The sequence below is a fragment of the Peptoniphilus faecalis genome (assembly GCF_012976305.1).
In the GTDB taxonomy this organism is placed as follows: Bacteria; Bacillota; Clostridia; order Tissierellales; family Peptoniphilaceae; genus Peptoniphilus_A; species Peptoniphilus_A faecalis.
The window spans coordinates 1-115,343 of sequence record NZ_JABDSR010000003.1 but is presented as its reverse complement, the minus strand read 5'-3'; the positions used below and the strand labels follow the sequence as shown (position 1 = coordinate 115,343).

The following is a 115,343-nucleotide window of genomic DNA, read 5'->3' as shown; positions in this document are numbered from 1 at the left end:
CTTTTAATCTATTTGCACCCATATCTGTACTAAAAGGGTTATTCTCCACTATTGGGTTGTCTTTTTGTAGTAAGTTCTTATAGAACCAAAATAAGCTACTGACCATTCTGTTGACTGTGGAGTTTTTATTCCCCTCTTGTTTTAATTGATAAATCCACTCATTTACTTGTGATGTGGTAACTGCTTTTATGTCTCTCACTGTTACAAAATCTAAATCCAAAAAATCGAAAAAAAAGTTTCTAATTGGAGTTTCATATACTTTATATGTGTCCTTTGAGCAAGTGTCTTTCATCTCCTCAAAAAGTTTTTGTATTAGTGAATGATTATATCTATTCATAATTTTTTCTTTGTTTGCCATAACAAAATCCCCCTCTTTGCGATTCTTATTATAACATATTTTTGCCTATTTTTCAACGAAGAAAACATTTTCACAAAACTTTCACAAAGAAATTGTACTTTTGTCGAACATTTTATTTTTATATGTTGTAGAATATACATAAAGGTGCATGGTAGTGCATATATTATACAACAAAATTAAGAAAAAATCTTGCGAGGTTTGCTATAAAAGTTATTAGCCATATATTATTCTTTAATGTTTTAAAGATGACATATCACCTCCTGACACCCTCGCAAGTATTCCTTGAGTCGAATAATGGAATAAAAAAATAACGAGCGAGTCTTACCAACTCGACTAATGGGTTAAAGCCAGTGATACTCGTTTTGTGAGGAACTGTAATAGTGTAGCATGATGAGTATAAATTCTAGTAGTGATTGTTTGATTTTTTAACCCTCCCTGTCCTAGTGAGCTTCGGCTCTAGGGGGAATGTTCAAGGCTGAAATGCCAGTTGATAATACTAGACCTAGACGACTTAGCTCTTTAGAGCTTGAAGAACATTGGTATATATTGTACCCAGATTTATTCTGCCCTGCCATGAAAAAATAAGTATCTTTATTTATTTTGGACTGGCAGGGGGGGGGTATACAAGCCTCGTGAGAGAAGAGATCATAAAAAGAAAAGTCAAGAGAAAAATAAAGAATAGTTTGTGATCCTTTATGTATCCTGCTTAGATAGTTTGTGGTTTGCGGGGGTGCAGGGGGTAACCCCCTGCTGGGGGCGTTGGGGGTGAAACCCCCAATCCCAATAAAAGTAAATCAATCGTACATACAAAAATATTAAAAATATATTAGAAAGGAGCATCACCAAAGATTAAATTAGAAAAACATAGTTACAAAAAAAAGTATCAAGATAAGTCTTTCAACATTACTGGTAGAGGATATTATGAATTATCTAGTAGTGTTGAGAATGTCAATTATGATGATTTCTATTATAGTTTGAAGAAAATTCGACATCTCATATGTAATTATTATATTTTACTAGAACATATAACAAGAATATACAATTTAGAACTTCAAGTTATGCTCATTGATTTGAGTATTGCTCTTGATAGCATTGAATTATCCAAGCAAGATAGAAATGTACTAAAAGATTATATGTTCGGTATGTCTTTAGTTCAAATTGGTAAAAAATATAATTTCACTCGTTCCAATGCTGACTTCATTATTAAGAAAATCACTAAAAGAGTTCAACAATTTTTAATTGGTGGTGATGAGAAATGAAAGTTTATTATGATAGTAATTTAGTGTTTGACTTACCTACTACATATGATTTAGAAGAAAGATTATCACTTATAAATTGTTTGTTAAGTGATTATGAGGATAAGTTCAAATTAAATTATGAAAAAGATGATGTGCACGATAAGAAAATTTATAGAGTGCTAGATAAGTTTGCTTATTATTTATGTACTTATAAAACTTATCAAGAAAATGGTAAAGCTCTATATAAGGATAGTGAGATTATAAGAAAAGGCAGAGAATCAGTCATCAAACAAAAGGAAGTGCCTTTATTCCATTTTTACAAGTAGGTAGATATGGCTTATACAGTTTATAGTGATGATAAGTACACAGTTAAGAAAAATAGAGATGGCTTCATATTATGTAATAATCATGGTAATTATGCAAATCATGGTCATTTTAAAAAATTTACAACTTGTATGTTATTGATTAGACTAATGGAAAATGATATTGTCCCCAATTCTACATATTTAAGACAATCAGTATTAAGAATTTCTGTTGACGATAAATACATAGAAAAAGTTCAAGTGAAGATGAACAAGAGAAAAGAAAAATATATCAATGTCAACAAAGGAATTATAAGAAAGTGAGTGATTAATTGGTAGGTAATGTAATTAAAGATATCGAAAGTCAGATTGATGAGATTAAAGATATTGAAAGGGTATTAGTTCTATCTGACTTACATATTCCCTTTCATAAAGAAGAAGATATTTTGAATATAGTTAAAGATAATTCTAATGTTAAGTTAATTGTCTTTGCTGGAGATATCCTAGATTGTTTTAGCGTTTCATCTTTTCCTAAAGAGATGCACATACCTTTATATGAGGAGTTGAAAATTGCATCTTCATTGTTAAAAAAAATAGATGTATTAACTCCCAATACAAAAAAGATATTGTTTAGAGGTAATCATGAGTTTAGATTTAAAAAATATTTAACTAAATTTCAAAGCGAATTTTCTCCTTTTGTGTCTGATGATGTTCTATCTATCTTGAAAACTGGTTTTGTTTATAGGGATTGTCGAAATATTAAAAAAGTTGTTGAACCTCTTCCCCATACTTATAAAGTTGTTGATTCATGGTACTACATTTATAAAGATTTAGTATTGGCACACCCTACAAGCTTTTCAAAGATACCTATGAGGACTTGTGTTTCTACTTATGATTATTTTAAAAATCAAGGCATAAGCTTTAATGCTCTTGCTATTGGTCATACTCATAAAGCTGGTACTTTTATTCATGCTAATACTCTTTTGTGTGAATTAGGTTGTTTGTGCGAACAAATGGACTATGCCAATAGAGGAAATGTGAATTATACTCCGCAAACTAATGGTTATGGACTATTTGTATTTCATAAGGATAAAGTAGATATTTACAATTCTGGTACTAAATTTATTCACACTGGAAGTGATGTAGATGTCAAGACCTCTTAATATTAATTCTAAAAAAGGTATTATTAATTATTTAGAAAATACACCAGAAGAATTACCCTTTGTTGAGGAATGCTGGGAAATAGCAGAAGAAGAAACTAGAGTTAGAAATGAAAAGATAGCTGAATACAATAAGCTTTCTCCTAAAAAGAAAAAGAGAGTTTCCACTTCAAGAGTGTATTTTGAGTTTATTAATGAACCTAGATTTAAGAAAATAGCACAAGATATTCTATTGAAGAAGCAGGGACAAATAACTCCAAGTGAAAAATTAGAAGAATTTAAAAAAGAAGTTAAAAACAATAAACCTAAAAAAGAAGTGTTGCACTTTGAAGATTATATTGATGATGTTAATTCAACACAAGGTCAATTCATATTAAGACTTTTGAATATGTACTTTGTGGAACTCTACGATGAAGATTCTATTAAATTTATTATTGCAAGAATTAAATCTTATTATGGCGAGTATGAACTCAATTCTGCTAGTGATGAGTATTTAGTTATCACTGCCATATCTGATGAATTAGTTTTAAGGAAAATGAATAGAGAGAGAATTAAATCGGGAAATATAGATCCTAGAGAGATGAAAACTGTTAGAGATTCTTATATGGCATCTCTTGATGGGTTAAAGGTGTTAAAGAAGTTTAATCAGGATAATAGCGATAAAGAAAATCTGTTTGCTATATGGGTTGACAAGTTAGTTAAGTCAGGAGATGTGAATTTAAAACCTAAAGAATACACTAAAGATCAAATAGATTTTATTTTGGAAGATAATATCAATGCTATAAGGAGGTCTTTCAGTGGTTGAGATTACAGACAGAACTATTGGAATGACTTCAAGAGAAATTTATGATTTAAAGAAGAAGTTATTAACTAAAGAGATTGAGTATTATCGCAATCATATTGATATATTTTGTGAGGAATATCTTAATATACCTCTTAATTTATATCAGAAAGTATCTCTAAGAGCTATGGCTAAATATAATTTTATTGTATTAGTGTGGTCTAGAGGACTTGGCAAGACATGGCTAAGTGCTCTTTATGTATGTTGCATGGCTATACTTTACCCTAATTTAAGGATTGGTGTTATTGCTCCCTCTTTTAGACAATCTAAGATGCTTGTTGAAGATAAAATTGATAATGACTTATGTATTAGGTCAGATGCTCTAAGACAAGAAATCGTAGATTATAAAAATGGTACAGACCAAATAATAAGAAAGTTTGCTAATAATAGTCAAATTATAGCTATTCCCATTGGTAATTCAGGTAGCAAAATTCGTGGTGGTAGATTCTCAATTATCATTGCTGATGAGTATGCTCAAATGAATCCGAATATTGTTCAAAGTGTTATTAAACCTATGATGGTAGCAAAACTTGATTATAAAGTAGATGCTCACGAAGATGAGGAATTTTTTGACATGAAATTCATTGCTATATCTTCTGCTTTTTTTAAGTTTAATCATCTTTATGAATTTTTTAAGGACACTATAAAACAAATAGCTCGTGGTTCTGATAAGCATTATGCTTCTTGTTTAGATTATAAGGTCGGTCTTGATGTTGGTCTATATAATGAGTCTGTTATTGAAGAAGCTAAGAGAACTTATTCTAAACTTGATTTTGACATGGAGTACGATGCTACTTTCCCAGATTTATCAGACGACAATTGGATAAATCCAATGGACTTAATTGCTTGTTCTAATTTAATGAAAATGGATTTAAGTTTTGATGAAAATTATCAGTATATCATGGGTCTTGATGTTGCTCGTACTGCTGGGAACGACAATACAGCTATTGTTATTCTTAAACTAGTGCCATATAAAAAGAAACAAGTTTTAGAAAAACATTTAGTGTACCAAAAAACTTTAAATGGCAAGACTTTTAATGAACAAGCTACTGCAATTAGAAAGATATTAAACAAGTTCCCTTGCGATGAAATCCACATGGATACAACGGGTCTTGGTTTAGGTTTGTTAGATGAATTGGCTAAATCAAGTATAGATCCTATCACTAATGAAATTGAACCGCCTTTATGTGATGTAAACAACGAGGAGCATAAAAAGAATATTCTAGATGGTAATTTTATTATACATGGTCATAAGTTTTCTTTAGATTTTAATCATCAATTAGGTATGTCAGTAAAACAAAATACTCAAAAAAGATTGTTTAGAATGTATTCTCAGGAAGCTTTAGATGATGTAACGAATCCAACAGTAGAGGAAGTAATGGTGTTAGAAGAAGCTATGAAAACTCGTAGGGAAATAATGAGTATAGAAGCCAAACCTAGAGGCAATTTCTTGACATTTGATGTCCCAAGCGGTGGAATAAGTGAGGGTAGAAAGGATAGATGGACTGCCACTGGACTAGCTTTGTTGGGAGCTGACAATATAGAAAAGAATATGTTTAGAGATACAAATAATGTAATAACAATAGGTGCAATAGGAAGGAGGGATTTTTATTGAGTGATGAGAAAAATTTAGAATTGGGACAAAGTAAGCAATCTACATATAGTCGTTTCTTTAGTCAAAAGTTCAATATTAATGGCGAACCTAAGGGATATGATTTACAAAAGTATGCTCAAAATCCACAAGAGTACATTAGTCAATTGGCAGCTCTTGCTAAGTATTATTATATTAGCGAGGGTCTAATTATGAGGACTGTCAATATTATTCGAGATTATTCTATTACAAAGCTTCATTTAGATTATGATAAGGGCAAAGGTAAAGTCAAGTCTATTGTAGATAGCTTTTTGAAAAGAGTAGATATTGACAAGTTTTGTAAAGATTTTGTCTTTGAAATGGCAATGACTGGAAATTGTTTTTGTTACGACAGAGATGGCGAATATATTGATATATATCCTCTCGATTTAATTGAGGTTTCCAATGTAATAGTAAATGGCAAACAGCAAGTTTATTTTGACAACTCCAAGATAGGATTTGAAATAGAAGATGATGTTTATGATGCTAAATTAATGGAAAAAGCTTATCCAGATGAGATACAAAGGGGAATAAAACAAAACATGGCTAAAATACCCTTTGATTTGAATAAGTCTTATTTTTGTAAGATGAACTCTAGTAGATATGACCGTTATGGTGTATCTTTTTTAGTGCCTGCTTTTGACGACTTGTCGAGAAAAAATCTTTTAAAGGAAGCTGAACGCTCTACTGCTAGTGGAATTATTGATCAAATATTACATATTAAAGTTGGAGATAAGGATCATGTGCCAAGCCAACAAGATGTCTTATTTTATTCTGATTTATTTACTGGAAAGACTGGTTCTGTGCGAGTTACAACTCCCTACTTTGTTAGTTTAGAATGGGTTAGTCCTGATTCTCAAATTTTTGGCGAAACAAAGTTTTTAGAGATTGATAAGGATTTATTGTCAACTCTTGGTGTTTCTTTAACACTTCTACGTGGAGAGGGTGGCGGAAATTACAGCGAGGGAATGCTTAATATTACTGGTCTAATTAGAACTATTGAGTCTATTAGGTCTTTCCTACCGCCTATCATCGAAGATATGATAAGGCGAGAATTGGAAAGAAATAATATTAATGCTGACAAGACGCCAAAGGTTTCTTTTAATGATATCGTCATTGATGAGAATGCAAGACTTAACTTGGTTCAATGGTTATTTGAACACGCAGGACTGCCATATAGAGTGTTATTTGAAGAACACGGCTACGATTATGATTACATGAAGCTTGAAAGAATTGAAGAAAATAATTCCAATGATAATGATGTCTTTTCTTTAAGAGATCAACCTTTTCAAGGGAGTGCTCTAAAAGAAGTTGGCAGACCAGAAAAAAACCTATCTGAAAGAAAATCCGACAAAAATCAATCAAATAATGAACAACCGAGAGTTGCTAAACAGTAAGGGTGTAGTTTAAAACTCAACTAGAGTATATTTATATGCTTTAGCAATTGGGAGCTGAAACTCCCTACCCTATTTTTAGAGGTGATAATGTGAAATTTAAAATTAAGAAAAATCATGACCTTGAACTTGCAGGTTACGATGCTAATGATTTATTAGTTATCGAGGGTGTTGCTTTTCACAGTGGAACTAATGCCAACGGAGCTGTTATTTTTAAAGATGATGCTAAAAAGGATATTACTACTATGATTGGTAAACCTCTAAGGGTTTTGTGGAAAGGCAAGCCTACGGGTCATGGCTATAACAGAATGAACAATACCTTTGACAAAAATGTTATGAATATAGGTTATGTTCACAACGCCAATATTGTTGATGGTGAAAATGATGAATATAAGGCAGAAGTGCAAGCTATTATGTGGAAAAAATATTATCCTGAAATAGCTGAAAAGTTAGTTGAACTCGATAAAGAGGGTGAACTTAAATTCTCAATAGAAGCAGAAAGGAAGATAGAAGTATTGAAGAATGGCGACAGAAGATGTTTTGACAATAATTTTACTGGACTGGCTATGGTGGCAAATCCAGCTTGGGATAAATCCAAGTCCTTTATGGTAGCAGAAGATGAGGGTGCAGATGTAACTGAAAAAAATGCAAATAACTCTGATAGCACATCAGAAGTAAAAAAAGATGATGCTGATGAAAAAATCAAAGAAAAAGAAGCTCTCATTGATGTGAAATTGGAACTTATCGAAGCTAAAAAAGAAAAAGATAACTTGACAAAAGAGCTTTCTAAATACAAAAAGATAGCAAAGGACTATGCGATAAAAGAAAAGGGACAACAAAGACTTGAAAAACTTTCTAAATATGGCGAAGTCAAGGAAAGCGTGGAAGAGCTTGGTATTTTAGACGATGTAGAATTTGTTAATAAATTAGAATTACTTGTCGATGAATATGCAAAAAATTTAGACAAAAACAAAAATGAACAAGAAAACACATCTGCTGATGCTATTTCAACGCTAATAGACACTAGAAAGAAAATGGAGCATAAAGAACCTAGAGAAGCCTTGCTAGATATATTGAGAAGAAAATAAGGGGGAAAAGATGTTACAAAAAAGAATTGATACTGGTTCTATTCCTTTTGGTCTTTATAAAACTAAAGATGAGATGACAAAGGGTAGACTTGTAAAATTTAATCAAAAAGACGGACTATTAGAGTATGCAACTACAGATGATGAAGCTAATGCTTTTGTTACTCTAAGAATTGACACAAATGCTGGTGGAGATATTAAAGACCATGATAAGATTGCTAAAGACACAAGGGCTGTTGCTTATACTTTGGTAAAAAACAATGTATGGTCTACAACAGAAGTAGATGGTATTGACAGTCTTAAAGCTGGCGACAAATTAACTTGTGGTGCAGAAGGTAAGCTTGCTAAAGGTGAGGGAAAGTTTGTAGTTACAGAGATAACGCATTTCGGTTCATTCCCTGCTGTTGATGTTATGTATTTAGGATAAGGGGTGAAAATATGGCAAATACTTTTTTTGAAATTGCAGAAAAATTAAAAAATAGAGAAATAGACCCAAATAGTAAAGAAGTCAAGGATATTGAGAATGTATTAATGGAAATGGCTTCTACGGAAGATGGCAGGGCAGAACTTGCAGAAGTTATTGGAATTTATCTTCAAGAGCAAATAAATAAGATCGATATTGCTCCATTGATGACTGAATCTAAACACTTTAATTTTGGTGAAAGACCAGAGTTTAGATTAAAGAAAAAAGGAATTAAGGCTTATTGGATAGCTCCAAACTCTTCTACTCCAAAGACTAAAAACTATCAAGAAACATTGGGTATGGAATTTGAAACTCTTTCTGTTAGACCTGAATGTTTACTTGATGAGTTAAAGGCTGGCAGAATTGCTTCTCTAAGGGAACTTCTAACAGATGGTACTGAAGCTTTACAGTCTGCTATTGTGGAAAAGGTCTTCACAATATTAGGACAAGTTTATAACACGCAAACTAATAAAGATTATTTAACTGTATGTTCTACTAAACTTGAAAAAAGTTCTCTTGAAGAAGCTATTGACAAGGTTACATATCGAACTGGCAAAAGTGCTATTGTACTTGGAGATAAAATCCTAACTAATCAAATTATGGGTTTTGAGGGTTTTACTAATGAAGCTAAGGAAGAAATTAGACAAAATGGTACTCTTGGATATTTCAGAGGTGCAAGAATTATCGGTGTAAATGATGTTTACGATGAAGCTCTTGGCAAATCTCTAGTTCCAAAGGACAGACTATTTGTTATTTCTGATAAAATCGGCTATTCTGCTACTTATGGAGATGCTAAGACTGGTCAAGAAAATTCAATTGAAGATTGGTCTTGGAATGCAAGAATAGATATGGATTGGGGTATGGCTGTTACAAACCCTAAAGGAATACAAGTAATACAAATACAATAAAGGGGTGTTGTAATTGAAAAAATACAAAGTTATTAATGACTATGGTATTAACATCACTTTGAATTTCACTAACCTTGACGGGAGAGTTGTTAAAATTCTCCCTAATAGTTTTGGCTATATAAATGAAGATCAACTTTTATATTTGTCCTCGTCTTCTAAAATTTTAGAATCTGGTCTTATTAGATTGGAAGAGGATGCTAAAGAAGTGCCAGATGTCAAGGAGCAAATTGTGGAAGATAATATCTTCTCTAAGGGGAGAATCCAAGATATGTTAAGCCTTTCTATTAAGGCTTTAGAAGATGAAATTGCAAAGACAGATAATGTGCTAGGTCTTAAAGCGTTATTAGAAGAAGCTGAAAAGGCAGACAAAACTAAGGGATATATTCAAGCTCTAAACAAGCGTATTGAAGAATTAGTGTGATGCTATGGCTAAGGAACTGATTGCAATTAGAACTATTTTAGATAGATTAGTTGCTGATGAAGAATCAGAAGAGTTAAAGCCTGCTTTTAAAAACATTAAAGTTACAGATTCCTTTGTTCTCATTGGTGTGGCGGAAGCTGGTACAGCTATTAAGAAAAATTTCATTAGCCTTTCCGACTCTATTAGTTCTGAAATTAAATTAGAAGATGTTAATTGTGCGAAGATGTCGAACAGAGAAATTATATTAGCGTCTAGGTACGCTTATAGACAACTTGCTCTAAGTGTTCATCATACCTACACTAAAAAGGCTGTAAACTTTACTATCAATAACTTATCAGTTAAGGGACTAACTGAAAGAGCAAAGGAAATTATGAGAATTGTCTGGTGGTGCGACACTCAAATTAAGGAGTTGCAAGCGGATATTTTTCAAAATCCAGAAGATGAAAACGGAAATTACACTTCCTCTTTCGCTGGCTCTGTTATTGAAATGAAAATTATTGGCGACACTGTGAAATATTAGGTGGTGTAAGTATGTTTGATGATTATAATTCCACTGTTGGCAAAAGCCAAGAAGAAAGACAAACTACTGCTGATATATTTGATGCTGTCTACTCTGCCCCCTCTACTTTTGATTTACCTCTTGATGATATTAAAACTTATGTCAACGATTTATTGATAAATCAAATTGGTACAAAGGTTCTAGTTGACGGGAGTCCAGAGTTTGTCATTACATCGGATTTGAAAAAAATATATTCTAATATTCAAAGTAATATGAAAGATGCTACTTTCCTACACACGTCAGTTGCTAAAAGAGGTTCTGTTGTTGAGTTTCCCAATGGCGCAAAGGCAATAGTTTATAACATTCCCAATGATGATATTGTAATTAATAGTGCTAGAATTGTTATATTTAACAATTTCATTGATTTCTTTAGACCAAGAGTTGAATATGACGAAGATCCCAACTCAAAGACTTATGGCGATGTCAAGGAAATTTTATTTATGCTTGAACAGTCTGTACCAGTCTTTATTGAAAAAATCGGGGTTGATTTTAGAAATCAAGATGTGGGTCTTTTACACGACACTGTGTATAGAGTTATAGGTGCTCAAAGTCAAATAAAGGCTAAGGTTGGAGATGTGGTTATGGTAGAGGGCAAGTATTATGAAATATCTGATATCGACACTTTAACCTCTGGTGTATGCACTATTCAACTAAGAACTACAAGGGATAATTACGATAAATATGTCATTAAATAAATTAGGACTTAAATTTGATTTAATAGGAATGTTAAGGGATTTAGAAAAAACATTGTCTTATAGAGTTATTGCCTTAATTGATGAAATGGTGCTTGAATTAAATTCAAAGGACTTTGAATATGCAACGGGCACTTTTAAAAAGGAATTAATTGAAATGTCAGAAGATTATGTGAAATATAAGATTGGTTCACCTCACTGGTATTCATGGATAGTCAATTATGGTAAAGGTTCGGCTATGGCAAGCGACAATCCTTTTTTGCAAGATTATATGAATGATGATGTTTTGTGGAATGATGCAAGAGATAAGCTCGATAGGACTATTGTGCCAAGACATAAAGGAGTACATGAAGTTCCCAATTGGGAAGCTGGTGAGGGTACTAAACCACTTTATGGCTCTAATAACACTAATTATAACTTGGAGGAAAAAGGCGATCCAAGATTTCTACCAAGATATCCCTCAAGGTACTTGGACAGAGTAATGCTTGATTCGAAAGATAGATTAATTTCTGAAATCAACAATGTTTTTAGGACTTTCCCCTATTCAGATTATTTGAAAGGTGGTGGTTGATATGAAGTTGAAGAGTATAGCTGTTGAATTATTTTCTAAGCTAACAAAGGACAAGGAACTTTTAGAGCTTATGGAAGTTCCAAAGACTTATTCCAATGGTAAAGATGTTTATTTGATGAAAGATTTGAAGAAACAATTTTTGGAAGAAAAAAATCCAGGAGATTTAGTAGACACAGATTTTATTAGGCTTTGTATCTACGAACTACCTGCTACTAGATCTAGATTTTCTATATTGGAAAGAGCTTATATTCAAATAGATATATATGTTACAAAGAGAAAAAATGTGAGAGATAGACGAACTCTCATGATAGCTGATAGGTTAAGAGCTTTATTGCACAATTCAAGGATTTTTGATTATGAGATTACCTATTTCAATAGAAATCCTGATAGTGAGGCTCAAAATGCAGAATGGACAAAATATGGTATAACCTTTTGTTATAGCAATATTATTATTTAAGGAGGAAAAAGATGACACAATCAATTATTTATGGCATTGGAGAGGCTGTTTTAACTGACCTTAAAGATCCCAACAAGATTATAGGTTTTTCTAAACTACAAAACCTAACAATAGACATGTCTGCTGAAACAGACGAAGTTAGAGGTGGAGATGATCCATATCCTATTACAGAGTTTCCAAGAACTAACAATATCACAATTACAGCTCAAAATGCTTTATTTGATATAGATTATATGGCTCTATCTCAAGGGACTAAATTTGAAACTAAGGCTTCTGTTGATATGACAGAGTTTTTAAATGTAGTAATTCCTGCTGATGGTGTTGTAGAGCTTGAAGAAGAACCAGTTGAGGGTTCAATTGTAATTAAGGGATTTACGAAAGATGACACTCCAGCAAAGGGCAAATATTCTGTTAGCGGTAAGACAATTACATTCCATACAGATGATGCTAATGCAAGTATAAATGGTATTTACAAGGTTAAGAGAACGGGAAATGTTAGATCTGTTTCTGGACTTAAAGGCAAATTCCCTAAACCTTTTAAATTTACACACAGAATTCCTATTTACAATGATGCTAATCAAATTGTTCAACAAATGGAATTGACAATTTTTAAATGTAAATCAGATTCCAACTTCAATTTTGATTTAGCACAACAACAAGCTTATGCTCCGCAAGTTTCACTTAAAACTCTTGACCCTAAAAGACCTGACAAGAAACTTTGGGATATTAGTTTAGTTGATGTCGAGCCAAAAGACGGAGATTTTGGAACAGTCTAAGGTGATTAAATGAGTAAAGAGCAAGTTGACGAAATTACTCGTGATGAAAAAGATATTATTTCTGCTTTAGGTTTAGGTGTTGAGGTCGATTGTTTTTTAGACGGTCGATCTCGAACTGCCTACCCTATTACCCTTAAAGATTATCCAGAATTTATTCGTTCCATTTCTACCATTAGTTTAGACAATATGGCACACGCTTTTTTTGCTGACAATGGTGAGGGTTTAAAAAATGCTATTGCTTTAACCTTTGGTGTTGAAGCGGTGGAAGATATTCTCGAAAATGTAGATTCTACTAATTATGAGGATTTTATTAAAAAAATATTCTCTATAAATGGTTTAGTTCTTAATAAGGACAAAAAGAAGAATGATAATAAAAAAAAATAAGCTTTAAATCTGGTATTCATGCAATTTTATTATACACTCATCTTTCCTACTCTGAAATTAAGAACTTAACGATTAATCAATACTTAGATTTGCTTGTTATGATACAGACAAGTCAAATTTGGGATTTGCAAAATTACACAGTAGCGATGAGTGGAAAATTTGATGAAGAAGCAAACCCACTTTACACATTCAGTGATGCTATACAAGAGGACAGAAAGATGACTGTCGAAGAAGCCCAACAATTGGTTTCTATGCTTAAATAAGGGTTTATCGACCCTTATTTTTTTTTACTTAAAATGGGGTGAAATATGGGAGAAGATTTAAAATTATTTGGTGAGGTTGGTCTTGGTTATGGTCAACTTCAACAAGATGCCGAAGCTATTAATAAACTATTAAATGACATAGATAAGCAAGCGAAAGCTTTAGGCAATGCTTTTAAGGATAACAAGTTAAATATTAACTCTAAACAATCAGAGCAAGATCTTAAAAAGATGTATGATGAACTTGTAAAAATTACTGCTGGGAATCAACAAGTGAGTAATTCTATGAGAAATTTAACATCTGATGTCAATGAGTTAAATAAGTACATAGATAAAAATGTCGATACTTTTAAAAAGGCTAGTGATGCTCTATCTAAAATGGATATGGGTACTGCTGGGATAGATAAGCAAACACAAGATTTATCTAAATTTATCGACAAGCAAAGACAAGAGTTGACTAAATGGGCGAAGGAAAGGACTTCTCTTGTTAAAGAATTAAATTTAAAAGATTTATCTCAAATGGCTTTAGATGATTATAAAACTAATAGTAAAAGTGGCTCTGCTGTTGAAAAGGCAGAATCTCTAAGACGACTTGGACAAGCGATGTCTGTTGTCAATTACCAAATTGAACAAAATAAGTCTGCCATGAAGTCCATTGAGGATAATTATAATAAGGCAAGTAAGGCTATTAGGACTTTTAAAGAATCAAACGACAAGATAATTTCGCAAGGCGAGTTTGACGGCATTAAGAATTTAGCTTCCAAAAGTGATTACGCTATTAGCTATAAGGAATCCATGCTCAAAAGTGGTATTACGCAAGTTATGGCTAAATATCGAAACGATGCTCAAAATGAGATTACTCAAATTTTTCATATACTTAAAGATGGTAATGTAAAAATCATAAGCACTACTACTGAAACGGGTAAGGCAAGTGCCAATGCCTTAAAGAAACAGTTAAGCGATATAAAGAAAGAGCAAAGACAACTTGAAACACAAGCGGGCAAAATGGACAAGGCTATTAATTTTAGTGGATCAGATAAGTCTGTAAAAGGTACTACTAAATCTTTAGGTATTCTATTAGGGCAAGCTTATGCTATTAAAAGAGCCTTTGGTTATATCAATAAAGAAATCATGACCTTTGAAAAGAACGCTGTTGAGGTTCAACGTATAGCTGGCTATACAAAAAAGGAAATGGATGCCCTTGCTGATGCTACCTTTGATATGGGTAAAAATATGGGTTTAAATGTCAATACCATTCAAGAAATTGAGGGTTTGTGGGCGAGAGCTGGTAAAGGTGGACAAGCTCTTGTAGAGGCTACTAAAACTACCGCTCTTGGTTTTAATGTTGCTGAATTTAAGGATGCTGAATCTGCTGTTGCTTCTATGAACTCTATTATTAATCAAATGTACAATGGAGACGCTACTAAAGCTCCAGAGATATTAGATGCTTTGACTAAGGTTGCTGATAAAACTGCTGTTAGAAATGTAAATGACCTTGTGGAAGTCGTTTCTCGTGCTGGTGCTAATGCTAAATCTCTAGGAATGGACTTGCATGAATTAAACGCCGCATCTTCTGTTGTTATGGAGAGAATGAAATTAACTGGAGATGTGCTTGGTACTCAATTTAAAACTATCTTTGCTTATATGGCTGATGGTAAAAGAATTGAGAAATTAAAACAATATGGTGTGGAATTTACCAATATAAATAAAGATGGAACTGAATCTTTGAAACCTTTTATGGAAATGATGGACAATCTCGTGGCTAAATACCAAGAACTTAAAAGTCAAGGTAAAGATGTTATGGCTAATGATATGATTAAAAACTTGTCAGGTGTGCGTAATGTAGCCACATTAAAGAATTTGGTTGAGGGCTGGTCGTCTATGAGAGAAAGGATTCTTTTATCTCAAAACTCTAAAGGTTTTGCTGAAAGACAAAATGCTAAGATGATGGAAACTTATGCTAAAAAAGTTGAACAGTTAAAAGTAGCTTTTCAAGAGTTGGCTGTTTCTATTGGCAATAATGGCTTTTTAGATTTGCTTAAAAATATTGCAGACGGAACTAGAGTTAGCATTGAATTCTTTTCTAAGTATAATAAGGAAATCCTAACTGTTGTTGGCACTATTGGTCTTTTTAAGACCGCTATGATGGGTCTATCTGGTATTCAAAAAGTCTTTGGTTCTAATGGTCTTGGTGGTTTGTTCCGTCTTTTGACTAGTAATGGCTATAGTAAAAAGTTCAAAGTGGGTGCTACTCTATCTACATTAAGCGGCACAGAGTTTTTGGTAAAGAAAGAGGATATTAAAGAAGCCTTTGATAGTTTTGATGCAATGAAGCAAAAAGCTAAGGAAACTATAAGTCCTGTTTCTTCTTTATCAGTGGCTATGGCTAACCTCAAAGGTAATGCTATGGCAATGAAAACCGCCATGAGTGGTACTGCTGGTATTATAGGTGGTATAACATTAGCTATTGGTGCTTTAGCTACTGCTTATTATGTTTATAGGCAAAAGAGAATTAATATTTTAGAGGATTTTACATCTGGCAAGGCTGATGAAGCTATTAATAATATTAGAGAGCTTAAAAAGGAACTAGACGATATTACTAAAACTAATGCTTATAAGAAAGGTGATTCTAATGCTCTTGATGCCTATAAGTCTACAACAGAGGAATTGGCTAGGGTATTAGGTATAGCTCATAGTGTTACTGTTGGCAATAAAGAATCCATGGACTTATACAATGAGTCTTTAAGGGTTGCTGTTGAGTTAAAAGAGAAAGAGTATGAGTTAAATAATAAGATAGCTATTTCAGAAGCTAAAAAATCAATACACGATCTTGTGAAACCTACAGTGGATTCCGCTGGTGGGTTAGGCACAAGTAAAATGCCTACGGGTGCAAGCAAATTGACACAATCTGTGGAAAGGTATTTAATTGCCCTAAAGAATGTCAAGGATTTACGAAAGAAAATCAATAATGGCGATAATCCGGCTGGAATGTTGAAAAAGCTAGATGATGCCATGATAGAACAGACTAAAAAAGAGTTAGAACTAACAGAAAAACTACAAACATTAAAACAAAATCAAGCTATATCAGGCACAACAGATGACGAACTAAAGAAAATGCTTGATGGACAATCATATAATGGCAAGCCAATAATAGACTTTATTGATGCATTTTTGGCAAAAACTCCAGATGTGAAAGATGCAATTGGGGATATTGGCGACAAGGCAAGTGATACTAAAGATGAAATAGAAGAAATGGCAAAAACTATTCAAGAATTAGTCGATGAGTTTAATAATTTAACTAATAAGACTGATGCTATGGACACTGCCTTTCAAGAGATATACGACACTGGTCATATAAGCAATGGTACTGTGATGAAGCTTTTAAGTGCTGATAATGAAATGGCTCAATATCTTGTAAAAACTAAAGATGGCTATACACTGCTAAGCGGAGCTTTAGAACATTATAACGAACAGCAAGATGAAGCCAATAAGACAACAGACGAAGCCATTAACAAGTTAAGAGAAAAATACGACATGGAAACTGATGTAAGCGGCAATCCAATTGCTAAAGCAACAAATCCTGATGATGTTTCTAAAAATATTGAACTCATGGTTAATGATATTACAAAGGGTGTGGATAAAGTTAAAGCTACCTTTGAGGGTGGCACGACAAGTGTTAAGGAGTTTTTAGACAAGATTAAAAATGCTAAAGATGATGCGGATTTATCTAATCTATTGTCTGGACTTGACACTTCCCAAATAGAGGCTTTAAATGGTGAGTTAGCTAATCAATTGCAACAATCCATGAATAATATTCACAATCAATTTAATGCTGGACTTATAGATATTGGCGACTATGCTGGTGCTTTAAATGCTGCTAAGGGTGAAGCTTTAGAGTTATACGCTCAAATAAACAATTTATCTCAAAACGCTAATGGTGTATGGGTCAATCAAAAGGGTGAAATTGATGAGTTTGCCAATGCTTTAGACCAATCTACTTCTAAAATAAATGATGCCAAAGATAATTATAATCGTCTAATTGATGCCTTTGAGAATACTCCTACAATGTCTTTGATTTTTGCTGATGATGATTTTGACATTCCAAGAGAACAAGTTGCAAAGTTTGCTGATGATTTTACTGCCATGATGCGTGATATGAAAGATAATAACTCTGTTACTTGGGATAAGATTGTCGCAGAGGTTATGGAAAAAACTGGAATGACTAAAGAAGAAACTGAAAAGTGCTTAACTGATAGTAGTGCCTTTGTGAAAGAACAAGATGCTATTGTTAAAAGTGCTGTTACAGTAACTTTTTCAAATCTTGCAACGCAATTAGGCTTAACAGAAGCACAAGTAGCAAAGGCGGCTATTGGTATTAGGGATAAACTATCAACTCTAGCTAATTTTGCTATGGCGACTATGAACACTGTTAATGCCGCTTTAGGTACAAAGGATAATTATTATAAAATTCTACAAACTCCCGTTGGCAATCTATTATCTCCAACTGCTACAATAAATACTACTTTAAATAATGGCAAACTTAAAGTGCCAACTTCTAGTGGCAGGCTTGTGGAAAAAAGCACTGCCTTTGGCACTACTTTGGAAGCAGATATAGAGGAATATAAGAAGCGTTCAGAGGAAGTTAAAAAGGCTAAAGAAAAATTAAAAAATGCAAATAATGAATTTGAACAAGAGATGAGTAATACTGCGGGTACTATTAAACAAGGCGATAAGAGGCTACAAAACATCGTAAAAAACAATGATTCAAATCGCAAAGGCTCTGGCAACTCTTCGCCAAATGGTGTCCCAAAGGTCATTGAGGATAAGATTGAGGATTTAAGACACGAGCTTGAAATGGGTCGTATTTCAGAAGAACAATTTTATAAGGGTGTGGAAAATCTTTATAAGAATAATTCTGGCTCATTGTCTAAACGTGGCAAGCAGAAATTTGAAAAGATGTTAAAAGACGCCAAGAGCAAAGCTGACAACTCTATGCCCCCTTATGTTAAGGTTTTAGTTGATGATTTAGAGGAACAATTAAAATACGGCGAGATTGACCAATATACTTATTCCTCTAAATTAGATGACTTGGCTAGACGATACAAGACGCAACTTGGAACAAAGGCTATTAAGGAAATTGAAAAAAAGATTAGCGATGCTAAAGTTGGTGGTCTTGATAAGTATTTTAAGGCTCAAATCGATGAATACGAAAATATCATAAAGGTTTCTGATTTAGCTATTAAGAAAATACAAGCCGAACAATCTCTTTTTGAAGCTTTAAATATGGGCGACACTGCTGGTATGAGTTTGCAGGCATCTAAGATTAATGTAATTAACAACAAGCTTTATATAACTGAAGCTCTGGCTAAAAAATATGAGTCTGTGTTAAAAGTTATCAATGAGGAAATTAAAAAATTAGATACTAACTCTAGTTCTTATAAAACTACTTTGCAAGGCTTGGCATCTAAACAATCAGAGTTTACTAATAAGCTTAATGAAACTAAGATTTCTATTATTGAACTTCAAAAATTGAGAGTTGAAGAACAGATGAAAGTTTATGATGCTATGCAGAAGAAATACGATGATGCTGTTAGTACCATAGAACAAATTGAATCTAAACTTGTAACTTATATTCAACAGAGAAATCAAAAGATTAGAGAGCAAATAGACAAAAATCATCAAGCTAAAATGGATAGCATTGAAAAAGAAGCTCAAGCTCGTGATAAGGAACTCGAAAAAGAAAAGAAAAGGCTACAAGATGCTTTAGAAGCTTATAGAAAGTACACTCAAGGGAAAATCGATGCCCTCAACAAGGAAGCTGAAGAAGAAGATTATAACGAAGAACTCAACAAGAAGATGCAAGAAAGAGATGAGTTGCAATATCGCATTAACTCCCTATCTCTTGATGACTCTTCGGAAGGAAGAGCAAAGCGTATTGAACTCAAAAAGCAACTTGCCGACAAAAATAATGAGATAGAGAAATTTCAAAAGGAACGCTCTAGGAAGCTAACGCAAGACGGACTACAAGAACAATTAAAAGATTATGAAGATAGCATTGAACAGAAACAAAAGAAAATGGATGACAATGCTAAACATGAACGAGAATTATTAGACAATAGAAAACAAATGCTTGAAGATGAACATAAGCACGAATTAGAAATATTAGACGAGAAGATGAAAGCTTCTAGTGTTTATGCTGAAGCTAAAACTGCTATTTTGTCTGGTTATGTTCAAGATGCTACTGGTGCATCTATAACTATTAGAGATGCTATGATTGACGGCATGAAAGAACAAGGACATGCGAGTGGTATATTAGCTCAAAAATATATTAACGACCTTGATGCTGTCATTAGAAAAGCAAAAGAAGCTCAACAAATCATGGGTATGGCAAAATCATCTGCTAGTGCTGGTAGTTTACAAGCTAGACTTGGCTTGACAGATGAGGGTTATCAACAATATCTTGGTGACAAGGCTAATTATTTAGGTTTCAGTAAAGACGACACAGAAAGATATATTAACAACAAAGTAGCTTGGGGTAGTGCTAGTGCATCTGAAAAAAAGAGATTATCTCACGAGAACCATTTATTGAGAGCAAAGTATGCTGGTGCTGGTAACTGGAATAACAAAAACTTTAATAAAGATATCAACGGTGAAGTACTGGGGTTGGCATGGGTGGAAGACACTGGCTCTGCTATGAAAGTCGGACAAGCTGGAGGGCAATTTACTCCTTTTGGTGGCAACTTTGGCAGAGAAGAAGCTAGAGATACTGCATTGGCTGATTTTGGCTTGTTAAGTTCATATACTAGAGGTAGTAGTGAAGCCTTTTTTGATAATCAGATGAATCAGTTTAAGAGAGGCGGCTATTCCTATAGTCAACCTACTTTCGCAGATTGGACTAGTAGAGATTACTACAATAGATATAAGGAACAAAGTCAATTTTTAGATAGATTTAATAGAACTCCTGCCGATAAGAGCGATTATGTTGGTGCTTTAAATTATATTAGAGGTTATAAGGAAGATTTAGAGAATAATTTTGATGATTCATATATGAATCAAGATTATCCTTATGATAGTGGCGACAACTCTGTCAGGGAAGCTCTCATGAGTGCGGCTAAGGCACAAGATGGTCTACCTTATTCACAAGGTAGCAACAGATATACAACTCACAGAGATTGTTCTTCTTATGTTTACTATGCTGTTAAAAATGCTGGTTTATATGGTGGAGATGGTTTTTACACTGGAGATATGATACCTAAGCTTGCTCAATACGGTTGGCAAGATTTGGGACACATCCCAAAGGAGCAAATTAGACGTGGAGATATTTTATGGGTTAGAGATGGTAAGCGTAATCACACAGAAATAGCTACACAAGACGGCACTTTAAACACTACTGGTGCTCACAGTCCAAGTAAACCTGCTGGTCCAAGTGTTTGGACTTATGATTATAAGGTTTTAAGGCATCCTAAAGTCAATGGTTATTCTAATGGTGGTGTAGCTGATTACACTGGCATGGCTATGTTACATGGTACTAAGTCATCACCAGAATATATTTTCAATACTCCACAATTTGATGCTCTAGGGCGTATTATAGCTAATTATATTTCTGCTCCAGCGATTTATGGCAAAGGTGTTTACAATGGTGCTGATAGTATAGTTCCAGAGATTAACATTGATACTTTGATTAATATAGAGGGAAACGCTGACCAAAATACAGTTAGAGAAATTGAAAGACGATCAGATGAGATTTTAGATAATTTAATAATTGGACTTAAAAAGAGGGGCATTAGGAAGTGATGCTCCTCCCTACATTTAGGTTTATATTTATGAAAAGAGGTGCTTATGCAATCTAGCGAGTTTTCCTTTAATGGAATTCAGTCTTATGACAAGGGGTTTATGAATATTAGAATGGGTTCTGAACTTGCTAAAAGACCTTTGGTTGGGTCTAGAAAAATTAATACATCTAATTATAGCAATCATGGTGTGTATTTTTTACAGTCCATTGAGAAAGAACCTATTGAGTTTGATTTGTTGATTGCTCCTACGGAAGATAGAAAATGGACTAGAAGTTTATATAATGAGTTAGTTAATTGGCTGGTATGCGATGATTATAAAGAATTTTATGCTGGCGATGATCCTCATAAGATTTTTTATGCTATATGCAAGGACTATGTTGTTTGGGAGGGGTTAAATGATTATGGTGCTATCCCCTTTTCCTTTACTACTAATGCTAATCATGCTTGGACTGTTCCAGAGAGATTGACGTTTACTGTTAATGGTTCTAAGTTTGTAAATATATCTAACAAGAGTGTGTTTGATGATAAATTCTATCCTCAAATGGTTGTAAAGAAATTAAACTCAAAGGGAGATATATCTTTAGCAAATTATTCCAATGACACATACACTATGAAATTAAAGGACATTGCTAAAAATGAAATTATTCAGATAGATAATGAATATAGGACTATATATGCGACAGACAATCCTAGAAATGTCTATGGTGAATCCTTTAACAAGAATTGGTTTTATCTTGTTGGTGGCAATAATCGTATAGAAATAAAGGGAGATTGTGAGATTATTTTTGATTTGCAATTTCCAATAGTTTAGGGGGTGTTTATGGATATATCTTTAAAGGGTGTGGATTTTCAAAAGAAGATGAGATTATCTCTTTGTAAGCCAGATAGAAAGCCTTTTATGGAGATACACAATATCAATAATTTAAATAGAAAAATATCTCTTGTAAATGTTGACGAGTTGTCCTTTGATGTTCCTCTATATAGGTCAACCGCTAGAGGTAAAAAGGTTAGAAATGAGTTGTACGATGCTATTTACGGAGATTTTTTTATATATTTAAATGATGGCAAAGACGACAAAGAGGGTCAATATTTCATTATTCAAAATCCAGAGGAAAGAAAGAGTGAAAGTGGCGAAGTTGTAAAGTCAATAACTGCTTATTCTACTGAATATACTTTGTCTTATAAAAAGGTACAAAAGTTTGATAAAGAGGGTAGTATGTTGTATGACCCTAACAATAGCATAGATAGAGATGGTGTTGAAAGAGGATTCCTCAATTATGTGGAAAATAAAACATCATGGAGAGTAAGTTATGTTGCCCCTAAGCTATTAAACAAGACTAGGGAACTTAAATTCTCTGATACTTCTATTTTAGATGCTTTTAAAACTTGCCAGGAGAAGTTTAATTGTTTATTTCAATATGACACTGTTAAAGAAGAGATAAGGGTAATTACTGTTGATGGCGAAAAAAATGCTCTTGGTGGTAATCAAGGTATTGTGATTTCAGATAATAATTTTGTTAAGTCAATCACCAAGAAGATTAATACTGACGACATTGTTACTCGATTATATATGTATGGTGATGATACTATATCTTTTCAAAATTACAATGTTTTAGGACAAAACTATGTGGAGGATTTGTCTTTTTATAAAGATTTTCATTATATGTCTAAGGATCTTGAAGATGCTTTAGATAAATACGATAAGGCTGTTAAGGACTTAACTCCTACTTTTATTCAAATTGTTAAAAAGTTAGATAAGTTCAACACAGAATTAGGCAGATTAGATGTATTACGACAAGAAAAAGAAAACGCTATTAAAAGACTAGAAACGCTTATAGACCAAAATGTGTCTGGTTTAGCTCTTCCTAATTCTCAATATGATAATGAAGATGAAATTCGTGCAGAGTTGACAAACAAGATGCATGAAAATCAAGCTAAGTTGAAGCAAGAAAGACAAAATTTACTCCAAATTCATTCCCAGATAAAAAAGAATACAGAGTATCTTATTGCTGCCAATAAAGAGAGAGAAGATTTAAAAAAACAAGTAGATGTTTCCCTATTCTTTACCCCAGATGTTTTAAGAGAATATGATAGGTTTATTAAAGAGAGTGTTGTTCGAGATAATTCTTTTAAAAGAACTGATGAGAACAATCTCTATGAATATGCACAAGAAGAAATTAAGAGGTTATGTTACCCTATTATTTCCTTTGATATGGATTTAGACGACTTTAGAAAAATTGCTAGGTTTAAGAAGCCTATGGCAAGACTTAAAGTTGGTGATTTAGTCAATTTAGAATCAGATGATTTGGACATTAAGTTTGAGGTTAGATTGCTAGAAATGGAACTTGATTATAGCAATGAGGGCATTAAATTGCATTTTGGCAACAAGTTTTCTACTACTGACCCTACTTTCTATTTAAGTGATTTAATATCCAATATACAGACAGCCTCTCATCAAGTGGCTTTAAGAGATAGTGAGTGGAATAAGTCTATTGAAAAATATTCTACTATTGCTAGACGATTAGATATGAATTTAGATTTGTCTAAACAAGCTATTGTGTCTGCTGAAAATCAAAAACCTATTTTAGATGATAGGGGCTTGTGGTTATTAAAAGAAAATCCTGATGGAACTATTGATAATAGACAAGTTAGAGGTGTTCACAATGTTATAGCTTTTACTAATGACAATTGGGAAACTGTGGGTACTGCTATTAGTGGCGATGGTATTAATGCGGAAGCTATTCGTGGTAGACTTGGCGAGTTTGTTACTGTTAATGCTAATCAAATATTGATTACAGACCAAACAGAAGAATCTCAATTAGCAGATTTTGTTAGAGCTAATGGTGGAAAAACTTATAGACAAAAAACTCCACCAGATGTTAAAAATGGTACTGTTGATAGTTCAATTAAAATTCCAGATGGGGCTTTATGGCTTAAATCTACTAATGAAGATGGTTCTGGCAAGGTAGTGGGTATTTACAGATACAATAAGGATAAGACTTATTCTTGGACTGGTATAGGCTCTTATAGTGGAACTTGTCATTGGCAAGAAGTGTCTGATTTAGTTTACAAAGATAAGTCCTATGGTGGTGCTAAATTAAGTGATAATGGCTTAACTACAACTTCTAATGGTGTTCGCATTGATAAAGACGGCATAACTGTAAGTAACACTAATAGTGGTACTACTGTTAATACCGAAATGAACGCTAAGGGGTTTTATATCAAAAAAGATGGCAGAGAGGTTTTCTATGTAAATGCGAAAGGGGATCTGTCGATTATAGCTCCCAATGGTGAAAAGATTGTTGTTAATACTTCTGGCATATCAATGCCAGCTACATCAAGGTTAAAAATAGGTAGCTCTGGAACAAATTATATCGACATATCCTCTAGTGGTGTTATATTTGGATCAAATGGCTTTAAATACAACACAAGCAATGGAACTTTAACTATTGGCGGGAACAATGGTTTAATGTGGAATGGTAGCCAATTGTATATTGGGGGTGTTCCAGTGTCTAGTATGAAAGATATAGAAAGAATTTATCAAGCATTAGACTCTTTGGCACGTCAATTAGATAATGGTCGTGTTCCTGCTTATGTTCAATTTGGTTGAGAGGTGATTAAATGGCTTATGCTACAATTGATGACTATAACGATAGTATGGTAGTCGTTACTATTGGTGGTTTACAGTATCCAGCCAGAGATTATGACTGTTTTAGACTATATCTTGAGAGTACTCATATGGGTTGGCGAGACCCTACTTCTGGAAGTTATTCCAACGAAGCTCACGTTCAATTTGATATCACTCAAACAGCTGATGGTAGAACTACTCAATCTGGATATTACAAAGCTTTTATTTATGGTGTATATAATCACCAAGAATATCCAATACCAATAAGAGGTTCTAGTGAAATTATAATTAAGAATGGTGGTGGAGATAAGCCACCTGCTCATAGGCTGACGAGAATAGAATTGGTGAGTTTTGAATCTGTGGAAGATAATTATGTTAAAGTTAAAATTGAAACAGATGGGTATGGTGATGTGGATTTAGTAAGTGTGACAAAAGCTTGGGATTTATATAGGGCTGATGGTACGAAAACAAGCCGATATGTTGTTCAAGGTCACGATTACATTCGTGAAGATCAACTGACTGATGGCACTTTTTACGGAACTGTTTCTTATTCTTTAAGTCGAACTGATTTAAGCTATTTTCCCTCTGTTCCAATTGGAACTTGTCACTTGGCTTCTGGTGGTGGCTTGCATGGTGATAATTATAACGTTTTTTCCAAACCTTTTTTGTGTATGAGTGAATACAATAATTGGACAATATACAAGGGTGTTTATAATACTGTTTTAACAAGAGATGACAACGGGTTTAATGCGAATGTTACTCAATTGAGTTCTGTAAGTGAAGATTGGCGTAGATTGGTTAATATGAGTTTTTATTTAGAATCCACAGTATATGGAACGATTGAATATACTCAATATAGTGACTACATTCCAAGAAGCGAAGATATTATTACAGCCAATATGTATAACTCACTATTAGATTCAGTCGCTCGTTGTTGTCGAAGAGTTGGTTTGGGGACAGATAATTTACCATATACAGTTAGAAAAGATGAAATTATATCCAAATATTTTATTTATGACATTGGGAAAGTGGTCGACAAATGTCTTTATGTACAAAGAGAGAAAGTTAATGAAAGAGTTTTGGGGAGTTAATAAGAGAGGTGTTAAATGTATTATAAATCATATTCAAATCCTATTATTACAAATTATAGATACACTCATAATGGTGATAGGATTTCAAATAAAATTGAGAGTGAAAGGCATCAAGTGGCTAATTCTTGTGTTCCTCTAAATGAGTTGCCAGATAGTAAACTAGGCGTTGTTGTTAAATTTGGTTCACAAACTTTAGTGGAAGTTAGAAGTGAGGAAGAAGAAATTACTGCTGATAAATTTTATGTTGATTATACCAATGGTTTTATTTATCTTAATCAATCTTTAAATGGTAAGGAAATTTCTGTTAGCTACAATGGTATGGGTGTTGCCTACTTCCCTGCTTCAAGGGTTTGGTTAAAAGTTGATGATTCTAATAGAGTTATATTAACTTTGGCTGATATTGAGGGTAAAATTAGTGAATATAATTCTCTTGCTTCTCAACAAGAAAGTTTTGTTAATAGGTCAAATGATATTGTTGAAAAGTTAAATGCTTCTAATGATAAGGGACAAAAAATAGTTAAAGATTTAAATTCTACAATAGATAATGCGATAGGTATCACAGAAGAATTAAAGGCATCTCCTATTGTTCAAAATATCCAAAATGCTAAGGAAATAAATAGTAAATTAGAAGCTAATGTTACTAAGGCTGAATCAACAAATGCTACTAGTAACAATATTATTCAACAAATGACTAAGCTAAAAAGCGATGTTAGTGAACAAAATACTTTAGTTAGCTCTAATATTGAAAAGGCTAAGCAAGCTAAAACTGATTTAGATAAATCTATTAGTTCATCTAGTGCAAGCAAAAAGGCTTTAGATAGCTCTATTTCTAATGCTAATGTGATTAAGTCCAATCTTGACAATAGTGTTGTCAATGCTCGTAATAGTAAAGACAGTTTAGATAGTTCAGTTCACAATGCTTCAACTTCTCTTGGTGATTTGCAAACACAAAATGCTAAAGCACAAGAAGCTATTAGCAATTTATCTTCTGGCAATGCTAGAGCTGAAAAAAATGTAGCGGATTTAACTTCTAATTCTGCTACTGCTGAAAGCAAAAATAATGATTTAAAAGAATCTATTGCTAATGCTAATTTAATCAAGCCTGCATTAGAGGAGATGAATAACATTGCCAATACCACTTTAACTAATTTAATTAATCAAAATGATGATGCTGGGCGAAATATTCCCACTTTGCAGAACACCAATGCTGAAGCAATAACTTTAAACGAGAATATGACAAAACTAAATAAAGATTTAAGTGCTTTAAATACTGATGCTAAACAAACAAAAAGCACTTTAGATAGTTCTAATCAAGATGCTAAGTCTACTGATAATAATCTAGTTCAAAATCTCAATGAGGCTAAAGAATCTATAAAAAAACTAGATGAGGTTATTGCTTCTGCCGATTTATCTCAATATGTAACAGATCCTAAATTGAATAATGCGTTGGAGAAATATGTGTTAGCTAGTGATATTGTTCTTGCAAGTACAGAAGAAGTAGTTGCTTTAGTATAATATATTTTTTAAGAGATAGAGTGATATCTATCTCTTTTTTTATTGGAGGAATTTATGACTTATAAATTAATAGATTATGAGGGGTTTGAGGCGTACGCCAATGCTGCTAAGAATAAGTATGCTGAAAAGAAAGATATTATTACTGATGATGAGCGTAGATATATAAAACTTGTGAATGAGGGTTATACTCTTATGCTTGCCGGTGATTTGGAAGTTTTGTTTCACAGTTTACTTGTACTCATTTGTGAGAACCCCTCCATGACTGTAGCCTCACTGTTGGATTTTATAAAACAATGGGCTTCTGAGAGCGATTTTGATGAAAAGAAAGTAGTGAACAGCGAGAGGTATAAAAAATATGGTTTTGTAGGAGCGTGGCAACAAGAGCAATCCAAAAACGAGAGCTTGCTTGTAAGACATGTAGATGGTCATGTGTTGAGTGTTGAAGAGATAAGTTCTTTACGTAAACAGGAAGAAGGTATTGTTTATATTTGGGCTTGCAAGCCTTTAATAGACGAGCTTGAAAGCAAATACATAACGTTGAACATGCTTCAATTAGGTGAACTAAAATTTGTTAAAAAAGATGGTGCAAAATCTTTATCCACTAACGACTACGCCAATATTGACAAAGCTAAAGTGGATGCCATTCCCGAAAATCCTAAGTACACTGATACTACTTATGATTTAACTCCTTATGCTAAAAAGAAAGATGTTCCTACTAAAACATCAGAGCTGACTAATGATAGTAATTTTAAAACAGAAACGGAGATACAACAATTAATTTCTAAGTCTAGTACATTAAAAAAAGAGGTTGTCACTTCCCTACCAACTACTGGCAAAGATGATGTTATTTATTTGGTAAAAGATGAGAAAGGCAAAGGTAATAATAATTATCTTGAATATTTATGGCTTAATGGTAAGTATGAACTGATTGGTTCTACACAAGTGGATTTAAGCGATTATGCAAAAAAAATAGAGGTTAATACTGCTATTGATAATAAACTGGTAGATTATTCCGACCAACTTGTAAAGGAGTATGAGTTTTCGGGCGATTATAACCGTGCACTCAAATATGATCAAGATCTTCAAAACGCAATTGCAAAAAAACAATTTACCATTGTAAAACCAGATGATGAGTCACGCAAATGGACAGTGGAGAGTTACGGATGGAAACAAGCTCTATTTTACAATGGACAATTGTTGGCTATTGAACCAGTTATATCCACTGAACAATTCGAAACATCTCAAGTAGAAAGTAACATAATAACAAACAATGCTAGTTATGTTTTGTCAAAACATTTGTACGAATATAATCGTGTTATTCAAAGACAATTCGAAAAAATGAACAACAAGATAAATAATAAGTTTACGGAAATTGAAGAGTTTTCTCAACAAGAATTAGAGGAGGCGTTTAATTAGTGAAAGTATTAGGCGAAAATAGTCTTAATTTTATAGGACAAAAATATAAAGAATTAAAAGGATTGTTAAATAATAAAGTCGACAAGGTTAATGGTAAAGTATTATCTACTCACGATTTTGATGATGCATCTAAGTCTAAGGTGGATAAAATAAAAACACTTAATGATGAGCGAGAACTTATCTATCAAGAAACATCAACAGATTTTAACCAATTGGCAAATTCTGGCTTTTACCGCATACAAAGTTCAACGAACGCTCCTCATCAACAAAACCCAAACTGGTATGCCATTGTATTCCGATACAATGGCGATTCTAATTCAATAGCACAAATAGCACTAAATATGACAGGTGAGGACAATGTGTTTTACATGCGAAAAGGTTCAACAAATCCTAAAACTCCTGACTTTAGTAGCATCTTGTGGGATGAATGGGAGAAATTAAATCCTATTCCCGATTTATCTACTATTGGGTTAGAAGTTGCTAATGAGAACGATGTAAGAGCCATAAGAGAATTATATTTTGGTTGAAATTAAGGTGATAAGTAAAAATGAAGATATTAAATTATGAGCAAATGAAACAAATAATTGGAGAAATAGGTCAGAAGTTAAATAGTTTAACGATTGATGTAGCAGGAAAAGTTAAAAAAGTTGATGGTAAAGGTCTTTCTACTAATGATTATGATAACAATGCTAAAGCGAAGGTAGATAACATACCTACCAATCCTAAATATACGGACACAGTTACAAGCGTTGTAGATGATTTAGCGACAAGCGATAACACTAAGGCTTTATCGGCTAAACAAGGTAAGGTTCTGCAAGACAATAAGGCTGATAAGTCTAATATTGGTAGATGCAAAACTAAGGGTTATTCTAGTGCATCTGCTTGGACTGGTGTTACATCAGAAAGGGATTTAGAGGACTGGATTGGAGATTTTGATAAGAGGACTAGGGAACTTAAAGATGCTGGTGGTGGAGAGCTGAAAACTTGGGTGTTTGGACAAAACTTACAATGTGTCGCCACAAAACTAGGTAAACTGGTTGTTATTTATTTTAATGGGCAAGATTTCTACAACTGGGGTCATCAGCCAACCTTACCTTCTGATTTTAGACCAGCTTATGATTATTTCCGAAATGCCTCATCATTAAGCTCTGGTGACAAAGAAATCGCCTTTAACTGTGGAAGTGGCACATACGTATCTATATTATCTAGTGGAACTATTCGCTTATTAGTTTATGGGGGAAATAGTAGCAGAATTGATGCTTTCGCTTCAAACATAGTTTATTTTACAGATTAAAAAGGGAGTGATTAAATGTTAGAAACATACCAATCTATTGTTAATTTTGGTCTACTTGTTGTTATTTCCGCATTGTATTTAACTCAAACGCCTAAGATGATTGAAAAGATTACGAAGGTCGTTGAAGCTAATACTAATGCTATTAATGATAATAAATTGCATCATCAAAGGTTAGAAAGCTTTATTGTGGACATGAAGAATGATATTGAAGATATTAAAAATAGTCAAAATAATACAGAGATTATGGCTATTTTAACTAGAATTGAAAATAAGGTTGATGCTTTGGGAAAATGAATTGGGAGGTTTAGTCCTCCCTATTTTTATTGGAGGTGTGTATGAAAAAGGTTTTTAATGTGGATTTAGATATTAAAAAATCTACTTCTATTTTAGTTGGTGCTGTTCAATATGACAATGATACTTCTATTCTGTCTATTACTTTAAAAGATGGCAATAAGCCTTTTGATGTTCCCGATGGTTATGATGTAGAGCTTGTTTTTAGACGACCAGATAGAAAGATTTTTGTTGTTAATGGCGATATTGAGTTAAAGGAAAAGAATAAGATTTTAAATTTTGTTCTTGATTCTTCTATGCTTTCTATTTTTGGTATTGCTGATATTGAGATTAGAATTTCTAAAGATGATGAAGTTTTAACTACTGGCAGGTTTGCTTTGGAAATCAGAGAGAGCTTGTTATCTTCGGGTAATGAGGTAATTGCTATGGCAAAAGTGAGTGCTATTCCTATTGAGAAAATAAAAAGTGTGTTTATGGGGGTGTCAAGTGGAAGATAAAACATTTTTAGATGAGAAAGGTCTGGCGGAACTTGGTAGAGTTGTTAAAGATAATTTTCTTGGAATTGAAAAGTTGAAAGAATTAAATGAGTTAAAAGCATTTGTAGATTCATGGCATAACATTGAAGCTAAATATGTTACCTTAAAAGAATTAGAGGATTTTAAAACTCAACACCCACATGGAGATTACTTGGCTAGTATTGATGACCCTATAACACTTTTGATTTCGGAAGCTAACGAAGAAGAGAAAAAACAAGGGATGCGTTTTGGCACATGGAACTATGTATTCCGCCAGCCTCAGAATCTGTTGGGTGGGCGAGCTGATTGGATAGCTCCAATAGATGTACCCATATTGTTGATTAATATTCGTCATAATAGTGTTGTGGATTTAATAGATGAATTAGGAAATCGTGTAAAGGATACTCGCTTGGATAGCAACAAAAACTGTACAAAAATACAAATCATTTTTGACACAACATTTGGTTGGTTGGCGTGGCGTTGGTGTGAAGGGAACGGTCATTATAACGGTGGTATTTGGTGTTCACCGACTGCTCAACTCGCATTTCGATATGTCGGTTTATCTGAGAGAAAAATCGGCGAAGAAATCAAAAAACTACAAAATGAAATAACACAACTTAAAAATACTATAGAACAGATGAAAAAGGAGTGATTGTTTGAATTTTCAATATAAACCAATTAAATATAATTATTCTTCAAGGCATGATAATACTGTTAAATTTATTGTAATTCACGATACTGGAAATTATGGTAAGGGTGCTAATGCTCTTTCTCACTACAATTATTTTGGTGGTGGCAATAGAAATGCTTCGGCACACTATTTTGTTGATGATAAGGGTATTATTCAAATTATTGGCGATTCTTATTCTGCTTGGCATTGTGGCGATAAGTGGAACAAAAGATATGCTACTAGAAATGATGTTACTAATTCTAATTCCATTGGCATTGAAATGTGTGTAAACTCCGATGGTAATTATAATTTAATGTATAGGAATACAGTTGAACTTGTCAAAAATTTAATGGTGAAATTTAATATTCCATTAGATAGAGTTGTTAGGCATTTTGACGCTACTGGTAAGTCCTGTCCTAATCATATGAAAAGTAATAATTGGGAGAAATGGAAGCAATTTAAGCTTGATGTAGCTAAGCCTATGGAAGTTAAAATAGATTTGTCTAAAAATTCTAGTTTTGACTTTGATAAACCTTTATCTGAAAGAGAAAGATTAGTGAAAGACAATCCAAGCAAGAAATTTGAAAAGGATAAGGTGGATAATGATATGACAGATATTGATAAAAATTTTGAAAATACAGAGCCATCAAGTTGGGCGAAAAAAGAATGGGAAGAAGCTATTAATCTTGGAATTACAGATGGTACTATGCCAAAGAAAACTGCTACTCGTGAAGAGGTTGTTTCTATGATTATAAGAGCTTTAAAAAAAAACTAGTTAATGATAATGAATATTTTGAAACTGATTATTTAAAAGTAATTAAAACTACTTTAGATAAATTGTATGTTACTCAATTAGGTGGTAAAACACTTCGACAAGTTGGTGCTTATGGTATTAATGGTACATTCTTTGACACTGGCAGACCTGAACTGTCTAGTTCTACTTGGTCTATTTCAGTGAATAATGGTAAACCTATTGGCGAGAATGCAAGTGTTAATCATTGGAAAAGTCACATTAAGAGAGGAACTCTAATTTATGACGGGAATAGGGCAATTGTAGAAAGAATCAATAATATTAATGAAGCTTCTATTAAACCTTTATTTGCTGTTGGTGGTGTTGGTCTATATCCTGATTACAATCCAACTCTTGAGCAAGTACCTGCTGACATTGTAAGACACACCCACCATACTGCCATTGCTTTTAAGGGAAATACTGCTTATTTGATTATAACTAAGAAAGAGTGTTCTATGAATATTTTTAGAAGAGAGATATGTAATTTAAACATTGATGGTGCTGTTGCTTTAGATGGTGGCGGTTCTACTCAAATGTTGTGGAAAGATAATAAGGGCAGACACACTACTAGAAAATTAAATTCTATGATTGGCATTAAGAGTGTATAGGTTTTTTAAAATGCTATCAGACGTTCCAAAACGTTCGTGGTTGCGTTTTAATTTTTATCTAATGTAATTGGTTGTCTTATTTTGAAAGGAGAGATATTATGGAAAGTAATGTTACTGAAATTTTACAAGCTATTGCTTTGTTGATTTCCACTGGTGCTATTGTCATTTTGACTTATTTTGCTAAAAAGTATGGTGTTAGTAAGGTTAATAAGGTACTTGAAATTGTAAAAATTGGTGTTAATGCAATAGAACAACTTGGTAAAGTTAATGGTTGGGATGGCAAGGAAAAGAAAGCAGAAGCTTTAAACTATATTACTAAGTCATTAAATGCTAAGGGTATTAAGGTTAAGAAAACAGATTTAGACATGATGATTGAATCTGTTGTAGCAGAGTTTAATAAGAATAGACCTATATAATTTAAGAGGGAGCATAAAGCTCCCTCTATTTTTTTTTATTCTTCATAACAAGAAACTAGTGTTTTAATAGCTTCTTTGTTTGTGTCAGACAATTCATAACTATATGTGTCATTACCTGTGTATGTCACACGAGTGCTACTAGAGTTGGCTATATCAACTAGCATTTTATAGTGTTTTTTGTTTATGTCGCAAAATACTGTTTCTTCAACATAAGGAGTGGGATATGATTTTACATCTTGTGTTAAATCATCTTTTTTAAAGCTTACTCTGTATTTGTGGTTATCTGTTTCCACGACAATATTTTTAATGTCAATGAAATCTGTACCGACATATCTGAAATCCACTATTGCCTTTCCACCATGAGGAGAAATAACAACAAATGGAGATATACAGCTGTCATAACCCATCCTTAAATCTTGTTGAGCATACGAACTAACACTATCCGTGCTATGTGGCAATAGAGTGTAGTCGGACAATATATCACGCAAGGTGTCATTATCTTTCATAGTCATTTTTGACCCACTACACCCTGCTAAAATGAATGGAAGTAAAAGAATAAGCATTACTTGTATTTTTAGTTTGTGTTTTAGCATTTCTTTCTCCTTTAATCTAATTTATCTATTGGACTAGCTAATTTATGATTCCTAGCTAAATCCTCTGGATCTATTTTAATATATCTCCTTGTCATTTCTAGTTTTGAATGACCCATTATTTTTTGTAAATATAATATGTTGCAATTATCACTTTTGACGTATTCAGTGCCAAAATAATGTCTTAATTGATATGGTGTTATTTTAGTGTTTGAATAATCGCTATAATGTTTCATACGTCTTTGAAATCTATCTGTTGTCATTTCGTTTCCATTGATTGTATTAAACACATAATCGCTATCCATATTATATTTTAAAAGTGCTTTAATGTAAATCATTACTTTTGTAGATACTGGCAATAATCTTTCCTTATGAGTTTTAGAAGTTTCTTTGCGAACTATTACAGTATTATTGACAAAATCTACATCATTTGTAACCAATCCAAAGGCTTCACTTGGTCTAATTCCAGTGTCCGCTATTAAAAGTATTATAGCATAATCTCTTAAACCTGCATATTCTGTTACATCAATTACTTTTAATAATTGTTTTAAATCATTTGTACTGCAAGGTCGTGGGTTAAATTCTATTTTACGTCTTTTTATGCCTAATAATTTTAACGGATTGTTTTTTATTTTATTTCTTTGTAATAAATAATTAAAATAACAATTTGCTCCCGTAACAGAAATATTGTATGTATTAGGCTTGTGATCTTTTATTGCTGTAAAGTATGTTAATACTTGGTCGCACAAATGATCTTCATTTTCATAATCTAATCTCTGATTAATTCTCTTATCCATTTTAGAAAATAATGATGTGTAATTTTTTAGTGTGTTTTTACTAATATTTTCTAATTCTTTCATTTTTAGAAACATTTCTTGATTTTTGTCTAACATGAAACCATTACTATTAATTCTCATAATACAATACACTCCTATTTATGAATATGAATAATTATGATGTTATTAAATAATAAAAAACACCATAAGCAACAACGAAAATGTGTAAAAAATCCATTGTGATAACGGTGTTTTCATGTGAAAAAATATAGCAAAAAATGCAACTATTTATAACTATTGATATATCAACAATTTGATGGCGTATCCTAGAGGATTCGAACCCCCGACCTTCTGGTCCGTAGCCAGACGCTCTATCCAGCTGAGCTAAGGATACATATTTGCAAAATTGGCAGTTATTTAATCCCTTTTTAGTTTTATGAATATTTATCCTAGTAGACAATAGTCTGCCTAAACTTAGCTACATTGGATATTATATGGCTTTTATTCATCCTTGTCAATAGCCTGCTTTATTTTTAGTCTATTTTTGTCTTGATAGTCAAGAGATAAAAATAAAAAAGCTTATGAAAAACTTGCTAAATTATAGGATTAAGCAAAGGTCAAATCCTTTCCCCTCATAATTTTTAACTTACCAATTAAGAAATCTATTAAAAATAAAAATCTTATGATAATATGAATTTCAAATTATTTGGTTCTGTAAAAATAATGGTATAATATTTCTTTTAGATATTGTACTACATGATATTCTATACAAGTTTTGACAATGAAGCTAAATAATTAGCATCATAAATAATAAAAAGGTGATGAATTGAATAGGACTGTCTATTCTGTAACATCACCTTTGTTCTCTAAAACAAAAAGAGAGAAACTTTCCCGGGAAAATTTCTCTTAGCCAGCGATTTTACTGTTAAGTTCCTTAGCTAGTCGACTTAGCTTTCTGGAAGCTTGTTTTTTATGAATTACATTTTTGTTAGCAGCTTTTTTTAATTTTTTGTCTGCAACTATTAAAAGTTCTTTCGCATCATCAAGTCTATTTTCCTCAAGTGCAACTCTAAAATTTTTAACTGCATTTTTCATTTCAGTTCTTATAGGTTTGTTGCGTTCAGAATTTCTTCTAGCTACATCAATTCTCTTAATAGCTGATTTAATATTTGCCATTATTTCACCTCCATATTTAACGCTTTTGCTATTTTACCACGAATTTACATTCATTGCAAGGTTCTTTTTGCATACTTTTGAGTAAGTCTCTTAACTGTCAAGACATATGTTACACTTTTTTACTTTGATATTATTTCAAAATTATAAATTATTGCAATATTTTATAATAATTGTCTCTAAAATTACAATTTCATCTACAGAAGAAGTTTTGAAGAGTTCATCTGCTTTAATTAATTCATCATGAAATTCTAATAAAAATTTTTTTGAAAAATTTCTCTCGTTAGTTAATATTTTTTTTTCAAATTCAAATTTTTTTACATCCATTTTATTCATAATATCATTTCTGCTCAAATCTTTTTCAGATAAAATTTTATAGGACAATAGGTTTTTAACCTGTCTAATGATCATGTGAAAAATTAGAGGTAGTGGTTCTCCTAATTTGTTGAGATTGTGAAATTCTTCAATTGCAATTTCTGTATTTCTACTAAGCATTGCATCTAAAAATTTAAAAATATTTGTGTCTATATTATCTGAAATTATACTTCTTATATCACTTTCCTTTATAACTTTATCTTTTGCTACTGCTGCAATTTTATCCATTTCAGAATTTAAATCGAGAAGTCTCACATCTTCATTTTTTGAATTATATCCGCTTTCTTGGATAAAAATAGCAACTTCACTATTATTGATTGTTTTTCCCTTTCTTATAAAATATCCCTTTATAAAATTTCTGAGATCAGCTGGACCAAGTTTGTCAAATTCCATATCTCTATTTTTCTTGTGAAAGTATTTATAAAATTTTGTAGTCTTTTTAATGCTTTGAGTGTCCCAGAAAATTAAAATTACAAAATCAGATAATTGGTCCAAGAAATCATAAAAAGAGTTCTTTAATTCATGTTCGCTTAGAAAATCGCAGACATCTCTAACGAGGACAATTTTTTTGTCATTCATAACAGGATAAGTCTCGCAGGCAGAAATAATGTCTTCTGGTTTTACATCAACTCCATTAAATTTAGTATAATTAAAGGCTTCTGTACCCTTTACATATTTATTAATTAGGTAACTAAGGGCATTTTCTATTAAATACTTTTCTTTTCCAAAAAATAAATAGGCTCCACTATGTGTTTCGTCTCTGTAAATTTGTTTGTAATTCATAATTTTCCCTCGCTACAATGTATAATAAAGTTGTATTTAAAATTATTAGCAAAATATAAAATTTTAAATCTACTTCTTCCTTTTTTGTGTCAATTTTAATCTTGTCGCTCTGCATTTTTAAATCCACTTCGCCGTCTTTTGCCGTGATATAATATATAATATCATGTTTTTCTAAATTCTGTATTACTTCTTGATGTGGATGACCATAGGAATTGTTGACTCCTGCTGAAATTATAGCAATTTTTGGCTTAGTATTGTCCAAAAATTCACTTGAAGTTGAAGTTTTTGAACCATGATGGGCAACCTTTAAAATATCAATTTTACTATTTATTTCTTTTTCAACTTTTTCTGAAATATCGCCAGTAAAAAGTGTTTTAAAACCTCTGTGATCTATTAATAATACCATGGAATTGTCGTTTTCATCTTCGCTGTTTAAAACATCGCTTATTACTTCAATTTTTGTATCCTTAGAAATTTTTATAATATCGCCTTTTTTTAGCATTATGACTTTAGAAAATTTTTTTGCATCTTCTAAAATTTTTGGATCTTTTGGCAAATGATTTATATATACATTTTTTACATTATATTTTTTTACGAGTTTATTCAAGTTTCCAGCGTGATCTTCGTCAAAGTGAGATAAAAATATTCCGTCGATTTTTGAAATTCCTCTTACCTTTAAAGTTGGAAATAAAAATTTTTCCGCAATTTTATTTTCATATCTCGCTCCACCAGTGTCTATTAAATAATTTTTATCTCGAAAACTAATTAATGTAGAGTCCCCTTGGCCTATGTAAAGATGACATTCTTTGTAGGTATGGTAATCTTCAAGTATTCCTAAAGATGTTACTACAAAGAATACTACTATGTAAATTTCAATTACTTTAATATTTGGCACAATAATTTCTTTTAACTTGTGTCGATATAAAATCAATATAAGTAAAATGTAGTAGGCAAAAATATACTCAAATTTAAAAGCTCTTATTGTTGTGAAAAAACTTCCCCTTGAAATAAATAGACTCTCCAAACCATAAGTTGCATTCATTAAAATATTTAAAATATTGCCAAGTAATCTTGGTAAAATTCCCACACCTAGAATAAATCCAAGAGAAATTATAGCTGAATAAATTGGCACAATCACTAAATTTACTATAAATACTAAAATAGAAAAACCATCAAAATAATAGTTTATTATTGGGAAAAGCGAAATTAATACAGATGCTGTTCCCAATATGGATTTTTTAATAATTCCACTGCCAGCCATTTTGCTGTTTAATGCTGGGTAGACAAAAACTAGTCCAAAAATCGCACCATAGGACATAATCATTGAAATTGAATAAATTGCCATGGGATTAATAAATAGAATTATGGATAGACTTAGAAAATAAATTTTTTTCACGTCTAAATCTTTTTTTAAATAGATATTTCCCTTGTATAGAAGAAAAAACAAAAAGGCACGCAGAGCAGAAATTGGAAAACCAATAGTAATTATGTAAAAAAGCAATGCCATTGTAACTACAAAATCTGTTATTTTTCTATTTTTTGTAATTTTCTTTGTTATACTTTCCAAAAAAATAGCTAAAACGCCAATGTGAAGACCAGACACGGCTAAGATGTGACTGATGCCAAGGTTATTAAATCTATCTCTATCCCCTTCTTCAATTAAAGATTTATCTGCAAGGACAATCGAAGACATTAAATTTGAATTTCTCTCATCTAAATTCTCTGAATAAAATTTTTTCGCCCTATCAATACAAAAATTTGAAAGTCTATAAAAAACACTTGGCTCAGAAATCTTTTTACAGCTTTTTATATTTCCAATAGCGTAAATTCCTTGAGACTTGTTGTTTTTTTCAAAATCAAAAGTCCCATAATTCATTGCAGGAAGTGGCGAACTAAATTTTCCAAAAATTTTATAATTTGCTCCACCTTCTAATTTCTCGTAGACTAGAATTTTTGTGTTAAGTTTTTTACCACTTATGGAACTTGTTTTAAGTATAGATCTATCTTCTTTTGAAGAAATAACTTTTCCTATGACTTCTCCAGAAAAATCTTCTATTTTATAATCTCTAAAATTAAAATTTATGTAAACCGCAAAAATTATTATAGGAAATAAAAATAATTTTTTATCTCCTTTTTTCATCACAAGTACAAGGGCTAAAGTCCAGAAAAGAATTGCCTTTAACAAACTCATTTTTGTAAAAATTGAAAGTAAAATTCCCAAAAAAATTGCTCCAAATAAATACATATACACCCCCTCTTATTATATATCTTTTTAAAGCGTGAAGTCACGAAATATGATAATATATTGTAGGAGGTAATTATGAATTCAAAATACAAAAATCCTTACAAAAAAAATTATAAATTAAAAATAATTGATAAAATAAATCGAAAGGGAATTACTTATGGAAAGCTTGAAGAGGCACCCTTCTTCACTGGAAGCGAAAATCTTTTAGCTGATGAAATTAAAATAAACGGGGAAGAGCCTCAATTTTTATCTTGTAATAAAAATTATTTTAAAATAGATGAAAATAAAAAGGAAGTTGAAATTGAAATAAACTGGAAGACTAGGCTTCTTTTGATGCAAGAAAATCTTGGCAATGCACTAATAAGATATTTCCTTACAAGCAATACAAATTCAGAAATTTTAAATTATAAAGTTGGAAAAAACTCTTCTTACATAGATGTGAAATCAAAGGATTTTAAATTTATGACCCTTAAAAATATTGAGTCCCTTGCGAATTATGCAGTCTTCTCTAATTTAGCAATTGAAAATTTTGATAATTATTTATCAATTGAAAGACTTGCAAAAATTTCTTATGAGGGTCCTGCACTGAAAAGAACTGGTGAAATTGGAATGATCCTTATTTCTTCAGTTGACAAAATAAATTCTGCTATTAGACTTACAATTGCATCTGGAGAAAATGCCTACAAACTTGCGAGAAGTTCCATCAACACTCTTGAAAATATGAAGATGTACCTTAATAGCGATAGCATAGAAAATGTGTTTTCCGATGTAAAAAAATTAAAGTCAAAAAGCGCTAACAATATAGAAAAAAAATCAAAGCAAGAAAAAATCATAGACTCTCAAAAGGATAATGAATTGAAAAAAAATGATGAGTTTATAAAAGTTGATAAATTAGAAAAAATTTGTGAACCTGAAAAAGTCCTAAAAGACGTAAAAAATTCTCATATTGAAATTTCATCTGAACTAGAGAAAGACATTCCCGCTGATAAAACTTTTGAGAGTAAGGAAAAAAATAATAAATCTGTAAAAATTCCTCAACAACATAGAGTTATTGAATCTGCAAAAAAAGAAAAATACGATTCAAAATTTTTCCACGAAAAATATAAGCTAGAATCTTTTAAAAATTTAAACAAAGAAGTTAAAAGTAAAGACTATTCTTCAAAAAATGAAATTAAAGAAACTCAAAAAAATAAAAATGTTACTGAAGAAAAACTAAATAATGAGCTTGTGCAAAATTCCTCTAATGACAATAAGGAAAAATCTCCTATCTTCTACCAAGCAGTGGAATCTTTTAAACGTTTTGCTACAGATGTATCTGGCATAAATTACATCTACAAAGTTCTAAAGGATGTAAATTTAAAAGAGCTTCGTGAAATTTCAAATTACATTCTTAAAGAAGACAATTTCATACAAATTTATGGACTAAAAAATGGTGATAGGTCAAAAATAATAATACTTCGCTCACAAAATCTAAATTTTGACCTAAAGAAAATTTATAAAAAATTAGAGGGCTATTTTGAATTTATAGGAACTGGCAATATGTACACTCTTGATTTGCAATGCAAAGAAAGCGACATGACAAGAATTATGGAAAGCTTTTTAATTGAAATTAAAAAATATGCAAAATAAATTAAAGTTAGAAATCAAAAAGGGCTGAGGGGATATTCCCACAGTCCTTTTTTAATAATATTTTTCATTTATATAGTGATCTATAATGGATGTCTTCATTTGACTATCAAAAATATTTTCTTCTTTTAAAATCCTTAAAAGCCAAGGAGCCTTTGAGTGAAAGATTGCCTCTTTCTTGTCTTCTAAAACTATTTCGTAAAGTTCATTTCTAAGTGCCTTTGATTGACACTTAATATAATAAGCCTTAGTGTTTCTAAAGTCTTGTATCCTTAAAATATTTAAGACAGATTTATCCTTTAGTTGATAATATTTATTTGTTAAATTTAAGTAATAATTATAGTACTTTGAATGTTTTTTTGTATTCCTAACATCTTTGGAAAGAGCTCTATAATACTTTGCCATTACATTATAGTATTGGTAATTGTACATTCCCTTTTCATAGGAATCTACTTTAATGTAAGGTCTTGCATTTTTTATTGCAAAATAATCGAAATTTTTTTGCAAAAATTCTCTCTTAGATATGTCGCCATTTGTGTATTGCATTATGAGAAAGGATCTGTGTTCAAAAAAATCTTCAAAAAGTCCCTTTTTTTTATTAAATTTCACGAAGCACCATTAAATCACACTTAGAACTATTGGAATTACCATGGCAATAACAAGTAAAAGCGCAATAATTCTTACCATTGTTTTTCTATCCACTTATAACACCTTATTTACCAGTTACTTCTAGACAGTGATCTTTTAGAGATTCAGGCATATCTTCTTTTAGGTAGTCAACATTTATGTAGATTTCTTTATTTTCTGCATCAGGAATTTTAGAAACTCTATTGTATAAGTGTTCTAAATCTTCAATATTAAGTGTCAACACTTTGTAGATTCCATCAACATAAATTTTGTGTAAATCATAATCCATTGCAAAAAGTCCACAAATGAAACCATAAAAACTGTCAATTGAGTTTAATCTGTATTCAGTTGCATTGATAAGTCTTACATTGTAATCTAAACTGAAGATGTGATCGTCGTCAACTTCTACGAAAGCAATATTTCCATCGCCCTTTTTCATATCATCATTTGCGTTGTCAATTAACCATCTTGTCTTTCCAGAGCCTTTGCTCCCTAAAATATACTTTATCATAGTATTTCTCCTTTCACTAGATCACCTTGATTGTATCCATTTTCATGCATAACATCTATAATATCGTCTCTAATTTTCCACCATGATGTATTCCAATTGCAAAAAAGAGAATTCTCGTAAGGTGCTCTTCCTATTATTCTTTCCACTATTATATCATCTTTAAGATTTCTTAAAAAGAGTATAACTTTTTTCTTGTACTCATCTAAAGAAATAGGTTTTATTTGTCCTTGTTGATACATCTTTCCAAGTACAGTATCCTTTAAGATATAAAGGGCGTGAATCTTAACTTCGTCAATGCCAAGAACATTTAATATTTTTGCACATTCAATAATATCTAAATCGTCATCCCAAGGAATACCAATAATTATATGAGTGCAAACATTTAAATTTCTCCTTTTTAATTTTATTGCGGCATCTATAAATTCAGAAAGACCATGTCCTCTATTTAATTTTTTCAGACTGTGATAATTTGGCGTCTGAAGACCAATTTCAACGGTTACGAAATAATTTTTCCCTAATTCTTCCAAATAATCTAAATGCCCTTTGGGAAGATAATCGGGCCTTGTGGATATGCTTACACCAACTACATCTTCTATGAGAGCTTCTTCTATTACTCTTTTAAATTCTTCAAAGGGCATATAGGTGTTTGTAAAATTTTGAAAGTAGGCAATAAATTTATTTGCCTTGTATTTATTTTTTATGTGATCTTTATTTTTTAAAATTTGCTCTCTAACAGTTCCAAAATTATTTTCAAAACTGCCCCCTTCTTCACCACAAAAAATGCAACCACCAACGCCACAAGTTCCATCTCTATTGGGACAAGTTAAATCAAGTTTTACTGGAAGTTTGTAGACTTTTTCGCCAAACTTTTCCCTTAAAAAATCAGAATATTTTCTGTAAACCATTTAGGAAATTATTCTTCTTCCTCATCATCAAAAATTTCTTCAAAAGCTTTTGAAACTTTTTCAAATTCTTCTTCAGATTCAATTAAGTCAAGTTCAACTTCTTCTTCATCAATTTCCTTGTACCTATAGAGGAATACATCTTCGCCCTCTTCTTTATCTTCAGGAAGAAGGGCAATGTATTCATTATCTTCACATTCAAATATTCCAAGAACTATGCACACCATTTCACTGTCATCATCTAGTGTAAGTGTAATAGTTTGGTAACCTTCTTCGTGATTACAACCACAATCGCAGTTTTCATCGTGTTCATGTAAGTTTTTTTCTTCGTTATTCATATTTCCTCCAAATTTATTTTAATTCTTCTAGTATTCTTATTAAGAAATCAAATACTCTTTCAGTTGAAGAAATAGAAAGGTGTTCGCCAGGTGCGTGAACTCCCTTCATATTTGGCCCAATTGAAAGCATATCGATGTCGCCAATTGTTTCAACAAACATTCCACACTCAAGTCCTGCGTGAATTGCTTCTAGTTTAAATTCTTTGCCACTTACTTCTTTGTAAGCTTTTTTTGCAACTTCACGTAGTGGAGAATTTTCTTTGTACTCCCATGCAGGATATTTTGTCATAATTTCTATTTCTGCACCAAAACTATTAGCTGCAATTTTATTTACAAGTCCAATATATTCTTTAGAGGATTGTACAGAAGATCTAATATTAGAAATAATATTTATAGATTCTTCTTTGTCTTCGATTACTCCAACATTCACAGAAGTTTCTACTAATCCATGAATATTTTTACTCATAGCAATTACACCATTGGGAAGTATGTTTAATAGACCTATAATTTTATTCTTTAATTCATCAGTAAAGGCTTTTTCTAAATTAACTTTTGTTCTTTCAAAATTTAGCCTTACATCGGGATCAACTTTTCCAAGTTCTGTAACGAATTGAGAATTAAGTTCAACGATTATATCTTGAATTTTTTTGATGTCTTCTTCTTTTACTGCAACTATTGCCTTTGCATATCTTGGAATTGCATTGGGTTTTGCTCCGCCTTCGATTTCAATTAAATCTCCACTAACTTGTTCAAAAATTCTATAAAGACTCCTTCCCAAAATTTTTACTGCATTGCCTAAACCAACTTGAATTTCTTGTCCAGAGTGTCCACCTTTTAATCCATTTACAATTACTTCATATAGAGTTTTTTCTTTGTCTAATTTCTTAAATTCTTTTTTAAATTTTATAAGATCCCTTTCTGCACCAGCACATGAAATACATCCCACACCTTCAGTTTCTGAGTCGAGGTTTAAAAGTCTTTTTGATGTAACCATTCCCCCTTCAAGATTGGCTGCACCAGTCATTCCACTTTCTTCATTAACTGTAAAAAGCGCTTCAATCTTTGGATGTTTATACTCCTTTGATTCTAAAAGAGCAAGTATCATGGCAATAGCAATTCCATTGTCTGCCCCAAGAGTTGTATCGTGAGCGACAATAAAATCGCCCTCTATTTCATACTTTATTGCATCCTTAGAAAAATCGATTATGCATTCAGGAGTTTTTTCACAAACCATGTCCATATGACCTTGCAAAATTATGCTGTCAACATCTTCATAGCCCTTTGTTGCTTCTTTTATAATGACAACATTTCCTATTTTATCAGTTTTGTATTCAAGATTATGTTCTTTTGCAAATCCAATTAAATACTCTCTAATTTTTTCTTCTTCAAAGGAACATCTTGGGATTTTTGTCAATTTATCAAAATAATAAAAAATTCTATTCTCCAACAAGGTGTTTATATCTTTCATTTTAACCTCCTAATTACATTATACATAAGTGTAAAGGATATTTATAGCTTAAAAAGTGTAATTATCTTTAAATATTTTAATCATTTTTTCTGAGCTTGTGGCATCACTTTTATTAATTTCACAAAGAACAGAGTTAAACTTATTTAAAGATGTATCTAAAAGAAATTCAATAGTAGTTTTTTCTCTAAATTTATCAATTACTGAAGATAAAAATACACTTTCCACTTGATCCTGTTCCTCTTTTAAAAGATCTTTGTTTTCGAAAAGATTGGATAGACATATCATGTATTCGTATCTCACAAAAATAATAAATTCTGTAAAAACTTCACCATAGGATTCTTGAGAAATTAATCTTATTATTTTAAATAGAATATTCCAATCCAAATCGTTATTTATAACTTCTCCGAGAATTTCTGTAATTTCTTTGGAAAAGCTGTCGTAATACTTTGGATTCTTTTCAAAAACTATGTATTCCTCAACATTCATTTCATTCCCTGAGACAGAATTAATTTTATTAATTAAATCAATAAAATTTTCTCCATAACTTAAATCTTTATTTTTTGAAGATTTCATAAATAGAAAATCAACTACTACATCAGTGATAATTTTTATATTTATAAAAAGTCCAAGCTCCTCATGTATTTTCCTAGTGAAAACATCATGAAGAATTTTTGAAAGAAGTTTCTTCAATTGAAGTTCTGCAGAAATTGTTTCCGAAGCATCTTGTTTTTTCACATGATCGTATAAAATCATTAGTTGTTTGTCGATCATCTTCAAATTATCGTTAATTGAATTCATTATTTCTCTAAAAAAGCCTTCTGTAATAATGTAATTGTAATTTTTATAAAGAAGTTTGTGATCTATTTCTCCCCAAAAAACATTTACGAAGGATTTTATTTGAAGTTCAAAACAATATATAAAAGATCCAGTGTCATATTCTCCATCTAATTTATACATTGTAAAACCATTCGCAAGAGCTTGAGGCTGTGGGTCGTCTAATTTTAATCTGATTTTTTTATTAATACTTGACTTGTAATAGCCTCTGTCAGACTTTATAGTAAAGTCTTCAATAATTTTTTTATACAGTGCTTCTTCATCTTTAATAAAACGACATTCAACTCTAATGCCAACTAAATCTTGGATTTGTTTAAAACCACGAACAGGATCAGGAAACCTCATGAAGAAATTTCTTCTAATTAATTTTTCACGAAGAGATTCCTGAGTTTTTATTCTCGTGGTAATATTTGTAAGTCTGTCGTCATCTGAAAATATGTAGGAAAAATACTTTTTAAGCTCTTTATTAACTCCTGCAAGTTCAATTTTGTGATAATCAAAAAGATCTAATACATCGTCGATGTAATTAAAAAGCTCGAGTTTCATATTTCACCTAGATATCCATTTTCACTTCATATTTATCTTTAAGTTCAGCTATTTTTTTGCTATAAATTTCTTGTTCCTTTTGTCTTCTAATTTGTGTAGCAATTTTATCCTTAACTTCATCAAAAGCTAAATCTCTTCCTTTATTTTTATCGTTGATTTTAATAATGTGATAACCAAATTGTGTTTTAACAGGTTTTGTAACTGTTCCAACTTCATTTGCAAATACTGCATCTTCAAATTCCTTTACCATTTGTCCCCTAGTGAAAGTTCCTAGTTCACCGCCCTTTTCCTTTGATGGGCAAGTAGAAAAGTCCTTTGCAAGGCTTGCAAAATCTTCGCCACTTTTTATTTTTTCATAAATTTCTCTTGCCTTGTCTTCTTCTTCCACTAAAATATGAGAAGCATTTGCACTTTCCCCTTCTTTAAAAGCATCTTTATTATCTTCGTAAAATTTTTTAACCTCGTCCTCTGTTACAGTTACCTTTTCAAGAAGTTTTCCAAGAGCATAGGTCTTTAACATGCTTTCCTTAGTTTTTTCTAAAACTTGTATAAATTCATCATTTTTATCCATTCCCTTTTCTATTGCATCTTGGTACAAAAGAGCTTGATATACAAGTTCATTTACAACTTCTTTATTTATCTCTTCCCCACCAAAATATTGTTTAAGTTGTGGATTTAGGGAATCTATAAATAAATTGTAGTCCACTCCTGTAATCTTCTTGCCATTTACCTCTGCTAAAAGTTTATCTTTATCCATTATTACCTCCGTAATTATATCAATTTATTGATTTCTCATAATTCATGTTACCATTTGAAAAAGCTTTTTTCAACTAATATAGTGACAACAAGCCCTCGCATAAAGCTCGCTTTTTTCCTTGTTTTTAAAGAAAAAATAGAGCTTATCATCTTCTAAATAAACATAAATACAAACATGGTCACCATATTTTAATTCCTTAACATAATTTATATTTACATCGGTAAATTTAATATTATAAAAACTTTCAGGCAATGCTTCATAAAGTAGCTTTGCATAGACGCTATTGTTCATATGATTATTTATATCTATATCAGATTTTAATATTTTATAATCAAAAATATTTATAGTCTCTATGTCCTTAGGCTCATTGACTCTTTCAATTTTATCGAAATTCTTCACATCATTTATGCTATAAATTTTAGAAATTTCTTTTGGAATTTTTATTGGCTTTCGTTTTTTTAAATCAATTAATATAAAATTAGAAGATGCAGAGACGATTCTTTCACCTTCTACATACATTTCAAATTCACGAAAAGCATTGATACCCTTAAAACCACTTGCCCAAGTTTTTACTTTTATCCTTTGATAAGCTTTTGGATATTTTAAAATTTTTATAAACCACTTATAAATCATCCAAGTGTAACCTTTGTTTATTAAATTGTCGCTGTCTTCGCCTAAACTAATCGACTGACAATTAGATGTCTCCATAAAATAATTAATTATATAATTAAGTGAAAGTTCTCCCTTTTTACACAAAAAATCTTCCACGACAAATTCTCTCTCGTAAATATTCATCACTACCTCCAAACTTATTTTAACACATTACTTTTTTTATTTTTTAAAATAAAATTTACAAAAATCGTCATTTATCTTTAAAAGTTTACTTTAAATAGCCCTTGTGTTAAAATCAACTGAAGAGATAAAAATAATTTAAGCGCCTGAGCCCAAGTGGCTGACGAGGGGTAGAGTTATCGAATATCGGCGGATGCTCTAAAGGTTTCACAGCCTAAACATTTTACAAAAAATAAAAGCAATTTTATAACAAAATAGATGTAGTGAGTCTCTAATAAATTTGGAGGTAGAAATATGTGCGGAATAGTTGGATACATTGGAAAAAATAACGCAACAAAATTAGTGCTGGAAGGTCTTAAAAAATTAGAATACAGAGGTTATGACTCTGCGGGACTTTCTTTTATAAGAGATAATAAATTAATGACCTTTAAGAAAAAGGGTCGCATAAAAGTCTTGGAAGAATCCTTTGATCAAGATGAGTTTTCATCAAATATATCAATTGGTCATACAAGATGGGCAACTCATGGAGAGCCAAATGAAATAAATGCTCACCCTCACCTATCAAGTGACGGCAAAATTACCGTAGTTCACAATGGTATTATTGAAAATTACTTAGAACTTAGAAAGGATTTAATAAAAAAGGGTTATAAATTTCTTTCACAAACTGATACAGAAGTAATTCCAAATGTAATTGCCGATAATTATAAGGGCGATATTTTAGATGCCGTTTTTAAAGCAACTGAGATTTTAAAGGGTGCTTATAGCATTGGCATACTCGATGAAAAAGAACCTAATAGACTTATTGCTGTTAGAAATTCATCTCCACTTCTTTTTGCAATTTGCAAAGATGGGTATTTTATCGCAAGTGATATTACATCAGTAATTGAACATACAAATAAAATTATTTATCTTGAAGATGGCGATATAATAGATATCCGAGAAAATTCTTATACAATTTACGACAAAAACCATAAGAAAGTTGAAAGAGAAATAACTGAAGTAAATATTTCAGCAGCTGACGCATCTAAGGAAGGATACGACCATTTTCTAATTAAAGAAATTTACGAGCAACCTCGCGTCTTACGTGAAGTTATTTCTATCAAACACAATAATTATGTAATAAATCTCCCATTAGAAGGAAGTCTTTCACTTGAAGAATTAAAAAATATAAACAAGATTTATATAACTGCTTGTGGAACTGCCTTTCATGCAGGAGAAGCAGGAAAATATGCAATAGAAAATCTTGCAAAAATTCCAGTAATTTCTGAAATTGCTTCTGAGTTTAGATATAAGAATATGTTTGTAGATGACAAGTCCCTTGTTGTTTTTGTATCACAATCAGGAGAAACTGCAGATACTTTAGCTGCATTGAGAAAAGCAAAGACCATTGGTGCAAAAACTCTTGCCATTACAAATGTAGTTGGATCATCTATTTCAAGAGAAGCTGACAAGGTCGTTTACTGCTACGCTGGTCCAGAAATTTCTGTTGCTTCAACTAAAGCTTACACTACACAAGTTATTTCACTTTACTTTTTAGCAATGGACATTGCACTAAAACTAAAGGAAATCACTCAAGATCAGGTTAAAGATATAATTCAAAACATGGAGAAAATTCCGTCTCAAATCGAAGAAATCTTAAAACACAAAGATGAATTTAAAAAAATTGCAAATTCTATTAAAGATGCAAAATCAATTTTCTACACTGGAAGATCTCTTGACTATATAACGGCAAAGGAAGGTGCACTAAAACTAAAAGAAATCTCTTACATTCACACTGAAGCTTTCCCTTCAGGCGAATTAAAACACGGTTCCATTGCCCTTATTGAAGAAGGCACACCAGTTATATCAGTAGCAACTCAAAGTTCTATTTTAGAAAAAACAATTTCAAATAACCAGGAACTCCTAGCAAGAGGTGCCACAGTTATTTCTATTGCAGAAGAAAAAAATAAGTTTATCAAGGACTCTTCTGATGTAATTATTGAAATTCCAGACACAATAGATTTATTAACACCCCTTCTTGCAGTAATACCTGAACAACTAATTGCATATTACGCTTCAGTCTTACTGGGAAATGATGTAGACAAGCCAAGAAACTTGGCAAAATCTGTAACAGTAGAATAATTATAAGAGCTGCCTTTGTGCAGCTTTTTTTAGTTTTCATAAGGACTTTTCGGGTATATAATATAAACGGAGTTGAAATTTATGAATGAATACATATACCTTTTTATATCCATTGTTGCACTTTACTTTTCCTATTTGTTTACACTTATAGAAAATGCCTATCTTGCCCTTGGACCTGTGAAAATATCAAAACTAGAAGACTTAGAAGTTAAAAATCTTACAATTATAAAAAAACTTGTTAAAAAAGAAAATATTTATTCTTCAACGCTTATTTTAGATTATTTTTCCAATTCACTTACTGTGATTTTTATGTCCCTATTTTTCTTTTTTAAATGGCATCATATTGGCATGATTTTTGGAATGATAATCTCCACAATAATTGTAATAATCTTTGGCGAAAGCTTGCCTAGAAATCTTGGCAAAAATAATTATGAGAAAATTGTACCGAAGTACGCAAAATTTTTAAAATACTTAATAGTTTTTATGCGTCCCCTTTCAATGCTAATTACATTTTTATCTCAAAATATTATAAAAATAATTATTAAGGACAAAAGTTATAAGGAACCAATAATTACAGAAGATGATTTAAAAGATGCAATGGATCTTAGCATAGAAGAAGGAATTATAAACAAAAATGAGTCCATGATGATTCAAAATGTAATTGGATTTAAAGATACCTTTGCTAAAGATATTATGACTCCAAGAACTGACATTGTGGCAATTGATATTGAAGATGATTATGACGAAATCATCGAAAAAGTTTCTGAATATTCTTACTCCAGAATGCCAGTTTATCAAGATAATTTAGATAATATTATTGGCATATTAAATGTTAAAGAACTTTTCCACATGGATAGGGCAAAAACTCTTGCTGAAAACAAATCTTTTTTTAAAAAGCCTTTTTTCACCTACGAGTATAAACCTACGGGAACACTTTTTAATGAAATGAGGCAGCACAAATTATCTGTTGCTATAGTCACTGACGAATATGGCGGGACTGAAGGCATGATTACCTTTGAAGACATAATTGAAAAAATTGTGGGACAAATTTCTGACGAATATGACACAGAAGAGGATGAAGATATAATAAATATTGCTCCCGGAAAATATTTAATCGATGCATCAGTTAATATAGACGAAATAAATCAAAAATTTGGAACAGAACTTGAATGCCAAGAATTTGATTCTCTCGGCGGATTTATCATAGAAAATATCGACAGGTTTCCAAAGCTAAATGAAGTCTTAAATATTTCCGATTTAAAATTCACAATAGCAAAGAAAACAAAAAATAGAATTGAAAAAATAATATTAGAGTTTCCACAAAAGGATTTATAAAAAAACTCCATAGTATAATTTATGTGGTGATATAATGGCAAAAGTATTAAATAATATAAAAGATGCAAAGGATTTAATGAACCTTTCATTGTTTACAGGTGCACTATTGATTCAAAATGGAGCGGAAAGTTATAGAGCTGAGGATACTATTGAAAGAATTTGCAAGTCTGTTTCAAATATTTCTAATGTGTCCGCCTATGCCCTTCCCTCTGCAATTTTTATTTCAATGGAATTTGAAGGCGAAACTCTTAGTAATTTTAGAAAAATTACTATTTCTGATACAAATTTATATAAAATAGATGCTGTAAATTCTTTTTCAAGAGAATTTGTCTCAAAAGATATCTCAATTAAAGAGGCTTATGATATTCTTTTTCAAATTGATGGAACAGAAGAAAATCCATTAAAGATTTATATTTCAGGTGGAATTGCATCCTCTTTCTTCTCTGTTTTATTTGGAGGAGGTATAAAAGATTTTTTTGCTAGTTTTATTATTGGAATTTTTATTTCAGTAATTCTTGAAAAATTAAGCTATTTTAAACTTTCATTTTTTATAAATAATATTATCTGTGCCTTTATTACATCAGTTCTTGCTATTGTATTTGTATATTTTGGCTTTGGTTCAAATATTGATAATATTATTATCGGCGTTATAATGCTTCTTGTCCCTGGTGTTGCTATAACGAATTCAGTTCGAGACATTATGAGTGGAGAGTTTATTACAGGTGCCATAACTATGATAAAAGCTTTTTTTATTGCACTTGCAATTGCCTTTGGAGTAGGTGTTGGATTAAAGATCATGAGGTTTATAATATGAGGATACTTATTCAGTTTTTTTTATCAATGCTTGCAACTTATGGTTTTACAATTTATTTTAAACTTCCCAAAAAAGTTAGACTTGTAACATCGGCTCTTAGCGGTTTCATATGGATTATCTATGAGTTATTATTTGATTTAAGTGGAAATTATATAGTTTCCTTTTTAATTTCATCATTTTTAATTGGTATATTTTCTGAAACTTTTGCAATACATTTTAAAAAGCCTGCCACAGTTTTTACTTTACCCTGTCTTATACCTCTTGTACCTGGTGCTGGAATGTATTATATTATGTATTATTTCATTGAATCCAATTATATATTGATGCGTGAACAGGTTATTAAAACAACTTTAACTACATCTGCACTTGCTCTTGGCATAGTTTTATCTCAAGGTTTAGTTAGAATAATAAGAGAAGTAATAAAAAGTATGAAAGATAAAAAAAGGTAATGCTTTTCCATTACCTTTTTAAAATAAACTTTGAACAATTTTACTTCCTGCTATTATAGTTCCAATTGATGACCCAAGATTGGCTAGTATTACAACTAATAATGCCTTTAAAAATTTGTTATGAAGCCAACTTTTTATATTAAAAATATCATCAGCAATATTATTTACATCTTCCACTGTTGGCTTTTTAAGGCTCGCTTCCACAAGACCAGCAAACCATCCACATGCCAGCATTGGATTTATCGATGTAAAGGGAGCCGCCACAAAAGCTGTAATTACACTAAGTGGATGAGGAAGACAGAGAGCTGTGAAAATAGCAGCAAGTATTGAATTAAATAAAAACCATGATTTAATTTGCTCAATACCGGTGTCCATATTTTGTTTAAATCCAAATGCAATTAAAAGAACTATTAAAATTGGAATTAACCAAGGAACAATTTTCCCCATAAAAGATTTTGGTGGAACTTTATTAAGTTCATCTACATCTTGTTTTTTAAAAACTTCTTCTTCAACTCCAGGCGTATGTGCAGCACCTAGTATTGCAATTACTTTTTTACCAGGAGCATTTTTAATATTATATGCCAAATACTTGTCTCTTTCGTGTAAAAGAGTCGCCGCAATTTGAGGATAATCTTTCCCCATGTCTTCAATTGCAAGTTCTAAATTATCCCTTTCTATTAACCTTTGTAAATCCTCTTCAGATACATCTTCATCTTCATCCATTGCCATTAAAGAAAAAAATAATTTTATTTTTTCAAAAAATCCCATCTTTCTCCAAATACGCATAAAAGTAGTTTGAATACTTCTATCTGCTAGAACTAAATTTATTCCAAACTCTTCTGAAGCTTTTATCCCTTCAATCATTTCTTGACCAGGTTTAGTTTTTAACTTTTTTGCAATATTTTTTTGATATGATGAAAGAATTAAATTAGCAATTAATAGTGTAACCTTCTTTTGTTTAATTATGTCTATAATATTTGTATTTTTCCAAGCATCGGGTTTTTTTAAATTTTCATACCTTTGTTCATCTAGTTCAATACATATTGAATCTGGATTTTCTTTTCTAATAGTTTCTTTAACTAGTTCAGCACTTTCTTGAGATACATGAGCTGTAGGTATTAAAATTATCTCCTTGCCATTGTAATCTATTCTAATTAATTTATCCTTCATTTTTCTCCTAAATTTAAGAGTTATTCTCTTTCTTCTGTCAAAGTATAAGTCTCGCCATTTACTCTATTATAATAAGTGGTGATAAGTTTTTTATCTTCAGTTTTTTCACTCATAATAGTTTTATCAAAAACTTTTAAAGTGCTAATGCCCTTTTCTGTAACAATTTTAAAATTTTCTAGATAATTTACAGATGAATTTAAAATATCTATGCAAAAAGCATTTAGTGTTTTAAAATTATTTTCTTGTTCATCTTTTTCCTTATCGATGGCGTTTATACCTGCATTCTTTTCCGAACTCAATATTTTTATATTTTCATTTTCGCCAAAAACATTTTCATATATAGAAAAAAAATCTTCTTCCTCTTTTAATATATTTTCTTTTTCTTCATTTAATTGTGAAAATTTTGAGGTTTCATTTAATAAAATAGATTTTAGCATATAATTATCTCCATTTTTTAAATAATCAATAATCCCTAAATTTTCATAAGCTTTAAGATTGTGTTTTGCTATATTTTTATTTAAATCATAATTATAATATGAATTTAAAATAAACTGAATCATAATTAGATTGGATTTTATATCCTCTTCCGTTATATTATCTTTAATAAAATTTCCCTTTAAGGGCTTATAATCATATAGTTTTCCATTATCTATATTATAAAACTCATTAAAATTATTTTTACGAAAAGAAATCAAGGAATCTATTATTCCCTTGTTCATATTATCAATCTCTAAAGTTTTATCTCTTATAATGTCAAATTTATCTATTTCATTATTTATAACTTTAAGTTTTGATTTTCTATTATTGTTTTCTTGACTTAAAGTCTTGAACTTTTCTTCAGCTTTAGTTTTTTTCTCCAACAACAAAGAGTTTGCCCTTGATAGATTAAAGTATGAAGATTCAGTAGCTTTTAAATTAGAAAATCCAAGAAAGGAAAGGATTGTAGAAAAAATGATGAAAATAACTGATAATACAATATTTTTATTTTTGTTCATTTTTATCACTCTTTTCTAAAGCTTTTAATATTCCAAGATTTTTATAGTAATTAGAAACTCTTTCTTGAATAAAATCGTTTAAATAAACTAGATTTTCAGAATTTAATTTTCCAGTCTTATAACCCTTTCTCTCAATTTCTTTGTAAATATTTAATAAATTGTTTACATCTGAATAAATCTCGCTGAGAGAAGATGTTTCATCATTTATGTAGTAATAAATACTTGAGCTATATATTGAAGCATAAAAAATCAAGACATTGAGTTCTTTAGAATTTTTATTTAATCCTAAAATAGTTTTTACAAAACCATTAGAATTTTCCACCAAGGATTTTATATTAATCTCATTATAAATATTCTCGTGTTTGTCTAAATTTGATTTGCTGGAAAGTTCTAAAAAATCACTTACAGATTTATCGTAACCTTCTTTTTTATAAATATCTGAATCAAAATAATCTCCATAGGCAATAAGTCTCTCTTTTATTTCAGAAATTATTTTTTTATTTTTATCTAAATAATCTTTTTTTAATCTATTAATTTCTTCAGATTTATTTGATTCAAATTGATAGCCATATTTTTCATAAAATTCCTGTGACTTTAAATTAAATTCAATTTCTAGGGCATCGATGTTTTCAGTGATGCCCTTAGATTTGTTTTCAATAGAATTTATTTGCTCTTCAATTTTTTTATTCTCAGAAATCAATTCTGTAGAATATTTTTTGTTAGCAAAGGAGTATATAAAAAAAATCAGAGATAAAATAAAAACTATAACTGAAAAAATATAAAATATTTTATACCTGTTTTTACTAAACATTTCTCACCTACATTTTTTCGAGAAAAATATCACCCTTATTTGTTTTTTGAAATTTGTGATCTATTCTTTTTATAATTAAATAGGAAATAAAAAGAGAAATTATTCCCATAATAAGTGACATTAGTTCAATGTTTTTCATAAACATTTTACTCATTAAATAATAAGAAAGTGTAATTGTAAACATAAATAAAATTAAAGGAATTCCATATACTATAAACTTATATGAAAGTATGGATCTATCCCTAGTTTTAATTTTCACAACATCACCAACATCAGCAGATAATGTATTTGGAAATTCAAAAAGTTCCTTCTCTGATTCAGCGCATTTTGCACTACAAGACTCACAACTTTCTCCGCAAGCACTTTCTCTAGTAAATTCAACAAAAATTTTATTGTTCTTTTTTGCCTTAACAATTCCAAAACTTTCCATTATATCACCTTTTTATTTTTCTTCTAATACCTTAATATGAACTTCTTCAAGTTGCTTTTCTGTAAGAGATGTTGGTGCACCAGTTAATAAACAAGTAGCTGCTTGAGTCTTTGGAAAAGCTATTACATCTCTTATGCTATTAGCTTTTGTAAATAGCATTACAAGCCTATCTAAACCGTAAGCAAGCCCTCCATGTGGCGGTGCTCCATATTTAAAAGCTTCTAATAAGAATCCAAATTTTTCCTCTGCTTCTTCTTCAGAAAGTCCTAAAGCTTCAAACATTATCTTTTGAATTTCTGGATCATTTATTCTAATGCTTCCTCCTCCCATTTCATCACCGTTGATTACAATATCATAGGCCTTAGCTCTTGCGTTTTCTTTGTCTTTAGTTAATTTGTCAAGATCTTCATCCATTGGACTAGTAAATGGATGGTGCATAGCAACATATCTTTGTTCTTCCTCATCATATTCAAAAAGCGGGAACTCCGTTATCCATGTAAGTTTAAAATCATCTTCATCTATAATATCCATATCCCTTGCAATTTTATTGCGAAGATTTCCAAGTCCGCTATACACTACTGAATTTTTATCTGCTAAAATTAAAATTAAATCGCCTTTTTTTGCATCAAAAGCCTTAATAATTTCATTCATTTTTTCTTCTGATAAGAATTTTGCAACTGGAGATTCGATTTCATCCTCAACTCTAATCCACGATAAGCCCATTGCCTTATAATCTTTGACAAAGGATTCTAATTTTTTAACTTGCTTCTTTGAGTAAAAGTCACTTCCTCCATCAACTTTAATGCCTCTTACGCTTTTTCCCTTTTCAGTGTTTCCTTCAAATACTTTAAATCCGCAGTCTTTAACTATATGAGAAATGTCGTGAAGTTCCATTCCAAATCTTAAGTCTGGCTTATCGACGCCAAATCTGTCCATAGCTTCAGAATATTTCATTCTCTTTATTGGAAGTTCAATATCTTTATCTAAAATTTCTTTAAATAATCTTTGTAAAAATTTTTCGTTAATTTCCATTACATCTTCTTCAGTTACGAAGCTAAGCTCCATATCAATTTGAGTAAATTCAGGTTGTCTATTTGCTCTTAAATCTTCATCTCTAAAGCATTTTGTTATTTGAATATATCTATCAAAGCCTGCAACCATTAAAAGTTGTTTCATAAGTTGTGGAGATTGAGGTAGTGCGTAAAATTTACCTGGATTGACTCTACTAGGCACCAAGTAGTCCCTTGCTCCTTCAGGCGTAGGTTTAGTTAACATTGGAGTTTCAACTTCAATAAATCCATTCTCATAAAAAAAATCACGAGTTATCTTATAAATTTTAGAACGAATCATGAGATTTTTCTGCATACTTGGTTTCCTTAAGTCCAAAGTTCTGTATTTTAATCTCATATTTTCAGAAACATTGTCATTGTCTTTAACATAGATTGGTGGAACTTCAGACTCACTTAAAATTTTAAGTTCACTTGCAAGAACTTCAACTTTTCCAGTTTCAAGTTCTTCATTTATTGAAGATCTCATTCTAACTTTACCCTTGACAGCAATTACAAACTCACCACGAAGATGAGATGCCTTTTCTAAAAGTTCATCACCAGATGTGTCGTCAAATACTATTTGTGCAATTCCACTTCTATCTCTAAGGTCTACAAAAATAATTGAGCCAAGGGATCTTTGCTTTGCAACCCAACCCATTAATGTGACTTCATTTGAAATCATTTCTTCTGAAATCTCATTGCAGTAATTACTCCTTTTGAGACTTCCCATTTTTTCAGCCATATTTCCTCCTAAAAATTAAACTCCAAGCCTCAAATGGTTTGGAGCTTAGTCGTTAACACTATAAAACGATTTGCGATTTATTTAATTAAATGTTTCTCATAATCTCTAATTTAATTATAAAACAAGGTCTTTTAAAATTCAACTTTAACAGATTCTGTTGTCTATTCTATTAGAAAATCCCTTAATATCTTTAACCTTATTCTCATTTAAAAGTTTTTCTTTTGCAAACTTTGCACCTTTATCCATTCCTTGACAACCTGCAAGTAAAAGTACATCTCCATTTTTTGATAGATCTATTGAATTATTTACAGCTTCTTCTAGAGTATCATAAATTTTGCACTCAATATTATTTTCTTTTAAGATTGATTTAAAAATATTTAATTCATCTTCTGTAACTTTGTCCTTTTGCTTGACAGTATCTTTAGATAAAGTTGCAGATAGATTTTTTGGTCTTAATATTTTAATCCACTTAACTAATCTTTCTGTGATTTCTCTATTGACTTCTACACCTCTATTTCCCCTTATTGCATATAATATGTTTAAATTATTATATTTCATCATTTTAAGAGTTTCCATAGTGGCGTCAATATTTTTTTCATTTGCAAAGTGATCGTCTAAAATTTTAAAATCTTCGTCGAAGATTAACTCGAATCTCCTTTCCACGCCTTTAAAATTTTTAAGGGCATCTTTAATTACATTTTTCTCGATTTTTAGACATAATGCCACAATAATAGCGACTACAGAGTTCATTACTGAAGAATATCCAACAGAACCAAGTTCAACATAAATGCTAGATTTTTTTATTGTAAAATCTTTTAATTCTACATCCCTGTTAATATTAAAAATATATTTTCCCTTACCTGTAGATAAATCTAAATTAGAAATTCCAAAATCCGCATTTTCATTTTCCAAAGAAAAAGATAATACTCTTGCCTTAGTTTTATCTTTTAAAGAGTAAATCATTTCATCATCTGCATTTAAAATTGCAATAGCGTCACTTTTTGCATATCTAATAAGTCTTGATTTATAGTGGAAATATTTTTCAAAACTTCCATGTTGATCTATGTGTTCTCTTCCAAGATTATTAAAAGTAACTATATCAAAATCAATATTTTTATCCCTAAAAAGTTCTTGTGCTGATGATGAAACTTCCATTGTAACATCTGTGATGTTTTTATCTAGCATATCTCTTATATAAGATTGAAGAATTAGAGATTCTGGAGTAGTAAGAACTGATGGGATCTTTACATCAGCATATCTTGTTAAAACTGTTCCTATAATTGCAGTATTTCTTTTATCTTCTTTTAAAATAGAATCTACCATAAAGGCTGTAGTCGTCTTGCCATTTGTTGCTGTAATTCCAATTACTCTAACTTCCTTTGATGGATCTTTATAAAAATTTGTCGCCATATCCGCCAAGGCAATTCTAGAATTTTGAACTTTTATTTGATTTATGTCAACATCAACAAAGTTTTCTACTACAGCAATTTCTGCACCTAATTTTTTTGCCTTTTTAATATATTTGTGCCCATCAGTTATATATCCCTTTATGGCAACAAAAATAGCATCTTCTACTACATCATCCGTATGAAATGCTATCTTTTTTATTTCTTTATTTTCATCTATTTTAAAATTTGCATCAACAATGTTTATATTTTTAAAAATTTCGCTTAATTTCAAAATTATCTCCTCGTTAAATATTCTTCAAGATTTTTAGAATTTAACTTTCTATTAAATTTTCCCCTTGAATCTAAAATTTTTGTGCTGGCTCCAAGTCCAAATCCAATTATATTTTCGAGTTCCTCCATCATTACAATATTGTAGATCGAAGAATAACCTTTTTTTGCATATCCAACATTTTCTGAACTTATAACTGATTTTTTCTGCCTATATATATAATAAGGCTCATAACTTGAGTTTAACATAAGAGTTTTAGATTCCCTCAAGAGATCGCTGTAATCTTCTTTATTAATATAATTATTTTCAAAAAGTTTTGATCCATTTTTTAGTGCCAAAGTATGAATTGTAATGTTTTCTGGAGAAAATTCTATTGCTTTCTTTATAGAATTTAAAATGCTTTCTTTACTTTCGCCAGGTAATCCCATTATTAAATCCATGTTTATAACATCAAAACCAATTTCCCTAGCCTTATCAAACCAATACTTAATATTTTCATTTGAAGTTCTATTCAATTTATTTATTACATTTTCGTTAAAAGTTTGTGGATTTAAAGAAATTCGATTAACTCCATTGTTCTTTAACATTTCTAAAATTTCAACATTAAGGCTGTCAATTCTTCCACACTCAACTGTAAATTCCTTTGTGTTTTTAAATTTTTTTAAAATAACATCGATAATTTTCTCTAAATTATTAAGTCCAATTGATGTGGGAGTTCCTCCACCAATATAAAGGGAATTAGGCTCACTTAAAAAATCTAATTTGTAGTTTTTTATATCTTCAATTAAGTTTTTTGTGTATAAATTCATCTTTTCCTTGTTCTCCACAGTTGTGTCAAAGGAACAATAAAGACATCTGCTCGGACAAAAAGGTATGTGAACATAAACATTGTAATTTTTTGTACTTGAATTATTTCTAACTTTTTCCTGATTCTTATACACTCTATATAAAAAATCTATGTCTTCTCTATTTATTCTATATTTATCAAATAAAATTTTTTTTGAATTCTCATAGGAATTACTTTCAAATACTTTTGAAATAAGCTTTAAGGGCCTTACACCAGTTAAAGTTCCAAAGCTGCTATCAAAATCTTTATAATTTGAAAATAAATCAAATAAAAATCTCTTTATAATAAAGTGTGGACTTTCCCCTTTTATTATTAATTCTTCACTTTCTTTAATTCTATTTCCAAGAACCTCAATATAAATAACTTTTTCTTCGACTTTTATTTTTAAATCAATATCTAATTTTTTATAATCCTTTGGAAGTTTCATCCTAAAAAATTCAAAAATCGACTTTTTTAGTCCTTCACTCTCATTTTCAATTGTAATCATAATCTTTTCAAATAAGGATTTGACATTTTTTCATAGATCATTTGTGATTCCGCACCGTGCCCTGATAATATATAAATTTCATCATCAAGTTCCTTGAGTCTTTTTAAAGATTCAATCATAAGTGAAGGGTCAGATTCAGGAAAGTCTGTCCTTCCAATGGAACCATTAAACAATGTATCTCCTGCAAATAGATAATTTTTAAAAAGATAGCAAACAGAACCAATTGTATGTCCTGGAGTTGCAATAACTTTTATTTTATCATTAGAAAAAGGAATTTCATCTCCATCTTCTACAAATACATCTACATTTGAAGCCTCAATTTGAAGTCCAAAGGCTGATTCTCTCACTTCCTTTGGGTTCTCCAAAAAGTTTTTATCGTTTTTGTTTAGATATACTGGTGCATTAAATTTTTTAACCAATTGAGCTACTGCTCCCACATGGTCAAAGTGACCATGTGTAAGCAGTATATATTTTATATTTAAGCCATTTTTTTCAATTGCTTCAATTATATTTTCGCTTGAACCACCAGGGTCAACTACAAAAGCATTTTTATTTTCGTCAAAAAGAATAAAACAATTTTCCTGTAATTCTCCAACAACTAATTTAATAATTTTATATTCCATAATTCACCTAAAATTCCTTATTAGAATCCAATAAAATTGTAACAGGACCATCATTAATAAGTTCCACATCCATATTTGCACCATATTCTCCATGAGAAACTTTTATATTTAATTTTTCTAGTTCCTCAATAAACTTATTGTACAAAAGAATTCCATCATTAAATTTTGCAGAACGAACATAACTAGGCCTATTCCCTTTTCTTGCATCTCCATATAAAGTAAATTGACTGACTACAAGAATTTCTAATCCATAGTCTAGTAATGATTTGTTCATTACACCATCTTCGTCATCAAAAATTCTAAGCTTTATAACTTTTTTTATAATATAGTCCAGATCTCTTTCATCGTCATTAGCTTCTACTCCAAGGAGCACCATTAGTCCCTTATCTATTTTTGAAATAACTTCTCCCTTTACAGATACGCTGGAACTTTTTACTCTTTGAACTACTGCTCGCATTTTATCACGCCTTTACTCTATATACCTCGAGAACATTATTTATTCTCTTTAATTTTTCCATCAATCTTTCAAGCTCTTCACTATCAGTAATTTCAACTGTTATGCTAATTACTGCATCTCCATTTTTTATAACTTTAGCATTTAAATAAGAAATGCTTAGTTTTGAATCATTTACTCTATTTGCAATGTCTCCAATTACATTTGGTTTGTCAAAGGCTCTTATCTCAATAGATGCACTGTAACTTGTGGCATTGCTATTTTGCCATTTAACTTCAACAAGTCTTGAAGGATCAATATTATTTTGCATATTTTTGCAATCTTTTCTATGGACAGATATTCCCCTTCCAATAGTAATATATCCTACTATATCATCTCCAGGAACTGGCGTGCAGCATTTTGCAATTCTTACATTTACACCATCAACGCCTTTAACTTCAATTCCTTGACTATTGTATCTTTTTCTTAATTGAACAATTTTTTCAACATCTTTTTCATCTTTTTTATAAAATTTATTATAGATATCAATAAGTTTAGCAGTTACTTGTGCCGTTGTAATAGTTCCAAATCCCACTGCAGCATACATTTCATCAAGGCTTAGCATGTTTAATTTATCCCTAACTTGTTCTAGCCAATCATCACGCAAAATCTTATGAACCTCATAGCCCTGTTTCTTTACTTCCCTTTCAATGGCCTCTCTTCCTCTTTCAATATTCTTTTCTTTATCCTTAGCTTTAAAATATTGAGAAATTTTTTTACGTGCTTGTGGACTTTTTACAATTTTAAGCCAATCAAGAGAAGGACTAGTATTAGGATTTGTAATAACTTCAACTATATTGCCACTTTGAAGAGTATAATTTAATGGCACAATTCTTCCATTTACCTTTGCACCAACACATGTATTTCCTACTTGGGAATGAATTCTATAAGCAAAGTCAATTGGAGTAGACCCTTCTGGTAAATTTATTACATCTCCTCTTGGAGTAAATACAAAAACTTCATCGGCAAAAAAGTCGATCTTTAAAGTGTCCATAAAATCTCCAGGATCATTTAAATCTTTTTGCCACTCTAAAAGTTGTCTTAGCCAAGTTAAGTTTTCGTCAAAAGCAGTTTCTTTTGAAACGCCAGCTTTATATTTCCAATGAGCCGCAATACCATATTCAGCAGTCTGATGCATTTCATAAGTTCTAATTTGAACTTCAAAGGTTTCTCCATTATTGTCGATAACAGTTGTATGAAGAGATTGATATTGATTAGGCTTAGGCATTGCAATATAATCTTTAAATCTTCCCGGGATAGGTTTAAAAAGTGTGTGGACTACTCCTAGTGCACCATAACAATCTTTCACCGAGTTTGTTAAGATTCTCACTGCCGATAAATCGTAGATTTCATCAAAAACCTTTCCTTTTTTCTTCATTTTTTTATAAATAGAATAAAAATTCTTAGGTCTTCCCTTAATTTCACATTTAATTCCAACTTTTTCCAAGTTTTCTTTTAAAATGGAAATAATATGATTTATGAGATCTTCTCTTTCATTTCTTCTTTTATTTACCATTTCAACAAGTTCGTAATAACCTTGCTCATCTAAATATCTCAAGGACAGATCTTCAAGTTCCCACTTAATTCTACTCATACCGAGTCTATCGGCAATGGGTGCATAAATCTCAACAGTTTCCTTTGCCTTTTCAATCTTTTTAGCATCAGTCATGTATTCTAAAGTTCTCATATTATGAAGTCTATCTGCGAGCTTTACTATTATTACTCTAATATCCTGTGCCATAGCAAGGACCATTTTTCTAATATTTTCAGCTTGTTTTTCTTCCTTATTTTTATAATTTAATTTTTTTAACTTTGTAACGCCATCAACTAAATCTGCAACTTCTTGACCAAATTCATTTTTAACGTCTTCTAGAGTCACATCAGTATCTTCTACTACATCATGGAGAAGTCCTGCTACAATAGTTGGGGTATCCATATTCATATCAGCAAGTATCAAACTTACATTAAGTGGATGAATAATATAATCTTCTCCAGAATTTCTCTTTTGTCCCTTATGATGCTCTTCAGCCATTTTGTAAGCATTAATTATCATATCAAAATCGGCATTTTCATTATAAGATTTTACTTTTTGAATTAATTCATCAATTAACATTATTTTCACCTGTAATTCTATAGTTGTTTATTTTTAATTGAATTGATGTATTTCCATTAAATATATTCAACTCTAAATTAAAAACTATATCTATAAAAATATTTGACGGTCTACCTTGAAGTAGTGCCATCACTTCTTCCCTTCCATAAAATTTTGCAAGATTATTTAAAAATATTTCATAATCCTCAAATAAAGTCGCCGTATAATTTATATTGTTTTGAAAAAGCCTCATCTTTAAAAAGTTTTTATTTTTCCCTAGGATATTAAGATTGTTAATTTTTAAATTTTTAGAACCAAATTTTGGAGCAGAGTTCCCATTGCCAAAGGGTGCGAGCCTTTCAATTTCTTTTACTAAATTCATGCTAATATATTTTAATTCCAAATTTCCGTCTATATAAACTTTTCTAATTAAGTCTTCTTTAGTTAAGCTTTCTTTCTCATCTACATCTTTAATAAATTCATCTAGGCTTTTTAGAGGCATTGACAAACCACAGGCCATTTTATGCCCACCAAAAGTAGTTAAAAATTCTTTAGATTTTGAAAATTCTTGGAACATATTGTATTCTTCAATACTTCTTCCTGAACCCTTTATTAAGTCTTTGGAATTACTTAGTACAACTGTTGGCCTATAATATTTTTCTTTTATTTTTCCTGCAACAATTCCAAGAATAGACTCATTAAGTCCCTCTTCATATAATATAAGAACCTTATGTTTATCTAAAAGATTTTCTCTAATTATTTTTTCATCTATTATATCAAAGGCTTCAGTGGTAAGCTTCTGTCTTTCATAATTAAGTTCACGTAGTTTTTTTGCTTTTTCAAGAGCCAAATCATAATTATTTTCAAGTAGTAATTCTAGTGCGTCCTTTGCAGAATCTAGTCGTCCGCTAGAATTTATAGTTGGTCCAATAATAAATCCCAGATGATATACATCCATATCATTTTTCTTTATATTAGAAACCTCAATTAGTGCATTAAGACCCCTATGTTTAGTATCTCTTAAATATTTCAAGCCCTCTGAGACAATTATTCTATTTTCATTTTTAAGCGGCATTACATCGCAAACTGTTGCTATTGCAGCGAAAGGCAAAAAACTCTCGTAAAATTCATCTTTATCTACACCTTTAATTAAAAATAGATATTCAATTAATTTAAAAGCAACTACTGCCCCACAAATTTCAGCAAAGGGATAATTACAAGAATTTTGTTTTGGATCAATAACTGCATTAGCATCTGGAATTAATTCTATCTCTTTATCCTTTTCAAATTTTTTTGGAACTTCGTGATGATCAGTTATTATAATATCAATTCCCTTAGATTTTGCATAAAGAACGGCATCTCTTGCAGCAATTCCGTTGTCACAAGTAATTATAAGCTTCACTCCATCATTATAAGCCCTATCAATTAAATTATTATTAATTCCATAACCGTCCTCAACTCTATGTGGAATGTCATAGGACACATCAGCGCCAATTTTATTAAGCCCTGAATACAAAATATAAGTGGAAGTAACGCCATCTACATCGTAATCACCAATAATTCTAACTTTATTTTTCTTAGCAATGTGACTCAAAATTAAATTAGAAGCCTTAACCATATCCTTTAAAAGGATAGGTGAATTTAAATTTGAAAGCATGGGATCTAAAAAACTTTTTATTTCTTCTTCAGTATTAATTTCTCTATTAATTAAAATTTTATATATAACATTATTAATGCCCAGTTTTTTATAATCTATTCCTGGATCTTTTTTATTTTTAATAAACCATCTTTCCATTTAATCACCACTTTATATGAAGTTTATTATATCAAAAATTATCATTAAGGTAAAACTATTTGAATCATCTAGATTAGATTATGCTCATTACTATAAATTTAAAACTATAAATTTAAATGTAATAACTTGATTTATAAATTCAAAACTCAAAACTATCTTAATTTTTACAAAATAAAAGAACCCCTAAGGGTTCACAAATAAAATTATTCTTCATTTGCTATAACTGAAATTGCACATTCAATCCTTTTCTTTTCCATTGTACACCCAACTTTATAAGGCTTACTTATATCATTATTACTATAATAAGCATTAGCATGACATCCACCTGAACAATAATATCTAGCCCAACATGATGGACAGTCTTCATTAGTATAAACATTTGAATTTTTAAAAGTACTTCTAAGATCAGTGTTTAAAATTCCATCATCGACATTTCCTAATAAAAATTCTTCTTCTCCAACAAATTGATGACATGGATAAATTTCTCCTTGAGGGGTAATTGCAACATATTCAGAGCCTGCACCACATCCAACAGTTCTCTTAACTATACAAGGGCCTTGTGATAAATCAATTATAAAGTGAAAGAAAGAAAAATCCTTATCCTCTTTTCTAATGTTGATGTAATCCCTGCTCATTTTTTCGTATTCACTTAAAATCTTATCTAAATGTTCTTCTCTGATAGCATAGCTTTCTTTTTCGTCAGTAACTACTGGCTCAATAGAAGTTTTTTTAAATCCATGAGAATAAAAATCCTTTAAATCTTCGGAGAAATCTAAATTTTCATTTGTAAAGGTTCCTCTGATAAAGTAATCCTTATCTCCTCTTTTATCAATAAGCTCTTTAAATTTTGGAACTATTACATCATAGGAACTCTTGCCATTTATAGTTGGACGCATTTTGTCGTTTACCTCTTTTCTTCCGTCAATAGAAAGAACGACATTATCCATATTCTCATTAATGAAATCTTCAATTTCTTTATTTAAAAGCATTCCATTAGTTGTAATAGTAAATCTAAAATGTTTGTCATGTTTTTTTTCTTCTTCTCTTCCATAAGCCACAAGTTTTTTTACTAGGTCGAAATTCATAAGTGGCTCACCCCCGAAGAAGTCCACCTCAAGATTCCTTCTATTGCCAGAATTTTTTATCAAAAAGTCCAAAGCCTTCTTTCCAGTTTCAAAGGACATTAAACTTCTGTCGCCCTTGAAATCTCCCTGAGAAGCAAAGCAATATTTACATCTTAAATTACAATCATGAGCCACATGAAGGCATAAAGCCTTTACAACATTTTGTGGATTATATTTTGGAAGTTTAAAATGTTCGTCTTCAGAAAATAAAAGTCCTTCCTTTACTAAATAATCTATTTCTTCATAAGCTTCCAAGGTATCTTGTTTATTATAGATTTTTGAAAATTTTTCTATGACTTCATCTTTTGACATTTTTTCATAATCATTTATCATTTCATAAACAATTTTTTCAACAACATGAACTGAACCACTTGCAATATCAAGCACTATATATCTATCGTTTAAATAAAATTTGTGAATTCTTTCTACCATCTTTACTCCTTTACCATTCTTTAACAAAATAAAAGCAAGGTTTCCCTTGCCTTAGTTTTCAGAATTTTCACATTTTTGATTTCCAACTGTGCAACTAGTTTTGCAAGCTGATTGGCAAGATGTTTGACATTCGCCACATCCACCTTTTTCATAAGTTTTTTTAAGATTTTTATTTGTAAGTGTCTTTATGTGCTTCATAATTTCTCCTATTCTTCTTCAACATCTTTAAGTTCTGAATTCTTTTTATAAGTACCGTTAATTCCCCACTTCATTATTTCAATTTTTGAATTGTCTGATGAAGTTTCAATAACTAAATAATCTTCCTTAATAAGAATAATTTTTCCAATTATTCCACCGATTGTTATTACTTTGTCGCCTACCTTTAAATTTTCACGCATTTCGTTTATTTCATTTGCTTTTTTCTTTTGTGGTCTTATTAAGAAAAAATAAAAAATAACAAACACCAATATTAAAGGAATAAAATTTAACATTGCGTTTTGATTCATTATTAACCCCTTTCTTATAATATAATTAATAATTACATTATACATTTAATTACATGACTTAACAAGAAATTATTTATACCCATACTTCTTGTAGAAATCATCTTTATATTCTAAAAAATAATCTCCCCTTATTGACTCTCTAATATTTTTCATCATATCTAATAAAAAATATAGATTGTGAATAGTTGCAAGCCTCATTCCAAGTATTTCATCTACATTAAATAAATGTCTAATATAAGCCTTAGAGAAATTTCTACAAGTGTAACAATCGCATTCTTTATCAAGTGCGGAAAAATCTTCTTTGTAAAGAGCATTTTTTATTGCAATTTTACCATTGTGAGTAAGAACAGTCCCATTTCTAGCAATTCTAGTTGGAAGAACACAGTCCGCCATATCAACTCCTCTTTCAACTGCTTCAAATAAATAATCAGGACTACCTACTCCCATTAAATACCTTGGCTTGCTTTCTGGCATAAAATCAGTTGTGAAATCTAAAATATCGTTCATAAGATCAATTGGCTCTCCAACAGATAAACCTCCAATAGAATAGCCCTTAAAGTCCATATCAACCATTTCTCTCGCAGAAATTTCTCGTAGATCTTTATACATTCCACCTTGGATTATTCCAAAAAGAGTTTGGTTATCTGTGTTTTTATGATGTACTTTGCACCTTTCTGCCCACCTAAGAGTCCTTCTCATAGAATTGTCTATGTACTCATGACTTACCGGATAGGGTGCACATTCATCAAATGCCATTATTATATCTGAGCCTAGAATATTTTGAATATCTATGGATTTTTCTGGAGATATAAACATCTTACTTCCATCAATATGACTTCTAAAGTGAACTCCTTCTTCAGTTATTTTTCTATTGTCTGAGAGAGAAAAAACTTGAAATCCACCAGAATCTGTAAGAATTGGTTTGTCCCAATTCATAAATTTATGAAGTCCTCCTGCTTTTTCTATTATTTCAGTACCAGGTCTTAAAAATAAATGATAAGTATTTGAAAGAATTATCTGCGAACCAATTTCTTTTAACTCATCAGGAGTCATTGTCTTTACAGTTGCTCTCGTGCCTACTGGCATAAAGATTGGTGTTTCAATTTCACCGTGATTAGTTGTAATTTTGCCAAGTCTTGCCTTTGAATCCTTGGCAGTTTTTAATAACTCAAATTTAAACATATTACCTACCTTATAAACATTGCATCGCCAAAGCTAAAAAATCTATATCTTTCCTTCACCGCTTCTTTGTACGCTTTTAAAATAATTTCTCTAGTTGAAAGTGAAGACACTAACATTAAAAGAGTAGATTCTGGCAAGTGAAAATTTGTTATAAGAGCATCTATGCACTTAAATTTATAGGGTGGATAAATAAATATATTTGTAAATCCACTTTTTTCGCAAACTTTTCCACTTTCATCGGCAATAGATTCCACAGTTCTTACACTTGTAGTGCCAACAGCAATTACTCTATTCCCTCTTTTTTTTGCCGCATTTATTTTATCTGCAACTTCCTTATTCATAATATAAAATTCAGAATGCATTTCATGTTCATCAATATTTTCAACTTTTACAGGTCTAAATGTTCCTAGACCGACATGAAGTGTAATGTAGCAAATTTCTACTTTTTTGTCCTTAACTTTTTGAAGAAGTTCCTTTGTAAAATGAAGTCCCGCAGTTGGTGCTGCAGCTGAACCTTCTTCTCTCGCATATACAGTTTGGTATCTATTTTTGTCTTTAAGTTTTTCTGTAATATAGGGTGGAAGTGGCATTTCGCCAAGTTCATCTAAAATTTCTTCAAAAACTCCATCATATTGAAACTTTAAAAACCTAGATCCATCATGAGAAATGTCAACTACTTCTGCGGACAATTTATCACTAAAAATTATTTTAGTTCCTATTTGTGCTTTTTTACCAGGTTTAGATAAACATTCCCATATATCTCCCTTTCTATTTAAAAGAAGAAATTCAATTTTTTCCTCTTTATTTTCTCTATGTCCATAAATTCGTGCAGGCATTACCTTGGTGTCATTTAATACAAGCACATCGCCTTCATTAAGATAATCAACTATGTCATAAAAATGTTTGTGTTCCATTTTTCCCGTTTTTTTGTCTAAGACAAGAAGCCTTGAGTGATCTCTTTTTTCAACAGGATGTTGTGCTATTAATTCCTTTGGTAAGTCGTAATAAAAATCTTTTGTTTTCATTTTTGCCTTTCTATTATTATTTTATCTTTTCAATATTTGTACCAGGAAAATAAAATTCAATAATATCCTTATAATCGCTGCCTTTTTTTGCCATTTCTACAGCACCATATTGGCTCATGCCAACTCCATGACCATATCCTTTTCCCTTTATAATTACTTTGCCATTGTCGCAATTAATATCAAATAATGTAGATTTAATTATTGTATTTCCTATTTTATTTCGAAAATCCTTTGCCTTTAATGTAACATCTCCTTTAGATGTATTAAAAGTAATATTTTTAACTCTATTAGAGTTTGTTAAATCAAAATCAACTCCCAAAATATCGGTTAAATCTAATTTCTTTAAGTCGCCATCCTTTATAGTATACTCCCATGGATAAGTAGAATAGGGATCTTCCTTGGATATTAAGTATGGTACAAAATTTCCGCCCCAAGCTTCTGATGATGAAACGGTATATCCTCCTGATGATGCACAAAAAATTGTTTCAGCAATTTTGCCATCATATTTAATTACTTCTCCTAATGTACTTTCCACAGCTTTATCAGTTGATTTTTCTTCAACATCTTTTCCATAATAAACTTGGGAATTTGTCGTGTCATCGAGATTATATCCCTTTTTAATATATTTGTTGAAATTATTTATTGCAAAGGATCTCGAGCAAAGAGCCTGTGCCTTTAATGATTCCATTGGAAATTCTGGGCTCATTTCTTTAGGAAGTACTCCTCTTAAATAATCGTCAATTTTTACATTGTTCACAATGTCTAATTTTCCATTATTAACTCTAAATGAAATTGCACCTCTATAATTTCTTTTTATTTTATCCACATATATTGGAGAATCTGAACCTATTAAAAAAGCTCCATCTTGCGGAAAATTTGCCAATTTAAAATTATTTCCTTTTAAATTAATATTTTCTCCATCAAACATTATGTCAATTTCTTTATTATTAGTCTTATTTATAACTTGGTCATCTGAAGTAATAATAAATAAATTACTTTTAGATTTTAATTTTAAATTTTCCTTTTCATTTACAGATTTTCCAATTTTAATATCAATTTTGTCGTAATCATCCTTAGCAAAAAGGTTAATTGGTAATAACATAAATATTATTGCTAATAATAAGATTTTTTTCATTTTAATCACCCTTATATTCTATTCCAAAATGGTCATAAGCTCTTTTTGTAGCAACTCTACCTCTAGGAGTTCTAATAATAAAACCTATTTGCATTAAATATGGTTCATATACATCTTCTACTGTTCCCTTATCTTCTCCAATAGCAGCTGATATAGCATCTATTCCAACAGGACGCCCATAAAATTTCTCAATCATTGTAAGAATTATTCTTCTGTCAATATTATCTAATCCATACTTATCAATTTCTAAAAGATTTAAACCCCTCATAGCTACCTTTGTAGTTATTACGCCTTCCTCTCTTACTTCGGCATAATCTCTTACCCTTTTTAGAAGTCTATTAGCTATTCTAGGAGTTCCACGAGATCTTTTGGCTATTTCTATAGCTCCCTCTTCTTCAATTGGAATATTTAAAATTTTTGCAGATCTCATAATAATTTCTACTAAAGACTTTGTGTCATATAAATCTAACTTTAACATTACTCCAAATCTATCTCTAAGTGGAGAGGTTAGCATTCCTGCTCTTGTAGTTGCTCCTATGAGTGTAAAGGGTGCAAGATCAAGTCTAATAGATCTTGCTGAAGGTCCTTTTCCTATAATAATATCGAGAGCGTGATCTTCCATTGCTGGATAAAGAATTTCCTCAACAGATTTATTTAATCTATGAATTTCATCTATAAATAACACATCATCATTATTTAAATTTGTAAGGATGCTAGCTAAGTCCCCTTGTTTTTCTATTGCAGGTCCTGATGTAACTTTTAAATTAACTCCCATTTCATTTGCTATAATACCAGCTAGAGTTGTTTTCCCAAGTCCAGGTGGCCCACTCAGTAAAGTGTGATCAAGAGGCTCTGACCTATTTTTTGCAGCTTCTATAAAAATTTTTAAATTATCTACAATTTTTTCCTGACCTATATATTCACTTAACCACTTAGGTCTAAGACTAATTTCTTTTGTATCTCCATCTATAAATTCTGGCTCGACTAATCTATTTCTATCCATAATATCAACCCATTAATTTCAGTGCTTCTCTTATTCTATCAGATATATCTAAAGATATATCTATCTTTTCAAGAACTTTTCTTGCGTCATATATATTATAACCTAATGATATAAGTGCCTCAACTGCCGGATCATCATTTTCATCAAATGTACTAACAACTTCTGTTTCTAAATTTAGATTTAAATTTAATTTTTCAACTTTATCCTTTAATTCTAAAATTATTCTCTGTGCTGTCTTTTTCCCAACACCAGGAAGTTTCACAAGAGATTTGTCATCCTTTGATATAATATATTTTGCTATATTTGACACATCATCTCCATCTAAAATCCCCATGGCAAGTTTTGGCCCAATTCCAGATACTGTTGTCAAAAGATCAAAGGCATCTCTTGTTTCGCTATCCTTAAATCCATATAAAATTGCAGCATCTTCTCTTAAGATAAGTCTAATATTTATAAAGACTTCTTCATTTTTATAAAATGTATGGAGCTCTCTTGAAATCATATTGATTATATAACCAATTCCATTAACTTCAAGAACTAAATACCCCCTATCTGTTGAGTGTACTTTGCCCTTTAAAAATTCTATCATTATATCATCCTAAAACTTTCTTTAAACTTAATTGAACTTCCATGAGTTATTGCAACTGCAAGTGCATCTGCTACATCATCAGGCTTTGGAACTTTACTTAAATTTAAAATGATCTTAACCATTTCTTGTACCTGTGCTTTTGTAGCTCGACCATAACCTACAAGAGCTTGTTTAACTTGCAAAGGCGTGTATTCATATAAACCTGCACCACTTTTTTTTGCCGACAAAACTTCAACACCACGAGCTTGAGCAACAGTAATTGCCGTCTTAACATTTTTGTTAAAAAACAATTCTTCAAAAGCAATATCAATAGGCTTATACTTTTCTATTAATTCATTCATTTCTTCGTAAATTAAATTTAATCTATCTGCAAGTGGAACCTTGGGCATTGTAGTAATGGCACCGTAATCTAAAACTTTATAAGAATTTCCCCTTAAATCCAAAAAACCATATCCAACTATTGCTATTCCAGGGTCAATACCCATTATTACCAAATTATCACCACTTTAAAAAGGATAGTGTAGAACTATCCTTACTTGTATCTCTTTAAAACTCTATCGTTAACTCCATCCCAAAAACCATTTTTAAAAATCCTAAATCCATCTATGTAAAGAAACTTGGAAACTTTATTATTTAGAGCAATAATTTCAGATTCAGTCAGATATGAATCCACCTCTCTAATTTTAACATCGTCGTTTTCACTCCTAAAAAAAAGTTGTAAATCAAGATGATCGTTTATACTATTAATTTTTTCATTAAGCAACTTTTTCTTAACATCTGAAAGTGTATTTTTTATAAAAATCCTAATTTGCTTATCTTTTCTAATTTCTTTAAAAATTAACTTTTTAAAAGACAAAACTTCCTCATTTCGAAATTCATATTGAAAAAGTTTTTTTCTATTATAAAGTTCATCAATAGTTAGATACTTTAATGTAATTATTTCAAGCATATTAATATGTTTTTTTGAATTAAACCCAAACCTATAAGCTTCTAAATATAAATAAAGCTCTAATCTATTAATATCATCATGTATTAGACTAGAAAGGTTCTGTGCAATAAGCTCAATGCCTTCCTTTTGCCTATAAATTTTAATTATATCTTTTCTCAAATTTTCAAGAGTAACATATCTCGGGTATATGTTTTCGATTGACTCATAAATATTGTATAAGTTAAGTAAAATATTTATGCTATCCAAATCGCCATTGTATAAGAAGTTTGCAATTAGGTATTTTTTTATATCCTTAAAGGCAATTTTAAAAGGCTTCTGATTTAATTTTTGTGCCAAGTCCATAAAAAAATCCTCCGGTTTCGTATAAAAATATTATACTATATATTCCGAAGGATTTGTATCCAATTTGTAAATTTTTTAAAATTATAATAATTTTATTTTATTTTCTCTACAATAATTTAAATTATTTTCGTCCCAAACTCCAACTTGTACTTCTCCAATATGGCTTTTTTCAAGAAAAAACATACAAATTCGTGATTGACCAATACCTCCACCAATTGTGTATGGAAGATTTGCCTTTAAAATGTCTTGATGATATTTTAATTTTAATCTATCAGTTGTATTTGTAAGTTCGCATTGACTTTTTAGAGAGTTTTCATCTACACGAATTCCCATACTAGAAACTTCAAGAGAATTATCTAAAACTTCATCCCAGAATAAAATATCTCCATTAAGCTTCCAATCATCGTAATCCGGACTTCTAAGATCATGAGGTTTTCCAGAATTTAAGTTTTCTCCAATTCCCATGATGAAAACTGCTCCCTTGTCTTTACAAATTAATTTTTCTCTTTCTTTAGGACTTTTACCAGGATATAAATCTTCTAATTCTTGTGATGTTATAAAAAATATTTCATCAGGCAACTTTTTAGAAAGTATATAGGGGTAAGTTTGATTAATGTATTCTTCAGTTCTCTTAAAAACCGAAAAAATTTCTTTAACAGTTAAATAAAGATACTCTTTATTTCTATCACTTTTATCAATAATTTTTTCCCAATCCCATTGATCCACATATGAAGAATGAATTTCATCAAGTTCTTCTTCTGCTCTTATGGCATTCATATCTGCATAAATACCTTCATACTTGTTAAACTTGTATTCTTTTAAAGCATTTCTCTTCCATTTTGCAAGAGATTGAACAATCTCTACATTTATTCCATAATGTTTCAAGTAAAAATCTACCGCTTTTTCCCCATTTAAATTGTCGTTAAGTCCTGTTTCAGGTCGGACAAAAAGCGGTGCAGAAACTCTTTGTAAGTTCAAAGTATTTGCTAAATCTCTTTGAAAATAATCTTTCACTGATTTAATTGCTATTTGTGTTTCTCTAAGGTCTAATTTTGTGGCACTAGAATTATTTCTCATCTTTTTCCTCCATAATTATAAAAATTCTTTCACTCCAAAGAGCGAAAGAATCTTATTTCTTAAATAAATTGTATATCAAATTCCCCACTATATTCAAATATTGATTTAATTACAAGAATAGAAATATTTGTTGATAAATTTAAAGCAAAGTTTAAATCATTATCGAAATTGTGGTTTGAATTCTTATACTCATCAATTACATTAACTAAATATTTTTTAATTTTTTTATCAAGACTTAAATCTAAATTTTCAAAAATTTTTATGTTTTCCAAAGAAATTACTTCTCTATAATTTTCTTCTAAATATTTATTTTCTCTAGCATATAAAGCTAAATCTTGTTCATACTTAATATGTTTCCTTAGATTTTCAACAAAAGTCATTCTATAAGCATGGGGATAACATACAAAATCACAAAGATAATGCATAATTATGCCAAGCTTTTTACTAATATAGTTAATAAATAATTTACTTTCATTTCCCTCAGAATAGGAATATCTAGAAAAATAAATAAGTTTACTTATTTCTCTTGCTATATAATCCCCTGATTCATCAAAATAATGTCTTTTTGTCTTATAGTAAGGTAAAACATCGGGAGCAATTGAACCCCAAAGCATTTTCTCTAAATTTAAATTGATATCATATTTATCTTTTATTCTATCGTGGACTATTTTTGCCACAATCTTATGTGTATCTGGTAAAATTTTAAACACATCCTAATAAAATTATATTTTAATACTATTCAATTTTATACTTAAAAAACTAAATTGTCAATTTTAGTTATTTTGTTTTCTCTAATTCTTTTGAAATTACATCCCAAATATTTTGAGTTTCAAATCCACGTCTCCAACTTCCAACTCCAGCTAGATTGTATTTATTTACAAGAGAAACTTTTTTCTCAATAGAATTTGCATCTTCAATCCAAATTTTATAAGTTGAGTCCTTTTCTTGATATTCAACATAATTTTGTTGCGACTCTTTGTCCCAAATTGGTTTTAAACCCTTAGATGCAATGATATTTGAAACTTCAGACATAGAAATTGCCTTTGATGTAACTTTTCCCTTTGATTCTTTCCATAATCTTGTATAAAGTGGAACACCTAAAATCATTTTTTTATTAGGAATGCTTCTAAATAGCACATTTATACTTCCCTCAACCCATTTGTATTGGGCAACAGATCCTGCTTCTTCTGATGAACCCCAGTGTTGGTCATAAGCCATAACTACTATATAATCAGAAATTTCCGCTAAAGCTTTTCTGTCGTAAGGCTCTTTGGTAACATCTGAAGAAATTTGTGGAGTTACATCAATTGTCAAGATAAAATTTTCTCCAGCACTTTCTCTAAACTCACTTACAAAAGCAGTTATATTATCTCTATCTTCATTCCTCGTATGTTCAAAATCAATGTTTATTCCCTTCATATTATATTTTTTACAAAGCTCTAAAGTCTTATCAATGATTTTCTTGCGAGTTTCCTTATTAGATAAAGCTTCATGAGTAATATCTGGATCAAAAGAATTGTCCAAGTAAGCCCAAACTTCTATACCTAAATCATTATATTTTTTTATATAATTTAAATTTCCCCTGTCTATCATGTCGCCATTGCCATTTTTTATAGAAAACCATGTAGGAATAATTACATCAAGTCCATTAATTCCAACTATTTGATTAACTTTTTCATCAGAATGTTCTGCATAAGTATAGTCCCATGTTAAATTAATCGGACTCTTAGATGTGTTTTTTGTTGCAGATGCTAGTGTAAATTTTTCAAAATTTTCATCAACATCATCTTTTAAAACATAGCCTGCATATCCTTCAGGCATTCTAACTTTATAGTATTTACTTTTTTCACTATATACATATAATTTTTCCCCTTCAGGAAGTTTTTTGATAATTGGACTCCTTCGAGAACTATCTTCCCTTAAAAAAGTATCTTTTGTAGTTTTAGTTAACTCATATTCTTTATCTCTATAATCTAAAAGCAAAAGTCTAATGTCCTTATTATATCTAAGATTTACATTATAATCGTAGATAAATGCTTCAATTGGAAGCATAATCTTTCCATTTTTTTCAATAACTGGTGCTCTTAAATCTATTGTGCCGCTATTAAATTTTGCTTTATATTCATCTAACTTTAAAATTTTATTCGCATGTTCATTTTCTATTTTTACTTCTCCAGTTGATTTATCATAAAAAATATTTTCATCTAAATATTCTTTTATGTAGTCAAGAGATAAGTAAATCATTCCATCTTCTATACAAAAATCTTCTTTGTCAATGTCTTTGTCTTCAGTTATAAAGTTAAATTTATCGTATTTAGTTGAAATTTTAGTAGTTCCTCTATTTTCAACAAATAAAAATGTGCCTGCCGCCAAAATAATAATTAAAAAAATTCCCAAAAAAATCTTTTTCATATATATCACCTCTCTAATTTATTTGTTCAAAATAAAAGATACTAAAAATAGGACTTAAAGTCCCACTCTTAGTAATTAGTCTTTTCTTTAACTTTTGCAGCCTTGCCTTGTCTATCTCTAAGATAGTAAAGTTTAGCACGTCTAACTCTACCTTTTCTTGTAACAACAAGATCAGCAATTCTTGGTGAGTTAAGTAGGAAAGTTCTTTCAACTCCAACGCCATAAGAAATTCTTCTTACTGTAAAAGTTTTTCTAGAGCTTTTTCCTTGAATTTTTATTACAGTTCCATCAAAAACTTGGATTCTTTTTCTTTCGCCTTCAATAATTTTATAGTGAACACTTACAGTGTCCCCAACATTAAATTTAGGTAAATTTTCATTTAATTGTTCATCTTCAATAGCTTTAATATAATCCATTGTCTTTACCTCCTTCCAGTAAATCTTTCAATATATCTTTTTCTTCATCATTTAAAATTTTATTTTCTAATAAATCTGGTCTTTTCTGCAAAGTGTTTTTTATAGACTCTCTAAGTCTATATTTTCTAATCTTTTCATGATCTCCACTTAAAAGAATATCAGGAACTTCAAATCCTCTAAATTCTTTTGGTCTAGTGTATTGTGGATACTCTAAAAGACCATTGTAATGAGACTCCTCTTTAAAAGACTCATCGCTTGCAAGAACGCCGTCGAGAAGCCTTGATACACCGTCTATAATTACCATAGATGCCAACTCTCCACCAGTTAAAACATAATCGCCAATGGAAATTTCTTCATCTACGTAATTTTCAACGACTCTATTATCAATACCTTCGTAATGGCCACTTAAAAGTATTATGTGTTCTTCGCTTCTAAGTTCCTTTAGTTTATCTTGATTCAAAACCTCTCCCTGTGGAGACATATAATAAACCTTAGAGTTGTTTTTCTTTACAGATTCTATTGCCTCTACTATTGGCTTAATTTGCATTAACATGCCTGGTCCACCGCCATAGGGATAATCGTCTACTTGCAGATATTTGTTTATGGCAAAATCTCTAATATCCACAGTTTCAAGATCTAATTTACCTTCGCCGATAGCCCTTCCAACAATAGAAAAATCTCTAATCTTATTTATGAATTCGGGAAATAATGTTAAAACACTTATTTTCACAAAATCATTCCTTCTATTAATTTAATAGTTATTGTAGAATCTATTTTTTTTATAAATTCCTTAACTGCTGGTATTTGATAAATACTTTTATCTTCACTTTCAATTATAAAAATATCATTAGCAGGATATTCCAATACCTCTTTTAATATTCCTATATAATTTTTTTCAGTATCATAAACTTTTTTTCCAATTATATCAGAAATATAGTATTGGTTTTCATCTAAAGCTAGTCTATCTTCATCTTTAATGTAAATATAGCTGCCCTTTAAAATAAGAACATCATTAATATTTTCATATCCATCAAAAGTAAGGTATACAAATTTATTCACTCTAACTTTTTTAATAGAAAATTCTATTAATTCATCGCCTACAAATACGCTTTTTAGTTCAGAAAATCTTTTGTTGTCAAAAGTATAAGGCTCAACTTTAATTTCACCCTTAATACCATGAGTATTTATTATCTTGCCAATGCACGTAATTGAATCTTTAATATTCTTCAATTTCTAAATTAACCTTTACATCTTCTTTGAGTGAAACAGCTTTCAAAATTGCTCTTATTGCCTTAGCAATTCTACCTTGTCTGCCAATAACTTTTCCCATATCATTTGATGCAACTTTAAGTCTAATATCAATTGAATTATCATTCCTAGTCATTGTTACATCAACTGAAGAAGGATCGTCAACTAAAGATTTAGCAATATATTCAATTAATTCAACCATTTTGGTCCTCCAAACATACTGTTATTCAGTAGCTTCTGATTCACTTGCTTCTGCTGTATTATTTGAGTTTGCACCAGCATTATATACTGAGTTTTCTCTGAAAAGTCTGTCAACTGTATCAGTAGGTTTTGCACCATTTTTGATCCAATTATTTGCTTTTTCTGAGTCTACAACAACTTTTTTAGGAGTCGTAAGTGGGTTATAATAACCAATCTCCTCGATGAATTTTCCATCTCTAGGACTTCTAGAGTCTGCTACAACTATTCTATAAAAGGGTTTTTTCTTTGTACCCATTCTTCTAAGTCTAATTTTTACTGCCAAATTATTCACCTCCACAATAAAATTTATATATTAAAATATATAAGCTACCTTAAAAGGAAAAAGGTAATTTAAATTTTCTTTTTCCCATACTTTTGGACATGTTTCCAAATTGTTTCATCATCTTTCTCATGTCTTTAAACTGTTTTATAAGTTTATTCACATCTGCTGGACTAGTTCCAGAACCCTTTGCAATTCTTTTTCTTCTAGAAGAATCTATAATTTCAGGCTTTTGTCTTTCTTTTTTTGTCATAGAAAGAATCATTGCCTCAACTTTAGCAAATTCATTATCGGGTAAGTTAATACCCTTTAAAGCTTTGCTATTCATACCTGGTATCATTCCTATAATATCTTCAAGTGGTCCCATGTTCTTCATTTGCTGCATCTGGTCTAAAAAATCTTCAAAAGTAAATGTTGACTTTCTAAGCTTCTCTTCAAGTTCTTTTGCTTTTTTATCATCCACAGCTAATTGTGCTTTTTCAATTAAGGAGAGCACATCTCCCATTCCAAGTATTCTTGAAGCCATCCTATCTGGGTGGAAGACTTCAATATTATCCATCTTTTCACCACTGGCAATAAATTTTATAGGGACATCAGTAACTGATCTAATTGATAGAGCAGCCCCACCTCTAGCATCCCCATCAAGTTTAGTGAGTACTACACCTGTCAATTTTAACATATCATCAAATTTATCGGCAACATTTACTGCATCTTGACCAGTCATTGCATCAAGTACAAGAAGTACTTCTGAAGGTTCAAGTGCTTCGTGAATATCTTGAAGCTCCTTCATTAACTTTTCATCAATGTGAAGTCTGCCAGCTGTATCTATGATAACTACATCATTTCCATTTTTCTTAGCATGCTCAAGAGCAGCCTTAGAAATATCTACTGGAGAAATTTTATCTCCCATTGTAAAAACTGGAGTATCAACTGATTTACCAACAACTTGAAGTTGTTTTATAGCTGCTGGTCTATAAATATCGCAAGCAACTAAAAGAGGTCTCTTTCCATCTTTTTTTAATTTATTTGCAAGCTTACCACTTGTAGTAGTTTTACCTGCTCCTTGAAGTCCACACATCATTATAACTGTAGGTTTTTTTGAAAAGTCAATTTTAACTTCGCTAGTACCCATTAATCTTGTGAGCTCTTCATTTACAATTTTAATAACTTGTTGGCCTGGAGTAAGAGATTCTAAAACTTCTTTTCCTAAAGCTCTCTCTTTAACTGTTTTTACAAAGTCTTTAACAACTTTAAAATTTACATCAGCCTCAAGAAGTGCAAGTTTTACTTCACGCATAGCTGCGTCAATATCTTTTTCGGATAATCTACCCTTTCCTGTTAATTTTTGCAAAGTACTTTGCAATTTATCGGATAAACTTTCAAATACCAAAAAACCACCTCCTAGTCAAAAAGTATTTTTCTAAGCTCTTTAAATTTCAAATTATTATTTTCATTTAAAGATTCTTTTTCTATACTTTCTAATATAGTTTCAATTTTTCTTCTTTTTATTTCTTTATTATCTTCTTCTTTTTTTGCGTTTTTTATTAATTCGAGCTTTTTTTCAAAGCCTTCTAAATTGTTTTCTGCCCTTTTTAAATTGTCAAACACCGCTTGTTTTGAAATATTAAGTTCTGACGATATTTCGTTTATTGTACAATCATAGACATAATACATAAGCGCTGCTTTTCTTTGTTTTTCAGTAAGAAGATTTCCATAAAAATCAAGTAAGCTGTTCATCCTAAAAAATTTTTCATTCATTTTTATCACCATTTCTAGCTAGGTCAACCTTTTTACTTGACCTTTATTATTTTAGCTAATACCTTCAAATATGTCAACAACTTTTTTATTTTTTAAGTAATTTTATTTTATAAACATCATATAAAATACATGACAAAATTTTGCATAAAAAAAGTAGGAAAGATCCTACTTTAATAAAATTACTCTATCCAAAAATTGTCTCTAAAAATGTATCAATATTAAAATCTTGAAGGTCGTCTATACCTTCTCCAACTCCAATAAGTTTAATTGGAATTCCAAGTTCTGATTGAAGTGCAATGACAACTCCACCCTTTGCAGTTCCATCAAGTTTAGTTAGCGCAATTGCAGAAACATCAGTAACTTCTTTAAAAGTTTTTGCTTGATTAATAGCATTTTGACCCGTCGTTGCATCAAGCACCAATAAATTTTCACGATTTGCTTCAGGATATTTATTAGTTATAATTCTATTGATTTTTTCAAGTTCTTTCATAAGGTTTGACTTATTGTGAAGTCTTCCCGCAGTATCCACAATCAATACATCTGTTTTTCTAGCTTTTGCTGCTTCAATTGCATCAAAAACAACTGCCGCTGGATCAGAACCTTCATCATGACTAATTACGTCAACATTTGCCCTATTTCCCCATTCTTTTAGTTGATCAATGGCTGCCGCTCTAAAAGTATCTGCTGCACATACTAAAACAGATTTATTTTCTCCTTTAAATCTTTGTGAAAGTTTTCCAATTGTAGTAGTTTTTCCCACTCCATTTACTCCAACAACCAAAATTATAACTGGTGATTCAGATTTTATTTTTGTATTTAATTCAGGATTCATTAATTTCTTTGCTTCTTCCATTAAAATAGGTTTGACTTCCTTAGGATCCCTTATCTTTTCTCTTATAATAGTTTCACGTAAATTGTCAATTAACTTCATCGTAGTTTCCATTCCAACATCTGCTGAAATTAAAATATCTTCAAGGTCTTCTAACATTTCATCGTCTATTTTTACATAAGCTCCAATTACTGTGTTAATTTTTATTCCAACTTCTTTTCTAGTTTTATCTAGACCTTCTTTTAATCTTTGAAAAAGTGAAACCTTTTTAGGTTCTTCTATAGTTTCTTCATTAATTTCAAATTTTTCATCTTCAATTTTTTCGAGTTTTTCTTCGGATTCTACGCTCTCAATCTCTTCTTCATTGATATCCAAATTATCTTTTGGATCTTCAATAGTATCTTCTCTAGCTTCTTCTTTTTTTACTTCTAAAGATTCATTATTTTCTTCTATAAAATTTTCTTCATAAGATTTTTCTACTTCAAAAACTTTCTTTGATAAATCTTCACTAATTTTCTCGTCACTAGATAATTCTTCATCAATATCTTTTACTTCTTTATCTAAATCAGAATTTTTTTCTAGATCTTCAGAGATAACTCTATTTACTTCATCATCCAAACTTACCTTTTCAGAAACTTTTTCTACAGTTTCTTGAATTTCTTCTTTAGCTTCAGTTTCTTTTTTCTTAAATTTATCCTTTAACCATTCAAACATAATTTGCTCCTAATCCTTTAATTTTACAGAATATAATTTACTAATTCCCTTTTCTTCCATTGTAACACCATACATAGTATTTGCAATCTCCATTGTGAGTTTTCTGTGAGTTATAATTATAAACTGAATTCCCTCCAAAGTTAAAAGATAATCAGCATATCTTTTAATATTTGCATCGTCTAGAGCCGCATCTATTTCGTCAAGAATGCAAAAAGATGCAGGTCTGTATTTTAACAAGGCAAATAAAAGTGCCACAGCAGTGAGAGATTTTTCTCCACCTGAAAGAAGTGAAAGGGCTTGAAGTCTTTTCCCTGGGGGTGATGCTTTGATTTCTATTCCAGAATTTAGTAAATCACCTTCAATATTTATTTCAGCACGACCTCCATTAAATAAAATTTTAAAAATTTCAGCAAAATTTGTAGAGATTTCACTCATGGCTTCGCTAAATATTTTTTTCATTTCATAATCTAATTTACTTAAAATAGATTTTATTTCTTCCTTTGACTTGATGAGGTCATCCCTTTGAGAAGTGTAAAAATCAAGCCTTTCTTTAATAATTTTATGTTCATCAATAGATGAAATATTTACCTCTCCATAATCTCTAACCTTTTTTTTAAGTTTTTTAATTAGACTATCCCTTATATTGGGAAGGCTTTCGTCAACGTACTCATTATAGTCGTCAATATTATATTCTTCATTTAACCTTAAAGTTTCATTTAATATTTTATTTTTATTTATATCAATTTTTAAAGTGATTTTTTCTAACTCAGAGTTTATAATTAGTAGCCTTTCCTTTAACTCACTTAATTTATCCTTTTTGCTTAAATAAACTTTGTTTTTTTCTTCTAAAAGTTCCTTGTAATTATTTATAGAGGTCTTTAAATTTTCAATTGATTCACTTAAATTTGACAGTTTAATTTTATTTTCTTCATTTAAATTAGCTTTTCGGTCAATATTTCTATTTGTATCCTCTAGGGAATTTTTATTATCCTTTAATTTTTCTTCAATATTAAAGATTTCAGACTTAATTCTTTCCCTTTCCCTCTTATTATAAAGTAATTTCTCATGATTTTCTCTTTCTAAAAGTTGAATATCAATTTTTTCATTTTTTAAAATTTCAATTTCTTTTGACAAATTAGAAAGTTTTGCATCACTGTCTACCTCAAGCAATAAATCATCTAAAATTTTATTTTTATTTTCAATCTCTGAAATATTTTTGTTCAAATTTGAAAAATCAAGTTTAATGTTTTCTTCTAAATCTTCTCTTTCTTTTTCATACTTATTTAAATAATTTGTGTTTAAATCTTTATCGTTTTTATTTTTATATATATTTTTTTCAATACCAGATATTTTTAAATTATAGGATTTTTGTTTCTCTAAAAATTCATCGGCTAAATTGCTTAACTCAAAAATTTCTCTTTCAATTATATCTTTATCTCTTTTAAAATTTTTAATTTCAGAATTTATTTCCTTTGCTTTAGACTGCAATTCAGTAATTTCATTTTTACGCAAAATAAAACTGCTATTATAAGTATTTAAACTACCTCCAGTTATTGCTCCAGAAGGATTGAAAACTTCGCCCTTTAATGTTACTACTTTTAATTTATATTTTTTTGAAATAGCACTAGCATTTTTAAAATTATCAGCAATAATAACTCTGCCAAGTAAGTTATAAAATATTTCGCTAAATAAGTCATCAAACTTTATTAAATCACATGCAATGCCAATTATCCCATCCTCAGGTGTATTTATCTTCACCTTGCTGCCCTTTACTCTATCAAGAGGCAAGAAAGTCGCCCTTCCCATTTTGTTTTTTTCAAGTATTTTTAGCATCTCCGATGTTTCTTTAGTTGAAGATACAATAATATTTTGCGACATTGACCCAAGTGCTACAGAGATGGCTTTTTCATATTTTTTCTCCACAGAAAATTTTTCCGCAACAGGTCCATATAGTGTGTCTCTAAAAATATTATTTCTTGAAGAAAAGTTCATAAAGGATTTAATAGTTCTATTGTACCCTTCATAATTTGATTCCATGTTTTCTAATATTTTTAATCTAGCCATTACTTCATTTAAATTATTATTTTTTAAAATCAAATTATCTTCAAGAACTTTGTTTTTTTCTTTAAGTTCTCTTATTCTATCTTCAGTTTTTTGAAACTCTAAACTATCTTTTTCCATGACACTCTTTAATCTATTAACTTCTTTTGACTCTTTTTCAATAAGTTTTTCAAATTCAGATTCGTTTAGCTTAAGACTCTCAATATTTTTTTCTAAATTTACTTTTCTATTGTTTTTCTCTTCAATAATATCCTTTAAAGTTTCATTTTTAAATTTTATATTTTCAATTTCGTTTTTTATTTTATTTTTATTTTCAAAGTTTAAATTTCCAATTTTTTCTAAATTTTTAAACTCTTCTTCTAGTTTTGCAATAATATTATTTTTTTCATCTAATTTTTTTGTAATTTCCTCTTTAGAATTCTTTAAAATTTCTTCGTCCCTTGCTAAACTTTCTAAATTCTCATTAAATAAAATAATATTTTTATTTAGAGAGTCCTTTTCTAAATCAATTCTCTGGGAATCCTTCTTTAGTGAATTTATTTTTTCACTTTGCAAATTTATATCTAAATATAGTCTATCGTATTCTTCTTTTTGCTGATTTAATAATTCATTAGAATTATTATTTTTGTTTGAAATCTCGAAAATTTCATTTTTTAAAGGTTCCAATTCATTGGATAATTTATCCCTTTCTAAAGAAATTTCCTCAGAATCATTTATTAAATTTGCAGAATTTTTTTCTAGTTCTTTTTTTTCTTCTTCTACCTTTTTTATCTCTTTACAAGAATAATTTATGTCATTTATCTTTAAAGTCTCGTAATCTTCTAAGTACGCTTTAGCTTTTTCTGCTTGAACTCTTAAGCTTTCCTCTTGAAGTACAATTTCTGACAAAATGTCTTCAATTCTAACTAAATTTTCCTCAGTTTTTAAAAGTTTGTTAGTAGATTGAACTTTTTTGTACTTATATTTAGAAATTCCAGCAGCTTCTTCAAAAATATTTCTTCTATCTTCAGGCTTTGAACTCAAGACAGACTCTATTTTTCCTTGTCCTATTACAGAATAACCATCTTTTCCAATACCAGTATCCATAAAAAGTTCTTTAATATCCTTAAGTCTACACTTTTTATTATTTATTAAAAACTCGCTCTCAAGAGATCTATACATTCTTCTTGTAATAGAAACTTCATTAAAGGGCAAGCTTAAAGATTTGTCGCTATTATCAAAAACAACTGTAACCTCGCAAAGCCCAAGGGGTTTTTTTTCATCAGTTCCAGAAAAAATTACATCTTCCATTTTGTTCCCACGAAGATTTTTAACTGATGTTTCACCAAGCACCCATGTAATGGCATCAGTTATATTGCTTTTTCCACTTCCATTAGGTCCCACTATTGCCGTAGTAGTCTTATCTAATTCAATTTTTGTTCTATTTGCAAAGGATTTGAATCCTTGTATAGTAACTGATTTTAAAAACATCTACTCACCTATAATAATCTCTTACATCAATAAATTCTAAAAATTTTCCATGAACTTCAACTTTAAAATAACCGAGATTTTTTTCTTGAAGCTTTATTTTTGAAATTCCAAGTTCTTTGATCATCTCATTTTTATTTTTTGATTTTTGCCCACTAATATTTGAAATATTTCTTCCACTTGCACATATTAAAACTTCATCATCTATATTTTCTGATTCTTTAAAATAATTTAATAATGCACATTTAAAATAAAAAGACTCAACCAACTGCCTATATGCAGGATGAAATGCTCCTGCTACTACATCTCCATCATAATTAATATTATCCGTTGGCTGAAGTCCCACCCTTATTACATTAATATTGTTTTTATAATAAATATCAAGAATGTCTGCAACATATTTAATGGAAGATTTTAAATCAAGAGCTTTATACTTGCCCTCTTCTAAATTTTTATAAAGTGCTGTTTCTTTAATTACAAGAGTTGGATAAACTCTTACACAATAGGGATCTAATTTTACAAATTCCTTTGCTGTAAAAATAGATTTTTCTAAATTATCACCGGGAAGACCTACCATTTGTTGAAGCCCAAGCAAAAATTTATACTCCTTGATTAATTTTGAAGATATATAAACACATTCTGCATCATGCCCTCTATTAGAAAGTTTTAAAACTTTTGGATCAAGACTTTGCACTCCAAGCTCAATAATGTCCACACCATATTTCTTTAAATTTTTAAGTACTTCCTCATCAATTGCATCTGGTCTTGTAGAAAGTCTAATATATTTTACAAGACCTCTTTTCTTATATTTATATGCAATTTCTAAAAATTCTGATTGCTTTTCAATTGGTATCGCAGTAAAGCTTCCTCCGTAAAATGCAATTTCAACATTATCTTTTCTTTTAAAATAAGAAAGATATTCCAAAATAGTATTTTCAACATCACTATTTGAAATATCTGTAGACATTCCCGTAATTTTTCTTTGGTTGCAAAAAACACAATCATTGGGGCATCCATAATGTGGAATAAAAATTGGTATAATATTTCTCTTAGACAAATTTACCACTCCTATTAAGTGCATCTCTTGCAGCCTCTTGTTGTGACTCTTTCTTGGTTTTTCCTTTGCCCTTTCCAACTAAAGCTTCATCTAAATACAATTCCGTAAAAAAAGTTTTGTTATTATCAGGTCCTTCTTCTCGAACTAGTTTATATTCCGCTTTTTTACTTGACTTTTGAGCCTCTTCTTGAAGTTTAGTTTTAAAATCTATATTAAATGACTTGTAGCTATCTCTTTCTAAAAAATCTTGAAATAAATACAAAATAATCTTTTTAGCATTTTCAAAATTTGAATCTAAATAAATTGCTCCAATTAAAGCTTCAAGAGCGTCAGCGGAAGTAGACTCCCTATTTCTTCCACCACTTTTTATTTCTCCCTTTCCAAATTTTATAGCATCGCCAAGATTTAATTTCTTAGAAATAAAAAACAAAGCTTTTTCATTTACAGATTCAGCTCTCATTTTTGTAAGAGAGCCTTCCCTGTCCTCTGGAAAATTTTTGTAAAAATATTCTCCTATAACTAATCCTAAAACTGCATCTCCAAGATATTCAAGCCTTTCATTGCATTCATAGAATTCCATATTATTTTCATTGACAAAAGAACTGTGAGTCAAAGCCCTTTCTAAAAGTTCTCTATTTTTAAAATTATAATTTAATTTTTTTTCAAGATATTTTAGATGGTCCTTGGACATAAAATCACTGATCCAAATCTTCTACATAGTCGATTACATCGCCAATAGTTTTTAAGTTTTCTAAATCTTCTTCAGAAACTTCTATCTCAAATTCTTCTTCAATTGTCATTACTAATTCAACAAGTTCAATGGAATCAGCATTAAGATCATCTTGAAAATTCATGTCTTCATTAAGTTCATTTACATCAATGTTAAATTGTTCAGCAATAATCTCTAGAATTCTTTCTTTCATTTTCTTTCCACCTTATCCTTTATTTTATTAACTACATTAGATTCTACTATATTTATAGCATATTTTGCAGCATTTTTTATTGCCCTGCTATCAGAATTTCCATGAGCTTTAATAATGTTTCCATCAATTCCTAAAAGGATTGTGCCACCAACTTCTTTAGCATCTAAATTTTTAAATTTATCCTTTAAAAATTTTGTAAAAGCACTTTTACTTTCATCATCTAGTTCAGATTTCTCAATATTATAAAAAACATTTTTAATAGCAAAATCAATTACTCCTTCAATTGATTTTAATAAAATATTTCCGTCAAAACCATCACATACAACAAGATCCACTTCATTGTTCATAATATTTCTTGCTTCAATATTTCCCACAAAATTTATATCGCTATCTTTTAACTTTGTATAGGTTTCTTTATAAAGAGAATTCCCCTTACCTTCTTCAACACCTATATTTAAAAGACCAACTTTTGGAGGATCTATTTTATAATACTCCCTTAAAAAAGTTTCTCCTAGCATTGCGAATTCCAGTAAAAGATCAGGATTTGTATCCATATTTGCTCCTGAATCAATTATCATTGTATTTGATTTTATTCCAGGAATAATTGTTGGAAGAACAGCTCTTTTTATTCCCTTGATCCTTCCAACTATAAAAAGCCCTCCAGCAAGAAGTGCTCCCGTACTGCCAGCTGATATTAATGCATCAGCTCTCTTTTCTTTTAATAAATTCATTGCAACTACAATAGAAGAATTCTTCTTGCGTCTAAGTGCAAAGGCAGGGTCTTCGTTATTTTCAATATTTTCTTCTGCACCAACTATTTCAACCTTGTCTTTATTGTAATCTAGTTTTTGGAGATTTTCTTTAATAAAATCTTCTCTACCAACTAAAATAATATCTATATCACATTCATTAGAAACTTCAATAGCTCCCCTTATAATTTCGTATTTATTATCTCCGCCATTTACATCAAAAATTAATCTCATTTAGACCTCCAAGTAATAATTTTAATATATATCAAAAGCTTAAAAAAATCAACGCTAAACACATAACACAATACTAACTTATAAAAGTTTAACACATATACAATAAAATTTACACAAAAAACTATGAAAACAATCTTGAATTAATCAGCTTATTCGCCATGCTAAAATTTAATCTCTCCTTTAACAAAATGATCTGAAGTTTACTTAAAATTATGCACTATGCTTTTCATACTACCATTAGTTTTAAGTAAACTTATTTATGTACATATTTGATTTTGCAGTAAAAAAGACTCAATATTATTGAGCCCCAAAATTTGACATAAAATCTAAAAAAACTGGCTCTATAATATCTGTTGGGGAGTAAATCTCTAACAGATATTTTTATGTAAAAAAATTGCACTTATACGCATTTAGTCCTAAACTTAAAATAACAACAAACTTTGTTAGGAGGTGCATATAAGTGCAAAATAATAATAACATGAATTTGTTGGGTTTTAAAGATGTAATTTTTGATAGTTTTTGTGAGGATAAGGAATTTGTTCACATTCATGCTTCTGTTACAAAGATGGATACTTGTCCTCACTGTGGTTCTACAAAGATTTGGGTTCATGATCATAGGATTCAAAAGATTAAGGATACTCATATTCATGGTAAGAAATGTCTTATTCATTTAAAGAAGACTAGGTATGATTGTAAGTCTTGTGGTTGTCGTTTTGAAAGAGAACTTGATTTTATTGCTAAGGGTCACACTATGGCTTATAGGCTTGTTTTTGCTATTGTTGCTGAATTTAATGAACTTCATTCTAGCTCTTCTATTGCTAGTAGGTATAATGTTTCTTCTAATACTGTTTTGAGAATTTTACATTGTTTATATGTTTCAAGAGCAAAACTTTCAAGTGTATTGTGTATAGATGAGTTTAAAGGAGATAGCGGATGTTTTAAGTATCAGACTTCTCTTCTTAATGGTGATAACCACTCTGTCATTGATATTTTGCCTACTAGGGATAAGAACTTTTTGTTTAAATACTTTAAAAAAGTTCCTAACAAGGAGAGGCAAGAAGTTAAGTTTTTTGTAAGTGATATGTCCAATACCTTTAAGTCTGTTAAGAATAGGTTCTTTAAAACTTCTATCCATATAGTTGATAGGTATCACTTCATAAGACAAGTTTCATGGGCTTTAGAGAATGTTAGAAAGAGGATTCAAAAAGATATTTCTTCTAATCTTAGAAAGTATTTTAAGAGAAGTAGGAGTCTACTTACAAAACCTGCTTCTAATTTAACAACTGAACAAGCTAAAGAAGTTTCTTTAATGCTTGATTTAAACAACGATTTGAAGTTAGCATATAGGTTAAAGGAACTGTTTTACCAATATGTTCTAAGTCAACCCAATAGAGTTAGAGCATCTAAATCTTTAAGGGAATGGATAAGAAGAGCTGAAGAATCTGATTTAAAAGAATTTAAATCTTGTATCACTGCTTTTAATAACTGGTTTGATGAGATATGTAATTCTTTTGATTATCCTTGGTCTAATGGTCCACTTGAAGGTACTCATACTAAGATAAAGACTTTAAAAAGAAATTGTTTTGGTATGAAAAATTTCAATTTGTTTAGAAAAAGAATTATGTTTTCATGTAAGTAGTTGTTGGGAAAACAGGAAAATTCGCAAAACCCCTAGGGGTTTTGTTTGCTATACCTATTTTTAGTAATTTTTTAGTTATTTTAGTTTTGATATTCTAATAGCGCCTAAGTATTGATTTTTTAATGGAAAGAGAGACTCGAATTAACGAGTCTCCCCAATATTTGACATAGAGCCAAAAAACTCAGGGAATCCCTGAGTCTTAATTTAATAATTCTTTAGCAATAACATTAACTTGTTTTCCATCTGCTTTACCCTTAATTAAAGGCATTACATTTTTCATTAATTTGCCAATATCCTTCATTGATGTTAATTCATTTTCGTCAATTACTTTTTTTATAATTTCTTTTAATTCTTCATCTGATAATTGCTCAGGTAAATATTCAAGTAGTATTTCGATTTCATCATTAGTTTGCTTAACTAAATCTTCTCTATTACCCTTCTTAAACTCTTCAATTGACGACTTCTTTTCTTTTAGCTGTTTTGAAATGATATTTTCAATATCAGAATCATCAAGCTCAACTCGTTCATCTACTTCTTTTTGTTTAATAGCTGCACGAACCATGGTGATAACATCTTTTCGAAGTTTATTTTTACTTTTCATAGCTTCTTTTAAATCAGCCATGAGTCTCTCTTTTAGAGACATAAGAACACCCTCTTTAATATCTATGTTTTTTCCTACGTGCCTCTTCGGATTTTTTCTTCCTTCTAACACTTGGTTTTTCGTAATGTTCTCTCTTTCTTACTTCTTTGAGAACTCCACTTGTGGCACATTGTCTTTTGAATCTTTTTAGAGCATTATCTAAAGATTCGTTTTCACCAACCCTGATTTCGGACATTTTTTAACCTCCTCTCGTAGAAAAGAGTAGCCTTTCGGCCAATGTAGGTTTATTATACTCTATAAATCCCAAAATTTCAATAATATTTTTGCTCTTTAAAACTCTTATCTCTTCTCTTTTTTATTTCTGTAACATATATCTTTTCTAATTAGATCTATTTCTTGTAACTAAAACATCTTTTTCAATTTGATCAAATAACTCTTCTACACTATTAAATTTTAGTTCAGGTCTTACAAAATCTAAAAGTTCAAGTTCTACGGTATAACCATAAATATCTCTAGTAAAATCAAGTATGTGAGATTCAATTTTTACTCCATCATTTTCAACAGTTGGATTTGTCCCAATATTAGTAGATGCTTTAAACCTTTTGCCCTTAATAATAATATCAGAGTCATATACTCCAAACTTTGGTATTACAAAATTATCTATTAGTTGCAGGTTTGCAGTTGGATAACCCATTTTTTTGCCTAATCCCTTAGCATGAATAATCTTTCCAATGAGTTTATAAGGTCTTGATAATAAAAAATTTGCTTCTTTTATTTTTCCGCCTTCAATTAGTTTGCGAATTAAAGATGATGAAATTTTTTCGCCATTATAAGAAATTTGATCTATTACTTCAATAGATTCAAATAAATTTTTATTTTTATTTAAAAGTTCTACATTTCCAGATTTTTTATATCCATAAGTATAGTCATAGCCAACAACCACGCCTTTAATTTTTAAATTTTTTGCTAAAAAATAATCTAAAAATTTAATTGGGCTATAAGACATAAATTCCCTTGTAAAATTAATAAGATAAATTAAATCTATACCTAAATTTTCTAGAATTTTAAGCTTAGTATTATTATTTGTAATAATCTCTTTTTTCCCTAATTTTACAAGGTTATCTGTGTGTTCGTTAAAAAGTAAAATACTGGATTTAATATTTAATTTTTTAGCATTTTCTATTGCCTTATTTATTAGTGCAATATGTCCTTTGTGAACTCCATCAAAATTTCCAAGTGCTATAACTGATTCTTCATCTGCAATATAATTTAAGTCAATTTCAATTATTTTCATAAGTCACCTATTAATTTCTTCTTCATCTTGAGAAAAATATCCCCATCTTTTTTTCTAATTTCTCCAATTCCTAAAAACCTACCCTCTGAATAAATTCTGTAATCTTCATTAATTAGATTTTCATCTAGTTTATAAAATTGTCCCATTAAAAATTTTTCACAAAAATAACTTGGAAGATCAAATCTTTTTAAATTGTTAAGAGCTAAATCCATCGATAGTATTTTTTCTTTTATTTCATCAACACTTGATTTTTCAAAATCAGGAACTGTCATAGAATCTTCAATTTTAAAATTTCCAGTTCTTGTCCGCCTAAGTTCAGTTAAAGTTCCAAAGGTGCCGAGAGATTTTCCAATGTCCTTTGCAAGAGACCTTATATATGTGCCCTTAGAAACTTCAACTAAAACAGTAATTTCATCGCTTCCGTTAAAATTTATAAGTTTATTTTTATAAATTTCTATATCTCTTTTTTTGATTTCAACATCTTTTCCTTCTCTTGCGTATTGATAAAGTTTTTTCCCCTTAACTTTTAGGGCAGAATAAATTGGAGGTCTTTGAGAAATTTTACCAGTGAATTTAACTAAAGTTTCATTAATTTCATCTTCAGTAAAATTAACTTCCTCTTCCTCCAAAATATTTCCCGTTATGTCGTAGGTATCGGTCAAAATTCCAAGCTTAATTTTTGCCTCATAAACTTTGTCGCTAGACAAAATATAATCACTAATCTTTGTAGCTTTGCCAAGGGAAATAACTAGAACTCCTGTTGCCAATGGATCAAGAGTTCCAGTGTGTCCTACTTTTTTTATGCCTAACTTTTTTCTAACTTTATAAACTAAATCGTGAGAAGTAATTCCCTTTTCTTTGTCAAAAATTAAAAGTCCATCCATCATAATTGTTCTTCAGCTACTTTTACTACATCTTCTTTTGCTTTATTTAAGTCTGTATGATTAATTGTACCGCCAGAAGCTCTAACATGACCTCCGCCATTAAATTTTGATGCAACTTTTGTGCAATCAATATAAGACTTTGATCGTAGTGATAATCTAATACAGTCATCTTTTTCTTTCAATAAAACAGCAAGTTCAACAGTGTCAATATCTCTTACAAATTCAACTATGCCGTCTGCATCCGCCTTTTCAGCCTTAGACTTTTCCATATCATCCTTTGTAACAAAGACAACTGCTATTTTATCATTGTCAAAATATTCAATAGAATTCATCGCTCGGATCAATAAATCTGTTTTTTGCCTAGATCTACTTTGATAAACATTTACTGTTACTTCATTTATATCAATATCATATTTAAATAAATTTGATGCAATTAAAAATGTATTTGAATTTACAGAACTATATTTAAAGGAGCCAGTATCTGTAGAAAGTCCAGTGAAAAGCGAAGTTGCAATTTCTTTGTTTAGCTTTAAATCAAGAGATTCAAAAATTCTTGCAAGAACTTCACAGGTTGCAGGAGATTTATCGTCGACAATGTTTAAATCGGCAAATTTTGTATTGCTAAAATGATGGTCAATATTAACAGTTTTTTTTGAGGCTTTAAAAATTTTTTTAATATTCTCGCCCATTCTATTTTCGTCAGAGGAGTCTAATGCAATGAATAAATCAAAAACATTGTTTATATTGTCAGGACTCTTTGCATAGGATAAATTTGGCAAAAATTTAAAGGAATTAGGAATTGTATCATCTAAAACATAAACAGCATTTTTGCCAAGTTTTTTTAACATTCCAACCATAGCTGTTACTGATCCTAAATTATCTCCATCTGGATTTAGATGAGATGCAACTGCAATATTTTCACTTTCATAAATTAATTTTTTTAATTCAGAAGAAAGTTCTTTTAAATTAATCATTTCCACGATTTACCTCATCAATTAATTTATCAAGCTCAAGAGCTCTTTCTATGGAATCATCTTTTATAAAAATAAGCTCAGGCATTGCTCTCAATTTAACCTTTTTTGCCAATTCTTTTTTTATAAATCCCTTTGCAGAATTTAATCCTTCTACTGCTTCATCTCTATCAGAATCATTTCCAAGTACAGAAACATAAACTTTGGCAAAAGATAAATCATTAGTTACATCCACATGAGAAATGCTTGTAATTGAAGGAATTCTAGGATCTTTTAATTCGTTTTGGACAATGTTTGAAATTATTCTCTTTACTTCTTCAGATATTCTATTAATTCTCTTATTGTTCATTATGATCTCTTAACTTCCTTTATTATATAGGATTCAAGAAGGTCTCCTTCTTTAATATCGTTGAAACCATCGATTACAAGACCACCCTCAAATCCAGTAGCAAGTTCCTTTACATCGTCTTTAAATCTCTTTAGAGAAGAGATATCACCTTCATGAATAACTACGTCATCTCTAAGAACTTTTACCTTGGAGTTCCTTAAAATTTTACCATTTAAAACATATATACCTGCAACCATTTGATTGTTAGGAAGTTTAAATGTTTGTCTAATTTCACATCTTCCAAGAATTTCTTCTACAATATCTGGATCAAGCATACCCTTTGCTGCTTGTTCAATGTCGTTTATGATTTCATATATTACTCTGTAAGTTCTAATTTCAACGTCTTCACTCTTAGCAAGTTCTATAGCGTTTATGTTTGGTCTTACATTAAATCCAATTACAATTGCATTTGATGCAGAGGCAAGTGTTACGTCAGATTCGTTAATTCCACCAACTCCAGAGTGAATAATTGAAATTTTAACTTCTTCTGTAGATAGTTTTAAAAGTGATTGATTCAATGCTTCGACAGAACCCTTTACATCAGCTTTTACAACTATATTTAATTCCTTTACATCTTCTTCAGAAATTTTTTCGAATAAATTATCCAAACTAATTTTTGTAGTTTGACTAAGTCTTTTTTCTCTAGTAATTTCAGCGTTTTTATCGGCAATAGCCTTTGCAGTTTTATCATCTTTTACTGCAAAAATTGTATCACCTGCATTGGGAACATCGCTAAGTCCAAGAATTACTACTGGCATAGAAGGCCCAGCTTTTTTAACTTTCTTGCCCTTATCGTCTTCCATTGCTCTAATCCTTCCTGAACATACGCCAGATACAATTGAATCTCCAAATCTTAAAGTACCATTTTTTATAAGAACAGTGGCCATAGGCCCCTTATTCTTATCTAGGTTTGCTTCGATAATTGTACCAATAGCACGTCTATTAGGATTTGCCTTTAACTCTCTCATTTCAGCAACTAGAAGAATCATTTCAAGAAGTTCATCAATACCTTCACCAGTTTTTGAAGAAACACCAACAACTATAGTATCTCCTCCCCACTCTTCAGCAACTAAATTTTCATTCATAAGCTCCTGTTTTACTCTTTCAGGATTGGCTTCAGGCTTATCAATTTTTGTAATTGCAACAATAATTGGAACCTCAGCAGATCTTGCGTGAGAAATAGCTTCAATAGTTTGTGGCATTACGCCATCATCTGCAGCGACAACAAGTACAGCAATATCTGTTGTTTGAGCTCCTCTAAGCCTCATAGAAGTGAAGGCTTCGTGTCCAGGTGTGTCTAAAAAAGTAATTTTCTTTCCAGCTAAATTAACTGTGTAAGCTCCAATATGTTGAGTAATTCCACCAGCTTCTGATTGAGTTACATGAGTCTTTTTAATTGAATCAAGTAGAGATGTCTTGCCATGGTCAACATGTCCCATTACTGTAACTACAGGTGGTCTAGTCTTTAAATCTATTTCCTTGTCCTTCTTTAATAGTCCATATTCCTCTTCAATTGAATCATCAAGTTTTTGTTCTTCAATTTCAATTTCTATTCCAAGTTCCTCTGCTAAAAGAACACAAGTATCCTCATCAATACTTTGATTTTGGTTAGCCATAACTCCAAGGCTTATTAATTTCGTAATTACTGTAGATACAGATACTCCAAGTTGATCTGCAAAATCTTTTACTGTAATTGGTGTAATCACTATTATAGGATCATCTCCTTTGCTTTCTTCTTCCACTTTGTGTCTTGATTTAACTTTTTTCTTCGGCTTTTTCTTGGTTAAATCTCTATTATAGGAGTTGTTAATTTCCTTTTTACTTTCTTTATTATTTTTAAACTTTTTCTTTTTATTTTTATTTAAATTTTCATTTTCAAAAGAATCTTCTTCTTTTGTTTTGTGAATTTTATTCTTGTGAACTTCCTTTTTATTTACATCAAAGGAATCTTTATCTAAATAATCATTTCTCTTTTGATTTTTTTCTTCATTATGTCTAGTATGCTTTGCTTGTTTTTTCTTATTAGAATCTAAAGTTTTACTTTTATCTTTTGTATTTCTACTATTTTTAGAATTATCATTCTTTGTAGGATATTCATTCTTAGAAGAATTTTTTGTGTATAATTTTCTTATTTTTTCTTCATCATCACTTTCTAAAGTTGACATATGGTTTTTTACAGGTATTTGCATTTCATTTAATTTTAAAATTAATTCTTTACTAGTAATACCAATTTCCTTTGCCAATGCGTGCACTCTAATTTTTGACAAATTGAACACCTCCTCAAAAGAAGCTTAATCCACAGAATTAATTAGTTTTTCATAAACTTCCTCACTAATTTCTGCCTTAAATGCCCTGTTTAGGGCCTTTGACTTTATCGCTTTTTCTAAACAATTTTTGTCATTACATAAATAAGCTCCTCTTCCATTTGCCTTTCCAGTTTTATCTATAAAGATTTCATCTTCTTTATTTTTAACCACTCTAATTAAATCTTTTTTTGGTTTTTGTTCACGACAACCTACACAAGTACGCATAGGTATTTTCCTAATTTTAGTCATTTTTTACTCCATTAAATTAAGAATTTTTAATTATCATTTTCTTTATCTTCTTCTATTTCTTCAACTTGATCAGTATCTTCATACTCTTCTTTAGAAGAATCCAATTCTAAACTTTCATCTTCTTGAATTTCTTTTATTTCATTATTTTTAGAAAAATCTTCAGAATCAATAGTTTCCTCAGAGCTTTCCCTTTCCTCATGAACTTCTTTCTTTGCATTTGCAAATTCATTAAGTAATTCTTCTTCAGTAATTCCTCTATCTTCAAGATAAGCTTTAAATTGTTCATTGGATTTAATATCAATTTTCCATCCGGTTAACTTTGCAGCAAGTCTAACATTTTGTCCTTCCTTACCTATAGCAAGAGATAATTGGTAATCTGGAACTATTGCAAGTGCAGATTTTTCAGCTTCATTTACAAAAACTTTTTCTACTTTTGATGGACTTAAAGAATTTGCAATAAACTTGTCAATTTCTTTTTCATAAATAACTATATCAATTTTTTCATTATGAATTTCATCTACAATTGCATTAACTCTTTGACCTTTGTATCCAACGCAAGCTCCTAGAGGATCAACTTCGGGATCTCTAGAAAATACTGCTATTTTTGTCCTTGAACCAGCTTCTCTTGATATAGAATAAATTTCCACTATTCCCTCACTAACCTCAGGAACTTCTAATTCAAAAAGTCTTTTAATTAAATCTGGATGTGATCTTGAAAGAATAATTTGCGGACCTTTAGTAGACTTTTCAACTGATAAAATTAACATCTTGTATCTATCGCCATGCTCATACCTTTCATTGCTAATCTGTTCACTATAAGGTAAGACAGCTTCAGTTGTTCCCAAATCTACATATACATTATTGTAGGCTTTCCTTTGAACTACTCCAGTAATAATTTCTTTTTCTCTTTCCACAAATTCTTCAAAAACAATATCCCTTTCAGCGTCTTTTATTCTTTGAATAACAACTTGTTTAGCTGTTTGAGCTGCAATTCTGCCAAAATTTTTTGGATGTATTTCTAAATTATAAACATCTCCAACTTCATAATTTGGATCTATTTTTTTTGCTTCTTCCAAAGATATTTCAAGTTGATCATTTTCAACATTTTCGACAATATCTTTTGATGCGAATAACCTTATTTCTCCAGTTTCTCGATTCATATTAACAACTACATTTTGAGATGTCCCATAATTTTTTCTATAACTAGAAACTAAAGCCGACTCCAATGCTTCAAAGACAATTTCTTTTGAAATTCCTTTTTCCTTTTCAATTTCATTCAAAGCGTCTATAAACTCTTGGTTCATTTAATCCTCCATTAAAATTTAATAGTTTGTTTCATAGATGAAATTGATTTAATTGGTATTACAATATCTTCATCATCAATTTTACAATAAAAATTTTCATCGTCGTATTTGTCTAAAACAAAACTAAATTCTTTTTTCCCATTAATTGGTGCGTAAAGTTTTACATCAACTTCATTGCCAATATTTCTTCTATAGTCATCTTTTGTTTTTAAAGGTCTATCAAGCCCTGGTGAAGAAATTTCAAGATAATAAGGATTTTTTAAAATTTCAAGATTATCCAATTTTTTCTCTAAATTTCTACTCATTTCTGTGCAGTCGTCAAGATCAATTCCTTCTTTTTTATAAATAAAAATTGAGAGAAGATCGTGTTTTGATCCCTTTTGAAATTCTATGTCTACAATTTCATAACCTAGTTCTTCTGCTACCTCTTCAGCTAGTGGGTAAATCTCTTTTTTTAATTCTTTTTTATTCACTTAACACCTCACTACTAAAAAACAAAGAGTGGGTTAACCCACTCTTTACACTAAAATATCTTTCTTATTAAATTATAACACATATTGCTAAAATTACAACTTTCAAAAATTAAATAGTGAAATTTGATTGGTTTCATCTAAATCTATTAGCATTCCATTTTTTTGTAAAATTGTTATTACAGAATTTCCTGCCTTAGTTCTTTTAGAAAAATCTTCTACTGATAGAAAAAGAGACTTAGAAGCTTCTTCTTCAATACTATTTGCACAATTCTCTCCAATTCCAGGTATGGCTCTAAGAGGCATCCTTATTTTATCATCCTCGATTGTGAACTTGGAAGCCTTTGATTTATATAAATCTGCTGGCAAAAATTCAAATCCTCTTGCATACATTTCAAGTGCAACTTCAGAAACTCTTATCTCTCCCTTATCCTTTGCTGTTGGATTTTGAATTTCCTTTAAAGTTTTAATTCTATTTTTTAAAAAGTTTGGTCCTTCAATAATATTTTCTCCATTAAAATCATTTAGCTTAATAGTAAAATATGTGGCATAAAAAGCTAAAGGATAATTCAATTTATAGTATGCAATTCTAAAGGATAACATTACATAAGCAACAGCATGAGCTTTTGGAAACATATACTTAATTTTTTTACAAGAATCAATATACCATTCAGGCAAATCTAAATCTTTCATTATTTTTTCTTGTTCTTCGGTAAGTCCCTTCCCCTTTCGCACCTTTTCCATGGTGTCAAAGGCCATTTTGTTTTCTGCACCAGCATTTATTAAATAAACCATAATATCTTCTCTAGTTGCTATTACATCTTTAAGTTCTGCTCTTCCAGAGTCCACAAGTTCTTGTGCATTTGAAATCCAAACATCAGTACCATGCGATAATCCAGAAATTCTTACAAGGTCTGCAAAACTCTTTGGCTTTGTTTCCACAAGCATAGCTATTACAAAGGATGTGCCAAATTCCGGTATGCCAAGTGTTCCCGTATCGCATGAGAATATTTCTTCATCCATATTAAAAATTTCTGCACTATTAAACATTGATAAAGTCTTTTCATCGTCAAGCTTAATTTTATTTGAATCAATTCCAGTAAAATCCTCAAGCATCTTTATAATAGTTGGACCATCGTGACCAAGTATATCAAGTTTTAAAATCTTTCCATGAATAAAATTATAATCAAAATGTGTAGTTATTACTCCCGAAGCTGGATCATCTGCAGGATATTGTATTGGCGTGAAGTCAAAAATACTTTTATTCTTTGGAACAATCATAACTCCGCCAGGATGTTGTCCACTTGTTCTCTTGCCATCAGTTATTTCCTTTGCCAATCTATCTATTTCAATTGGAGAAATGTTTTTATTTTCAAAATATTTTTTAACATAACCATAAGCAGTTTTTTCTGCAATCTTCCCAATTGTACCAGCTCTAAATACGTATCCTTTGCCAAATAATTCTTCAGTGTATTTATGAGCCTGTGGTTGATATTCTCCTGCAAAATTCAAATCAATATCTGGCTCCTTGTCGCCATAAAATCCTAAAAATACTTCAAAAGGAATGTTATGCCCATCTTTTTTCATTGGAGTCCCACATTTTGGACAAAGTTTATCTGGCATATCAACTCCACTGCCAAATTCCAAATTTTTTGTGAATTCAGAATGTTTACAATTAGGACAAATATAATGTGGTGGAAGTGGATTTACTTCTGTAATGCCAGCCATTGTAGCTACAAAAGAGGATCCAACAGAACCTCTTGAACCTACTAAAAATCCATCATCGTTAGATTTTTTTACAAGTTTTTGTGCAATAATATAAAGTACGGAATATCCATTTGAAATTATAGATTTTAATTCTTTTTCAAGCCTTTCTTCTACTATTTCTGGAAGAACATCTCCATAAATTTTGTGAGCTCTTTTATAAGTCATTTCTCTTAAACTTTCATCTGAGCCTTCAATAACTGGAGGATATTTCCCATCAGGAATTGGCTTTATTGATTTTATTTCATCTTTTATTTTATTTGTATTAGTTACTACAACTTCATATGCCTTTTGATTTCCCAAATAAGAAAACTCATCAAGCATTTCTTCTGTAGTTTTTAAATAAAGTTTTTGCTCACGACTTGCTCTTGGGTCAGGTCTGCCTGGCTTCCCATTTAAAACAATTCTCCTTAAAATATCTTCTGACTCTTCAAGATAATAAGTGTTTGAATCCGCAATTACAGGAATTCCTAATTTTTCTCCAAGCCAAATGATTTTTTTATTGATTTCCTTTATGTCATTTATGCTGAATTTTCCATCTTGAATTTCAATTATATTGTCATTTGCTGGTTGAATTTCTAAAAAGTCATAGTATTTTGCAATTTCTAACAATTGATGATCAGGACACATTCTATAAACTGCATCAAAAAGTTCTGAGTTTGAAATTCCAGATCCAACTAATATGCCCTCTCTATATTTATTTAATAAAGTTCTAGGAACCTTTGGAGAGAAATTATAAAATTGCATATGAGATGCTGAAATTAGCTTATATAAATTTTTAAGCCCTACTTCATCCTTTACTAATAAAAGCAATGAACTTTCAAATAAACGCTTTGAATCTACCTTTACAATCTCTTTATTTAAATTATCAAAATTAAATTCTTTTTCTCTTTTAAATCTTTCAATTAGTTTTATAAACATTGCAGCAGTAGCTTCGGCATCATTTACTGCTCTATGTGCACCAACAAGTGATATACCTAAATTTTTACAAAGAGTTCCTAAATTAAATCTCTTCATATCAGTCATTATTGCCCTTGCAAGTACTAATGTGTCGAGAATCGGATGATTAAATTCTAAATTATTGTTTATATATTCCCTTCTAATAAAAGAGATATCAAATTTAGCATTATGTGCTACAAGAACTGAGTCCTTTGCAAAATCGTAAAATTTAGGAATTATCTCTTCGATAGTAGGCTCATTTTCTACTTTTGAATTGCTAATTCCCGTTAATTCAACAACAACTTGTGGGATTTCCCTTTCTGGATTAATTAATTGTGAAAATCTATCGACTATTACACCATCAACAATTTTTACGGCTCCAATTTCTGTAATTTTATCATTTCTTGATGATAATCCAGTAGTTTCTATATCAAAAACAACATAAGAATTATAATCTTTATTTGAATCATAATTTGTTACTATTTTTTCTTCATCATCTACAAAATTTATATCTGCTCCATATAAAATTTTAAGTCCCGTTGCCTCTCCTGCTTCCATTGCTTCAGGAAATCCTTGAACATCGTTAGTATCAGATATTGCTAAGGCATCATGACCCCATACTTTTGCCCTCTTTGCAAAATCAGTAAAGGAAGTTACTCCTGACATTTGAGACATCTTTGAGTGAATTCTAAGTTCAGTCCTTTTTTCCTTGGAATAATCCATGCGAATTGCTTTATCTCTTTTTTCAATGTATCTAATCATAATAGTTTCACATCTTGAAAAATTATCATAGCTTACATTTCCTGTTATTAAAACATGCTCTCCATTTTTAAAACTTTCTAAAAAATCTCGAGCTTTTTCTGGCTTTAAAAATATTTTTGCAAGAGTTGATGTTGTATAGTCAGTTATAGATAAGGAAATTAAAAAGTTGCCATTTTTTATTTCTCTGCTCTCAACATTAAATATATCAACTTCTACAGTTGCTTTTTGAGAATTTAAATTTACATCTATAAGCCTTTGTATATTGCCAATGTCTTTTTTCCCGTAACAATTAATTTTTTTTGTCTTGTTTTCCCTTTCATTATTAGCTGTTTTTGCCTTTATTTCCAACTCCTGTTTTGCAGAAATAAATTCTTCCGCTTCATCAATTTGTGAAATAAAAGATTCCAAATGTTCTTCCTCAACTATTTCCTTTACAAAATCAAAATTTATTATGTAAGAACCAAAAACCTTAAGTTCTTTCTCCAAATAAGCTCCAAAACCATTCTTAGTTAATGTATAATAGGCCTCTTCCGTTGGCACTTTTATTTCGATTTTAGAATTTTCTTTTTTAATATCAATTTCATCAATCCAAATTTTTGAGGAAGGGTTGTATTTCAAAATTTCTGCACAAATTAAATCATCTTCACTTTTATAGAGAGAAGATGATTTAAACTCAATATAAACCTTATATTCTTTTAAATTCCTTGAAAATATTTCTTTTATGTTTTTCTCTAAATTATTTTCTAATTCATCTTTAGATGTTATTATAAAAAATACTTCTCCACTATCTTTATTTCTTTTAATGGATTCAATATAAATATCTTCAGAAATATCTATAGAAGTAATTTCTAATTTTTTAAAAATATCCTTTAATAAAATCAAATCATCACCTAATTTTTTCGATTTCTTGCAATAGCTCACTTAAAAGTTTATCTTCTGGAACCTTTTTAATTATTTTACCCTTACTAAAAATAAGTCCTTCCCCATTTCCACATGCAATTCCAATGTCAGCTTCCCTTGCTTCACCAGGTCCATTTACTGCACAACCCATAATGGCAACTTTTAAATTCTTATCCATTGTATAAAGTTTGTCTTCCACAGTCTTAACCATTTCAATTAAATTAACTTTAGTTCTTGCACAAGTAGGACAAGAAATCAAATCTATTCCTTCTCTACGAAGGTCCAATGCTTTTAAAATATCCTTTGCTGCTATAACTTCTTCTAATGGATCAGATGTTAATGAAACTCTTATTGTATCGCCAATTCCTTCAGATAAAAGAGTCCCAATTCCAATAGCAGATTTAATTATTCCCTTTTTTGGCGTTCCTGCTTCAGTAACTCCAAGATGAAGTGGATATTTTGACATTTGAGAAAATTTTCTATAACTTTCAATGGTTAAATTTACACTTGAAGCCTTTAAAGAGACTGCAATGTCAAAAAAATTATTTTTTTCGAGAATTTCAACTTCTTCCATTGCACTTAAACATATCGAAGATGCATTAACTCCCTTAAATTTATCTAAAAATTCCTGTTTAATAGAACCAGAGTTCACGCCCACTCTTATTGGAATATTGTGAAATTTACAAGATTCCGTTACTTCTTTTATCTTCCATGAGGCACCAATATTTCCAGGATTTAGCCTTATTGCATCACTTTCATTTTCCGCTGCAGCAATTGCAAGTTTATAATCAAATTGAATATCAGATATTATTGGAATTTTAATTTCTTTTTTTATTTTTTTAATAGCAGCTGCATCCTCTAAATCATTTACTGCCATTCTTATAATGTCGCAACCTGCATCTTCTAATCTTTTTATTTGTGAAACAGTTGACTTTACATCCTTAGTATTAGTGTTTGTCATTGATTGAATAGAAATAAAAGAATCTCCTCCAATTGAAACATCGCCAACATAAATCTTTTTTGTTTCTTTTCTGTTTATCATTTATTAAACAACCTTCCAATATCGTTAAATATAGTTACATATATCATTAAGCTAAACAAAAGGCTCATCCCAATTAAAGAAAGTCTTTGTTCAATTTTTTCATCAATTGGCTTTCCTCTAATTGCTTCAATTAATAAAAATAAAAACTTTCCACCATCAAGTGCAGGAATTGGCAATAAGTTAAACACACCTAAATTCACTGAAATTAAAGCTAAAATTTGTAAAAAATTTAAAAATCCTTTAGACGATTCCGACCCTATCATTTGTACAACTCCAACTGGCCCAGAAAGGTATTCCATTTTAAAAGAGCCATCAAATATCATTTTTAAACTTTTTAAAATTACAATGGACATATCTAGAGTTCTTTTTGCACCAATTTCTATTGATTTAAAAAAAGAATGCTTTAACTTAGATGTAATACCTATTAAATACATTTTATTTTCTTGAGAATATTTAGGTTTTAAATCAAAGTTTAATTTTTTACCTTCTCTATCTACTTTTAAATGTATATTTTCCTCTTTTTTATCTCTAATCAGAGAATTAATTTCGTAAATATCTCTAGTTTTAATCTGGTCAATTTCTATAATTTTATCTCCAGGTTTTAAACCAGAAATTTCGGCTGGAGAATTTTTTATTACATTTTCTATTTCATTTGACCCATAGCCAACTATAGAGAAAATAATAGTAAAGGCAAGAAATCCTAGAACAAAATTCATAAAAGCTCCAGCCAAAACAACTGCCATTCTCTTTAAAATAGAAACATTATTAAAAGCTCTTGGATCATGTGAGTTTTCTTCTTCGCCTTCCATAGCAACATATCCACCTATTGGAAGTGCTCTAAGGCTATAAAAAGTCTCGCCCCTTTGTTTTTGGATAAGTTTCGGACCCATACCAATGGAAAACTCATTAACTTTTATTCCTGAAAGTTTTGCAACAGTGAAATGTCCAAACTCATGGAGCATTACAACTAATAGGAAAACTACAACAGAACTTATTAAAGTAATCATTTATCCTCCTCAAATAAAATTATATAAAATAAATACGAAGGGACTAATAAAAATTAAACTATCAAATCTATCAAGTATACCTCCATGTCCAGGAAGTACTTGGGCATAGTCCTTTATTCCCGTATATCTTTTAATCTTAGATGCGAACAAATCTCCAAATTGTCCTGATATGGAAGCTAAAAAAATAATTAATACTACAAAAGCATTTATACTGTAAATATCATTATATCTATTTAAAATAACAAAATAAATTGTTGTGATGACAAGTGAAAAAAATGTGCCACCTATTGCACCTTCCACAGATTTATTGGGACTTACTCTTTCTATTAACTTGTGCTTTCCAAAAGTTGAACCAACAAAATAAGCAAAAGTATCTGTTGAAAAAGATATTACAAAGGCAGAAATAATTAAATAAATATCATCAATACTACCTAGTAAATTCAATAAAAATATAGCATAAAAATAAGTAAAAGAAGTATAAGCGTAATTACTTATATCATAATTTTCTAATAGTACTAAAAGGCATGAATTAATAATAAAAAAAAGAACAAGAGAATAAATTAAATTTTTATCAAAAAAGGAACACAAAAAAGTTATAATTGCACCAAAAAATAAAACTGGCAAACATAACTTAATACCTTTATTGTGAAGAGCATTGTAAATTTCTCTTACATTTTCAAGAGTCAAAAGAAAAATTGAAATTTTTATTGCATTTATTCCTAAATAAAAAATTAAAATTAATAAAAGAATACCCAATATTCCAGTGATAACTCTTTTTTGTAAATCTTTCAAGATTATAGTCCTCCGTACCTTCTATTTCGTTTTTGAAAATCATAAATTGCCTTGTAAAATTCATTTTCATGAAAATCAGGCCACAATACATTTGAAAAATAAAATTCGCTATAAGCTAATTGATAAAGTAAAAAATTAGAAACTCTAAGTTCTCCACTAGGTCTAATTAAAAAATCAAGATCATCTTGTCCTTTTGTATATAAATAATTCTTAAAGTTTTCTGTATCGATATCATCAATATTAATTTTATTTGCAATGACTTCCTTACATATCATTTTTGCTGCTCTAACTATTTCACTTTGACCACCATAATTTAATCCAATATTTAATATCATTCTATCATTTGATTTTGTTTCCTGCAATGCATATTCAATTAGTTTAACTATTGTATGTGGAAAGACACTATAATCGCCTAGCACTTTAATTCTAACATTGTTTTTTTTAATTTTTTCTAACTGACTTTTTATATAAAAGGCTAATAAATCCATAAGTCTTGAAATTTCTTCATCAGGCCTCTTCCAGTTTTCTGTAGAAAAAGCATATAAAGTCAAAGACTTTATATTTATTTTATAAGCTGCTTCAACTATTTCTATTACTCTTTTAGTTCCCTCTTTGTGCCCAAAAGTTCTTGGCATATTTCTATTTTTTGCCCATCTTCCATTTCCATCCATAATTATCCCAACGTGTTTTGGAATATTGTTTAAGTCCAATTCTTCGTAATAGTTCATAAAACTCCTTAAAAAAAAGCCTTAGAATAATCTAAGGCTAAAATTTAAATTTCCATAAGTTCTTTTTCTTTGTTTTCTGCTACCTTGTCAACTTCTTTAATATATTTATCTGTCAACTTTTGAATATTTTCTTCATATGAAATCTTATCATCTTCAGAAATTTCTTTAGCTTTTTCAGCTTTTTTAATATCCTCCATAGCATCTCTTCTAATATTCCTAATGGAAATTTTTGCTTCTTCAGCATATTTGCCTACTAATTTTGTAAGATCTCTTCTTCTCTCTTCTGTAAGTTGAGGAATAACAAGTCTAATAATTTTTCCATCATTTGAAGGATTTATCCCTAAATCAGATTTTAATATCGCTTTCTCAATTTCAGGAATTAAAGTAGAATCCCAAGGTTGAATTGTAAGAAGTCTTGGCTCTGGAGCAGAAAGACTAGAAACTTGATTAATTGGAGTTTGTTGTCCATAATATTCAACATAAATTTTATCAAGTAAAGTAGTATTCGCACGACCTGCCCTTATAGATTGAAGTGATTCAACTAATGATCCCACAGTTTTTTTCATTCTAGACTCAGAATTATTTTTTAAATCAGATATCATAATATCCTCCTATTTAACACTTGTACCAATTTCTTCACCACACACAACTTTATACATTGCATCTTCTTCATCAATTCCGAAAACCCTTAAAGGAATATTGTTGTCCATGCAAAGTGTAGTCGCAGTGCCATCCATTATTTTTAAATTTTTATTTAAAATCTCCCTATAACTTAAGTGGTCATATTTCTTTGCATCTGCATTTATATTTGGATCAGAATCATAAATTGCATCTGTACCCTTTTTAGCTAAAAGTATAACATCCGCATCAATTTCCGCAGCCCTAAGAGCAGCAGCAGTATCAGTAGAGAAATATGGATTTCCAACTCCAGCTGAGAATATAACAACACGACCTTTTTCTAAATGTCTTATAGCACGCCTTCTAATATAAGGTTCTGCAACTTGCTTCATTTCGATAGCAGTTTGCACACGAGTAATAACGCCTAATTTTTCTAAAGAGTCCTGTAATGCTAAAGCGTTCATAACAGTACCTAACATACCCATATAATCAGATGTAGCACGATCAATATTATTTTCGTCACGTCCTCTCCAAAAGTTTCCGCCACCTACGACAATTCCCGTCTCAACACCTAATTCATAAATTTTCTTTACTTGCCTTGCAATTAAATTGACATAATCAATATCAATTCCAACGGAATTTGAACCTGCTAGTGCCTCACCGCTGAGTTTTAAAACAATTCTCTTATATTTTGGCATTTACTCCTCCAATTTGTTAACCTATTTGTTTAGCTACTTCTTCAGCAAAGTTTTCTTCTCTTTTTTCAAGACCTTCGCCAACTTCAAATCTAACAAATCTTCTGATTTTAATATTTTCACCAATTTTTGCTATTAAATCATTTAAAATATCTTTGATTTTTTTATCTGGATCTTTAATGAAATCTTGATCAAGCAGACAAATTTCTTCATAGAATTTTTCAAGTCTACCTTCTACCATTTTTTCAATAATATGTTCCGGTTTATTTTCTCCTCTCGCTTGTTCCGTAAGAATGTTTCTTTCGTGCTCTACCTCTTCAGCAGGAACTTCCTCACGACTAACATATTTTGGAGCAACTGCAGCAACTTGCATTGCAATATCCCTAACGAAGTTTTTAAACTCTTCATTTTTAGCAACGAAGTCTGTCTCAGAGTTAACTTCAACTAAAACTCCAATTCTTCCACCATGAATATAAGAATCAACAAGACCTTCAGATGCAATTCTTGAAGATTTTTTAGCAACAGATGCTAAACCCTTTTCTCTTAGAAAATCAACTGCCTTGTCCATATCGCCATTTGTTTCTGACAAAGCTTTCTTACAGTCCATCATACCTGCTCCAGTTTTTTCTCTTAATTCTTTAACTAATGCTGCTGTAATAGCCATTTTAATTCACTCCTTATTTATTTTAAAAAAAGAGAGTTTTAAAGGATTACTTTAGAACTCTCGAAATATCTTTAGTCTTCTATAGTTGACTTTTCATCCTCAACAGTTTCTTCGATTTCAATGGACTCTACTTCAATAGACTCTTCAGAAACATCTTGAGTGGATTCATCATAATCATCACTATCGTTATCTTCAATTTGACTTCCTTGTTTTCCCTCGATAACTGCATTTGCAATAGTTTCAGTGATAAGTTTTACTGCTCTAATTGCATCGTCATTTCCCGGAATTGGAATATCTAATTCTTCAGGGTCACAATTTGTATCAACGATACCGATAACAGGAATTCCCAAAATATGTGCTTCTTTAACTGCTATTCTTTCTTTTTTAGGATCAACTACAAATAGTGCTTGAGGCATTCCCTTCATTTCTTTAATTCCACCAAGGAATTTTTCAAGTTTTTCTCTTTCATGTAGTAATTGAGCAACTTCTTTCTTTGGAAGAACATCAAATGTCCCATTTTCTTCCATTTCAAATAATTTGTAAAGTCTTTCAATTCTCTTGCTAATAGTCTTGTAGTTAGTTAAAAGACCGCCTAACCATCTTTCATTAATATAAGGCATACCACATTTAATTGCTTCTTTTTCAATTGCATCTTGAGCTTGCTTTTTTGTACCAACAAAAAGGATCTCTCCACCATTTGCTGCAATCTCTCTTACAAAATCATAAGCTTCTTCAATTTTTTTAACAGTCTTTTGAAGGTCGATTATATAAATACCGTTTCTTTCAGTAAATATAAATCTCTTCATCTTAGGATTCCATCTTCTAGTTTGGTGTCCAAAGTGAACACCTGCTTCTAATAAATTTTTCATTGAAATTACTGACATTTAAGCCACCTCCGTGTTTTTTCCTCCATTTTTATCATCTATCATAGGGACCAAATTGGCAACTCCTTAGATATCAAAAAATGTGTGTATTAGTTACCGGATAAAAGTATAACATAATGCGTTAAAATTATCAATTGTTTATTTTACATTGATCTTTACTCTTTCTTAATTATCAATATATATATTACAACACTTTTTACACTTTGATACCAGAACATAGTCAATATAAATTATGATTTTAGAAAATTTAATGTTTATTTTTTCATGTATAAATTGTATCAAAAAAGACGAGATTTTTTATTATCCTCGCCTTTTTTTAGGACTTTCACAACAGCCCTTTATTTATAGATTATATTTTGTAAAGAGTACCTATCTTATTTTTATTTAATACTATTTTTTTAATCTATTTAAAGCTTTATCTAATCTTTCCAAAGCCTCTTCAAGCACTTCTTTTGGGACCGCTAGATTAAATCTTTCAAAACCTTCTCCATTTTTTCCAAATATATATCCTTCATCTAGAAATAATTCTGCTTCCTCTATCATGAATTTTTCTAGTTTCTCCTTATCTAATCCTAAAGCTCTAAAATCCACCCACTGTAAATATGTTCCTTCTATTAAAGGTGCCTTTATATTTTTAAATCTTTTTTCAAAAAAATCATTTAACAACCTTTGATTTCCATCAATGACATCAATACATTCATCAAGCCATTGTTCACATTTATCATATACAATTTGACAAGCTTTATATCCCACAGCTGTTGTAGGAATAACAGATATACTTTCAAGTGCCTTTATAAATCTATCTCTAAGCTCTTTGTTTTTAATAATTATATTACTCATTCCCATGCCAGCAATATTAAAAGATTTTGAAGGTGCTGTAAAAGTTATTGTTCTTTCTGCAATTTCTTCATCTATTGTTTGAAAAACAGTATGTTCATAACCTGGCATTATCAAATCAAAGTGTATCTCATCAGATAACAATAACACATCATTTTTCTTAATAATATATGCAAGTTTTTCAAGCTCCTCTCTTTTCCATACTCTACCAACAGGGTTATGAGGGGAGCAAAATAATAAAACTTTATTTTTACTATTTTTTGATAACTCATCAAAAAGCTCATAGTTTATTGTATAGTATCCATCTTTTTCAACTAAAGGACAATCCACAATCTCTCTATTTTGCAATTTAATAGCATTATAAAAGGGATAATATACCGGACTCATGATTATAACTCCGTCTCCCTCTTTTGTAAATTCACGAATTGCATTGAAAAATGCTGGTACTACTCCTGATGTATTTACTATCCAATCTTTTTCTATTTTAAAATTATGACGTCTTTGCATCCAATTTGCAACAGATTGCTTAAATTCATCAGTAGGTCCAGTATATCCCAATACTGTATTTTCTATATGCTCTTTTAACCCTGAAATTAATTCTTCAGGATGTTTAAATTCCATATCGGCAACTGATAAAGGTACAACACCATCACTTACATCTCTTTTTTTCTCATACATATCTTTCCATTTTAAGGAACCTTGTCCTTTTCTATTTACTCTAGTTTTAAAATCGTATTTCATAATTCCTCCTATTTTATATTTTACTCTAAATATTTGATTATTAATTTTACATATATTTTACCTTCTATATTCCTGTCCATCCAATTGTATTTAATATAAATATTACTATAAATGACATAAAAACAAATAATAACATAGGTTTAATAACCCATTTTATCCATCTATCATATGGTACTTTCGCTATAGTTAAAGCACCCATAGTCCATCCTAGTGCTGGCGATATCATATTTGTAAAACTATCTCCCATTAAAAAAGCTTGACATGCAATTTGAGGGTGTATACCCAGTGCATTTGTAAGAGGCTCTATTATTGGTATTAAAGCTGCTGCCTTAGCTGTTACACTCGGCACAAATGGATTTATCAATGTTATAACTGCCGTTATTCCAATAGCCGATATTGACCTGTTTAAATTCATAAGAGGTCTTGTTATAGAATATATTATAGTATCCAATATATTTCCCTGTACCATAACCGTTTGCATTGTTGTAGCAAGACCTATAATAAATACAACAAACGCCATATTTGCAAGCCCTCTTACAAAGGAATTTGCAACTTCTTCTGCATCCATACCTCCAACTAACCCTATAAAAATAGCTCCTATTAAAAAGAATCCTACAATAAATTCCATTGGTTTTTCTTTAAATATTAAAAAGTATGCTACTAATATTACATATTGAAGAATCATTAAAATTAAAACTATTACAGATCTTTTTGGCATATCCATATTACTTTTATCTACATCATCTACAATTAACTCATTTTTCCAATCTTCATTATTCATTAATGAATTATTTGAATCTTTTTGAACTCTTTTAATATACCTAAATGTATATAAAAGTCCAACTATTCCAAATATGTTTAACAATAACATCCTCACTCCAAAACCAGAAAGAGGTGGAAGATTTAACATCGTTTGGGGAATAATAACTCTTAAAGTAGGGCCTAATCCAAATCCAATCATTGATGGAAAAAATGAAACTCCTAATGCTGATAGAGGATCTATTTTTAACCTTTTAGCGAATAAAACACCTATTGGCACAACAGCAATCAGTGCATCTGTACTTGCAAATGCTGCAATATATAATATTAAAAAATATAATATAGGTACTAATACTTTTGTACTAGATTTTTTTAATTTTATTGTCGCATATTCCAAAACTTCATCTATAGCGCCTGTATCCATAACTACATTCATATTTGCTGCACTAACCATAACTACCCAAACAGTAGTCCCAGCTGCTACAAGTCCTCCAAGTAACATAAAAAACAAATCAACTAAGCTAACTGGAGTTTGACTTGATAGATAATTAAATACGTTTGCGTCAACTTTACCACTAGCATCTCTTCCAAAATTTCCTGCTGGTATAACATATGTAAGTAAAGACATCATCACTAACAAACCAAGCATTATATAAAGAAGATGAGGCATTTTAAAACTTCTTTTCTTTTTTTTATCCATATTAATTCTCCATTAAAATTAATTCTCTATTAAAAATTTATTTACAAATCCAATTGTTGCACAACATCCATATATCATAGATTCTTCATCTATATCAAAATATTCATTATGATGTTCCGCCCCTGAACCAAGTTTATCATTTTTTGTTCCGACAAAAGCAAATAAACTTGGTGCTATTTGACCATATTTAGAAAATGACTCTGAAGCAAACCAAGTTTTATTTTCTACTAATGCTTTTGAATATAAGTTATTGATAGCCTCTTTGGCAATTAACGATAATTTTTCATCATTTACAACAGGTCCAACAGTAATGGAGTTTTTTTCGCTAAACACTACTTTACATTTATGAGCTCTAGCTGTTAATTCCGCAACTTTTTTTATGATTTCTAGTGCTTTAATACCTTCTTCCATATCAAAAAATCTAAAAGTTCCTGTTACTTCTACACTATCTGGAATTACATTAGGTGCTAAATTAGAACCTCCATTTATTGATCCAATACCTAATGTTACAGTTTTAGTAACATCAATCTGATTTGACCATGCACTAGTAAGTCCATTTAGAATATTAGAAGCAGCAAATATAGGATTTATTGATAAATCAGGTCTTGAACCATGTCCACCTTTTCCTATTACATCAAACCATACTCTGCCAGCTCCAGCCATTACTGGGCCCGGATCTACAGAAATTTCTCCAACATTCATAAAAGATGTAAGATGTGTACCATAAATACCATCAATGTCAATGTTTTTTAATGCATCTATCATTGCATTTATTCCTGTTCCTTGTTCCTCTCCTTCTTCAAATATAAAAATTATCTTTCCCTTAAGTTCAGATTTATGTTTCACAAAAAATTTCGCACAAGTAAGTAAAATAGTCATATGACCATCATGTCCACAGGCATGCATTACCCCATCATTTTTTGAGATTGCTAATTTTTTATTAGCTAAATTCCTTTCATTTTCTTGAATTGGAAGAGCGTCTATGTCTGCTCTAATACCTATTGTCTTTCCTGGTTTTTTTGTATCTAAAGTTGCATAAAATCCAGTTTTTTCTACTTCTATAATTTCAAGTCCTAATTTTTTTATTTCTTCTTTTAAAAATTTTGAAGTTTCAAACTCTTCTCCTGAAAGTTCAGGATTTTCATGAAAATATCTTCTAGTTTTAAATATATAATCTTTCATACTGTCTATTTCATTTAAAATAATATCTCTACTTAGCATATACCCTCCTAATTTAAAATTGTTTTAATTGTTAAGCTGCTTAACTATATAAGGTATTATATATTAATTAATTTACTAATTCAAGTATATTTTTATAAAAAATTACAATTAAGTAATTAAAATATAGTAAATAAAAAAGGTTCTATAATAAATAGTGTTGGTGAGAAATCATCAGCACTATTTTTGTATGGAAATGTATAAAAAATAGACATAGAAATCACATTCCTATAAAATATAGTTGCAACCAAATACCAAGGAGTGATTCTATGTCTATTAATAATTATATAAAAGATTTGTTGAATATTAAAGATAAAAATATAGTAATTGATACTGAAAATATTATTGTCAAAAAAATTAAGTACATAGATACTAAATTTATTTATGGAAAATTAACTTATACACCAGAGGTTTGCCCATGTTGTGGTCATGTTAATGAATCTTTTAATATTATAAAATATGGTACTAAGATTTGTAAGATTAAACTTCCTGATGTTTCTAATATACCAACTATTCTTTTTCTAAAAAAGCAAAGATTTTTATGTAAAGAGTGCGGTTCTACCTTTAGTGCTAAAACCAATATAGTTAATGAGTATTCTAATATATCTAATGATGTAAAAAGAAAGATTGCTGTAG

The 115,343-nt window shown here is 30.3% G+C and carries 112 protein-coding genes and 1 tRNA gene (1 of these 113 running past the window's edge); 39 read left to right on the top strand and 74 right to left on the bottom strand.

Features of this window, described 5'->3' with window-relative positions; all coding sequences use genetic code 11:
• Positions 1-358, bottom strand: the 5' end (the start) of a protein-coding gene (locus tag HKO22_RS02920; protein ID WP_169968418.1) for a tyrosine-type recombinase/integrase. 635 nt of this gene lie to the left of the window's left edge; the window shows 358 of its 993 coding nt (coding positions 1-358); its start codon is at positions 356-358; its stop codon lies off the left edge, out of view.
• 974 nt (positions 359-1,332) lie between these two features.
• Between HKO22_RS02920 and HKO22_RS02915 the strand changes: the two genes are divergently transcribed.
• The 32 genes from HKO22_RS02915 to HKO22_RS02760 all read left to right on the top strand — a co-directional run bounded on the left by HKO22_RS02915 (position 1,333) and on the right by HKO22_RS02760 (position 33,526).
• Entirely contained in the window at positions 1,333-1,617 is a 285-nt protein-coding gene (locus tag HKO22_RS02915; protein ID WP_169968416.1) for a hypothetical protein, read from the top strand.
• Positions 1,614-1,922, top strand: coding sequence for a hypothetical protein (locus tag HKO22_RS02910; protein ID WP_169968415.1), 309 nt, complete (start codon positions 1,614-1,616; stop codon positions 1,920-1,922). Before HKO22_RS02915 ends, HKO22_RS02910 begins: the two co-directional genes overlap by 4 nt.
• A 6-nt stretch (positions 1,923-1,928) precedes the next feature.
• Positions 1,929-2,222, top strand: coding sequence for a hypothetical protein (locus tag HKO22_RS02905; protein ID WP_169968413.1), 294 nt, complete (start codon positions 1,929-1,931; stop codon positions 2,220-2,222).
• Positions 2,223-2,230: 8 nt separating this feature from the next.
• Positions 2,231-3,061 (top strand): metallophosphoesterase, encoded by an 831-nt coding sequence (locus HKO22_RS02900; RefSeq protein ID WP_169968411.1) that lies wholly within the window; start codon positions 2,231-2,233, stop codon positions 3,059-3,061.
• Positions 3,045-3,863: a hypothetical protein gene (locus HKO22_RS02895; protein ID WP_169968409.1), complete on the top strand. Its 819-nt coding sequence runs from the start codon at positions 3,045-3,047 to the stop codon at positions 3,861-3,863. Before HKO22_RS02900 ends, HKO22_RS02895 begins: the two co-directional genes overlap by 17 nt.
• Positions 3,856-5,514, top strand: coding sequence for a terminase large subunit domain-containing protein (locus HKO22_RS02890; RefSeq protein ID WP_169968407.1), 1,659 nt, complete (start codon positions 3,856-3,858; stop codon positions 5,512-5,514). Before HKO22_RS02895 ends, HKO22_RS02890 begins: the two co-directional genes overlap by 8 nt.
• On the top strand, positions 5,511-6,926 hold the full coding sequence (locus HKO22_RS02885) for a hypothetical protein (RefSeq protein ID WP_169968405.1): 1,416 nt from the start codon (positions 5,511-5,513) through the stop codon (positions 6,924-6,926). Before HKO22_RS02890 ends, HKO22_RS02885 begins: the two co-directional genes overlap by 4 nt.
• An 89-nt stretch (positions 6,927-7,015) precedes the next feature.
• Positions 7,016-8,011: a hypothetical protein gene (locus tag HKO22_RS02880; protein WP_169968403.1), complete on the top strand. Its 996-nt coding sequence runs from the start codon at positions 7,016-7,018 to the stop codon at positions 8,009-8,011.
• Positions 8,012-8,021: 10 nt separating this feature from the next.
• Entirely contained in the window at positions 8,022-8,435 is a 414-nt protein-coding gene (locus HKO22_RS02875; RefSeq protein WP_169968401.1) for a hypothetical protein, read from the top strand.
• Positions 8,436-8,446: 11 nt separating this feature from the next.
• Positions 8,447-9,379, top strand: a complete 933-nt coding sequence (locus HKO22_RS02870) for an HK97-fold major capsid protein (RefSeq protein ID WP_169968400.1) — start codon at positions 8,447-8,449, stop codon at positions 9,377-9,379.
• 13 nt (positions 9,380-9,392) lie between these two features.
• Complete coding sequence (locus tag HKO22_RS02865) at positions 9,393-9,800, top strand: hypothetical protein (protein WP_169968398.1); 408 nt, start codon at positions 9,393-9,395, stop codon at positions 9,798-9,800.
• Positions 9,801-9,804: 4 nt separating this feature from the next.
• Positions 9,805-10,320, top strand: coding sequence for a hypothetical protein (locus HKO22_RS02860; protein ID WP_169968396.1), 516 nt, complete (start codon positions 9,805-9,807; stop codon positions 10,318-10,320).
• An 11-nt stretch (positions 10,321-10,331) separates the two neighbouring features.
• A complete protein-coding gene (locus HKO22_RS02855) occupies positions 10,332-11,054 on the top strand; it encodes a hypothetical protein (protein WP_169968394.1) in 723 nt (240 codons plus the stop codon).
• Positions 11,041-11,622, top strand: coding sequence for a hypothetical protein (locus HKO22_RS02850; RefSeq protein WP_169968392.1), 582 nt, complete (start codon positions 11,041-11,043; stop codon positions 11,620-11,622). Before HKO22_RS02855 ends, HKO22_RS02850 begins: the two co-directional genes overlap by 14 nt.
• A 1-nt stretch (position 11,623) precedes the next feature.
• A complete protein-coding gene (locus HKO22_RS02845; RefSeq protein WP_169968390.1) occupies positions 11,624-12,079 on the top strand; it encodes a hypothetical protein in 456 nt (151 codons plus the stop codon).
• 11 nt (positions 12,080-12,090) lie between these two features.
• On the top strand, positions 12,091-12,855 hold the full coding sequence (locus HKO22_RS02840; protein WP_169968388.1) for a hypothetical protein: 765 nt from the start codon (positions 12,091-12,093) through the stop codon (positions 12,853-12,855).
• Positions 12,856-12,864: 9 nt separating this feature from the next.
• The gene (locus tag HKO22_RS02835; protein WP_169968386.1) at positions 12,865-13,239 is read left to right on the top strand and encodes a hypothetical protein; all 375 of its coding nucleotides are present in this window, start codon (positions 12,865-12,867) and stop codon (positions 13,237-13,239) included.
• Between the two features lie 98 nt (positions 13,240-13,337).
• A complete protein-coding gene (locus HKO22_RS02830; RefSeq protein WP_169968384.1) occupies positions 13,338-13,502 on the top strand; it encodes a hypothetical protein in 165 nt (54 codons plus the stop codon).
• A gap of 45 nt (positions 13,503-13,547) precedes the next feature.
• A complete protein-coding gene (locus tag HKO22_RS02825) occupies positions 13,548-21,293 on the top strand; it encodes a phage tail tape measure protein (RefSeq protein WP_169968382.1) in 7,746 nt (2,581 codons plus the stop codon).
• Between the two features lie 45 nt (positions 21,294-21,338).
• Complete coding sequence (locus HKO22_RS02820; RefSeq protein WP_169968380.1) at positions 21,339-22,103, top strand: phage tail domain-containing protein; 765 nt, start codon at positions 21,339-21,341, stop codon at positions 22,101-22,103.
• A 9-nt stretch (positions 22,104-22,112) separates the two neighbouring features.
• The gene (locus tag HKO22_RS02815; RefSeq protein WP_169968378.1) at positions 22,113-24,902 is read left to right on the top strand and encodes a phage tail protein; all 2,790 of its coding nucleotides are present in this window, start codon (positions 22,113-22,115) and stop codon (positions 24,900-24,902) included.
• An 11-nt stretch (positions 24,903-24,913) separates the two neighbouring features.
• Positions 24,914-26,011, top strand: a complete 1,098-nt coding sequence (locus HKO22_RS02810; RefSeq protein ID WP_169968376.1) for a hypothetical protein — start codon at positions 24,914-24,916, stop codon at positions 26,009-26,011.
• A gap of 15 nt (positions 26,012-26,026) precedes the next feature.
• Entirely contained in the window at positions 26,027-27,526 is a 1,500-nt protein-coding gene (locus tag HKO22_RS02805; RefSeq protein ID WP_169968374.1) for a coiled-coil domain-containing protein, read from the top strand.
• Between the two features lie 54 nt (positions 27,527-27,580).
• Positions 27,581-28,942, top strand: a complete 1,362-nt coding sequence (locus HKO22_RS02800) for a hypothetical protein (RefSeq protein ID WP_169968373.1) — start codon at positions 27,581-27,583, stop codon at positions 28,940-28,942.
• Complete coding sequence (locus HKO22_RS02795) at positions 28,942-29,469, top strand: pyocin knob domain-containing protein (protein WP_169968371.1); 528 nt, start codon at positions 28,942-28,944, stop codon at positions 29,467-29,469. Before HKO22_RS02800 ends, HKO22_RS02795 begins: the two co-directional genes overlap by 1 nt.
• 20 nt (positions 29,470-29,489) lie before the next feature.
• Positions 29,490-30,236: a hypothetical protein gene (locus HKO22_RS02790; protein ID WP_169968369.1), complete on the top strand. Its 747-nt coding sequence runs from the start codon at positions 29,490-29,492 to the stop codon at positions 30,234-30,236.
• A 15-nt stretch (positions 30,237-30,251) separates the two neighbouring features.
• A complete protein-coding gene (locus HKO22_RS02785) occupies positions 30,252-30,530 on the top strand; it encodes a hypothetical protein (RefSeq protein WP_169968367.1) in 279 nt (92 codons plus the stop codon).
• 41 nt (positions 30,531-30,571) lie between these two features.
• On the top strand, positions 30,572-31,024 hold the full coding sequence (locus HKO22_RS02780; protein WP_169968365.1) for a BppU family phage baseplate upper protein: 453 nt from the start codon (positions 30,572-30,574) through the stop codon (positions 31,022-31,024).
• Positions 31,014-31,694, top strand: a complete 681-nt coding sequence (locus HKO22_RS02775) for a hypothetical protein (RefSeq protein ID WP_169968363.1) — start codon at positions 31,014-31,016, stop codon at positions 31,692-31,694. Before HKO22_RS02780 ends, HKO22_RS02775 begins: the two co-directional genes overlap by 11 nt.
• Positions 31,695-31,698: 4 nt before the next feature.
• Entirely contained in the window at positions 31,699-32,487 is a 789-nt protein-coding gene (locus HKO22_RS02770; RefSeq protein ID WP_169968361.1) for a peptidoglycan recognition protein family protein, read from the top strand.
• A 62-nt stretch (positions 32,488-32,549) separates the two neighbouring features.
• Positions 32,550-33,110, top strand: coding sequence for a phosphodiester glycosidase family protein (locus tag HKO22_RS02765; protein ID WP_169968359.1), 561 nt, complete (start codon positions 32,550-32,552; stop codon positions 33,108-33,110).
• A gap of 98 nt (positions 33,111-33,208) precedes the next feature.
• Positions 33,209-33,526 carry a phage holin, LLH family gene (locus tag HKO22_RS02760; protein ID WP_169968357.1) on the top strand — a complete coding sequence of 106 codons (318 nt, stop codon included), beginning with the start codon at positions 33,209-33,211 and terminating at the stop codon, positions 33,524-33,526.
• A gap of 35 nt (positions 33,527-33,561) precedes the next feature.
• On the opposite strand, the gene HKO22_RS02755 is transcribed toward HKO22_RS02760, so the two are convergent.
• The 6 genes from HKO22_RS02755 to HKO22_RS02730 form a co-directional block, all read right to left on the bottom strand.
• Positions 33,562-34,119 (bottom strand): hypothetical protein, encoded by a 558-nt coding sequence (locus HKO22_RS02755; protein WP_169968355.1) that lies wholly within the window; start codon positions 34,117-34,119, stop codon positions 33,562-33,564.
• Positions 34,120-34,130: 11 nt separating this feature from the next.
• Positions 34,131-35,033: a tyrosine-type recombinase/integrase gene (locus HKO22_RS02750; RefSeq protein ID WP_169968353.1), complete on the bottom strand. Its 903-nt coding sequence runs from the start codon at positions 35,031-35,033 to the stop codon at positions 34,131-34,133.
• A gap of 176 nt (positions 35,034-35,209) precedes the next feature.
• Positions 35,210-35,286, bottom strand: a tRNA-Arg gene (locus HKO22_RS02745).
• A 512-nt stretch (positions 35,287-35,798) separates the two neighbouring features.
• On the bottom strand, positions 35,799-36,068 hold the full coding sequence (gene rpsT / locus HKO22_RS02740) for a 30S ribosomal protein S20 (protein WP_169968351.1): 270 nt from the start codon (positions 36,066-36,068) through the stop codon (positions 35,799-35,801).
• Positions 36,069-36,209: 141 nt separating this feature from the next.
• The gene (gene holA / locus HKO22_RS02735; RefSeq protein ID WP_169968349.1) at positions 36,210-37,223 is read right to left on the bottom strand and encodes a DNA polymerase III subunit delta; all 1,014 of its coding nucleotides are present in this window, start codon (positions 37,221-37,223) and stop codon (positions 36,210-36,212) included.
• Positions 37,186-39,468, bottom strand: coding sequence for a DNA internalization-related competence protein ComEC/Rec2 (locus tag HKO22_RS02730; protein ID WP_169968347.1), 2,283 nt, complete (start codon positions 39,466-39,468; stop codon positions 37,186-37,188). The genes holA and HKO22_RS02730 overlap by 38 nt, the downstream gene beginning before the upstream one ends.
• A 75-nt stretch (positions 39,469-39,543) precedes the next feature.
• Here HKO22_RS02730 and HKO22_RS02725 point away from each other — a divergent pair, with 75 nt between their 5' ends.
• Complete coding sequence (locus HKO22_RS02725) at positions 39,544-41,097, top strand: alanyl-tRNS synthetase (protein ID WP_169968345.1); 1,554 nt, start codon at positions 39,544-39,546, stop codon at positions 41,095-41,097.
• Between the two features lie 51 nt (positions 41,098-41,148).
• Here HKO22_RS02725 and HKO22_RS02720 read toward each other — a convergent pair whose 3' ends face one another.
• From HKO22_RS02720 to HKO22_RS02685, 8 genes are all read right to left on the bottom strand, one after another.
• The gene (locus HKO22_RS02720; protein ID WP_075659140.1) at positions 41,149-41,703 is read right to left on the bottom strand and encodes a DUF6648 family protein; all 555 of its coding nucleotides are present in this window, start codon (positions 41,701-41,703) and stop codon (positions 41,149-41,151) included.
• A gap of 103 nt (positions 41,704-41,806) precedes the next feature.
• Entirely contained in the window at positions 41,807-42,232 is a 426-nt protein-coding gene (locus tag HKO22_RS02715; RefSeq protein WP_075659141.1) for a hypothetical protein, read from the bottom strand.
• On the bottom strand, positions 42,229-43,137 hold the full coding sequence (locus HKO22_RS02710; protein ID WP_169968343.1) for a TIGR01212 family radical SAM protein: 909 nt from the start codon (positions 43,135-43,137) through the stop codon (positions 42,229-42,231). The genes HKO22_RS02715 and HKO22_RS02710 overlap by 4 nt, the downstream gene beginning before the upstream one ends.
• A gap of 8 nt (positions 43,138-43,145) precedes the next feature.
• Complete coding sequence (locus tag HKO22_RS02705; RefSeq protein ID WP_169968342.1) at positions 43,146-43,472, bottom strand: DUF1292 domain-containing protein; 327 nt, start codon at positions 43,470-43,472, stop codon at positions 43,146-43,148.
• Between the two features lie 13 nt (positions 43,473-43,485).
• Positions 43,486-44,940: an aminoacyl-histidine dipeptidase gene (locus tag HKO22_RS02700; protein ID WP_169968340.1), complete on the bottom strand. Its 1,455-nt coding sequence runs from the start codon at positions 44,938-44,940 to the stop codon at positions 43,486-43,488.
• Between the two features lie 48 nt (positions 44,941-44,988).
• Entirely contained in the window at positions 44,989-46,320 is a 1,332-nt protein-coding gene (locus tag HKO22_RS02695; protein WP_075659145.1) for a GTP pyrophosphokinase, read from the bottom strand.
• A gap of 7 nt (positions 46,321-46,327) precedes the next feature.
• Complete coding sequence (locus HKO22_RS02690; RefSeq protein WP_075659146.1) at positions 46,328-47,077, bottom strand: peptidylprolyl isomerase; 750 nt, start codon at positions 47,075-47,077, stop codon at positions 46,328-46,330.
• A gap of 69 nt (positions 47,078-47,146) precedes the next feature.
• Complete coding sequence (locus HKO22_RS02685) at positions 47,147-47,872, bottom strand: acyl-[acyl-carrier-protein] thioesterase (RefSeq protein WP_169968338.1); 726 nt, start codon at positions 47,870-47,872, stop codon at positions 47,147-47,149.
• 291 nt (positions 47,873-48,163) lie between these two features.
• On the opposite strand from HKO22_RS02685, the gene glmS reads away from it, so the two are divergent.
• From glmS to HKO22_RS02665, 4 genes are all read left to right on the top strand, one after another.
• The gene (gene glmS, locus HKO22_RS02680) at positions 48,164-49,990 is read left to right on the top strand and encodes a glutamine--fructose-6-phosphate transaminase (isomerizing) (RefSeq protein WP_169968335.1); all 1,827 of its coding nucleotides are present in this window, start codon (positions 48,164-48,166) and stop codon (positions 49,988-49,990) included.
• Positions 49,991-50,071: 81 nt separating this feature from the next.
• Positions 50,072-51,325 (top strand): hemolysin family protein, encoded by a 1,254-nt coding sequence (locus tag HKO22_RS02675; RefSeq protein WP_169968333.1) that lies wholly within the window; start codon positions 50,072-50,074, stop codon positions 51,323-51,325.
• A gap of 34 nt (positions 51,326-51,359) precedes the next feature.
• A complete protein-coding gene (locus tag HKO22_RS02670; RefSeq protein ID WP_075659150.1) occupies positions 51,360-52,139 on the top strand; it encodes a threonine/serine exporter family protein in 780 nt (259 codons plus the stop codon).
• Positions 52,136-52,588, top strand: a complete 453-nt coding sequence (locus HKO22_RS02665) for a threonine/serine exporter family protein (RefSeq protein WP_169968331.1) — start codon at positions 52,136-52,138, stop codon at positions 52,586-52,588. Before HKO22_RS02670 ends, HKO22_RS02665 begins: the two co-directional genes overlap by 4 nt.
• Positions 52,589-52,606: 18 nt before the next feature.
• Here HKO22_RS02665 and HKO22_RS02660 read toward each other — a convergent pair whose 3' ends face one another.
• From HKO22_RS02660 to plsX, 37 genes are all read right to left on the bottom strand, one after another.
• The gene (locus tag HKO22_RS02660) at positions 52,607-53,758 is read right to left on the bottom strand and encodes a TraB/GumN family protein (protein WP_169968329.1); all 1,152 of its coding nucleotides are present in this window, start codon (positions 53,756-53,758) and stop codon (positions 52,607-52,609) included.
• 20 nt (positions 53,759-53,778) lie between these two features.
• The gene (locus tag HKO22_RS02655; RefSeq protein ID WP_169968327.1) at positions 53,779-54,753 is read right to left on the bottom strand and encodes a hypothetical protein; all 975 of its coding nucleotides are present in this window, start codon (positions 54,751-54,753) and stop codon (positions 53,779-53,781) included.
• Positions 54,740-55,564 (bottom strand): hypothetical protein, encoded by an 825-nt coding sequence (locus tag HKO22_RS02650; RefSeq protein WP_169968325.1) that lies wholly within the window; start codon positions 55,562-55,564, stop codon positions 54,740-54,742. Before HKO22_RS02650 ends, HKO22_RS02655 begins: the two co-directional genes overlap by 14 nt.
• A gap of 7 nt (positions 55,565-55,571) precedes the next feature.
• Positions 55,572-55,994, bottom strand: coding sequence for a SoxR reducing system RseC family protein (locus HKO22_RS02645; protein WP_169968323.1), 423 nt, complete (start codon positions 55,992-55,994; stop codon positions 55,572-55,574).
• 12 nt (positions 55,995-56,006) lie between these two features.
• The gene (aspS, locus tag HKO22_RS02640; RefSeq protein WP_075659155.1) at positions 56,007-57,785 is read right to left on the bottom strand and encodes an aspartate--tRNA ligase; all 1,779 of its coding nucleotides are present in this window, start codon (positions 57,783-57,785) and stop codon (positions 56,007-56,009) included.
• A gap of 144 nt (positions 57,786-57,929) precedes the next feature.
• Positions 57,930-59,465 carry a Mur ligase family protein gene (locus tag HKO22_RS02635; RefSeq protein WP_169968321.1) on the bottom strand — a complete coding sequence of 512 codons (1,536 nt, stop codon included), beginning with the start codon at positions 59,463-59,465 and terminating at the stop codon, positions 57,930-57,932.
• 2 nt (positions 59,466-59,467) lie between these two features.
• Entirely contained in the window at positions 59,468-60,796 is a 1,329-nt protein-coding gene (gene hemZ, locus HKO22_RS02630; RefSeq protein WP_075659157.1) for a coproporphyrinogen dehydrogenase HemZ, read from the bottom strand.
• Positions 60,793-61,419, bottom strand: coding sequence for an MBL fold metallo-hydrolase (locus HKO22_RS02625; protein WP_169968319.1), 627 nt, complete (start codon positions 61,417-61,419; stop codon positions 60,793-60,795). The genes hemZ and HKO22_RS02625 overlap by 4 nt, the downstream gene beginning before the upstream one ends.
• 7 nt (positions 61,420-61,426) lie before the next feature.
• Entirely contained in the window at positions 61,427-61,876 is a 450-nt protein-coding gene (dtd, locus tag HKO22_RS02620; protein ID WP_169968317.1) for a D-aminoacyl-tRNA deacylase, read from the bottom strand.
• Between the two features lie 4 nt (positions 61,877-61,880).
• Entirely contained in the window at positions 61,881-64,025 is a 2,145-nt protein-coding gene (locus HKO22_RS02615) for a RelA/SpoT family protein (RefSeq protein ID WP_075659160.1), read from the bottom strand.
• The gene (gene recJ, locus HKO22_RS02610) at positions 64,015-65,799 is read right to left on the bottom strand and encodes a single-stranded-DNA-specific exonuclease RecJ (protein WP_169968315.1); all 1,785 of its coding nucleotides are present in this window, start codon (positions 65,797-65,799) and stop codon (positions 64,015-64,017) included. Before recJ ends, HKO22_RS02615 begins: the two co-directional genes overlap by 11 nt.
• Positions 65,800-66,002: 203 nt before the next feature.
• Positions 66,003-67,355, bottom strand: a complete 1,353-nt coding sequence (gene scfB / locus HKO22_RS02605; RefSeq protein ID WP_169968313.1) for a thioether cross-link-forming SCIFF peptide maturase — start codon at positions 67,353-67,355, stop codon at positions 66,003-66,005.
• Between the two features lie 51 nt (positions 67,356-67,406).
• The gene (gene scfA, locus HKO22_RS02600) at positions 67,407-67,553 is read right to left on the bottom strand and encodes a six-cysteine ranthipeptide SCIFF (RefSeq protein WP_010242317.1); all 147 of its coding nucleotides are present in this window, start codon (positions 67,551-67,553) and stop codon (positions 67,407-67,409) included.
• 8 nt (positions 67,554-67,561) lie between these two features.
• Complete coding sequence (gene yajC / locus HKO22_RS02595; protein WP_169968311.1) at positions 67,562-67,861, bottom strand: preprotein translocase subunit YajC; 300 nt, start codon at positions 67,859-67,861, stop codon at positions 67,562-67,564.
• 69 nt (positions 67,862-67,930) lie between these two features.
• A complete protein-coding gene (gene tgt, locus HKO22_RS02590; protein WP_169968309.1) occupies positions 67,931-69,043 on the bottom strand; it encodes a tRNA guanosine(34) transglycosylase Tgt in 1,113 nt (370 codons plus the stop codon).
• Between the two features lie 5 nt (positions 69,044-69,048).
• The gene (gene queA, locus HKO22_RS02585; protein WP_075659165.1) at positions 69,049-70,068 is read right to left on the bottom strand and encodes a tRNA preQ1(34) S-adenosylmethionine ribosyltransferase-isomerase QueA; all 1,020 of its coding nucleotides are present in this window, start codon (positions 70,066-70,068) and stop codon (positions 69,049-69,051) included.
• A gap of 16 nt (positions 70,069-70,084) precedes the next feature.
• Complete coding sequence (locus HKO22_RS02580; RefSeq protein ID WP_169968307.1) at positions 70,085-71,203, bottom strand: SpoIID/LytB domain-containing protein; 1,119 nt, start codon at positions 71,201-71,203, stop codon at positions 70,085-70,087.
• A gap of 1 nt (position 71,204) precedes the next feature.
• Entirely contained in the window at positions 71,205-72,206 is a 1,002-nt protein-coding gene (gene ruvB, locus HKO22_RS02575) for a Holliday junction branch migration DNA helicase RuvB (protein WP_169968305.1), read from the bottom strand.
• Between the two features lie 4 nt (positions 72,207-72,210).
• On the bottom strand, positions 72,211-72,795 hold the full coding sequence (ruvA, locus tag HKO22_RS02570; RefSeq protein ID WP_169968303.1) for a Holliday junction branch migration protein RuvA: 585 nt from the start codon (positions 72,793-72,795) through the stop codon (positions 72,211-72,213).
• Positions 72,795-73,289 carry a crossover junction endodeoxyribonuclease RuvC gene (ruvC, locus tag HKO22_RS02565; RefSeq protein ID WP_169968300.1) on the bottom strand — a complete coding sequence of 165 codons (495 nt, stop codon included), beginning with the start codon at positions 73,287-73,289 and terminating at the stop codon, positions 72,795-72,797. Before ruvC ends, ruvA begins: the two co-directional genes overlap by 1 nt.
• Positions 73,290-73,327: 38 nt before the next feature.
• Positions 73,328-74,086 (bottom strand): hypothetical protein, encoded by a 759-nt coding sequence (locus HKO22_RS02560; RefSeq protein ID WP_075659170.1) that lies wholly within the window; start codon positions 74,084-74,086, stop codon positions 73,328-73,330.
• Between the two features lie 81 nt (positions 74,087-74,167).
• Positions 74,168-75,163, bottom strand: a complete 996-nt coding sequence (asnA, locus tag HKO22_RS02555) for an aspartate--ammonia ligase (protein ID WP_075659171.1) — start codon at positions 75,161-75,163, stop codon at positions 74,168-74,170.
• Between the two features lie 59 nt (positions 75,164-75,222).
• Positions 75,223-75,873, bottom strand: coding sequence for a zinc dependent phospholipase C family protein (locus tag HKO22_RS02550; RefSeq protein WP_328818592.1), 651 nt, complete (start codon positions 75,871-75,873; stop codon positions 75,223-75,225).
• Between the two features lie 67 nt (positions 75,874-75,940).
• A complete protein-coding gene (locus tag HKO22_RS02545; protein ID WP_169968298.1) occupies positions 75,941-77,575 on the bottom strand; it encodes a glycosyl hydrolase family 18 protein in 1,635 nt (544 codons plus the stop codon).
• Positions 77,576-77,643: 68 nt separating this feature from the next.
• Positions 77,644-77,991, bottom strand: coding sequence for a 50S ribosomal protein L19 (gene rplS / locus HKO22_RS02540; RefSeq protein ID WP_075659174.1), 348 nt, complete (start codon positions 77,989-77,991; stop codon positions 77,644-77,646).
• Positions 77,978-78,721 (bottom strand): tRNA (guanosine(37)-N1)-methyltransferase TrmD, encoded by a 744-nt coding sequence (gene trmD / locus HKO22_RS02535; protein WP_075659175.1) that lies wholly within the window; start codon positions 78,719-78,721, stop codon positions 77,978-77,980. Before trmD ends, rplS begins: the two co-directional genes overlap by 14 nt.
• Positions 78,718-79,221: a ribosome maturation factor RimM gene (gene rimM, locus HKO22_RS02530; protein ID WP_075659176.1), complete on the bottom strand. Its 504-nt coding sequence runs from the start codon at positions 79,219-79,221 to the stop codon at positions 78,718-78,720. Before rimM ends, trmD begins: the two co-directional genes overlap by 4 nt.
• Positions 79,208-79,441, bottom strand: a complete 234-nt coding sequence (locus HKO22_RS02525) for a KH domain-containing protein (protein ID WP_075659177.1) — start codon at positions 79,439-79,441, stop codon at positions 79,208-79,210. The genes rimM and HKO22_RS02525 overlap by 14 nt, the downstream gene beginning before the upstream one ends.
• A 21-nt stretch (positions 79,442-79,462) precedes the next feature.
• The gene (rpsP, locus tag HKO22_RS02520) at positions 79,463-79,762 is read right to left on the bottom strand and encodes a 30S ribosomal protein S16 (protein WP_075659178.1); all 300 of its coding nucleotides are present in this window, start codon (positions 79,760-79,762) and stop codon (positions 79,463-79,465) included.
• A gap of 49 nt (positions 79,763-79,811) precedes the next feature.
• Complete coding sequence (ffh, locus tag HKO22_RS02515) at positions 79,812-81,149, bottom strand: signal recognition particle protein (RefSeq protein WP_075659179.1); 1,338 nt, start codon at positions 81,147-81,149, stop codon at positions 79,812-79,814.
• 11 nt (positions 81,150-81,160) lie between these two features.
• Positions 81,161-81,517, bottom strand: a complete 357-nt coding sequence (gene ylxM, locus HKO22_RS02510) for a YlxM family DNA-binding protein (protein ID WP_169968296.1) — start codon at positions 81,515-81,517, stop codon at positions 81,161-81,163.
• 184 nt (positions 81,518-81,701) lie between these two features.
• Positions 81,702-83,060, bottom strand: coding sequence for a signal recognition particle-docking protein FtsY (gene ftsY / locus HKO22_RS02505; protein ID WP_169968294.1), 1,359 nt, complete (start codon positions 83,058-83,060; stop codon positions 81,702-81,704).
• A gap of 9 nt (positions 83,061-83,069) precedes the next feature.
• Positions 83,070-86,591, bottom strand: a complete 3,522-nt coding sequence (gene smc / locus HKO22_RS02500) for a chromosome segregation protein SMC (protein WP_169968293.1) — start codon at positions 86,589-86,591, stop codon at positions 83,070-83,072.
• A 4-nt stretch (positions 86,592-86,595) separates the two neighbouring features.
• Positions 86,596-87,645, bottom strand: coding sequence for an elongator complex protein 3 (locus tag HKO22_RS02495; RefSeq protein WP_169968290.1), 1,050 nt, complete (start codon positions 87,643-87,645; stop codon positions 86,596-86,598).
• Positions 87,638-88,336 carry a ribonuclease III gene (gene rnc / locus HKO22_RS02490; RefSeq protein WP_075659183.1) on the bottom strand — a complete coding sequence of 233 codons (699 nt, stop codon included), beginning with the start codon at positions 88,334-88,336 and terminating at the stop codon, positions 87,638-87,640. Before rnc ends, HKO22_RS02495 begins: the two co-directional genes overlap by 8 nt.
• A 4-nt stretch (positions 88,337-88,340) precedes the next feature.
• Positions 88,341-88,568, bottom strand: a complete 228-nt coding sequence (gene acpP / locus HKO22_RS02485; RefSeq protein ID WP_075659184.1) for an acyl carrier protein — start codon at positions 88,566-88,568, stop codon at positions 88,341-88,343.
• Entirely contained in the window at positions 88,565-89,551 is a 987-nt protein-coding gene (gene plsX / locus HKO22_RS02480) for a phosphate acyltransferase PlsX (RefSeq protein WP_169968288.1), read from the bottom strand. The genes acpP and plsX overlap by 4 nt, the downstream gene beginning before the upstream one ends.
• A gap of 460 nt (positions 89,552-90,011) precedes the next feature.
• Here plsX and HKO22_RS02475 point away from each other — a divergent pair, with 460 nt between their 5' ends.
• Positions 90,012-91,190 carry an ISL3 family transposase gene (locus HKO22_RS02475; protein WP_169968286.1) on the top strand — a complete coding sequence of 393 codons (1,179 nt, stop codon included), beginning with the start codon at positions 90,012-90,014 and terminating at the stop codon, positions 91,188-91,190.
• Positions 91,191-91,389: 199 nt separating this feature from the next.
• Here HKO22_RS02475 and HKO22_RS02470 read toward each other — a convergent pair whose 3' ends face one another.
• The 22 genes from HKO22_RS02470 to HKO22_RS02365 form a co-directional block, all read right to left on the bottom strand.
• Positions 91,390-91,833 (bottom strand): GatB/YqeY domain-containing protein, encoded by a 444-nt coding sequence (locus HKO22_RS02470; protein WP_169968549.1) that lies wholly within the window; start codon positions 91,831-91,833, stop codon positions 91,390-91,392.
• Positions 91,834-91,846: 13 nt separating this feature from the next.
• On the bottom strand, positions 91,847-92,026 hold the full coding sequence (rpsU, locus tag HKO22_RS02465; protein ID WP_005957648.1) for a 30S ribosomal protein S21: 180 nt from the start codon (positions 92,024-92,026) through the stop codon (positions 91,847-91,849).
• 144 nt (positions 92,027-92,170) lie between these two features.
• Positions 92,171-93,085: a bifunctional riboflavin kinase/FAD synthetase gene (locus HKO22_RS02460; RefSeq protein ID WP_169968284.1), complete on the bottom strand. Its 915-nt coding sequence runs from the start codon at positions 93,083-93,085 to the stop codon at positions 92,171-92,173.
• Complete coding sequence (gene truB, locus HKO22_RS02455; RefSeq protein WP_235932804.1) at positions 93,082-93,972, bottom strand: tRNA pseudouridine(55) synthase TruB; 891 nt, start codon at positions 93,970-93,972, stop codon at positions 93,082-93,084. The genes HKO22_RS02460 and truB overlap by 4 nt, the downstream gene beginning before the upstream one ends.
• Positions 93,969-94,943, bottom strand: coding sequence for a DHH family phosphoesterase (locus HKO22_RS02450; protein WP_169968282.1), 975 nt, complete (start codon positions 94,941-94,943; stop codon positions 93,969-93,971). Before HKO22_RS02450 ends, truB begins: the two co-directional genes overlap by 4 nt.
• Positions 94,936-95,289 (bottom strand): 30S ribosome-binding factor RbfA, encoded by a 354-nt coding sequence (gene rbfA, locus HKO22_RS02445; RefSeq protein ID WP_075659189.1) that lies wholly within the window; start codon positions 95,287-95,289, stop codon positions 94,936-94,938. The genes HKO22_RS02450 and rbfA overlap by 8 nt, the downstream gene beginning before the upstream one ends.
• Positions 95,289-97,595 (bottom strand): translation initiation factor IF-2, encoded by a 2,307-nt coding sequence (gene infB / locus HKO22_RS02440; protein WP_169968280.1) that lies wholly within the window; start codon positions 97,593-97,595, stop codon positions 95,289-95,291. Before infB ends, rbfA begins: the two co-directional genes overlap by 1 nt.
• Before the next feature lie 24 nt (positions 97,596-97,619).
• A complete protein-coding gene (gene rnpM / locus HKO22_RS02435) occupies positions 97,620-97,883 on the bottom strand; it encodes an RNase P modulator RnpM (protein WP_075659191.1) in 264 nt (87 codons plus the stop codon).
• Positions 97,884-97,909: 26 nt separating this feature from the next.
• On the bottom strand, positions 97,910-99,187 hold the full coding sequence (gene nusA, locus HKO22_RS02430) for a transcription termination factor NusA (RefSeq protein WP_169968278.1): 1,278 nt from the start codon (positions 99,185-99,187) through the stop codon (positions 97,910-97,912).
• An 11-nt stretch (positions 99,188-99,198) separates the two neighbouring features.
• On the bottom strand, positions 99,199-99,660 hold the full coding sequence (locus HKO22_RS11055) for a ribosome maturation factor RimP (protein ID WP_075659193.1): 462 nt from the start codon (positions 99,658-99,660) through the stop codon (positions 99,199-99,201).
• Positions 99,661-99,762: 102 nt separating this feature from the next.
• On the bottom strand, positions 99,763-104,004 hold the full coding sequence (locus HKO22_RS02420; RefSeq protein ID WP_169968276.1) for a PolC-type DNA polymerase III: 4,242 nt from the start codon (positions 104,002-104,004) through the stop codon (positions 99,763-99,765).
• Positions 104,005-104,008: 4 nt separating this feature from the next.
• Positions 104,009-105,064 (bottom strand): flavodoxin-dependent (E)-4-hydroxy-3-methylbut-2-enyl-diphosphate synthase, encoded by a 1,056-nt coding sequence (gene ispG / locus HKO22_RS02415; RefSeq protein WP_083635518.1) that lies wholly within the window; start codon positions 105,062-105,064, stop codon positions 104,009-104,011.
• Entirely contained in the window at positions 105,061-106,071 is a 1,011-nt protein-coding gene (rseP, locus tag HKO22_RS02410) for an RIP metalloprotease RseP (RefSeq protein ID WP_075659194.1), read from the bottom strand. Before rseP ends, ispG begins: the two co-directional genes overlap by 4 nt.
• A gap of 9 nt (positions 106,072-106,080) precedes the next feature.
• Positions 106,081-106,863 carry a phosphatidate cytidylyltransferase gene (locus tag HKO22_RS02405; protein ID WP_075659195.1) on the bottom strand — a complete coding sequence of 261 codons (783 nt, stop codon included), beginning with the start codon at positions 106,861-106,863 and terminating at the stop codon, positions 106,081-106,083.
• Between the two features lie 2 nt (positions 106,864-106,865).
• Positions 106,866-107,591: an isoprenyl transferase gene (locus HKO22_RS02400; protein WP_169968274.1), complete on the bottom strand. Its 726-nt coding sequence runs from the start codon at positions 107,589-107,591 to the stop codon at positions 106,866-106,868.
• Positions 107,592-107,635: 44 nt separating this feature from the next.
• Positions 107,636-108,193, bottom strand: coding sequence for a ribosome recycling factor (gene frr, locus HKO22_RS02395; protein WP_211660192.1), 558 nt, complete (start codon positions 108,191-108,193; stop codon positions 107,636-107,638).
• 9 nt (positions 108,194-108,202) lie between these two features.
• Positions 108,203-108,907: a UMP kinase gene (gene pyrH, locus HKO22_RS02390; protein ID WP_075659198.1), complete on the bottom strand. Its 705-nt coding sequence runs from the start codon at positions 108,905-108,907 to the stop codon at positions 108,203-108,205.
• Between the two features lie 16 nt (positions 108,908-108,923).
• Positions 108,924-109,568, bottom strand: coding sequence for a translation elongation factor Ts (tsf, locus tag HKO22_RS02385; protein ID WP_075659199.1), 645 nt, complete (start codon positions 109,566-109,568; stop codon positions 108,924-108,926).
• Between the two features lie 71 nt (positions 109,569-109,639).
• Positions 109,640-110,452, bottom strand: coding sequence for a 30S ribosomal protein S2 (rpsB, locus tag HKO22_RS02380; protein WP_075659200.1), 813 nt, complete (start codon positions 110,450-110,452; stop codon positions 109,640-109,642).
• Positions 110,453-110,842: 390 nt separating this feature from the next.
• Positions 110,843-112,030: a MalY/PatB family protein gene (locus HKO22_RS02375; protein WP_169968272.1), complete on the bottom strand. Its 1,188-nt coding sequence runs from the start codon at positions 112,028-112,030 to the stop codon at positions 110,843-110,845.
• Between the two features lie 64 nt (positions 112,031-112,094).
• A complete protein-coding gene (locus tag HKO22_RS02370; RefSeq protein WP_075659202.1) occupies positions 112,095-113,489 on the bottom strand; it encodes an AbgT family transporter in 1,395 nt (464 codons plus the stop codon).
• Between the two features lie 18 nt (positions 113,490-113,507).
• On the bottom strand, positions 113,508-114,710 hold the full coding sequence (locus HKO22_RS02365; protein WP_169968270.1) for an amidohydrolase: 1,203 nt from the start codon (positions 114,708-114,710) through the stop codon (positions 113,508-113,510).
• Between the two features lie 266 nt (positions 114,711-114,976).
• On the opposite strand from HKO22_RS02365, the gene HKO22_RS02360 reads away from it, so the two are divergent.
• On the top strand, positions 114,977-115,343 hold a 367-nt coding region (locus tag HKO22_RS02360), incomplete at its 3' end, for a transposase family protein (protein ID WP_169968267.1).

What these genes read in the sequence shown, in the direction of transcription:
- HKO22_RS02460 (WP_169968284.1), bottom strand. Translation starts at nt 93,085, where the DNA reads ATGAAAATAATTGAAATTGACTTAAATTATATTGCAGATGAAGAATCA.
- holA (WP_169968349.1), bottom strand. Translation starts at nt 37,223, where the DNA reads ATGAATTACAAACAAATTTACAGAGACGAAACACATAGTGGAGCCTAT.
- hemZ (WP_075659157.1), bottom strand. Translation starts at nt 60,796, where the DNA reads ATGATTACAATTGAAAATGAGAGTGAAGGACTAAAAAAGTCGATTTTT.
- HKO22_RS02685 (WP_169968338.1), bottom strand. Translation starts at nt 47,872, where the DNA reads ATGAATATTTACGAGAGAGAATTTGTCGTGGAAGATTTTTTGTGTAAA.
- HKO22_RS02655 (WP_169968327.1), bottom strand. Translation starts at nt 54,753, where the DNA reads ATGAACAAAAATAAAAATATTGTATTATCAGTTATTTTCATCATTTTT.
- HKO22_RS02730 (WP_169968347.1), bottom strand. Translation starts at nt 39,468, where the DNA reads ATGTATTTATTTGGAGCAATTTTTTTGGGAATTTTACTTTCAATTTTT.
- HKO22_RS02830 (WP_169968384.1), top strand. Translation starts at nt 13,338, where the DNA reads ATGATACAGACAAGTCAAATTTGGGATTTGCAAAATTACACAGTAGCG.
- rnc (WP_075659183.1), bottom strand. Translation starts at nt 88,336, where the DNA reads ATGTCCAAGGACCATCTAAAATATCTTGAAAAAAAATTAAATTATAAT.
- HKO22_RS02625 (WP_169968319.1), bottom strand. Translation starts at nt 61,419, where the DNA reads ATGGAATATAAAATTATTAAATTAGTTGTTGGAGAATTACAGGAAAAT.
- HKO22_RS02470 (WP_169968549.1), bottom strand. Translation starts at nt 91,833, where the DNA reads ATGTCTCTAAAAGAGAGACTCATGGCTGATTTAAAAGAAGCTATGAAA.
- HKO22_RS02905 (WP_169968413.1), top strand. Translation starts at nt 1,929, where the DNA reads ATGGCTTATACAGTTTATAGTGATGATAAGTACACAGTTAAGAAAAAT.
- frr (WP_211660192.1), bottom strand. Translation starts at nt 108,193, where the DNA reads ATGATATCTGATTTAAAAAATAATTCTGAGTCTAGAATGAAAAAAACT.
- HKO22_RS02755 (WP_169968355.1), bottom strand. Translation starts at nt 34,119, where the DNA reads ATGCTAAAACACAAACTAAAAATACAAGTAATGCTTATTCTTTTACTT.
- HKO22_RS02650 (WP_169968325.1), bottom strand. Translation starts at nt 55,564, where the DNA reads ATGTTTAGTAAAAACAGGTATAAAATATTTTATATTTTTTCAGTTATA.
- HKO22_RS02910 (WP_169968415.1), top strand. Translation starts at nt 1,614, where the DNA reads ATGAAAGTTTATTATGATAGTAATTTAGTGTTTGACTTACCTACTACA.
- HKO22_RS02370 (WP_075659202.1), bottom strand. Translation starts at nt 113,489, where the DNA reads ATGGATAAAAAAAAGAAAAGAAGTTTTAAAATGCCTCATCTTCTTTAT.
- plsX (WP_169968288.1), bottom strand. Translation starts at nt 89,551, where the DNA reads ATGAGATTAATTTTTGATGTAAATGGCGGAGATAATAAATACGAAATT.
- smc (WP_169968293.1), bottom strand. Translation starts at nt 86,591, where the DNA reads ATGTTTTTAAAATCAGTTACTATACAAGGATTCAAATCCTTTGCAAAT.
- HKO22_RS02820 (WP_169968380.1), top strand. Translation starts at nt 21,339, where the DNA reads ATGCAATCTAGCGAGTTTTCCTTTAATGGAATTCAGTCTTATGACAAG.
- acpP (WP_075659184.1), bottom strand. Translation starts at nt 88,568, where the DNA reads ATGAAAGAAAGAATTCTAGAGATTATTGCTGAACAATTTAACATTGAT.
- HKO22_RS02645 (WP_169968323.1), bottom strand. Translation starts at nt 55,994, where the DNA reads ATGGAAAGTTTTGGAATTGTTAAGGCAAAAAAGAACAATAAAATTTTT.
- HKO22_RS02815 (WP_169968378.1), top strand. Translation starts at nt 22,113, where the DNA reads ATGGATATATCTTTAAAGGGTGTGGATTTTCAAAAGAAGATGAGATTA.
- HKO22_RS02560 (WP_075659170.1), bottom strand. Translation starts at nt 74,086, where the DNA reads ATGGACTTGGCACAAAAATTAAATCAGAAGCCTTTTAAAATTGCCTTT.
- HKO22_RS02450 (WP_169968282.1), bottom strand. Translation starts at nt 94,943, where the DNA reads ATGATTAATTTAAAAGAACTTTCTTCTGAATTAAAAAAATTAATTTAT.
- dtd (WP_169968317.1), bottom strand. Translation starts at nt 61,876, where the DNA reads ATGCGAGCAGTAGTTCAAAGAGTAAAAAGTTCCAGCGTATCTGTAAAG.
- HKO22_RS02855 (WP_169968394.1), top strand. Translation starts at nt 10,332, where the DNA reads ATGTTTGATGATTATAATTCCACTGTTGGCAAAAGCCAAGAAGAAAGA.
- HKO22_RS02760 (WP_169968357.1), top strand. Translation starts at nt 33,209, where the DNA reads ATGGAAAGTAATGTTACTGAAATTTTACAAGCTATTGCTTTGTTGATT.
- pyrH (WP_075659198.1), bottom strand. Translation starts at nt 108,907, where the DNA reads ATGCCAAAATATAAGAGAATTGTTTTAAAACTCAGCGGTGAGGCACTA.
- scfA (WP_010242317.1), bottom strand. Translation starts at nt 67,553, where the DNA reads ATGAAGCACATAAAGACACTTACAAATAAAAATCTTAAAAAAACTTAT.
- scfB (WP_169968313.1), bottom strand. Translation starts at nt 67,355, where the DNA reads ATGGTAGAAAGAATTCACAAATTTTATTTAAACGATAGATATATAGTG.
- asnA (WP_075659171.1), bottom strand. Translation starts at nt 75,163, where the DNA reads ATGAGAAATAATTCTAGTGCCACAAAATTAGACCTTAGAGAAACACAA.
- HKO22_RS02700 (WP_169968340.1), bottom strand. Translation starts at nt 44,940, where the DNA reads ATGAAAGATATAAACACCTTGTTGGAGAATAGAATTTTTTATTATTTT.
- HKO22_RS02785 (WP_169968367.1), top strand. Translation starts at nt 30,252, where the DNA reads ATGTTAGAAACATACCAATCTATTGTTAATTTTGGTCTACTTGTTGTT.
- ruvB (WP_169968305.1), bottom strand. Translation starts at nt 72,206, where the DNA reads ATGGATAGAAATAGATTAGTCGAGCCAGAATTTATAGATGGAGATACA.
- HKO22_RS02715 (WP_075659141.1), bottom strand. Translation starts at nt 42,232, where the DNA reads ATGATAAAGTATATTTTAGGGAGCAAAGGCTCTGGAAAGACAAGATGG.
- HKO22_RS02875 (WP_169968401.1), top strand. Translation starts at nt 8,022, where the DNA reads ATGTTACAAAAAAGAATTGATACTGGTTCTATTCCTTTTGGTCTTTAT.
- truB (WP_235932804.1), bottom strand. Translation starts at nt 93,972, where the DNA reads ATGATGGATGGACTTTTAATTTTTGACAAAGAAAAGGGAATTACTTCT.
- HKO22_RS02800 (WP_169968373.1), top strand. Translation starts at nt 27,581, where the DNA reads ATGACTTATAAATTAATAGATTATGAGGGGTTTGAGGCGTACGCCAAT.
- HKO22_RS02545 (WP_169968298.1), bottom strand. Translation starts at nt 77,575, where the DNA reads ATGAAAAAGATTTTTTTGGGAATTTTTTTAATTATTATTTTGGCGGCA.
- HKO22_RS02805 (WP_169968374.1), top strand. Translation starts at nt 26,027, where the DNA reads ATGTATTATAAATCATATTCAAATCCTATTATTACAAATTATAGATAC.
- HKO22_RS02860 (WP_169968396.1), top strand. Translation starts at nt 9,805, where the DNA reads ATGGCTAAGGAACTGATTGCAATTAGAACTATTTTAGATAGATTAGTT.
- rnpM (WP_075659191.1), bottom strand. Translation starts at nt 97,883, where the DNA reads ATGACTAAAATTAGGAAAATACCTATGCGTACTTGTGTAGGTTGTCGT.
- HKO22_RS02790 (WP_169968369.1), top strand. Translation starts at nt 29,490, where the DNA reads ATGAAGATATTAAATTATGAGCAAATGAAACAAATAATTGGAGAAATA.
- HKO22_RS02670 (WP_075659150.1), top strand. Translation starts at nt 51,360, where the DNA reads ATGGCAAAAGTATTAAATAATATAAAAGATGCAAAGGATTTAATGAAC.
- ylxM (WP_169968296.1), bottom strand. Translation starts at nt 81,517, where the DNA reads ATGAATGAAAAATTTTTTAGGATGAACAGCTTACTTGATTTTTATGGA.
- HKO22_RS02845 (WP_169968390.1), top strand. Translation starts at nt 11,624, where the DNA reads ATGAAGTTGAAGAGTATAGCTGTTGAATTATTTTCTAAGCTAACAAAG.
- HKO22_RS02840 (WP_169968388.1), top strand. Translation starts at nt 12,091, where the DNA reads ATGACACAATCAATTATTTATGGCATTGGAGAGGCTGTTTTAACTGAC.
- HKO22_RS02850 (WP_169968392.1), top strand. Translation starts at nt 11,041, where the DNA reads ATGTCATTAAATAAATTAGGACTTAAATTTGATTTAATAGGAATGTTA.
- HKO22_RS02895 (WP_169968409.1), top strand. Translation starts at nt 3,045, where the DNA reads ATGTCAAGACCTCTTAATATTAATTCTAAAAAAGGTATTATTAATTAT.
- nusA (WP_169968278.1), bottom strand. Translation starts at nt 99,187, where the DNA reads ATGAACCAAGAGTTTATAGACGCTTTGAATGAAATTGAAAAGGAAAAA.
- HKO22_RS02705 (WP_169968342.1), bottom strand. Translation starts at nt 43,472, where the DNA reads ATGAATAACGAAGAAAAAAACTTACATGAACACGATGAAAACTGCGAT.
- queA (WP_075659165.1), bottom strand. Translation starts at nt 70,068, where the DNA reads ATGAAAACAAAAGATTTTTATTACGACTTACCAAAGGAATTAATAGCA.
- HKO22_RS02665 (WP_169968331.1), top strand. Translation starts at nt 52,136, where the DNA reads ATGAGGATACTTATTCAGTTTTTTTTATCAATGCTTGCAACTTATGGT.
- HKO22_RS02580 (WP_169968307.1), bottom strand. Translation starts at nt 71,203, where the DNA reads ATGAAAAAAATCTTATTATTAGCAATAATATTTATGTTATTACCAATT.
- HKO22_RS02375 (WP_169968272.1), bottom strand. Translation starts at nt 112,030, where the DNA reads ATGAAATACGATTTTAAAACTAGAGTAAATAGAAAAGGACAAGGTTCC.
- ruvA (WP_169968303.1), bottom strand. Translation starts at nt 72,795, where the DNA reads ATGATAGAATTTTTAAAGGGCAAAGTACACTCAACAGATAGGGGGTAT.
- HKO22_RS02690 (WP_075659146.1), bottom strand. Translation starts at nt 47,077, where the DNA reads ATGGATAAAGATAAACTTTTAGCAGAGGTAAATGGCAAGAAGATTACA.
- HKO22_RS02615 (WP_075659160.1), bottom strand. Translation starts at nt 64,025, where the DNA reads ATGTTAATTGATGAATTAATTCAAAAAGTAAAATCTTATAATGAAAAT.
- HKO22_RS02660 (WP_169968329.1), bottom strand. Translation starts at nt 53,758, where the DNA reads ATGAAGGATAAATTAATTAGAATAGATTACAATGGCAAGGAGATAATT.
- HKO22_RS02870 (WP_169968400.1), top strand. Translation starts at nt 8,447, where the DNA reads ATGGCAAATACTTTTTTTGAAATTGCAGAAAAATTAAAAAATAGAGAA.
- rseP (WP_075659194.1), bottom strand. Translation starts at nt 106,071, where the DNA reads ATGATTACTTTAATAAGTTCTGTTGTAGTTTTCCTATTAGTTGTAATG.
- glmS (WP_169968335.1), top strand. Translation starts at nt 48,164, where the DNA reads ATGTGCGGAATAGTTGGATACATTGGAAAAAATAACGCAACAAAATTA.
- HKO22_RS02835 (WP_169968386.1), top strand. Translation starts at nt 12,865, where the DNA reads ATGAGTAAAGAGCAAGTTGACGAAATTACTCGTGATGAAAAAGATATT.
- ftsY (WP_169968294.1), bottom strand. Translation starts at nt 83,060, where the DNA reads ATGTTTGAATGGTTAAAGGATAAATTTAAGAAAAAAGAAACTGAAGCT.
- tgt (WP_169968309.1), bottom strand. Translation starts at nt 69,043, where the DNA reads ATGTTTAAATTTGAGTTATTAAAAACTGCCAAGGATTCAAAGGCAAGA.
- rbfA (WP_075659189.1), bottom strand. Translation starts at nt 95,289, where the DNA reads ATGAACAATAAGAGAATTAATAGAATATCTGAAGAAGTAAAGAGAATA.
- HKO22_RS02780 (WP_169968365.1), top strand. Translation starts at nt 30,572, where the DNA reads ATGAAAAAGGTTTTTAATGTGGATTTAGATATTAAAAAATCTACTTCT.
- HKO22_RS02750 (WP_169968353.1), bottom strand. Translation starts at nt 35,033, where the DNA reads ATGAGAATTAATAGTAATGGTTTCATGTTAGACAAAAATCAAGAAATG.
- HKO22_RS02810 (WP_169968376.1), top strand. Translation starts at nt 24,914, where the DNA reads ATGGCTTATGCTACAATTGATGACTATAACGATAGTATGGTAGTCGTT.
- recJ (WP_169968315.1), bottom strand. Translation starts at nt 65,799, where the DNA reads ATGGAAAGATGGTTTATTAAAAATAAAAAAGATCCAGGAATAGATTAT.
- rplS (WP_075659174.1), bottom strand. Translation starts at nt 77,991, where the DNA reads ATGGATTATATTAAAGCTATTGAAGATGAACAATTAAATGAAAATTTA.
- aspS (WP_075659155.1), bottom strand. Translation starts at nt 57,785, where the DNA reads ATGGCTGAAAAAATGGGAAGTCTCAAAAGGAGTAATTACTGCAATGAG.
- HKO22_RS02725 (WP_169968345.1), top strand. Translation starts at nt 39,544, where the DNA reads ATGAATTCAAAATACAAAAATCCTTACAAAAAAAATTATAAATTAAAA.
- rpsU (WP_005957648.1), bottom strand. Translation starts at nt 92,026, where the DNA reads ATGTCCGAAATCAGGGTTGGTGAAAACGAATCTTTAGATAATGCTCTA.
- tsf (WP_075659199.1), bottom strand. Translation starts at nt 109,568, where the DNA reads ATGGCTATTACAGCAGCATTAGTTAAAGAATTAAGAGAAAAAACTGGA.
- yajC (WP_169968311.1), bottom strand. Translation starts at nt 67,861, where the DNA reads ATGAATCAAAACGCAATGTTAAATTTTATTCCTTTAATATTGGTGTTT.
- HKO22_RS02695 (WP_075659145.1), bottom strand. Translation starts at nt 46,320, where the DNA reads ATGAAACTCGAGCTTTTTAATTACATCGACGATGTATTAGATCTTTTT.
- rpsB (WP_075659200.1), bottom strand. Translation starts at nt 110,452, where the DNA reads ATGTCAGTAATTTCAATGAAAAATTTATTAGAAGCAGGTGTTCACTTT.
- HKO22_RS02710 (WP_169968343.1), bottom strand. Translation starts at nt 43,137, where the DNA reads ATGGTTTACAGAAAATATTCTGATTTTTTAAGGGAAAAGTTTGGCGAA.
- HKO22_RS02400 (WP_169968274.1), bottom strand. Translation starts at nt 107,591, where the DNA reads ATGAACTATTACGAAGAATTGGACTTAAACAATATTCCAAAACACGTT.
- ispG (WP_083635518.1), bottom strand. Translation starts at nt 105,064, where the DNA reads ATGATAAACAGAAAAGAAACAAAAAAGATTTATGTTGGCGATGTTTCA.
- rpsT (WP_169968351.1), bottom strand. Translation starts at nt 36,068, where the DNA reads ATGGCAAATATTAAATCAGCTATTAAGAGAATTGATGTAGCTAGAAGA.
- HKO22_RS02525 (WP_075659177.1), bottom strand. Translation starts at nt 79,441, where the DNA reads ATGGTTGAATTAATTGAATATATTGCTAAATCTTTAGTTGACGATCCT.
- HKO22_RS02825 (WP_169968382.1), top strand. Translation starts at nt 13,548, where the DNA reads ATGGGAGAAGATTTAAAATTATTTGGTGAGGTTGGTCTTGGTTATGGT.
- HKO22_RS02365 (WP_169968270.1), bottom strand. Translation starts at nt 114,710, where the DNA reads ATGCTAAGTAGAGATATTATTTTAAATGAAATAGACAGTATGAAAGAT.
- HKO22_RS02675 (WP_169968333.1), top strand. Translation starts at nt 50,072, where the DNA reads ATGAATGAATACATATACCTTTTTATATCCATTGTTGCACTTTACTTT.